Source organism: Mycobacterium sp. NGS27 (assembly GCF_059813005.1).
The window spans coordinates 452595-564109 of the sequence record NZ_JCALDT010000004.1; the positions used below are offsets into that span (position 1 = coordinate 452595).

The following is a 111515-nucleotide window of genomic DNA, read 5'->3' on the forward strand; positions in this document are numbered from 1 at the left end:
CTCCGGATCGCCATGCGCGACAAGCGCATTGACTAGTCGATCGCTCACATCGTCGATGTCACCAGCCGGGTAGCCCAGCTTCACCAGTCTTGACGCGTAAGACGGCAGGCCCAGTCTGGCAGACACCGCATCGCGCGCGGCCTCGATGTCGCGCGCCACCGACACGCCAACGACCAGGAGCTTGTCGGGTCCGAGCGCCTCGCGGGCCCGGGCGGTGAACTTCGGCGGCATCCCGCCGGGGAATGCCCCATTCGCCTTTTCGCCGGCCAGCGCAAGCATTTTCGGCCCGTTGGCCGCGACGATCCGGGGATAGGGCGCGTCGGGCGCCGGCGGCCACGTCGGGCTGTCCATGGCCTCCAGGTAGTCGCGCATGGCGGCCAGCGGACTGCCGAATTCGCGGCCGACGCCGGCCGCCTGCTCCGGGTAGCCGACGCCTAACCCCAGCGCGATTCTGCCCGGATACGCCTGCGCCAGTTGGGTGGCCGCGGCGTGCATGGTCTGGGCCGGCCGCGCCCAGATGTTGGCGATGCACGTGCCGAAGGCCATTCGGTCGGTGGCGGATAACAGCACGCCGAGCTGCACCAAGGCGTCCTTGCCGATGACCTCGTTGGTCCAGACCGCGCCGTACCCGGCGTTTTCCAGACGGCGCGCGGCCTGCCGCAACGGGTCGGCCGGCGGTGTGCTGGTGAACGCGACGGGCAGACACACCCCAACCGGGCCCAGCGCCTGGCGTGCCGAGGCGATCACCGAGTCAGTCACTGTTGCGCTCACTCGCCGAAGTAGTGGCCGGCATCGAGGTCCTCGAGCAGCCCCGGTTGTTCCGGTTGCCAGTCAAGGATCTTCTGCGTCAACGCATTCGACGTCGGATTGTCCAGCGACGCGAAGAGCGCGAGAAAGCCGAAGTGGCCGGCATTTTCGGCGGCGATGCTGGACGTCGGCACGTCCAGGTGACGACCGATGACCGCGGCGATGTCGCGAAACGGCACACCCTCATCGTCGACGCCGTGCAAACGCGTTCCGGCGGGCGCGTTTTCGAGCGCCAGCCGGTACAAGCGTGCGGCGTCGAGCGTATGCACACCCGGCCAGCGGTTGGCGCCATCGCCAAGGTAGCCGGACACGCCGGTCTCGCGGGCGACGTTGATCAGGTGGTGGGCGAAGCCATGGTGATCGAGGTCGCTGTGCACCAGCGGGGCAAGGCGGATCACCGACGACCGAACCCCTCGCTGGGCGAGCGCGATCACCGCGTTCTCGGAGTCGACCCGCGGTCCGGATGGCAGCGTGTCGTGCTCGGTGGCGACACCGCCCTGCCCCAACAGCGCAAGCAGCAGAGATCCCGATGTGCTGACGAACGGCCGATCGGAACCGACGAGTGCTTCCCCGAGGGCGCGCACGGCGCGCAGGTCCGTCTCGGCGGCGCCCGCGAAGTCGTCGAAGTCATGCTTGAAGGCGAGGTGGATGACGCCGTCGGACGCCGCCGCCGCGGCGCGCAGGCCGTCGAGGTCGTCGAGATCTCCCCGTCGGGGTGTCGCCCCCGCGGCGTGCAGGGCGGCGGCGCCCGCGTCCGACCGCGCCAATCCGGTGACCTGGTGCCCGGCATCGAGGAGTTCGGTGACAACGGCGGAGCCGATGTGACCGGTCGCGCCCGTGACAAAGACGTGCATGAGGGTTCCCTTCTGGTCGCCTGGAGGTATGCCATCAAGTCAATGGCGGCCGGATGGCGGTGTCCAAGTCCTGTTTCATATCGCGCCATGCAATTCAGGCATCACGGCACCTCACCACGCCTTCTGCGGCGTGTAGCAGGGCGAGATCGCATTACACTGGGCGCATGACCGACTCGGCATCGCCGGTGGTGGACCTCGACCTGCGGCTGGTGGGTTACTTCGTCGTCGTCGCCGAGCATCGGCACTTCGGCCGGGCCGCCTCAGCGCTACGCGTCGCGCAGCCGTCATTGAGCCGCCAGATCCGCCGGCTCGAGCAGCAACTCGGCGTCCGCCTGTTGGACCGCACCCCGCAGGGCACCCGGCTCACGGAGGCGGGCGAATTGTTTCTGCCCCGGGCCAAGGCGCTGCTGCGATCGGCAGCCCAAGCCACCGCGCAGGCGCGAGCGGCCGCGCAGCCCAGCCGGATCACCATCGGCTACACGATGGGCATGATCGTCACACCCGCGGTGCGTGAGATGCGCCGCGAGCATCCCGAAGCCGATGTCCAAGTCACGCATTTGGATTGGGACCAGGCGCTCGACGCGTTGCTCGGCCATCGGGTGGACGCGGTGGTGACCCGGCTGCCGTTCCCGACCGAAGGGCTGCACGTGACGATCCTGTACGACGAACCGCGGGTGCTGGCGATACCAGTCGACCATCGCCTGGCCGGCCGGAAATCGGTCACCCTCGACGACATCGCCGACGAACCCATGCCGCGGGTGCGGCATTCGGATCCGGCCTGGAGCGCCTTCTGGCGCATCGATCCGCGACCCGACGGCCGCCGAGCACCCGATGGCCCGTTCATCGAGGCGCTAGAGGACAAGTTCGAACTCATTGCCTCGGGGCAAGCCGTGGCGATCACGGCGGGCGTGTACGGCAACGGTGTGCGGCCGGACATCACCACGGTCCCGCTGGAAGGGGTCGAACCCAGCCATGTCGTATTGGCCTGTCGCGCTGGGGATCGCAGCCGTCTGCTGGCGGCCTTCCGCAAGATCGCCGAGGCTGTGCTCACCGGGCCTGCGCAAACCTGAGCGGCGCGCTACTCGGGAAGCTCCGCCGCCGGCCTCGAGCGTGAAGTTACTTTCACGCTCGACCGCGAGTGTGAAATTAACTTGACGTTCGGGGGCTACTGGGCCTGCTGGGGAAGCTCCGGCGCCGGACGGTATTCGGGTTCATACCCCGAGATGTGGATCGGGCTGCCCACCAAACGGAATTCGCCCGCCGTCACGACCACTTCCGGCGTCGCCTCGAGCGCCTCGGGCAGCGTTCGGACGGCCGCCGCCGGAACTCCCAGCGGGCGCAGCCGTCGTTCCCACCCGACGGCGCTGTCGGTGGCCAGCATCGCCGTCACGACCGCCAGCACTTCGTCACGGCGGGCGACTCGCTCGGCCATCGTTTCGAAACCCCCGATGCCCGCTTCGGCGGCGAACGACTTCCAGAAGCCGTCATGCGTGATGAACAGCGCCAGATATCCCTCGGCCGTCGGAAAAAGCTGAGCGGGAACGTAATAGGAGTGGGCCCCGTGGGGGCGGCGCTGCGGCTCGACGCCCCCGTTGAGATAGGCCGACGCGTGGTAGTTCAGTTGGGACAGCATGACGTCGCGCAGCGACACATCCACCTGCCCGCCGGTACCCGAGATGATTTTCGCCAACAACCCCAATGCCGCGGTCATTCCGGTGGAGTTGTCGGCCGAGGAGTAGCCGGGCAGCGTCGGCGGGCCGTCCGGATCGCCGGTCAGGGCGGCGGTGCCGACACCCGCCTGCACCACGTAATCGAAGGCCGGATCATCGCCGCCGTACAGGCCGAAGCCGGTGATCGCCACGCAGACGATCCGCTCGTTGTGCCGTCGCAACTCGTCGTAGGTCAGGCCCAGCCGGCGGATGGCCGACGGCTTGAGGTTCACCAGCAGCGCATGGGATTCGGCGACCAGTTCACCCAATCGCTGCTGTCCGGCATCGGAATTGAGGTCCAGCGTGACGCTGGACTTGTTGCGGTTGAGGCTGGCGAAATAGGTGGCGCCGACGCTGCGGGAGATCTCGCCGCCGGCCGGTTCGATCTTGGTGACCTCGGCACCGAGATCGGCGAGCAACATGGTCGCGTACGGCCCCGCCAGCATGGTGCCGACCTCGAGGATGCGTATCCCGGCCAGCGGCCCGGAGTCGTTTGTGGTCAACGCAATTCCGCGGCGAGTGAGGCGATCATTTCCCGGGTGCGCTGTTTGGACGCGACCAGCTCGTCGCGGTTGTCACCGATGGGAAGCAGCCGCACCGACAAGTCGGTCACGCCGGCGTCGGCGAAGCCACGCATCCGCGCCAAGATCTGTTCCTCGTCACCGGCCGCGCACAGGTCGCCGACGTCGCGGGCGTCACCGCGGTCCAGCAGGCGCTGATAGTTGGGCGACACCTCGGCCTCGCCCAGGATGCGGTTGGCCCGCTCCCTGGCCTCGTCGATTCGTCCAGCCGCACACAGGCATACCGGGATTCCCGCGACGATGCGCGGTGCGGGGCGACCGGCATCGGCGGCGGCCTTGGTGATCTTCGGAGCGATGTGATCACCGATCGCGCGTTCGTCGGCCATCCACAGCACGGTGCCGTCGGCGAGTTCACCTGCGATCTGTAGCATCACCGGCCCCAGCGCGGCGACGAGCACCGGCATCGGGGTGTCGACCCCGATGGCCAGCGGATTGTGCACTGTGAACGAATCGTTCTCGACGTCAACCGATCCCGGCCCGGCAACGGCTGCATTGAGCACCTCGAGGTAGTCGCGGGTGTAGGCGGCCGGCTTCTCGTACGGCAGGCCGAGCATGTCGCGAATGATCCAGTGGTGCGACGGCCCGACGCCCAGCGCCAGCCGTCCACGGGCCACCGCGTGCGTCGAGAGGGCTTGGCGGGCAAGGGCGATGGGGTGCTGGGCCTGCAGCGGCACCACCGCGGTACCCAGTTCGATGCGCGAGCTGTGGGCGGCCATCAGCGACACCATGGTCAGGCAGTCGAAGTCGTTGGGCACCTGCGGCATCCAGGCGGTGTCCAGGCCGGCGGATTCGGCCCATTCGATGTCGGAGGCCAGCTTGTCCACCTTGCGGGCCATGTCGCCCCGCTCGGCGCCGATCATCACTCCGACGCGCATGGTTCCTCCGTGACGGGTTCGTTCGAGTCGGTGTCCGCCGTGCCGGTCAGTGCGCGGATGTCGCGCACCAGGTCGTCCAGCGGCGTCCCGGTGGGGAATACCGCGGCGGCGCCGGCGGAGAGCAGCTTGGGGACGTCCGCATGGGGGATGGTGCCCCCGACGACGACGGCGATGTCGGCGGCATCGGCGGCGCGCAGAGCTTCCACCGTGCGCGCGGTGAGGGCCAGGTGCGCACCCGACAGGATGCTCAACCCGACCACCTCCACGTCCTCCTGGACGGCGATCGACGCGATGTCCTCGATGCGCTGGCGGATGCCGGTGTAAATGACCTCGAACCCGGCGTCACGTAGGGTGCGGGCGACGATCTTCGCGCCGCGGTCATGGCCGTCCAGGCCGGGTTTGGCAACCAGAACGCGGACGGCCATCTAAAACACCACCGGTTGTTGGAATTCGCCCCACACCGCCTTGAGCGCGGAGACCATCTCCCCGACCGTGCAGTAGGCGTTGGCACAGTCGATCAGCTTGTGCATCAGGTTGTCGTCTCCCTCAGCCGACCGCGACAGTGCGGCCAACGCGGATTGCACTGCGGCCGAATCCCGTTCGGCCTTCACTTTGGACAGCCGCTTGAGCTGCAGGTCACGTCCTTCGGCGTCGAGTTCGTAGGTGACGACATCGTGGGCGAGTTCCTCCGTCACGAACCGGTTGACCCCGACAACGGGCCGCGTGCCGGCTTCGACTTCCTGATGCAGGGTGAAGGCTTCGTCGGCGATCAGGCCCTGCAAATAACCGTCCTCGATGGCCTGCACCATGCCGCCGTGCCGCTCGAGGTCGGACATGATCTCGATGATGCGCTCCTCGGTCGCATCGGTCAGCGCCTCGACGAAGTAGGAGCCGCCGAGCGGGTCCGCGACGCTGGCGACGCCGGTTTCGTGCGCCAGGATCTGCTGGGTGCGCAGCGCCAGTGTCGTGGTCTCCTCGGTCGGCAGCGCGAATGGCTCGTCCCAGGCCGCGGTGAACATCGACTGCACACCGCCGAGCACCGCGGCCATCGCCTCGTATGCCACCCGGACGATGTTGTTGTGGGCCTGCGGCGCGTACAGCGACGCGCCACCACAGACGCAACCGAAGCGGAACATCGCCGCCTTCGCCGTCTTCGCCCCGTAGCGCTCCTGCACGATGGTCGCCCAACGGCGCCGTCCCGCACGGTATTTGGCGATCTCCTCGAAGAAGTCCCCATGGGTGTAGAAGAAGAACGAGATCTGCGGCGCGAACTGGTCGATCGTCATGCGGCCGCGCTCGACCACCGTGTCGCAATAGGTCACCCCGTCGGCCAGGGTGAACGCCATCTCCTGCACCGCGTTGGCCCCCGCGTCGCGGAAGTGCGCCCCGGCCACCGAGATCGCATTGAACCGGGGAACCTCGGCGGCGCAGAATTCGATGGTGTCGGCGATCAGCCGCAGCGACGGCTCCGGCGGCCAGATCCAGGTCCCCCGCGAGGCGTACTCCTTGAGGATGTCGTTCTGGATGGTCCCGGTCAGCTTTTCGCGCGGAATCCCCTTCTTCTCGGCGGCCGCGACGTAGAACGCCAGCAGGATCGCCGCCGTCCCGTTGATCGTCATGCTCGTGCTGAGCTTGTCCAACGGGATTCCGTCGAACAGGATCTCGAAATCGGCCAGGGTATCCACCGCGACGCCGACCCGGCCCACCTCCTCGCCGAATTCGGGATCGTCGGAGTCGTAGCCGCACTGGGTGGGCAGGTCGAGCGCAACCGACAGCCCCGTCCCGCCTTGCTCGAGCAGGTAGCGGTACCGGCGGTTGGATTCTTCGGCGGTGCCGAAGCCCGAGTACTGGCGAAACGTCCAGAGCTTGCCGCGATAGCCGGAGGCGAAGTTACCCCGGGTGAAGGGGAACTCCCCCGGCTGAGGAGGCTCCGCGGTTACGTCCGCCGGCCCGTATACGGGCTGCAGCGGGATACCAGACGGAGTGTGGGCCGTATTATCCATCGGTGAATAACGTACTTGCAAAAAAAGAGAATGCCAATACCACACCGCTGAGCAGGTAAAAGGACCCCGCTATGCCGCCGCCCCGGTCTATGCGCGGCAGATTATCTCGCCATGCGGGATCGCGATCCAGCCGTCCGGTGCGGCGGCCCATTCTCGCCACGCGGCAGAGATCTCCTCGAGCTGCGCGGTGGTCGCCAGGTCGAGGCTCACCAGGTCACGCGCCACAGCTGAGTGCAGAATCCGGTCGGCCCACATTCCGCCCCACCAGCCGCGCGTCTCGGGCGTGGCGTAACAGCACAGGCTGCCGGTGGGCGTGATGTCGACGAATCCCGCCTGCTGCGCCCACGACAGCAGTCGCCGGCCCGCATCCGGTTCGCCCCGGTTCGCGCGCGCGACGCGGCGGTAGAGGTCGCGCCACAGCTCGAGCGCCGACGCTTCCGGGTACCAGATGAACCCGGAGTAGTCGGCGTCGCGGGCGGCCACGATGCCGCCCGGCGCGCACACCCGCCGCATTTCTCGAAGTGCTGCAATGGGATCGGACACATGCTGTAGCACCTGATGCGCGTGGACGACGTCAAAGGCGTCGTCAGGAAAGTCGAGGTTGTGCACGTCGGCGGTGGCGAACGAGACGTTGGACAGGTTTCGTCGCTGGACTTCGTCGCGGGCAACACTGAGCACGTCGGCAACCTGGTCGACCGCGGTGACCGGTCCGGGTGCGACTCGCGCGGCCAGGTCGGCGGTGATGGTGCCGGGTCCGCAGCCGACGTCGAGCACGGACAGCCCCGGTCTCAGGTGCGGTAACAGATAGGCGGCGGAGTCCTCGGCGGTGCGTCGCTGGTGAGAGCGCAACACCGACTCGTGATGGCCGTGCGTGTAGGTCGCTCGATATTGGTCGTTCACTGTGCCCCTCGGTTGCCGCGTCTGGTCTGGCAGCCTACGCGTCGACAGTCACATTCTGAAACCGGCGTCCCGTATTTTGAGACGCTTAGTCGACGGGCACGTCGACGATCGGTCGGTCGACACCGGCCCCTGGCCCGTCGAAATGCCACCACTCGCCCGAATACACCTTCAGCCCGCCATAGTTCATCGCCGACCGCAGCGCCGCCCGGTTCGCCGCAGCGTCAGCACCGATGCCCTGCGTGTTGAAAGCCGTTGCCCGAGGCGTGAAATCGTCGAAGTCGGTACCCATGTCGGCCAGGCAGAGTCCGCTCGCGTACAGCCCGGACGAGCACGGCTGCTGCGTCGTCGTGAAAGTCACGTCGACCGAACGGCCCGACTCGTGGCTGTGTGCGTACGGGCCCGGGCGTGCCACCCAAGCGGGATTCGGGACCAGATTGAACATCTTGACCTGAACGTCGTGCGGTCGATAGCAATCCCAGAACACCAGGAGGTGCCCCTGCGGGCGCAGCGCGCCGGCGGCCGCGGCCAGGCCGGGCGTCATCGATTGGTGCACAAGGCATCTGGCGTCGGAGGGATACAACTGTGTATGGGTGAAATTATTGGTGGTCGCGTAGCGCAGATCGAGTATCGCATCGGGGATGACACTGCGGACGTCGACGAACCCGGCCGCCCGTGCGGCGTCGCTGACCGGTGGTACGTCGGGTCCGGCGTTCGCGGTGGGTATCCCGCCCACCGAGACGAGCGACAACGCAATGGTCAGTCGTAGCACCCACGCGAGACGCATGCGGTCATTATCCCGGTTCGTCAGTCCGGATCGCGCTAGAGGTGCGGGGTTGTCGCAACCGGCGACCTGGGTCCAAAAAGCATCGATGGGCTGGTACGAAGCAACCGCACCAGCCCACCGTGACGTATGTCAATCTCAGACGGTACTGACTCCTACCGCCTGGGGTCCTTTGGCTCCTTGCTCAACCTCGAACTGAACACGTTGGTTCTCATCGAGCGAGCGATAGCCGTTTCCCTGGATCTCGGAGTAGTGGACGAAGAGGTCCTTCGTGCCGTCGTCAGGGGTGATGAAGCCGAAGCCCTTTTCACCGTTGAACCATTTCACAGTTCCCTGTGCCATTTACTTACTTCTCTCATCAAATGCGGATGTACCAAACACATCCATGCGGGCTCAGGGTAGCACGAGTGGGCTAATATTCGAAAATAATTGCAACGCTTACTAATTCACCCAGTACCTGGTCTAGATGGTGATCGGCCCGGCGGCCGGCGGAAGCAGGGCGCTTATACCCTGACCGCACCGTCTTCACCCGAGCCCGACATGCACCGCGCCGGCCGCCTGTAGAGTGGGGAGGAACCGCGTTCTAGCGGTCACCGCGAATCGCGAACGAATCATTGAGACCGCCTGCGATTCGATAGTCGTCCGACGCCAAGCAGCGGCGCGTATCGGCCGACATCTTCATTCGGAAGGACAGCTCATGGACGAGTCGAACTTGTTTTCCCACCCCGAGGCGCCGAAGTATGTCGCTTCGGGCGAAACCTCTGCAAAACCGGTCGAGCACCCGGCATTTTCCGATCGGCCCGACGCCGCCGGATCTCCAAATCAAGGTCGCTGATCGGCCTTGACGAGCGTGGATGTCAGGACGCTTGGGCGTACCTGCGGACCAATTCGCCATCGCCGAAGGTACTGGTTCGCTGCTGACCGTTGTCGTCTCGACTGAAAAATGTCCACTGCCCCGGGCCGCTCTGTGGAGCACTGATCATCTTGACCGTCAGACGCAATTCGGTGGGACGCCGCGTGCCGATGACGTCACCGACACGGACCTGCGATGGGTGGATCTCGACCGCGTCGCACCAGTTCTCTATTGCCATGTAGCCCCGTCCTCGCTGTTGCCACTACCCTACCCGCCATCCCTCGATTCGTGACAGACAACAGCAATCGTCTCCTATCCCTTGCGCCGCAAGGGATTTCGTTCCGTCGGAAATGACAAAGCTCATCTGCCAGGCGAGTTTCCAGATGCGGTCAGCCGACCAGCGCCGCGCCCGCGTGCGCTGTCGCTGGCCACCCGAGCGTCCAAGTGGGCCGGTAGTGGCGTAGCGTCGAAGGCGAGCCGTTCGTTGTCAGCGGTGGTCGACTGCGCAATCGGCGCAGATGACACCCCCGGGCAATGTGATTCCTCCGTCGGTCCCTCGTCCGTGGACCCGACGACGCCGAGCGCGAAGGAACCGCCCATGGGTTACGCGACCCCGATCGTTACACGACAACAAAATGATTCGACGCCTGATGCGGACGGCTTCGCCGCCGTGGTCAAGTGCGCGAACTGCCGGCCGCGGTATCCGCGATGAGCTTGGCCGTCAGAACCCGACGCCAATCCACTCCCATCCGGCTCTCGGTGGCTCGCAAACTCGGACGCGATATCGACGGTGCGTGGTGGCCGCGTGCAGATCGCATCACGAATGAATTGCCCGAGCTCGTCGCGGTCCTCACTCCATTGCTTGGCGAAGTCACTTCCATCAACGTCAATTGGTCTTCGCTGCAACGGCCGCCCGATCTCAATTGGCCGGGATGGGAAGGCAAACGCCAGCATGTAATGACGGTCATCGGCATACACGCTCGCGTCAACCTTTTGATCGTCTCGTACGCGACCCACAGCGGGTTGGCGTTGATGGTGCTCCGCCGTGCCGCAAATCTACCCATCGAGAGCGCCGACCGCATCAAACCCGCGTTCGTGGCCGCGGACTCGATCCTGCGGGCTGCCGAACAACAACGTGAACATGCTTGCAGTGACCGGCAGGTGAAAGGCCTTGCGGTACAGGACTAACGCTCGCCAGGCCCCTGGGCGAACTCGATATGCAGCTCGGTGAGGCCGCGCAGCAAGAACGTGGACTCGTAGCGGTACTCGCGGTTGGGCGGCGGGCCGTGCTTGGCCTCGCTGATCCGGATGTCGCGCGTTCGGTCCAGGAGGCGGTTGATGGTCACTTGGCCTTCTACACGCGCCAGCGGTGCGCCGGCGCAGGTGTGGATCCCGCGACCGAAAGCGATGTGCTCGCGGACGTTCTTTCGGTCGACCTGAAACTCGTTGGGATTTGCGAATTTTCGCGGATCACGATTGGCCGCTCCCAGGCACAGCATGATGACCGTGCCGGCCGGGACGTGTACTCCGCCCAGAGTGGTGGTCTTGCGTGCCAGCCGGAAGTCGACCTTGGTCGGGCTCTGCATGCGCAACGCCTCCTCGATGAACGGGCCGATCAGGCTTCGGTCGGCGCGCAGCCGCGCCTGAAGCCCGGGTTGGTCACCGAGGACCTGCACCGCGGCGCTCAGTAGTTTGGTCACCGTCTCCTGGCCTGCCGCAAACAGAAAGGTGGCCGGTCGCACGACCTCCAGTAGCGGTGGAGTCGAGCCGTCGGGATACGTGGCGGTCGCGAGGCCGGTCAGTACGTCTTCGCGGGGGCTTTCCCGTCGGTCGGCGATGTACGCGCTGAACAGGTCATCGAGGTACTGCAACGGGTTGCTGCCGACCGGTTCGTGATCGAGCGCGCCCACCCTGGCTCCCGGCGCGTTGCCGGCTCCCAGGTTGCGGCGAATCTCGGCGCGGTCGTCGTCGGGAACCCCGAGCAGATCGGCGATCGCCAAGGTCGCGAACGGCTTTGCGTACTCACCGAGGAACTCGCACCGACCGTTGGCGATGAACTCGTCGAACTGCCGATCGGCCAATTCCCAGATGTAGTCCTTGTTTTCCTGCAGCCGACGCGGCGTGAGCAGCCGTCCGAGCAGTGAGCGCGCTTTTTCGTGCTCGGGCGGGTCCATGACGACCATGTGCTCGAAGATGGGGAACTCATGACGGTGCGCTTCGATCTGTTCGCTGATGTCGTCGCCTTGCGGCGTAAACGGCAACGGCGGGAACGGGCCGCCGATCGCATTGACCGCGGAGAACGAATCGACGTCTTTGAAGGCGGCCTGCACTTCCTGGTAACCGGTGACCGCCACCACCCCGTAATGCGGCTCGCGGAAGACCGGGCCCTGGCCGCGAAGGTAATCCCAATAGGCGTAAGGGTCTTGCGCGATGTCGGCGTCGGTGAAGTAATCGACGTCGGCGAGTTCGGTCATGAGTTCGATTCCTTTTCCTGGCCTACGAAGCGGCATCACGCCAGCGCACCCTCGGTGACGACGCTGACGCCTTGGCGCGGACAGGCGGCCACGGCGCCCCCATCCCCAGTCGACGCGGACTCACGGGTCATTAACTGATCGATCGACCAAATTGATAGGATGCGGTATGCCTACCACGGATCGCGCGCGCCGGTCAAGCAAAGCGGGCGCGTCCAGCCCCGCATCGACACGCCACAACAAGAGAGGCGCCGACGCGGGCGCGCGCACCAAGCTCATCGAGGCCACCGCACGCATCATGCGCGAGGAGGGCTATGCGGCGGCCACGTCGCGCCGGGTGGCCGCGGAGGCCGGCGTCAAGCAGGCCCTCGTTTATTACTACTTCCCGACGATGGACGATCTGTTCGTCGAGGTGCTGCGCGCCGGTGCCGAGACCGCGCTGGCACGCATGCGCGCCCTGCTCACCGACGACGACCCGTTGCAAACGCTGTGGTTGATCAACAGCGACACCGCGGCGACGGCACTCAATGCCGAATTCATGGCATTGGCCAACCACCGCAAGGCAATTGGTGCCGAACTCAAGGCTTACGCCGAGCGGGTCCGCGACATCGAGACGGCGGCGGTGGCGATGGTCCTGCGCGCAAACCACATCGATCTTGAGGAATATCCGCCGGTGGCCATCTCGATGCTGATCGCGCAGGTCGCGCGCAGCCTGTGCAACGAGAGCGCCGTCGGCGTCACCCACGGCCACGACGAGTTACGCGCGTTCGTCGAACGCCAGATAAGCCTGCTGAAGGCACCCGCGGCCGCGCCGACGCCGAGCGGTTAGGGCCGGGGCGCCCTCCCGCGATGGCCCCGGCATCGCTCCCCCGGCGCGTGGCTTGATCGCACTCCCCTGCCGGCGTCTGTTGACACCGCAATCAAATGATGCGACCCTTCCTGATCGATCGACAAATATTTTGGAGTCGAACGCCGGGCCGTCGTCAACCCGGCCTTTCTGATCAGTGAGGTGCAGTCATGGGCAGAGTTGAGGGCAAAGTCGCGCTGGTCACCGGGGCCGCCAGGGGTCAGGGCCGCAGCCACGCGGTGCGACTGGCGGAGGAGGGTGCCGACATCATCGCTGTCGACATCTGCGCACCGATCAGCAGCAGCAGCGAGATCCCGCCCTCGACGCCGGATGACCTGGCCCAGACGGCAGACCTGATCAAGGGCCTCAACCGCCGCATCGTGACCGCCGAAGTCGACGTGCGCGACTACGAAGCCTTGAAAGCCGTGGTGGACGGCGGGGTCGAACAGCTCGGCCGCCTGGACATCATCTGCGCGAACGCGGGAATCGGCAACGGCGGGCAGACCCTCGACAAAACCCGTGAGGACGACTGGCGAGACATGATCGACGTCAACCTGTCGGGCGTCTGGAAGACCGTCAAAACCGGTGTACCGCATTTGATTTCCCAGGGCCAGGGCGGATCGATCATCCTTACCAGCTCGGTCGGCGGCCTCAAGGCATACCCGCACACCGGGCACTACATCGCCGCCAAACACGGCGTCGTCGGTTTGATGCGCGCCTTCGCCGTGGAACTCGGTCAGCACTTCATCAGGGTGAATTCCGTTCACCCGACCAACGTGAACACGCCGATGTTCATGAACGAGGGAACGATGAAGTTGTTCCGGCCGGATCTGGAGAACCCCGGCCCGGACGACCTCAAGGTCGCCGCGCAGTTCATGCACGTGCTGCCGGTCGGCTGGGTCGAGCCGGTGGATATCAGCAACGCAGTGCTGTTCCTGGCTTCCGACGAATCGCGCTACATCACAGGCCTTCCGGTCACCGTTGACGCCGGGAGCATGCTCAAGTAGCCCTGGCCGCCGGCTGGGGTTTACTCCGGGGCGCGCCTTCGGGTTCGGACAGTCGTGGCCGACAAATTACTTCGTCGTCGGTGCTGTGCTGCCGGGTTGAAGAAGATTTTCCTTGACCTCCCGCAATGCGTAGAACGCGAGCACATAGCCGGTGACGGGATCAGCCCACCACCAGCCGGCAAGGCTGTTGAGTACCAGCCCGAGCAGCACCGCGGTGGCCAGCAGGCCATCGACGAGAGTGACCCGACCTTCTGTGGTGAGCACGGGGTTGCCGAGGGCGGCACCGGTTCGGGTCTTGCCAACCGCGAGCGCGAACATCGCCGCCGCGGTGATCGCTGTCCATGCGACGCCAAGGGGTGAGTGCCGTGGGTGAAAGCCGGTAACCAGGACGATCGTCGACTGCACCGCCAGATAGATCGCAAGCGCTCCGAACGCGACCCCGATGAGCCGCAATGCGAACCGCCGGCGGGCTTCGCCGGTTCCCGAGAGCTCCCAGACAACGACCGCCGAGGCGCCGATCTCGACCAGGGAGTCCAAACCGAACCCGAACAGCGCCACCGATTGGGCTCCGATCGCCGCCACGGTGAGGGTGACGATGCCGACCACGTTCCAGGCCAGAGTGGCATACTCGAGCACAAATCCGCGCCGCATCAAGGACCGGCGAACGGCCTCGTCGAGGTGACTCATACCCGTCAGTCTCGCAGTCAGGTCCCTCGCGCCCGCCAGGTGGCTTGGCGCAGCAATCGAAGTCCATTGCTACTGCTCATCGTCACCGCCGTAATCGTCGCGGCCACCCAACGACTCACGCAACTCACCAAAGTCACTGCACCACAGGCGCGTTCACGTCCCACAAAAACGTGACTGGCGCATCGGTCGACGATCCAAACCGATGCCCATCCGCGCGACACGTCCGCACGTGAAACCGCCATGCCGCCGACGCCCGCGGCGCACATCCTTTCCTCGCTCGAGCGCCTCGAGCAGTCGACGATGCGGTGCGCGCACAGGACGCGACCCTTCGCAAGGTCTATTACGATCGGCCAATGCGCGCGGCCGAACGTGAGCCGGCCACATGATGCGAGGGCAGGTCGATGACGACGAGCGAAGACCCGATGGCCGCGACCGACACGCCGGAGGCTGGGGCCGAACGACCAGGGCCGTCAACAGTAGGAGAACGTAAACCCAAACGCCGCAGCGTCATCCAAGGGCTCACTACGCTCTGTGTCCGGTATGTCGAACGCCTGATGCCCGACCCGTACCTGTTCGCGGTCATCCTCACCGTCATCGTCGCCGTGCTGGCTGCGCTCTTGGTGCACGGCGCCTCCGTGACCGGCATGCTCAAGGCGTGGTACGGGGGCGTGTGGGGATCGCAGAACATCTTCACTTTCGCCTTCCAGATGGTGTTGATCCTCGTGACCGGTTACACGCTGGCCGAGGCACCAATTTTGAAGCGGGCCATCGTCTACATCGCGAGCAAGCCGAGCAATCCGGCGCAAGGCGCCCTGCTGTGTTTTGCCGTGAGTGCCGCACTCTCCCTGCTGAACTGGGGACTCGGGTTGGTCGCAGGCGCGCTGGTTGCCCGCCAGTTCGCGAAGCGCTTCACCGATACACATTTCGGCTACCTGATCGCGGCGGCGTTCATGGGCTTCATCGTCTGGACGCAGGGACTGTCGTCGTCGATCGCGCTGGCGAATACCGACGACGGCAGCCCAATCAACGTGATCCACAAGATGACTGGCGCCACGGTGCCGCTGAAACTCACCATCTTCGAGCCCTATAGCTGGCTATCGGTGATTGTGGTGCTGACGCTGCTCGCGCTCGCGATCTGGCGCATGCAGCCGGCGCAAAGCCTTGCTCCTGATCCCGCCGTGTTCGACGACGAGGACCAGCCCGAGATCAAGCCCGGGGGCAAACGATCGTTTGCCGAATGGCTGGAAACCAGTGGATCCTCAATGTCCTCGTGTTCGTCGCGGGCATTGCCTACTTCTGGCGCAGTGGTTTTGCGCTGAACATCTCATCGATGATCATGTTGTTCACGATCACGAGTGCACTGCTGCATCGCACGCCGATCCGGTTCATCCGGGCATTCACCGGCGCCGCAAAGGTGTCCGGTCCGCTGCTGCTGCAATACCCGCTGTACGGCGGTCTGGTTGCCCTGCTCGGCTATGCGCCCTCGCATGCCGACGGTAAGGCCGTGCCCTTGCAGACGCTGCTGGCCCACGGGGTCGTGAGTGGCGCGACGCAGTACACGCTGCCGTTCCTCACCTTCATCGGGTCGTTGATCATCAGCCTGTTCGTGCCGTCCGGCGGCGGGCACTGGGCGGTGCAGGGCCCGATCGCGATCGACTCGGCGCGGGCGCTCGGCCAAATCTCGCCGGCCTATCTCGGATTGATGTCCATGGCGGTCGCCGCCGGCGAGGGGGTCGCGAACATGATTCAGCCGTTCTGGCTGTTGCCCCTGCTCGCGATAGCGAAGCTCAACGTGCGTCAGGTGATGGGCTTCACGATCGTCGCGTTCTTGGTCGGATTGGTGGTGCTGGGTGCCACCACTCTGATTGCGCCCTACGTGGTTTGACGCCGCGTTCGAAAGCTGGTGGCCAGGGGCGGGATCGAACCGCCGACCTTCCGCTTTTCAGGCGGACGGAATGGCCACTGGCCTGCGGTTTAACGTCGTTCATGCGTCAAATGCGGCGCGCTGAGCGCGTCTGACGCAGGCTGCCCGTCCGACGATCGGACACAAACCGGACACGGTGACAGCACTCCCGACAGGGACCCCTTCATCGCCCTTCACTCAGTGATGCGCGCCGAGGGCTCCCGGGGAGCAGATGCGCGATGCCCAGCATCACGAGGTCGACCGCCCGTCCAACGAGCACGACCGCGGAGCGACCCACTCTTCGGCCGGACACAAGCCGAACGGCCAGCCGGAACACGGACGGAGCCGCGGACGCCGGGAGGCCGCGAGTGCCCGAGGCCGCCAGGGCCGCAGGGCGCGAGAGCGGTAGCGGTCGGTCGGACGGCGGGAGCGGCGTAGGCCGTGTTCCGGCTGGGACCAACGGGCTTGTTATATGTGCCAAAAGTGTCCGCGATGCCGCCGAGGGCGGTGTTGATGCGCAGTTATCGGCGGCAGATGCCCTCGGACTGCGGTTCCCAAGGCCCGAGCTGGTGGCCTCGGCGGCAGCACTCTTTGAACCGGCGGGGCCGTGGGCGCGAGGGCGGGGCCGGCTGGGCGTAGAACCTGAGTCCGGCCGATTTCGGATCACGATCGGCCCCGGTGTAGTCCGACTCGGCTGGACCAACCCGGTGCGTCCGGAAAAGGCATCTGAGCGTGCAGTCAAACGACACCGCCTCGATGTGACGGCAGAGGTTGATCGCATTGAGGCCGGTCGCAACATTCCCGACTCGGCAGCCCGTGCGATCACCGAATGGTCTCGCAAGTCGCGCGCGGCAATGTGTCGCACCTTCGCCGAGCTCGACTACACGCCACTGGTGGAGTGCGACCGTGTCCCTGCAATGGTCACCTTGACCTACCCCGGCGACTGGGAATCTGTAGCACCTGATGGGGCTAGCGTAAAGCGGCATATGATGCTGTGGCGCAAACGTTTTCAACGGGAATGGGGTGAACCGGCCCGCTACATCTGGAAGCTGGAATTTCAACGCCGCGGCGCTCCGCACATTCACCTCTGGATGGCTCCGCCGCATGCGGTAGGCCGATCCGGCGTCAAATTCCGCGACTGGCTCTCGCGCGAATGGGCGGAGATCGTCGGCCATCCGGATCCCGAGCAGCGCGAGCGCCATTTGCTCGCTGGCACGGCCATCGATGTTCGCAACGGATTACGTGCGTGTGACCCGAAACGCCTGGCTATCTACTTCACCAAACACTCATCGCCAAACATCAACGGCGACAAGGAATATCAGCATATCGTGCCCAATTTGTGGCAGCAACCTGGGCGCGGACCCGGCCGATTCTGGGGTGTCTGCGGACTCAAGAAGGCCATTGCGGTTGTAGAGGTAGCTCAGGACGCATACCTGGCTGCGCGCCGGATCGTGCGACGCTGGTCACGTAGCCAAGCGATATACGGCAATCCCGGCAGCAGCTTCCCCACCGCCGTCGTGCCGCGCACGGCCACTCGCCTGGTCCCCCGCGTTGGTCAGTACACGGGCGTCGTGACCTTCCGGAGGGTGCGCCGACGACGAGCCTTCTGCAGCCAAGGAGGCCTCGCGGGCGGATACGCACTAGTGAATGACGGTCCGGCTTTTGCGTCCAACCTAGCTGCCGCAGTGTCGGGGGCGTCACCTAGATAAAGCAGCCGAACTCATCCATTGCCACAATGCGCACTCGGGTTCGTCACGTCATACATTCTTTATTCTGACCGTCGAAAACGCCGGTTTCGCGCCCTAAAATTTCGATCATGGTTACTCCTCCGGTCCTGCTCCGGACGTCATCACAACGCCCACCGGCCTGGCAACGCTGGGTGCTCAACGCGATGTACAACTTCGATCGATACACGATCGATGATTGGCTAGGTCTCATGAGAGATCATCTCCAGCGAACCGAGGGTGCCACCGCGATGCGGACCGCTCGCTACACCATTGATGTCATGCGCCACGTTAGGGCGCTCACGTCGGCGACCGCGAGCCTTGCTTCACACGGCGACCCGGCGGCCCGCTCTGAATTGGCCGACGCCGCTCTCGACTTGAAGAGCGCCCTCGATAGGCTTCATGAAGCGCGCGACCAGCTGCTAAAAGCCGCTGGCGCCGAACGTGTTACTGATGCTGACTGAGGCAATGAGTCTGCTCTTAAGCTGGCCACGAAAGACACGTGGGTCGCTGAGGGTGGATGTCCCCCAACGCCGGTGTGATGCGATGTGCATGACAGCATGATGTATCCCGGTGATTCGGTGCTGCTGCCTTCCGGCTTGTCCGATCGTGGCGAACGCGTGTTCCCGGTCCTGTGGTTGACATCGGGGTGAACACCTACCGTCACGCCGCACTTCGATCGGGTCGTTCACTTCTGTCTCGATGCGTCGCTGGCGCGGATAGCGTTTCGTGCCCTGCGGGCCCGCATACCGACTGGGAATCGACTTTTTGTCGGCGGCAACTGAATACTGACCACTGCGCGGCAAGCTGATCAGTTTTCGCTTGCCGTTGACACTTTTTAGTTGCGCAGTGTGCGCGAGCCCGATCCGGGCTATGCATCGTCGACCGTCTGCCGAGCTAGTTGCCGCCTTGATCGGAATGGCTTATGCCGGACGAGGATTTCCGGGCCGAGGGCCGCGAAGGGGGTGTGTCTGCCGGGCGGCGGTGCGCGGTGAGGAAATCGTCGACTATACGTTCACAATCTCGGCGATCGACTGCGCGCAGCCCGGTGAGTCGAGCGAACGCCACCGGGCCGACGAGTTGGCACAGGATCAGTTCTAGATCGAAGTCGTCGAGGCCGGCTCGGGCTTCAGGGCCTTCTAGGAGGCTGTTGAACGGTTGGCGGTAGTGGTCGATGATCCGTGTTCGGAGCGCGTTGCGATCGTAGGTTTCCTCTGTGCCGTCCGGTGTTGGCCCGAGCGCGACCCAGGCCAGCGTGGTGACGTGCAGCGGCGCTTCTTGAAAGAGGGTCGCCTGTCGGCTCAACAGCTCGATCAGTTGGTCGCGTAATGATCCCGTAGCAGGTGGTGGGGTGACCTGCGGTAGCAGCCGTTCAAATGTGGCGGCCAGCAGTTGGGTGGAGCTGGTGAAGTGCCGATACAGCGTGGTGCGTGCGACCTTGGAGGCTTTGGTGACCGCGTCGATGGTGACGGCTTCGATGCCACCGGCATTGAGGAGTTTAGTCGCCGCATCCAGCAATCGGGTCCGTGACCGAAGGCGGCGTGGGTCGACGTCGTCGTCTTCATCTACCGAGGTTTCGGCGTCACGCTCCACGTAGTCACCGTAAACCCCCCACGAACCTGGCCCGCAGCGAATTGCACCGGGGAAGCCATTCAATCCGTCGAACGATACTAGTAGTATCGTAGCGATACTATGAGTACACTTTGGCGGTGTAGGCCAAGCACCGAAGGAGGATTGGTGATCAGGCAACCGGTCGAGCGGTTCGGGACCCGGGGGAGTCGACGGTGCTGCCCCCAGTCGGCCGGCCGCGTGGCTATCGAAGGATCCAGCTTCTGCCTCGGCGCGGCGACCTCACGGACGAAAGACGTCAAATCCTGATGAATGTGCCGATTTCGCTGACGAAAACCCACCTCTGGAGGCGTGCGGTTCGGGATATCCGGCTGGCCAGTCGCGGTATTGCCAAGCGCACACACCAAGGACGCCCGGTCGACCAGGGCCGCGTTCGTCCACGTCACTATCCCCCTCGCACTTGCTCGTACCTGGACGACGATCTGATGAGTCGGGAAATGCACGATCATGTTCGCGATGAGCCGATCAGGCTGAGTTCCCGGCTGGCATTTCGCCTACGGCGTTCGTGAGCTTGTCAGCAGCCAGCGATGACCCATGCCCAACGTCAAATGATCTGCATACCAATGGATTACGTACTGACGTATCCGAGGTACGGAACCGGCGACAGGACATCGAGGTCGAGCGCCAGGGCCGATCGGTGCCGCCGCAGTGGAATGGGCACGCCTGTCGGTAGCAGTTTCACCGACACCATGAAAGGGTACCGGTAGTACTGTTGCGATACCGTTAGTTTCTTTCAACGTAGCGGAGACGGGGGATGGTAGATACCGGGTGGGTTTCGTCGGGCGTGGCGACCTTGAGTCGGCCGGTCCGGGAACAACTCCGCAAGGTCACCGCTGGTGAGGGCGTTTACAGCGACCGGCTTGCCCGCTTAGCGCGGTTCAGTATCCGGCACAAGGTTCTGGTCATCGCCGCGTGGGTGGTGGCTGCCGGCGTCTTAGCCGTGCTGTTCCCGCAATTGGAGATCGTCGTAAAGCAGCAGTCGGTGAATCTCATCCCTCCTGATGCGCCCTCGCTGCAAACCGTGGACCGGATGGGGATCGCATTCGGCGAGCAGGGATCCAAGACAACCGTCTTCGTCGCGGTAGAGGACCCGACGGGCCTGACTGCGCCGGTGCGTCAGCGTTACAACGCGATGGTTTCGCGGTTGCGTGCCGATTCCAAGCATGTGCGACTGGTTCAGGATCTGTTGGCCGACCCGGTTACTGCCGGTCAGGCGGTGAGCCAGGACGGCAAGGCATGGTATCTGCCGGTCGGGGTGGCGGGCACACTCGGCGATCCGAAGGCGGCAGAATCCGTCCAGGTGGTGCGCGCTATCGCCGCCCAGTCGTTTAACGGTACGTCCACGACGGTTCGCGTAACCGGCCCTCCCGCGACGTTCAGCGATCAAATTGATTCGGCTGAGCAGGATTTGATTGTCATTTCTGTGGTGACCGCGGGGCTGATTGCGCTGATTTTGCTGGTCATCTATAGGTCATTGTTTACCGCGTTGCTGCCACTGGTGGTTATCGGCGTCAGTCTTGGGGTAGGGCGCGGAGTGCTCTCGGGGCTGGGCGAAGCGGGGATGCCGGTGTCGCAATTCACCATCGCGTTCATGACGGCGATTCTGTTGGGCGCCGGCACCGATTATTCGGTGTTTTTGATCAGCCGGTATCACGAGCAACGCCGCCAGGGGGTCTCGCCCGACCTCGCGGTGATCAATGCGACCGCCACCATCGGGCGCGTAATCCTGGCCTCCGCGGCGACTGTGGCGTTTGCATTTTTGGCCATGGTGTTTGCAAAGCTGAGCGTTTTTGGCGCGCTGGGCCCAGCGTGTGCGATAGCCGTCTTCGTCGGAGTCGCGGCCACCGTGACGTTGTTCCCACCGGTGTTGGCGCTGGCCGCTAAACGCGGCATCGGCGAGCCCAAAGCCGACCGCACACGCCGCTACTGGAACTGGATCGCGGTGGCCGTAGTCCGCCGGCCCGGCCCATTGCTGGCCGCCAGCCTGGCTCTCGTGTTAGGGCTAGCTGCTGTGGCGCTGACCATGCGCATGAGCTATGACGACCGTCAAGGCCAGCCGGAAACGACCGCCAGCAACGAGGGTTATCATCTGCTGGACAGGCACTTTCGCAAAGATATCGTTATCACGCAGTTCATGGTCGTCGAATCACCGACCGATATGCGCACCGGTAAAAGCCTGGCCGACCTGGACGAAATGGCGTCTCGCGTGTCGCAATTGCCAGGTGTCACCAAAGTTTCCGGCGTCACCCGGCCTACCGGGGCGCGACTGGACCAGGCACAGCTTTCTTGGCAGAACGGCCAGATCGGCACCAAGATGGCCGATGCCGTCGCCAAAGGAGACGCCCACAAGACCGATCTCACCAAACTCACCGGTGGCGCCGACCAACTCGCGGGCGGCCTGGCGCAACTTGACACCACCCTGCGCACGGCGCTGACTCCGCTGACCGGGATCCTTACCCAAGCCCAGTCCAGCGGGCCACAATTTCAGCGCTTTCGCCAGCTGCTGCAGCAGCTTTCGGCTACCACACCGACCGTCGACCAAGCTATTCGAACCGGGCCCGGGCTACGCCAAGAAGCTCAACAAGCCCAACAAGCGATCGCCACCATCGACCCGCTGGTCGGTGCGCTCAACACCTCCCCCTGGTGTGCCACCACCCCCGAGTGTGCCCAGATCCGCGACCAGGTACGGATCTTGGTGACTTTGCGCGATGGCGGCTTTTTCAGCCAGCTCGCCGACCTCGGCGATTTGTACCAGCCCGATGCCAATAATGCAGGCGGCACCGTGGCAGACCTGCAGCGCACAGTCACTTCGCTGGACAAGGCCTTCGGAGCGCTTGGCGATCCCGCCGACATGGCCGGCAACATCGGCCGCCTTCAAAACGGCATCAGCCAGCTCGCGTCGGGAGCACAAGCCCTAGCCACCGGTGTGCACACCCTCGCCGACAGCAACATCGAAATGTTGTCCGGCATGAGTCAGATCGCCACCCAGCTACAGAATTCCGCGCGATCCAGCGCCGGTTCGGACAACTCCAGCGGCTTCTACCTTCCCGCTAACGCCTTCGAGAATCGCCAGTTCTCCGATGTGGCAAAGCACTTTCTATCCGCTGACGGCAAGACCGCGCGCTTCGCCATCGAATCTAGCTACAACCCCTACAGCAGCGAAGCGATGGATCTCGCGCAGAAGATCACGCACGTTGCCGATGCCGCACGCCCCAACACCTCGCTGGCTCACGCCCGGATATCGATGGCCGGCTTCCCCGCCGTCAATTCCGATATCCAGCGCCTCCTGTCGGCCGACTTTCACCTACTGGCCATCGCCACACTCGTCATCGTCGGGTTGACCCTCGTCGTTCTGCTACGTGCCGTGGTGGCCCCGCTCTACCTGCTCGGTACGGTCGTACTCAACTACGCAGCCGCACTGGGCATCGGCACACTGGTCTTCCAATACGGCCTGGGCAAGCAAATCGCTTGGCCCGTTCCGCTTTTGGCGTTCATCATCCTGGTCGCGGTGGGCGCCGACTACAACATGCTGCTGATCTCGCGGCTACGCGAGGAATCCGCTCACAACATTCGCGTCGGCGTGCTGCGCACGGTCGCGAACACCGGCTCAGTCATCACCTCGGCCGGGCTCATCTTCGCGGCCAGCATGTTCGGCCTTATGGTCGGGTCCGTCGCGATCATGCTCCAAGCCGGACTCATCATCGGCTGCGGCCTACTCCTGGACACCTTCGTGGTCCGCACCCTCACGGTTCCCGCGATCGCCACATTGCTCGGTGAGGCCAGCTGGTGGCCTCAACGGAAGCCCTTGGCCCCGCGCGCCAGAGCACGCTGACGATGACATGTCACCTGAGGGACAACGCAGCGTGACGGGCGTGGACCTTGCGCCCAAAGGGGCGCGGATTACATGACACTTACTCAGGAGCGCATCCACACGCGCGACGGCATCACTCTCGTGGCGGATTGCTACCGGCACCCCACGACTGGTCCCGTGGTGTTGCTCCTCCATGGCGGCGGCCAAAACCGCCACGCCTGGGCCACCACAGCTCGTCGCCTCCACGCCCATGGCTACACCGTCATCGCGTACGACACCCGCGGCCACGGCGACAGCGACTGGGACCCGAGCGGACAATACGACGTCGAAAAGTTCGTCGCCGATCTGCTCTCGGTTCGAGAACACGTCGGCACCGAGAGTCCCCCTGCCCTCGTTGGCGCGTCGCTGGGTGGGCTAACCATCCTGGCAACCCACCTGCTGGCCCCAGCCGGGCTGTGGGCAGCCGTTATTCTCGTCGACATCACCCCGAGGATGGAGTTCCACGGGGCCCGTCGCATCGTGTCGTTCATGGCCGCCCACCCCGACGGCTTCGGCACACTCACCGATGCCGCCGACATCATCGCCGAATACAACCCGCGCCGACCGCGACCCGAAAATCTCGACGGTCTGCACAAAGTTCTGCGCCAACGTAGCGACGGTCGATGGGTCTGGCGCTGGGACCCAGCCTTCATCAGCTCCAACTTCGATGTCCTGCAAGGCGAACTCATGACCGACACCGAGGAGTTCGAGGCGATCAGCGGGTTTCTCGCCGAAGGAGCACGTCGAATCACGGCCCCGACGCTGTTAGTGCGGGGCGCGCTTTCAGACGTCGTCTCCGAGGAAACGGTCAACGAATTCCTCGAACTCGTCCCGCACGCCGAAACAACTGACGTGACGGGCACAGGTCATATGGTTGCCGGCGACGACAACGACGCCTTCACCAGCGCTGTCACCGACTTCCTCGACCGCCGCGTATTTTTGTGAGACGGTCTTTTCCCGTGAAACCCGCGTCGCCTGCTGGGCCCCCAACACTGCGAGACCAGCAAGTGAACCCCCCTAGTACTGTTGGTTTCGCTACGCTACTGTTCGTACCATAACTCAGGAAGCATCTGGGAATGTCGGATTGACGAAGGCGATGTCATGCCCTCCGCAAATACTGGCTCGTTAAGGGACCGACGCCGTGCCGAGTTGCTCTCGCAGATCCAGGGCACCGCGCACCAACTTTTTGCCGAACGTGGATTTGCTGCTGTGACCACTGAGGACATCGCTGCCAGTGCCGGGATATCCATCAGTACTTACTTCCGTTACGCGCCTACGAAGGACGACCTTCTTGTCGCGCCGTTGCGGCAGGCGGTCGCCGAAATCGTTGGTGCCTACGGCGCTCAGCCGTCGGACCAATCGGCAGCCGAGGCGCTGATCGCGTTGTTTGCCGAAACCGCCTGGGACAAAACCAATCCGAACCCGCACTACTGGCAACGAGCCATACTGACCGCCCCCCACCTACTGAGCGAATCGGTACTGATCAGCGACAACGATGACCGCAAGCTCGTCGAACTCGTCGCCACAAGGATGGGCGTCGATGCGGCATCCGACATCCGTCCCTCGCTGCTGGTCCACACGGGTTTGGCCACCGCACAATTCATACTTCGGCGCTGGCTGAGCTCAGACACTGAAACGAAGCCACCGCTGCACGTTCAGTTGAAAGAAGCTTTGAGAGTCACGTTGGCTGGATTCGATTGAAAGTAGACCGCTTTGAACTCGGGGCATACGGTTGGCCGGCTAAACGCAATGTGGCCCCGTCACAGTCTCTACTCTGAAAGAACGTTGGCTCCATCGTGGGCACGCGAGTGCGGATATTCGTCGAATGCGTCCAGAACGCGCACGGCGAAAGCAGGGCTCATCTCAGACTGAACTTCTTCTTTCGCCATCCAACGGACTTCCCGGGCTTCGGCAGTCGGGTGCGTGTCGCCAGCGGCAGGACTGCAGCGGTAGACCAACGCGACAATCCCCTGCTTGAGGTTCTTGTAGACGCCGGTAAGACGTTGCACCGTGACCTTCAATCCAGTTTCCTCGAGGACTTCCCGCCGCACACCATCCTCGAAGGATTCGTCCAGTTCGAGTACGCCACCGGGGGCTTCCCAGTGGCCGTTGTCATCTCGCCGGATCACGAGAATGCGATCATCGCCACGTACGACGATGCCGGCGACACTGACTGAGTGTTTAGGAGTGGTTCCCATCGTTCGGTCTCCATTGTTCGATGCCGTCGGAGGTGACACGGGTTGACTGGCTTCCTAGACTAGTCGTCTAGACATGTAATGGAAGGCTCGCGGGTGCTGCAACTTGGACAAATCGATCGAGGCGATGACAAACCGCCATATCGGCAAATCGCGGGCATACTGCGAGAGGCGATCAGTTCCAATCGGCTCGCACCCGGGGAGCGACTGCCGTCCGAGGCGGAACTGATCGAACATTTCGGTGTAGCGCGCATGACTGTAAGACAAGCGGTGCAGGAGCTTCGTTCCGACGGATTGGTCATCTCACAACACGGCCGCGGGGTGTTCGTCCGCCCGGAACCTCGAATCCGCAGACTAGCGTCTGATCGATTCGCACGACAGCACCGCGCCGAGGGCAAGGCTGCATTTACCGTCGAGGCGGAGAAATCCGATTTCGCGCCGCAGGTGGACAACATCGTTGTGAGCCGAGAGAGGCCGAATTCGTTTGTGGCTGAGCGCCTTCGAGTTTCAGACGGCGATGACATTGTCGTGAGATCGAGGCGTTACCTGGCGAATGGGCGACCCGTCGAGACGGCCGTCTCGTACATTCCGGCGGCATTTGCCGAAGGCACGAGGATCGAGCAGCTGGATACCGGACCCGGTGGTATCTACGCGCGCTTAGAAGAGCACGGTCATGTGCTTGCTCGCTTCACTGAAGAAGTCGCCGCTCGGATGCCCACTCCTGAAGAACGGCGGCAGCTGGAGCTTGACTCAGGAGTTCCGGTGCTTACGGTGTTGCGAACCGCTTACGACACCGATGACGTGGCGGTGGAGGTCTGCGACACCGTGAAGGTGGCCTCCGCCTACCTGCTCGAATACGAGTTCCCGGCCCGCTGAGCGCAAAGTCTCACACGAATCACGCGTCGCCCGTTGCACTCCTCTAGACGACTATGTACCCTCAACTTGTCTAGAGCAGTTCTACGAAAGGTCGACAAAGTGTCTGTGCCGAAGTGGCTCAAGCTGTCCCACCAGCAGGTTTTCCCACACAAAGCGTTCGTGGTGTCAGATGTGACGCCGGTGATCGATTACGAGCGGTCAACGAAAGACAACAAGGTTCAGGCGACTGATCGAGAATCAGGCCTGCCGTTGTGGCAGGTGGAAGTCCTCGACGGTGATCCGGCCGCGAGCAAGCGGGCACGCACCCTGACCGTCAAGTTCGCAACGCCCAAGCAGCCTGTGTGCCCACAGAACACTGCCGGAATGCCTTTTACACCAGTGATTTTCGAAGAGTTGTGCGTGTTGCCGTACGTGGACCGTTCGAGCGAATCCGGCCGCATTGCGTGGTCGTTTCGGGCCTCGAGCATGACCGCGGACACTGGCAAGGCGGGGTCCTCAGCGGCAGACCGGGCGTCAGCATGAGTCCGTACGACCCCGTAGTACCTAGCGATCCGTATTCGATTCCAGATCCCGACGCCGGGACGGACCTCTTTGACCTCACGCACCTACTGACGGTCGGCGCCACATGGCTCACCGCGGTGACCGGCGTGGTCACCCTTTCGCTCGTCGTTTGGAGACTGCGTTCGCCCGCCACATTTGGGCGCTATGTCGCAACCCCTGCGCGGCGGATCCGATGGCTGCTATGGGCGTTGACCTCTTGGCCGCGAGTTGCCAAGGCCTGCGGGCTGTCGACTTCCGAGCGCGTCGCACGTACGGACTCGCAGGGCAAGACCACGACGAAGACAGTCTGGACCCACCCTCGCCTTCTCGGGGTGAGCATCTCCGATCACTGCCTGCACATGACCGTCCGCACACGAACGGGCCAGACAGTCGATGACCTCGAAAACGCGGTCCCCGCGATCCGCGACGCTGTCGGGGCACATTCCGCCCGTTCCACGGTGGTAGCACCCGGGACGGTTCGCATGGAATTTGTTATGCGACAACAGCTGTCGGCCATCAAGACTGCTAGACGGCCAGCCTGCACCGAGGCAACTGCCGTTAAGATTGGCCGACGGGAGAACGGCTCGGCTTGGATTCTCCGCGTCGCTGGCCTCCACACCCTCACTGTCGGGTGCTCAGGAGCGGGCAAGGGCTCCATTTTTTGGGGCATTGCAGGCGGCTTAGGCCCGGCCATCAGGTCAGGAACCGTGCGGCTTTTCGCCGTCGACCTCAAGTACGGGATCGAAGTGTCAGTCGGCTCCGCCCTATTCAGCAAGATCGCGACGACCGAGGTCGAGGCCGCGAGCCTGCTCAACAAGTTGGAGGAGCTGCTGGATTGCCGTGGCCGCAGGATGGCCGGCCAAGCGCGTTCGCACACACCGAGCACCGCCGAACCGCTCGTGGTGCTGCTCATCGATGAATTGGCGGGCTTGACCGCTTACATGACAGACGTCGCCCTCAAGAAGCAAGTTGCAGCCTCGCTCTCACGCATCCTGACAAAGGGCAGGGCCGTAGGCCTCGTGGCCACCGCCTTCATGCAGGACCCCCGCAAGGAGATTCTGCCCATGCGCGGGTTGTTCACCCAGACCGTTGCATTGCGGCTGCGTTCACGCGACGAAGTCGCGATGGTTCTGGGTGATGGCCTCGCTGATGCCGCACCCGCGCACCGCATCAACCCGAGTGAACCTGGGACCGGATACGTCATCGCAGAAGACGGATCAACGATGCGAGTACGTGCCGACTACTGGCCAGATTCGTTAATCCGTTCTGTTGCACAAGAATACGGGTTCAAGAGCCAAAGATCTACTGGTCCCGCAGAGAACTGAGGACAGCGGCATGGCAACTCTTGGCATCAACGCCACCACCAAGATAGCGACCTTTCCAGAGCTTCTGACAGCGGAACAGGTGGCGGAGCTGCTTGGCGTGTCCACTGCCACCGTGAGCCGATGGGGCGCGCTACGGGAACACGGCGCAGATGTGGGGCCGCCCTGCTACACGCTATCTGATCGCGTAAGACGTTGGGACGCAGCGGAAGTCCGCGCGTGGCTCAAGCAGGTGCACCGCTAAGTGGCCGGATCAGTACCGCGCGGCATCCGAAAGCGGACCAATTCAGCCGGCCAGGCGCGCTACCAAGTGCGCTACCTGGTGCGCGATCCAAACTCCCCGTCAGGATGGGTCGAGACATCATCGACGTTTGCCACCATGCGGGAAGCGCGCGCGTTCAAGGCGGATCGCGACGGCGAGTCGGCGATCGGCGCCCGACGATTCGACCCCAGACTTGGCCGCGCCAGCCTCTCCGCTATCTGGACGCAATACAGCGCGTCGAAGCAGCCGGCCGTTTCCCCCAAGACGTGGAGCGGCTACGTGCAGCATTGGGAACTGCGTATCAGCCCGCGCTTCGGCCATGTCCCGGTCGACGAGGTCAGCCGGAAGGATGTGCAGCAGTTCATCGGCGGCCTCACCGTGGGCCCGTGGGCCAGACTCGCCACGCTCCGGCTGCTGCGCTCGATTCTCGACATGGCTCGCGAGGACGGCCGAATTCACATCAACCCGGCCCAAGGTGTGTCATCCGGTCGGATGCCGGCGCGGGAACGTCACCGCTACCTCTCCGCTACGGAAGTCGCCGCCCTAGCAACCGCCTGCGGCGGCCAAGGCGACATCGTCACAATCCTGGCCTTTACCGGTCTGCGCTGGTCCGAACTCGTCGGCCTGCGCGTCGGCGACATCGACCTCAAAGCACGCCGCCTCTACGTCCGCCAAGCCGCCCCGGACGTGGAGGGCCGAATTATCGTCGGGCCACCGAAAACTCGCGCCGCCGTCCGAACCGTCCCACTCCCCCAAATCGTCATCGACGCGCTCGAGCCACGAATCGAAAACCGCTCACCTAAAGAACAAGCGATCACTTCACCAAACGGCGGCTTTCTCAGATCAAACAACTGGCGCAGACACACCCACTGGAACAAAGCCCTCAAGCAAACCGGCTTGGCGCCGTTGACGATCCACGACCTGCGCCACACCTACGCGAGCCTCGCCCGCAAATCCGGGGCCGACCTCCGCTACGTCCAGAAGACCATGGGGCACTCGACGCCGACTGTCACCGCCAACATCTACAGCGACCTCTACTCAGACGAACTCGACCACGTCGCTACGAATCTCGACCGGCTCAATGACGTCGCCAAAGACCAGGCGAACGGACAGGAACCGGACACACCGAAATATCCATAGAGTGCTGTCACCGCGTCCGTGCAGTTCAAGACTGGTGGCCAGGGGCGGGATCGAACCGCCGACCTTCCGCTTTTCAGGCGGACGCTCGTACCGACTGAGCTACCTGGCCGGAGGGCAGCGAGTGCCTCGCCGCGCTTGGCGACCCTGACGGGACTCGAACCCGCGACCTCCGCCGTGACAGGGCGGCGCGCTAACCAACTGCGCCACAGGGCCTTGCTGCTGCTCCGCGTCACCGCGTCGCGTACCCCCAACGGGATTCGAACCCGTGCTACCGCCGTGAAAGGGCGGCGTCCTAGGCCACTAGACGATGGGGGCCAGAACCGAATCACTCCGGGGTACTCGCAACGTGGTTTCGTTGGGAGCCACGTCAGCTTAGGTCACGGTGTGCCCAATCCTCAAACGAGCCTCGTTTTCGGTCCAAGTATCCTGAATCTCCGCGGCCCCTATAGCTCAGTTGGTAGAGCTACGGACTTTTAATCCGCAGGTCCCAGGTTCGAGCCCTGGTGGGGGCACCACAACGCGCACCGGCATGGTCCGATGACGGCTCATCGCCCGAACACGGCGGTGCTGTAGGTGACATCGGCGAAGGCCGTGGCGACGCCGTCGTCGGCGTAGACGAATCCGTTGGCCGCGTGCAACTCCGCAACCGTGGTGGAGGTGGTCTGCCAACCGCGCTGGCTCAGGTGCTCGACGATGTGGCTGCGCCGGCCGTGGTAGACCAGGTCGTTGAAGTCGATCTCGAAGCCGAGTTCGCTCATCCGGTCGTGGTGGGCGCGCCACCGCGGGTCGGCGAAAACGGCAGTGTCAGGGACGAATTCGAAGGCGAGACGGCTGCCCGGGGCGCTCAGCGCCGTGATGCTGTCGAACAGCGCGTCCTGGGCTTCGTCCGGCAGGTAGACCAGCAAGCCTTCGGCACTCCATACCGAGGGGGTCTGCGGATCGAATCCGGCCGCCTGCAGGGCCGAGGCCCAATCGTCGCGCAGGTCGATGGCGACGGTGCGCCGCTCGGCGGTGGGCTCGGCCCCCAGGTCGCTCAGCGTCAGGGTCTTGAACTCGATCACCTCGGGCATGTCGACCTCGTAAACGACCGTCCCCGCCGGCCAAGCCAGCCGGTAGGCGCGGGAATCGAGGCCCGACGCGAGGATCACCGCCTGGCCGATGCCGCTGCGGGTCGCCTCCAGGAAGAACTGGTCGTAGAACCGCGTTCGGCAGGCCATCCCCCGCGCCATTCGCTGCGGATCGAACTCCGTGTTCCCGCCGGCTGCTATTTCGCCGTTCACCAGCCGGACGTAGACGTCGATCCCGACCGCGCGCACCAGCGGTGCGGCATACGGGTCGTCGATCAGCTTCGCGTCGGAAGACAGCGCTCGCTGCGCGGCCACCATGGTGGCCGTCGCGCCGACACTCGTCGCAAGATCCCAGCGATCACGTTCGGTGCGCGCCATGCTGCCCCCTTAGACCCGGACCGGAAAAGATAGACAACCTAGTTAGTATCACAAGGCCGCCGCGGGACTACTCTCCGAGTTATCTGCTTCCCGTTCGACGCCGGAGGACCGATGACCGATTTCGCGCAGCGGACGATCGAGCAGGCTCGCCGCAACGTAGGCGAGGGTGGGCGCCCGTTTGCGACGGTGATCGTCCAGGACGGCGAAGTGCTCGCCGAGAGCGCCAACAAGGTGGCCCAGACGAACGATCCCACCGCTCACGCCGAGATCCTGGCGATCCGCGAGGCATGCATGAAGCTGGGCACCGAGCATCTCGTCGACGCGACCATCTACGTGCTGGCCCACCCGTGCCCGATGTGCCTGGGCTCGCTGTACTACTGCTCACCCAAAGAAGTCGTCTTCCTGACCACCCGGGACAGCTACGAGCAGTACTACCTGGATGACCGCAAGTACTTCGAGTTGTCCACCTTCTACGACGAATTCGCGAAGCAATGGGACCAGCGACGCCTGCCGATGCGCTATGACCCCAGGGGCGACGCCGTGGAGGTCTACCGGCTCTGGAACGAGCTCAATGGCGGCCGCCGGTCGACGGTCGTTCCGTCGGCCTGATTCACGTCCTTGGCAGGACGACCGGCCTTCGCTAGTATTTGCGTATGCATGCAGATAATGGCAAAGGCCGGCTGCCTGACGACCAGGCCAACCTGGTGGTCGAGGTGTTCCGGATGCTGGCCGATGCCACTCGCGTGCAGGTGCTCTGGGCGTTGACCGACCGGGAGATGGCGGTCAACGAACTCGCCGAGCACGTGGGGAAACCGGCGCCGTCGGTCTCTCAGCACCTCGCGAAGTTGCGGATGGCGCGGCTGGTTCGCACCCGCCGGGAGGGCACGACGATCTTCTACAGCCTGGAGAACGATCACGTCCGCCAGCTCGTCACCGACGCGGTCTTCAACGCCGAGCACGCCGGCCCCGGTGTGCCGGGCCATCACCGCGGCGACGGTGGCCTGAAGGCCGTCGGCCAGTCGTCTCGCCCGCCGACCCGGCGGCGCGGCGCGCTGAACGAGCAGTAGTCACAAGGCATTTGACAAAGGAGAAGTCAACGATGAGCGAACAGCACACCCATGACGCGCCGCACGCGCACGAACACCAGCACGGCGACGTGACGCATGCTCACGCGCACACGAGCCACGAGCATGACCATGTCGAGCACGAGCACTCACACGCTCACGAGGACGGGACCGAGCACACCCATCAGCACGTGCACCAGGTGGGCCTGGAAGAAGTTCACGGTCACCTGCACGCATAGCGCGAGCGGCGCTTCGGCGACTCAGGAAACCATCGGGCAGTAGTGCTTGGGGTTGCCGCGCTCGTCCTCGGGCGGCAGGTTGCGCGCCGGTGTTTGCACCAGCGGCGTATCGAGCGGGATCCGCCCGCTGGCGCGGTCCAAGCCGGCCCGCGCGCGGGGGTGCTTGCGGAATCTGCTGGGCACCAGGGCGAACACGCCACGCACGACGTCGCCGAAGCGCCGGTGCAGCCACTCGTCGCGCCGCGACCAGCGGTAGCCCATCAGTTCTCGCACCGGCGGGTCGTACAGGCCCACCGTCACCCAGACGAAGAACGGCGCCAACAACTTGCGTTGCGCGGCCCACAACTGATCCGGAATCCATTGCGCGAACGGGGGTTTGGGAAGCTCGGTCAGATCGAGCACGGCCCGGGCGGCCCAATTGTTCTCCAGCACGTTGCAGCACATGTGGTCCCAGTAGACCTGGAATTCCTCCCACGAACCCGGCACCGGCCGCATGCTCATGCCGTACATGCGATACCACTCGACGTGTTCGTCGAACAGTTGCCGCTTCTGCTCCTCGGTGATGCCGCCGCAGAATCGTTCGGCCACATGAATGGTGCCCATAAAGAAGGTGGAGTGCGCCCAGTAAAAGACGTCGGGGTTCAATGCGTGGTAGCGCCGGCCCTGTTCGTCGACCCCCTTGATGTCGGTGTGGTAATCGCGGACCTCGGCGCCGGTACACGGGGCGCGATCCCCGTCGAATACGACTCCCCCGATCGGATACAACGAGCGCAGCAATCGCGGCCAACGCTCGCGGAAGAACGTGGAGTGATCGGTGACCGCCGCGCCCAGCTGAGGGTGCATGTTCTGCATTGAGCCCGCCCACGGACCCTGCAGCATGCCCCGCCAGTCCCCGAAGTACCGCCAGGTCAGCGAATCGGGCCCTAGCGGTGCGGGTGGCGCGTCATACCCCGCCGGCGAGACCGGGCAGCCGCCCGCGATGCCGTCGGACGCGCCCGCCGGGTCGCCGGAAACCGACTGCTCAGCGGTGCCCACACCATCGCGACCTGCGACGTCGCTGGTCAGAGGGGACGACGCCGACGTATCTTGAGTCACTATTGAGTCCCTGTAGGTATCGTCAATTTTGACTACAACCGTTGTCAATCAAGAGCTTAGGAGCGATGTGCAGACGGGTCAACGGCGGGGACGCTGGACCGGGGTCCCCTTGGAGAGTCGACTCGCGCTTCGCCGTGACAACCTCATCGACGCCGGCGTGCAGCTACTCGGCAGTGCCGGCGGGCCGGCGCTGACCGTGCGTGCGGTCTGCCGTGAGGCCGCGCTGACCGAACGCTACTTCTACGAAAGCTTTACCGACCGTGACGAATTCGTGCGCGCGGTCTACGACGATGTCTGCACGCGCGCCATGAACGCCCTGACGTCGGCGACGACCCCGCGCGAGGCCGTCGAGCGATTCGTCGAGCTGATGGTCGACGACCCGGTCCGTGGCCGCGTGCTGCTGCTGGCGCCGGCGGTGGAGCCCGTTCTGACCCGCTCCGGCGCGCAGTGGATGCCCAATTTCATCGATCTGCTGCAGCGCAAGCTGTCCCGGATCGGCGACGCCGTACTGCAGAAGATGATCGCCACCAGCCTGATCGGTGGGTTGTCAGGGCTGTTCACCGCCTACTTGCACGGGCAACTGGGGGCCACCCGCCAACAGTTCATCGATTACTGCACCAACATGCTCTACATCACGGCCGCGCCGTACGTCCCGGCCGGCGAGCTCGGCAAATCGCAATAACGCGCGTTGTCAGTGGCGCCGCATCGGCCGGCCACAAAGACCCGCACGAAACCGGCATAACTGGTCATCCGGCGCGCCGACGAGGAACTTGATGCTACTCAAGTACACAGATATATTGACTGCTACCCATCGACACAGATAACTGGAGGGCCTATGTCAGCCGAGCTGACAAACCTACAGCTGCTGCACGAACTCGAGCCATTCGTCGAGAAGTACCTGAACCGGCACGAGAGCATGCACAAGGACTGGAACCCGCACGACTACATCCCCTGGTCGGACGGCAAGAACTACTACGCGCTCGGTGGGCAGGATTGGGAGCCCGGTCAGTCACAGCTCTCGGACGTCGCCCAAGTGGCGATGGTGCAGAACCTGATGACCGAGGACAACCTGCCGTCATATCACCGCGAGATCGCGATGAACTTCGGCCTGGATGACGCCTGGGGGCAGTGGGTCAACCGCTGGACCGCCGAGGAGAACCGGCACGGCATCGCGCTGCGCGACTACCTGGTGGTGACCCGCGCGGTCGACCCCATCGAATTGGAAAAGCTGCGCATGGAGGTGGTGAACCGCGGCTTCAGTCCGGGCCAGAACCATCAGGTCCGAGCCGACCTGTTCGCCGAGAGCCTGTTCGACTCGGTCATCTATGTGACATTCCAGGAGCTGGCAACCCGGATTTCGCACCGCAACACCGGCAAGGCCTGCAACGAGACGATCGCGGACCAGTTGCTGGCCAAGATCTCGGCCGACGAGAACCTGCACATGATTTTCTACCGGGATGTCAGCGAGGCCGGGTTCGAGGCCGCGCCCAACCAGGCGATGAAGTCGCTGCACAAGGTGCTGCGCAACTTCCAGATGCCGGGCTACCAGGTGCCCGAGTTCCGCCGGAAGGCCGTCGTCATCGCCGTGGGCGGCGTGTACGACCCGCGCATCCACCTCGACGACGTCGTCATGCCGGTGCTGAAGAAATGGCGCATCTTCGAGCGTGAGGACTTCACCGGTGAGGCGGCCGCCATGCGCGACGATCTTGCGCTGCTGATCAAGGAACTCGAGACGACCTGCGAGAAGTTCGAGATCTCGAAGCAGCGTCAGCTCGAACGGGAAGCCCGAACCGGTAAGAGGACCACCGCGTTCGAGCTGCACCAGACCGCGGGCACGCTGACCATGAGCCGGCGGTAACCAAGCGGTGCACATCGGTTCCATCGCGCTCGCCAGCCCGGTGGTCCTCGCGCCGATGGCGGGCGTGACAAACGTCGCATTCCGGACGCTGTGCCGTGAATTGGAGCAGGCCAAGGTCGGCACCGTCAGCGGGCTCTATGTCTGCGAGATGGTGACGGCGCGTGCGCTTGTCGAGCGTCACCCGGCCACCCTGCACATGACCACATTCGCCCCGGACGAGTCGCCGCGTTCGCTGCAGCTCTACACCGTCGACCCAGCGACGACCTACGCGGCCGCCAAGATGATCGCCGACGAAGGCCTGGCCGATCACATCGACATGAATTTCGGCTGCCCGGTGCCCAAGGTGACCAAGCGCGGCGGCGGATCGGCGCTGCCGTACAAGCGGCGACTCTTCGGTCAGATCGTCGCCGCGGCGGTGCGTGGCACCGAGGGCACCCAGATACCGGTGACCGTCAAGTTCCGCATCGGCATCGACGACGAGCACCACACACACCTCGACGCCGGCCGCATCGCCGAAGCCGAAGGCGCCGCCGCCGTCGCACTGCATGCCCGCACAGCCGCGCAGCGTTACTCCGGCACCGCCGACTGGGACGAGATCGCCAGGCTCAAACAGCAGGTGCGGACCATCCCGGTGCTCGGCAACGGCGACATCTATGACGCCAGTGACGCGCTGACCATGATGGCCACCACCGGATGCGACGGCGTCGTCATCGGCCGCGGCTGCCTGGGCCGGCCATGGCTGTTCGCCGAGTTGTCGGCCGCCTTCACCGGCAGCCCGCCGCCCACCCCTCCGACGCTGGGCGAGGTCGCCGACATCGTCCGACGCCACGGGCAACTGCTAACCGCGCACTTCGGCGAGGACAAGGGCATGCGGGACATCCGCAAGCATGTCGGCTGGTACCTGCACGGCTTTCCGGCCGGCTCCGAGCTGCGCCGGGCACTGGCGATGGTCAAGACGCTCGACGAATTGGACTCCCTGCTCGACCGGCTGGACGGCACCGTGCCGTTCCCGGACGAGGCGACGGGCCCTCGCGGCCGGCAGGGTTCCCCGGCCCGGGTGGTGCTGCCGGAAGGCTGGCTGGCCGACCCCGACGACTGCACGGTGCCGGCGGGCGCCGACGTCATGCACTCCGGGGGCTGAGCCGACGGCTCGAAATCGCGCCCGGGCCGATAAGTCAGTACGATGTGGGCTTTATTGCGTGCGCTCGGGTGGCGGATCGATTCCGTGCCGCCACACCAGCGGTGGCAATGGTTGGCACCAGCCGCGGCGCGCGCAACGCGACACTGCGCTGACATATGCACGAGCACGCTGACGTCTGCATCAGAGCTTCGGAGGCCTCTACGACATGAGTGACGCCGAGAACGACGCCACTCTCAATGGTCGGCACGGCCCGGGCGGGACGCGTACCCATCGGATCGCGACGAACCCGGCGCCGCTGGGCGCGGCGCCCTGGGAGCGATTCTTTGCGCCGCCGGCCAACGACAACCTTCACCGCTGGCAGCCCGAGGGCGCGATCGAGGCCGCCGGGCCGCGCGAGGATGACGCCGATCGGGGCGGATCCCACACCGGCGGCGGCGTCAGCGTCGCCGATCTGATCGCCAAGATCGGCGCCCCAAGCCGGCCGGTCCATCATCGTGCCGCTCCGGAGGACCCCGAGGTCGAGCCCACCGGCGCCGGGCCGGGCCTGCCGATCGAGCTGCAGAAAACGCAGGTGATCGACGACCTCGCCTATTCCGTGGACGCCGTCGCCGAGCTTCGCGCGCTGGAGGCCGCCGATTACCCGAACGACGACGACCCGCAAGACGTGGCTCCTGAGACCAGCGCCGAGGAACCCAGACGCCGGCGCCGGCCGCTGCTGGTCGCCGGGCGGTCGACGGCGGCCCTGGCTGCGGTGCTGGCGCTGGCCATGACCGGCGGCGCATGGCAGTGGAGTACGTCGAAAAACGCCCGGCTGAACACGATCAGCGCGCTCGACCAAAACTCCAGCGACATCCGCGACCCGGGCGGACAGTACGGCGACGAGGACTTCCTGATCGTCGGCCTCGACTCGCGCCTGGGCGACAACGCCAACATGGGCGCCGGGACGACCGACGATGCCGACGGAGAGCGCTCGGACACGGTCATGCTGGTCAACATCCCGGCGAACCGCAAGCGCGTGGTCGCGGTGTCATTCCCGCGCGACCTGGCGATCACCCCGATGCAGTGCGAAGCGTGGAACCCAGAAACGGGCAAGTACGGGCCCCTCTACGACCCGAAGACCAAGACCTACGGTCCGAAGATGGTCTACACCGAGACCAAACTCAACTCGGCGTTCGCCTTCGGCGGCCCCAAGTGTCTGGTGAAGGAAATCCAGAAGCTGTCCGGCTTGAGCATCAACCGCTTCATCGCCGTCGACTTCTCCGGCTTCGCGAAAATGGTCGACGCCCTCGGCGGCGTCGAGGTCTGCTCGAGCACGCCGCTGCACGACTACGAGTTGGGCACGGTCCTCGAACACGGGGGACGCCAGGTGCTCGACGGCTCCACCGCCCTGAACTACGTGCGGGCCCGCCAGGTCACCACCGAGGTCAACGGCGATTACGGCCGGATCAAACGTCAGCAGCTGTTCCTGTCGTCGCTGCTGCGGTCGTTGATCTCCGAAGACACGCTGCTCGACCCCCACAAGCTCAACAGCGTCGTCAACATGTTCATCAGCGACACCGTCGTGGACAACGTGCAGTCCAAGGACCTGATCCAACTCGGTCAGTCGTTGCAGGGCATGGCGGCCGGGCACGTCACGTTCGTCACCGTGCCGACCGGTGTCACCGACCAGAACGGCGACGAGCCACCGCGGATGGCCGACATGCGCGCCCTGTTCGACGCCGTCATCAACGACGATCCGCTGCCCGAGGAGAACGACCAGAACGCGCAGAATTTGAGCACGTCTGCAACGAAGGGCCCGTCGAAGGCGCCCACCACCAGGAAGTCGCCGGCACAGGCGCCGGAGGTGCAGCCCGAGCAGATCACCACGACCTCGCCGAGCGGCGTGACGGTGCGCGTTTCCAACGCGACCACGCAAAGCGGTCTGGCGACCACCGCGACCAGCCAGCTCAAGCACGACGGCTTCAATGTGATGTCACCCGACGATTACCCCAGTTCGGTCAACGCGACGACCGTGCTGTTCTCGCCGGGCAACGAGGAGGCCGCCGCCACGGTCGCGTCCTCCTTCGCCGGCGCTAAAGTCCAGCGGGTTTCGGGCTACGGACAGGTCGTGCAGGTGGTGTTGGGGCCCGATTTCAAGTCGGTCTCGGATCCCTCGCCCAGCGGCTCGTCGATGAGCCTGCACATCGAACGCGGTTCGAGCAACGCACCTGCCAAGCTGCCGGAGGACCTGACCGTCACGAACGCGGCCGACACCACCTGCGAGTAACCGCTTTTGACGGCGCTCCGCCGCCCGTTTCGCGCGGCGAGACCGTACCCTTGGTGATATGCGGACCGCCTACCACGAGCAACTCTCGGAGTTATCCGAGCGCCTCGGCGAGATGTGCGGCTTGGCAGGAATCGCTATGGAGCGGGCCACCCAGGCTCTGCTCCAAGCCGACTTGGTGCTAGCCGAACAAGTCATCTCCGATCACGAGGCCATCGCCGTACTCAGTGCGCGCGCCGAAGAAAGCGCCTTCGTGCTGCTGGCATTACAGGCGCCGGTGGCCGGAGACTTGAGGGCCATTGTGAGTGCGATTCAAATGGTGGCGGACATCGACCGGATGGGTGCGCTGGCACTGCACGTCGCCAAGATCGCCCGCCGACGGCATCCCCAGCACGCCTTGCCCGAAGAGGTCAATGGCTATTTCGCCGAAATGGGTAGCATCGCAGTCGAATTGGGCAACAGCGCGCAGGAGGTGGTGCTGTCGCGCGACCCGGAGAAGGCCGCTCGGATTCGCGAAGAAGACGACGCCATGGACGACCTGCACCGGCATCTGTTCTCGGTCCTGATGGACCGTGAATGGAAGCACGGCGTCGCGGCGGCCGTCGACGTGACCTTGCTGGGCCGGTTCTACGAGCGTTTTGCCGACCACGCCGTCGAGGTGGCCCGGCGAGTCATCTTCCAGGCGACCGGCAGACTTCCCGAGGAAGAAGCGAAACCCGCCTCGCAGTAACGATCGGGCTAGCCGAACCGGCCGGAAATGTAGTCCTCGGTCGCCTTTTGGCTCGGGTTGGAGAAGATCTTCTCGGTGTCGTCCACTTCGATCAGCCGCCCCGGTTTTCCGACGGCTTCCAGGTTGAAGAACGCCGTGTAGTCGCTGACCCGCGCCGCCTGCTGCATGTTGTGGGTGACGATGACGATGGTGTAATCCTGCTTGAGTTCGCTGATCAACTCCTCGATGGCCATGGTCGAGATCGGGTCCAGCGCCGAACACGGCTCGTCCATCAGCAGCACATCGGGCTGCACGGCGATGGCCCGCGCGATGCACAGGCGCTGCTGCTGCCCGCCGGACAATCCGCCGCCGGGCCGGTCCAACCGATTCTTGACCTCATCCCACAGGTTCGCCCCGCGCAGCGAATACTCGGCCGTCTCGTCGAGCACCTTGCGGTTGCGCACCCCCTGCAGCTTCAGGCCGGCCACCACGTTGTCGCGAATTGACATGGCGGGGAACGGGTTCGGCCGTTGAAACACCATCCCGATGGCTCGGCGCACGCCGACCGGGTCGACTCCGGTGCCATAGATGTCTTCGTCGTCGAGGAGCACGCTGCCCTCGACCCGTCCGCCGGGCACCACCTCGTGCATCCGGTTCAGCGTGCGCAGCACCGTCGTTTTGCCGCAGCCGGACGGGCCGATGAACGCGGTCACGCTGCGGGGCAGAACCGACAGCGTCACATCCGAGACCGCGTGAAACGACCCGTAGTAGATGTTGACGCCCTTGAGGTCCAACCGTTTGGCCACTTAGTGCTCCTGCCTATGACTTTCTGGTGCCCAGAAATCGTGCTATCACTCGGGCCGCGATGTTGATGATGGCGATCACCAGGATGAGGGTTAATGCGGCACCCCACAACCGATCCGTGGGGATGGGGTTGAGGCTCGCGCCGGCGGTCGTCTGGTTGAACATCATGCCGGGCAACGTCCCCATGAACCCGCTGAAGATATCGAAGTTCATCGATTGTGCGTAACCGACGAGGATCAGCAGCGGCGCCGTCTCGCCCATCACCCTGGCCATCGCCAGCAGTATTCCCGTGACGATGCCGGACAACCCGGTGGGAATGACCACCCGGGCAATGGTTTTCCACTTGGTGATGCCCAGCGCGTAGCTGGCCTCGCGAAGGTCCACCGGGACGATTCGCAGCATTTCCTCGGTGGCGCGCACGATCACCGGAAGCATCAGCAAGACGAGCGCCAGCGATACCGCGAACTGCGACCGGGGAAGTCCCAGCATGGCCACGCACAACGCGTAAATGAACAGCGCCGCAACGATTGACGGCACACCGCTCAGGATGTCCACCATGAACGACGCCAGTCGCCCCAACGCGGTGCCGCCGCCGTACTCGACCAGATAGATCGCGACCATCAGCCCGAGCGGGACGGAGATGAGGGCACATACCACTCCCTGCAGCACGGTGCCGACCAGCGCGTGGTAGGCGCCACCCCCGGTGACGAACGCCGTCATCCCCGCTTGCGAGTGCGTCCACCACACGGTTGACGCGACCGCCTTGAAGCCTTTGACGGCCACCGACCACAACACCATCACCAACGGAGTCACAGCGATCAGCAGCGACAAGGAAACCAGCACGGCCGCAACGTAATTCGTGGTACGACGACGCCAGCTGACCGGTGAGAACGTCCGCGGCTTGAGGGGCCGGTCCAACATCGACGTCATCGGGCCGCCCTTCGTCCCACCCCGGCGACGGCGCCGCGAGCCAGGGCGTCGACCAGGAAGGTGAGCACGAAGAGCGTCAGCCCCGCGGCGATGTACGCGCCGGCCTTGTACCGGTCATCGAATTCGGCCGCGGCGCCGGCGATCTTGGTCGCAAAGGTGGAGCCGCCGTCGAACAGCGACCACCCGAACGCCGACTGCGTACCCCGCAGAATGATCAGCAGCGCCACCGTCTCACCCAGGGCACGGCCCAGCCCCAGCATGGACCCACTGATATAGCCCGACCGCCCGAACGGCAGCGTGACCGTCTTGACCACTTCCCAGCGGGTGGCGCCGAGCGCCAGCACGGCCTCGATTTGGTCCTGCGGCGCCTGGACGAACACTTCGCGCGTGACCGCCGTGATGATCGGCAGGATCATCACCGCCAGGACGACGCCGCCGGTGAAGATGGTTCCCCCGCCGGCGGGCGACGCATTGCCGTTGGCGAACAGGAAACACCAGCCCAGCGAGCGATTGAGCCAGGTGGCGACGGGCCGAAGCTGCGGCGCCAGCACATACAGTCCCCACGCGCCGTAGATGATCGAGGGCACCGCGGCCAGCAGATCGACCGAGTAGGCCAGGGGCGTGGCGACCCGCCGGGGGGCGTACTGGGTGATGAAGATGGCCACGCCCAGGGCGACCGGCATGGCCAGGATCAGCGCGAACAACGACACGAACACCGTGACCGGAACCAGGCTGGCGATGCCGAAGTGCATGGCCGAGGTGTCCGTGGTGACCCATACACCGCCGTAGCTGAAGAAGTTCTCCCGATTGCGGTGCAGCGCCGGTATCGCGCGCCCGAGCAGGAACGCGGCGATCGCGGCGATGACCACGATGATGACCACGCCCGAGGATTGCGCGAGCCAGCGGAAAATCCGGTCCGCCACATGGGGCCGTCCCTGTCCCCACGGGCTGGTGGGGGTGGCCTGCTTGTCCGGAAACGGCGCGGCGACAACCGCACCCGAACCCGCGTCGATGGGATTCGGCGATGTCACGGTGATCCCGTCACAGGTCTGCTGTCACTCCTTGAACCCGATGCACCCGGTTACTGCATCGCATTGATGGCCGTAACCAGTCGTTCCCTGACCTTATCGGGCAGCGGCACGTATCCGGCCTTCGCGAGTTCGCCCTGCGCGGTACTGGCGGACACGGCCAGGAACGATTTGACGGCCGCCGAAGTGTCGGCGTCGTAACCCTTTGAGCACACGATCTCGTAGGTGACCAGCAACAGCGGGTAGACGCCGGGTTCCTCGGAGCCGTACATGGCATTGAGGTCGAGCACCAGGTCGTCGCCTTCGGCCAGGAATTTGGCCGCGTTGACGGCGTTCCCGGCAGTCTCGTTGGTCAGCGGTATGACGCCGCCGCGGGTGGCGATTTTGGCGTAGGGCATGCGGGCCTGATCGGCGAAGGCCCTCTCGACATATCCGACGGAGCCTGGCGTGGCCCGCACCGCCTGGATGATGCCGGCCGACTTCGCGGCGCCCTCGCCGACACCGCCCTGAAACTCCGTGCCGACTCCTTTGGACCAGCTCTGCGGCGCGGCCGCGGTCAGGTATTTCTGCACGTTGTCGGTGGTTCCCGACGAGTCGGTCCGGTAGATCGGCGTGATCTTGGTGTCGGGTAGGCGCGTGCCCGGATTCAGCGCCGCCAGGATCGGGTCATTCCATGCGGTGATCCTGCCGGTGAAGATCTTGGCCAGCGCGTCGCTGTTGACCACCAGGTCCGGATTTCCGGGCAGGTTGTAGACGATCCCGATGGGGCCGAAAACCATTGGCAGGTCCCACGCCGGGTTACCGTCGCAGCGCTTGGCGGCGGGCCCGATCTGGTCGGCAACCAACGGGGAGTCCGCGCCCGCGAAATCGACATGTCCCGCGATGAACTGCTCACGGCCGGCGCCGGATCCGGTTGGGTTATAGGCCAGCCCCTTTCCGGGGCAATACTGGCTCCACACCTGGTTGAACACCGTGATCGCGTTCTCTTGAGCGGTCGAGCCCTCCGCCGTCAGCTTGTCCTTGCCACCGCATCCGGCAGTTCCGGTGACGCCGGAGCTGGGCCCCGCGGTCCCGCGGCGATTCTCGTCGCTGCCGCAGGCGGCCAGTGCTCCGGCAACGAGCGCCATCACCAACACCACTGCGGCCAGCGCCCTGCTCTGCCTGTCGCGCCTCACCGATCTCGCTTTCCTGACATGTTCCCGACGCATGTGGGCGCCGCGGCCCCCTCCCATGTGAGGTTGCCAAGTGCCGGCGGAAGTATGCGCCGACGCGGCGCGCGGCAACGTCTCGGTGGCCAGGACCAGATTAGCGATTCGCGTTGACGCCGCTCGTACCCGCGGTCAGTTGGCCGCGGGAACGACCGCGTATGCGGTGTCGACGCTGTGGACGGTGAACCCCAAGCGCTGGTAGGTGCGCACCGCGGCGACGTTGTCCGATTCGACGTAGAGCATCACGGTGGGTTCGGGGGCGTCGGCCAGGCGGCTCCCCAACCAGTCGATGCCGACGGCGGTCAACGCCTGCCCTAGGCCGCGGCCCTGCGCCGAGGGATCGACGCCCACCACGTACACCTCGCCCAGGCCGGGCCGGTCCAGGTGCACCTTGGTCCAGTGGAAACCCAGCAACGTGCCGGCCTGCTCGCCGCCGGAGTCGTCGAACGCCAGGAACAGGCCCGCCGGGTCGAACCACGGTTCATTGCGGCGCTCCGCCAGCTCGACGTCCGTCCAACCGCCCTGTTCGGGATGGTAGGAAAACGCGGCATTGTTGACCCGCAGCAGCTCGGCGTCGTCGGCGGCGCCCGCGTACGTGCGGATCTTCACCCCTGGCGGCTGTGGCACGGTGTCGGGTAGGTCGCGCAGCGAACGTCGCATCTGCATCAGTTCCCGCACGGCGGCCAGGCCCAGCGCGGAAGCGGTAGCACGAGCCGGGTCAAGCGTGCCATGCGCCCAAAAACGGTTTCCCGCACCGGTTTTGGCCAACGCGGCGCGTGCCAGTGTGGACCCGATACCGCGACGGCGCGCCTGCGGGTGCACGACGAGTTCGGCCATGCCCGTCTCGCTGTCGCGCGGCGGCCTCAGGTTGAGGTAACCGATGATCGCGCCGGCCGTCGTGCCCCCCGACTCCGGGTTCGTGATCAGGAGATGCTCGGTGCGGTCATGCCCGAGCTCGCGCAGTACCTGCTCGCCAACGGGCGCGACTCCGTCGAATTCGGTTGCCGCACTGATAAGTTCACGCGCGCCCCGCTGCTCTTCGCCGGTCAGTTCCCGGCGCCACTCGGGTGACGTCACTGCGTGTGCAGCGGATCGGCCAACGGGTCTTGGACGTTTTGGGATTCGGATTCGGATCCAGCGCCGTCGGCGTCATCGGGCTCGGAAACCGGGGTGCGGCCGCGCGCGGGGCGGACGGCCTTGTAGCCCACGTTGCGCACGGTGCCGATCAGCGCCTCGTATTCTGGGCCGAGTTTGGCCCGCAGTCGGCGCACGTGCACGTCGACGGTGCGGGTGCCGCCGAAGAAGTCGTATCCCCACACCTCGTGCAGCAGCTGCGCGCGCGTGAAAACTCGCCCGGCATGCTGGGCCAGGTATTTGAGCAACTCGAATTCCTTATAGGTGAGGTCCAGCGGGCGGCCGCGCAGCCGCGCGGTGTAGGTGCCCTCGTCGATCACCAGCTCGCCGAGGCTGACCTTGCCGGCGCTCTCCTGGTCCGCGAGTCCGCCGCGCCGGCCGATCACCAGCCGCAGCCGCGCGTCGACCTCGGCGGGCCCGGTGGTGGGGAGCAGGATCTCGTCCAGACCCCAGTCCGAGCTGACGGCCACCAGCCCGCCCTCGCTCACCACGGCCAGCACGGGGCCCGCCCGGCCGGCGGTGCTCAACAGGCGGCATAGTCCGCGTGCCGCCGACAGGTCGGTGCGCGCGTCGACGATGACCGCATCCGCGGTCCCGGCCTCGAGCAACGATGAGGGTTCTGGCGGCGCCGTCCGGACGGTATGCGGAAGCAGGGACAACGACGGCAAGACCGGGTCGGGATGAAGCTCCGAGGTCAGCAGTAGTAGCTCCAACTAGCCCCTCCAACTCGGGGGAACGGCATCTCCCAAATTCACAACGCCATTAAGCGTTAGTTACCAGGTCGTATAACGATAACGTGTCACCTGGGTTTTTCGCGTGGCGGACGATCCAGTGTGAGGGCCACCACCTTCAGATCCGGCGCGTACCGGCCCTCAGGGCTTACGCCACAATATGCGGGTGCGCAAGGTGCTGATTGCTGTGACCGTGACGGCTATCCTGGTTGCCGTGGTCGTCATCGGCGCCATCGGCGTCGACTATGGGACCAGCATTTATGCCGAATACCGGCTGTCGTCCAGCGTCCGTAAAGCGGCCAGGCTGGGCACCGACCCGTTCGTGGCCATCGTCGCGTTTCCCTTCATTCCGCAGGCGATGCGCGGCAACTACAGCCAGGTGGAGATCAAGGCCAACGCCGTCGACCACGCGATGACGGGCAGGGCCACCCTGGAAGCCACGATGTATTCGGTCGGTCTCGCCCAGGCGTCGTGGCTGATCGGCCCGGACGCCAAGCTCGCGGTGGGCAAGCTGGAGAGTCGCATCATCGTCGACTCGACGCATTTGGGCCGGTTCATGGGCATCAGCGACCTGATGGTCGAGGCGCCGCCCAAGGAAACCAACACCTCCACCGGCGGTGTCACCGCATCGGGTATCTCGGACAGCCACGGGCTGGTGTTCACCGGAACACCAAAATCGGCGGGCTTCGATCGACGGGTCAGCGTCTCGGTCGACCTCTCCATCGCCCCGGATGACCCGGCAACATTGGTAATCACCCCGACCGGCGTCCTCACCGGATCGGACACGGCCAACCAGACGGTGCCCGCGGACAAACAGGACGCCGTGCTGCATGCCTTCAGCGGAAGGCTGCCCAATCAGCGACTGCCGTTCGGCGTCGCGCCGACGACCGAGGGGGCGCGGGGCTCCGACGTCATCATCGAGGGCATCACCCATGGAGTAACCGTGACCCTCAACGGGTTTAAGCAGTCATGACCGTCATAGTCGCGACCGTCGCGGTGCTTGCCGCGGCAACCCTTGCCGGGTGGTTGTTGACCCGGCGCTCCGGACGAATCCGGGAAATCACCTCCACGCCGGACCAGGACATCGACGCCGACATCGCGGCCCTGGGGCTTTCTCGCAGCGGCCCGACCGTGGTGCATTTCAGCGCGCCGTGGTGCGGACCTTGCGAGCGGGTCCGCCGGGTCGTCGAGCAGGTCTGCGACGACCTGCGTGATGTGGCCCACGTCGAGGTCGACCTGGACGCGAACCCGGAGACCGCACGCCGGTATTCGGTCCTGTCCCTGCCCACCACGTTGATCTTCGACGTCGACGGCAGGCAGCGATACCGCACGTCGGGAGTGCCCAACGCCGCCGACCTGCGGTCGGCGCTGAAACCGCTGTTGGCTTGACCACGGTGTCATTAGGTAAGCTGACCGACGTGTCAGCCCGCCTCGAGCCCATGCTCACCCAGCGCCGCGCAGTTCAGCTGTGCCGCACCGCGGGCTGTTGTTGTTGTTGCTGTTGCTGCTGAGTAGCCGCGCCTGCGCGTAGCACTCGGAGCGGCCCGGAATTCAGACCGTGGCACGTCTCCATTCGTCGTATCCGTCAGCAACAGAGGTATCGAGGAGTAGTCCTTGCCAAGCAACACCGCCACCACGCAGCCCGACCTGGTCGACGTGCGCGGACCGCGATTCGCGGCCTGGGTCACCACCGCAGTCCTGGTGCTGGCGCTCATCGTGTCGGCGGCGAGCCCGCTGGTCGCCGCAGTGATTCTGGCCGTCCAGGCCATCATCTTCGCCATCGGCGCGCTCGGCGGGCCGCGCAAGCATCCGTACGGCCGGATCTTCGCCACGGTCGTCGCGCCGCGGGTCGGCCCGGTGCAGGATCGTGAACCGACGGCACCGCTGAAGTTCGCCCAACTAGTCGGATTGATCTTCGCGGTGCTGGGAACGGTCGGGTTCGCGACCGGCGCCGTGCTGTTCGGCGTCATCGCCACCGGGGCCGCCCTGGTGGCGGCGTTCCTCAACGCGGCCTTCGGCATCTGCCTGGGCTGCCAGCTCTATCCGCTGGTGGCCCGCTTCCGACGCACCGCGCGTCCCACCTGACCTGCTGTACCAAAAGCGATTGAAAGGATCCACTCCATGGCACGCTCCGACGTCCTGGTCTCCACCGACTGGGCTGAGAGCAACCTCGACGCCTCAGGCGTCGTCTTCGTCGAAGTCGACGAAGACACCAGCGCTTACGACGCCGGCCACCTCCCCGGCGCCATCAAGCTGGACTGGCGTTCCGATTTGCAGGACCCGGTCAAACGCGACTTCGTCGACGCGCAGCAATTCTCCAAACTGCTCAGCGAGCGGGGCGTCTCCAACGACGACACCGTCATCCTCTACGGCGGGAACAACAACTGGTTCGCCGCCTATGCCTACTGGTACTTCAAGCTGTACGGCCACGACAAGGTGAAGCTGCTCGACGGTGGCCGCAAAAAGTGGGAGCTGGACGGGCGCGCGCTGTCCAGCGACACCGTCAACAGGCCGGCGACGTCGTACACCGCCGCCGCGCCGGACAACAGCATCCGGGCGTTCCGTGACGACGTGCTCGCGGCCATCAACGTCAAGAACCTGGTCGACGTGCGTTCCCCCGACGAGTTCTCGGGCAAGATTCTGGCGCCCGCGCACCTGCCTCAGGAGCAAAGCCAGCGGCCCGGTCACATCCCCGGCGCCATCAACGTGCCGTGGAGCAAGGCCGCGAACGAGGACGGCACCTTCAAGTCCGACGAAGAACTGGCCAAGCTCTACGCCGCAGCCGGCCTGGACGGCAACAAGGAAACGATCGCCTACTGCCGCATCGGCGAGCGGTCGTCGCACACCTGGTTCGTTCTCTATGAATTGCTCGGGCATCGGAATGTGAAGAACTACGACGGCAGTTGGACGGAATACGGCTCCCTGGTGGGTGCCCCGATCGAGTTGGGAAGCTGATATGTGCTCTGCACCGAAACAAGGACTGACGTTGCCCGCCAGCGTCGACCTGGAGAAGGAAACGGTGATCACCGGTCGCGTCGTGGACGGCGAGGGCCAGGCAGTGGGTGGCGCGTTCGTCCGCTTGCTGGACTCCTCCGACGAGTTCACCGCCGAGGTGGTGGCGTCGGCCACCGGTGACTTCCGATTCTTCGCCGCACCGGGATCCTGGACCCTGCGTGCGCTGTCGAAGGCCGGCAACGGTGACGCCGTGGTGGCGCCGTCCGGTGCGGGCATCCACGAGGTCGACGTCAAGATCGCCTGACCGCCAGCCGTCCCCTACGGGGACGCCGCGGGGCGAATAGACTTGTCCCTGTGGTGCTGTTCTTCGAGATCATGCTGGTTGTGGCGGTCGTGGTGATTTCATGGTTCGCCCTGTACACCCTCTATCGGCTCATCACCGACGAGTCGTGACCCCCGACGAGCCGTTGAGTTCCGCCGGCTCCGGCGACCGGGCGGTGGCCGCCGCCGCCGAGCGCGCCAAGCTGACCGCCGGCCGCAACATCCCCTCCTACGATGACCTTCCCCTGCCCGCCGACACCGCGAACCTGCGCGAAGGCGCGAACCTCAGCGATGCCCTGCTGGCGCTGCTGCCGCTGGTCGGCGTGTGGCGGGGTGAAGGCGAAGGCCGCGGGCACGACGGCGACTACAGGTTCGGTCAACAGATCGTGGTCTCCCACGACGGCGGCGACTACCTGAACTGGGAAGCCCGCTCCTGGCGGCTCAGCGAGACGGGCGATTACGAAGAGCGCGGCCTGCGCGAGACCGGATTCTGGCGCTTTGTCACCGATCCCGACGACCCCAGTGAATCCCACGCGATCGAACTGCTGTTGGCCCATTCGGCGGGCTACGTCGAACTGTTCTACGGCCGCCCCTTGACCCAGTCGTCCTGGGAGCTGGTCACCGACGCGCTGGCCCGCAGCAGGTCGGGCGTGCTGGTCGGCGGCGCCAAGCGCCTCTACGGCATCGTCGAAGGCGGCGACCTCGCCTACGTCGAGGAGCGGGTGGACGCCGACGGCGGTCTGGTGCCGCATCTCTCGGCGCGGCTGTCCCGTTTCGTCGGCTAGTAGCGCCCTCCCGATATGGAACGGCCCCCGAGCCGTATTCCTGGTTGGACAAACCGGAAGCTCGGGGGCCGGGTGGCTGCGGGGAATTCGCTAGCGCTGTTGTGACGCCAGCTCTTCCGAGCCACTGCTGCTAGCGCGCAGCCACCTCACATGTCCATGAAGCTATCAATTTCGCGGACCACCTCCCTTCTTGTGTACGACCGACCGTACCGGCGAATCGGCCAGCCGACAACAGAATTCAGCGCTCAGCGATCGCTGACGATGGCGGCGTCGATCAGTTCGGCGAAATCCGCGGCCATCGGCGAGGGCCGCAGCGGTCGGCCGTCGAGGGTATGCACGCGCGCGGCCAAGGTCATGCTGGAGATCAGCCAAACGCCTTGGGCGGCATCCAGATCCGCGACGCGCAGCGCCCGGTAGTCGCAGTCATAGCCCTTGTCCCTGGCCACCTCGAACAGCGCCTGCTGGGTGGTGCCGCGCAGGATCGGATACCACGGCGGCGGCGTCAGCAGGCACGGATTACCGTCCGGCGTCTCAGAGTCGGCGGCGATCACCACTGTCGAGCGCGGGCCTTCCAGGATGTAGCCGTCGGTGCTGACGAAGATCACGTCACCGGCGTCCGCACGGGCGGCATGCCGCAGGGCCGCCATATTGATCGCGTACGACAGGGTCTTGGCCCCGGCCAGCAGCCACGGCATCGCGTCCACTCCGGTGGCGGGCAACCCGCGGTCGAGCGTGATCGCCGCCAGCCCGCCACGCCGGACCGCCGTCACCCGTTCGGGTACGGGATTGACCATCACGTAGGCCGTGGGCACCGAACCGCCCTCGCGACCGCGGCTGTAGATCAACCGCATCGCGCCCTCGTCGGCGTTCCCCGCGCACCAGTGCCGGGTGGCTACCTCGATCGCGCCTCGCCATCGCGGCAGATCGGGCTGGGGCAGGTCGGTCAAGGCGGCCGACTGGGTCAGCCGCTGCAGATGCGGCTCGATCAGGCAGGCCCGGCCGTCGCGGACCAACAGGGTTTCGAAGACACCGTCACCGCGGACGGCTGCGAGGTCGTCGGCGTAGAGCAGGGGCGCGTCGGGCGAATGGATTTCGCCGTCCAGCGTGACGATCACACCCGTTGGGCCGGCCATGGTGGAGAAGCCTATCCAATGACCCGCGAACGTGAAGCTGGCCGCACATTCGGCGGCCAGTGTGAAGCCAGCTTCACACTCGTGGGGAGCGCCCGGCGGTCCGTAGAGTTGACTCGTGACCCGCCCCGTCCCCGCACCCGAGACCGGACCCGACGCCGGTGCCGTCTGGCATTACGGCGATCCGCTCGGCGAGCAGCGTGCGGCCGACACCGACGCGATATTCGTCGACCGCTCCCACCGCGGAGTACTAGCCCTGACCGGGAAAGACCGGCAAACCTGGTTGCACAGCATTTCGACGCAATTCGTCAGCGACCTCCCCGACGGCGCCAGCACGCAGAATCTCAGCCTCGACGGCCAGGGCCGCGTCGAGGATCACTGGGTCCAGACCGAGCTGGCCGGCACGACCTATCTGGACACCGAACCGTGGCGCGCGGAGCCGCTGCTGGGGTACCTGCGCAAGATGGTGTTCTGGTCCGAGGTCACCCCGGCCGAAGCCGATCTGGCCGTGCTGTCGTTGCTCGGTCCGAAACTGGCTGACCGCGCGGTTCTCGACGCGCTCGGGGTGGACACGCTACCCGCCGAGCTGACCGCGATTCCCGCGGGCGACGGCTTCGTGCGGCGGATGCCGGGCACGCCGGCCGGCCCCATCGAGCTGGACCTGCTGGTTCCGCGCGCCGCGGCGGACGACTGGCGAAATCGCCTGGCGCAGGCCGGGGTCCGGCCCAGCGGTGTGTGGGCTTACGAAGCCCACCGGGTCGCGGCCGTGCGGCCCCGCCTCGGCGTCGATACCGACGAGCGCACGATTCCGCACGAGGTCGGATGGATCGGTGGTCCGGGCGCCGGAGCCGTTCACCTGGACAAGGGTTGCTATCGCGGGCAGGAGACCGTCGCGCGGGTGCACAACCTGGGCAGGCCACCCCGGATGCTGGTGCTGCTGCACCTCGACGGGTCGGCGGACCGGCCGTCGACGGGTGATCCGGTACTGGCCGGCGGCCGCACCGTCGGCCGCGTCGGCACCGTCGTGGACCACATGGATCTCGGGCCCATAGCGCTGGCGCTGCTCAAGCGCGGGCTGCCCGCCGACACGGAATTGGCGACCGGACCAGAGGCCTCGGTGGCTGCGGTGATCGACGCCGATTCCCTGCCCGCAACGGAACAGATCGGCGCCGGGCGGTTAGCTGTTGAACGGTTGCGGGGCGGTGCGGGATAATGAACGGTAACGTCCGCCACAGCGAGCAGGGCGCGCCAACGCCCGGTGGCGGGGCACGGTAAAGTGGTTGGCAGGACAATATGACACCAGGAGATCGGAGCCGCCTACTCGTTAGGCCGCTCCGTTATTGCGCGAGGGGGTTCCCCCATGGGCCGCGGCCGGGCTAAGGCAAAGCAGACCAAGGTTGCTCGAGAACTCAAATACAGTTCTCCGCAGACCGACTTCCAGCGGCTTCAGCAAGAGCTGTCAGGGACGGGTTCGGACGAGTCCAGCGAACTGGACGGCGACGGATCCGACGAATCCTGGGACGACCAGGACAGCTGGCGTCGCTAAAGCCAACGCCCCGGCGCCGATGCGTAGTGCATCGGCGCCGCGTTAGATCTACCGGAATCCACGCGTCCTAGAACCTCGGGTGCTGACCCACCATCTTGGCCCGCGGGCCCTCTTTTCCGCCTTTGCCAACGGTGCCCAGCACCCAGCAGTCCAGGTGTCGTGCGGTCAGGATGGCCAATGCGCGGTCGGTGTCTTCGGGGGCCACGATGGCGATCATCCCGACGCCCATGTTGAACGTCTTCTCCATCTCCTCGCGCGTCACGCGGCCGCGCTGGGCGATCATGGCGAACACCGGCGCGGGTGTCCAGGTGCCGCGGTCCATCTCGGCGACCAGGCCATGGGGGATGACGCGTTGCAGATTGCCGGCCAGCCCGCCGCCGGTGACGTGGCAGAAGGTGCGCACGTGGGTTTCGGCCGCGAGCGCCAGGCAGTCCTTGGCGTAGATACGGGTGGGTTCGAGCAGCTCTTCTCCCAGGGTGCGGCCGAACTCCTCGACGTAGCCCTCGAGGTTCATCCGGTCGATCTCGAGGAGCACCGTGCGCGCCAGCGAATATCCGTTGGAATGCAGGCCGGACGAACCCATCGCGATGATGACGTCGCCGGGTTTGACCCGGTCGGGACCCAGCACGTCGTCGGCCTCGACGACACCGATTCCGGTGGCCGAGATGTCGTAGTGGTCCGGTTCCATCAGACCAGGGTGTTCGGCGGTCTCGCCGCCCAGCAGCGCGCAGCCGGCCCGCACACACCCCTCGGCGATCCCACTGACGATGGCGCTCAAGCGTTCCGGCACCGTGCGGCCCACCGCGATGTAGTCCTGCAGGAACAGCGGCTCGGCGCCACACACCACCAGGTCGTCGACCACCATCGCGACCAGGTCCAGCCCGACGGTGTCGTGTTTGTCCATCGCCTGGGCAACCGCCAGCTTGGTGCCGACGCCATCGGTAGACGCCGCGAGCAGTGGCTCGCGGTAGTCACCACGCAGCGCGAACAAGCCGGCGAATCCGCCCAGGCCGCCCAGAACCTCGGGTCGCGTAGCTTTTGTCGCCAGCGGCTTGAACAATTCGACGGCGCGATCGCCGGCTTCAATGTCCACCCCGGCCGAAGCGTAGGTGATGCCCTGACTGCCTTGGTGGCGTCCGGGGCTCTTTCCGGGATCCGTCATCGCGATAAAGGCTACCGGGCGGCGTTCACGGCCGGGATCAAACGTCGGCGATGGGGCGCAACCGAGTTCCCTCAGTGCACGATTGGCACTTCGTCGGCCGCGAGATCGTCGAGGCCGGCGCCGCGCGCGGCATTGGCGAGCATGTGCTCGATGACGTTCTTGCCCAACGCGGTTTCGCCGGGCAGCTCGATCGGATACTGGCCGTCGAAGCAGGCGGTGCACAGCCGCGAGGCCGGCTGCTCGGAGGCCGCGATCAGACCGCGCAGGGAGATGTAGCCCAGCGAGTCGGCGCCGATGGCATGCCGCACCGCCTCGAGCATCTCCTTCTTGTCCTCGACCGCGTTGGCGATCAGTTCCGCCGGTGACGGGAAGTCGATGCCGTAGAAGCAGGGCCATTTGACCGGGGGTGAGGCGATCCGCACGTGCACTTCGACGGCGCCGGCCTCGCGCAGCATCCGCAGCAGTGCGCGCTGGGTGTTCCCGCGCACGATCGAGTCGTCGACGACGATGAGTCGTTTGCCCCGGATCACCTCGCGAAGTGGGTTGAGCTTCAGCCGGATACCGAGTTGACGGATGGTCTGCGACGGCTGGATGAAGGTGCGTCCGACGTAGGCGTTCTTCATCAGCCCCTGGCCGTAGGGAATGCCCGACTCCTGCGCGTATCCGACGGCGGCCGGCGTGCCCGACTCGGGCACGCCGATGACCAGGTCGGCTTCGACGGGACGCTCACGGGCGAGCCGGCGGCCGATCTCCACCCGGGTTGCGTGGACCGACCGGCCGGCGATCGTGCTGTCCGGTCGTGCCAGGTAGACGTACTCGAAGACGCAGCCCTTGGGGGTGGGATTGGCGAACCGCGTGGAGCGGACGCCGTCGGCGTCGATCGCCAGCAATTCACCGGGTTCGATGTCGCGCACGAACGACGCGCCGACGATGTCGAGGGCCGCCGTTTCGGAGGCCACCACCCAGCCGCGATCCAGCCGTCCGAGCGAAAGCGGCCGCACCCCATGCGGATCGCGGCACGCGTACAGGGTGTTCTCGTCCATGAAGGTGAGGCAAAACGCGCCACGCACGGTCGGCAGCAGATCCAGCGCCGCCTGCTCCAGGGTGGCGTCCGCCGCGCCGTGGGCCAGCAGCGCGCCCAAGATGTCGGAGTCCGTCGTCGCCGGCGCCGGGGCGCGCTTGGCGATCAGCCCCTCGTCGCGGGCGCGGGCGGCGAGCTCGGCGGTGTTGACCAGGTTGCCGTTGTGCCCCAATGCGACGCCGGTGCCGGCCGCGGTGTTGCGGAAAACCGGCTGTGCGTTTTCCCACGTCGTGTCGCCGGTGGTCGAGTAGCGGCAGTGGCCGATGGCGACGTGGCCCTGCATGGCACCAAGCGTCTGCTCGTCGAACACCTGGCTGACCAGGCCGAGGTCCTTGAAGACCAGCACCTGGGATCCATCTGCCACGGCGATGCCGGCGGCTTCCTGGCCGCGATGCTGCAGCGCGTACAAGCCGTAATAGGTGAGTTTGGCGACGTCCTCGCCCGGGGCCCATACCCCGAATACACCGCATTCTTCACGGGGTGCGTTGAAGTCCTCTTCGGGTTCTTGGACGGTCACGATTGGGCAGCTCCCCGGGGAACGGTTGGTGACGTAACGGAGTCTACGGGCAGCGTCGCCGCGCCGACGAATCCGCCGGGCGTGTTGAGCGACGAATTGCCACTTCAAATACCTAAAGCTGCAGTTCAGGGTTATGTTCAGCCCATATCGAACAGGGGCAGGCAGTGTCCAATCTCACCGGCTCGCGAACCGGAAAGGCGCAGCGCACCGGTGGGCTGCGCCTCGGCGAACGACAACTTTCCGGTGGCCAGCAGCAGCCAGGTGCGCGGGTCGGTTTCCACCACGTTGGGCGGCGTGCCCCGGGTGTGCGTGGGCCCGGCGATGCACTGCACCGCGACGAACGGGGGGATGCGCAACTCCACGCTCCGCCCGGGTGCCACCGCGGCGAGCGTGCGGGCGGTCAGCCGCACGGCCGTCGCCAATTCCTGTCGGTCAGGCGCCGGACGTGATTCGTCGCCAAGCCAGTCCGCGATCGCCAGTAACGCCTGGCGGGTCTTCACCGGGTCGGCTCTGTCGCGCGGGGCCATGACCTCAGGGTCTCAAAATCCCGCGGCCCGACGACCGGACGGCCAGCACGGCGATGGCACCGGCTTCGTTGACGGCCAAATGCGCCAGCATGGGTGCGGCCAGGCTTCCGGAACGCTCGGCCAGCCAACCGAAGAGCCAGCCCGCGGTTCCGGTGACCAACACCGTGCCGGCGACCGGCTCACCCGTCGCGCGCGCGCCGGCGATGTGCGAGAGGCCAAAAGCGCAGGCCTGCAACAGCCGTCCACCGCGCGCACCGAAAGCAGCGGAGCCCGCGGCCATCAGCGCGCCCCGAAACGCGGACTCCTCCGACCACACTGTGCCCACCGGTATCCGCAGCAGCAGCCACTCCGGCGCCGTCGCCGGTGGCTGGCGGTCGGCCATCGATCGGCGGACGGGCGCCAGCGCGGTCGTCGCGGCGACCGTAGCCGTCACAAAGGATGCGGCCAGCGACCCCGATCGCAAGCCGGCCCATAGCCGGGGCGGACCCAGGCCCAGAGGTGCACGCGTCACCCACACCAGCGCGCCACCCACGCCGGCCTGCAGCACCGTCCGCCACGAGGCCGGCAGCCGCGGACTGACGAAGCTCCAGCCGATCAGCGCGGCGGCCAAAGACAACGCGCCAGTTCGACGAAAATGCGGCGCAGACATCAGGATTCGCTGCGGTCACTCATCCGAAGAGCCGCGGCAGCACCGCCTCGGAAGTCTCGCGCAGTTCGGTCAGTGGGACCGTGAACAGCCCATGGAACTCGACCGCGTCGGAGGCCTGGTCGACCACGCCGATGCGCACCGCCGGCAGTCCTCGCGCCTCGCACATCGACCGGAACCGGCTCTCCTCCGTACGCGGCACCGCCACCAACACGCGACCCGCCGACTCGGAGAACAACGTCACGAACGGGTCGGCGTCCTCGGGAAGCACGATGCGACAACCGGTTTCGCCGGCCAGGGCGGCCTCGATGACGGCCTGCGCGAGGCCGCCTTCGGACAGGTCGTGGGCCGCGGACACCAGGCCGTCGCGCGACGCCGAATGCAGCACCGCCCCCAGCAGCTTCTCGCGGGCCAGGTCGACTCTGGGCGGCAACCCACCCAGATGATCGGCGGTCACTTGGGCCCAGGTGGAACCGTCAAACTCGTCGCGAGTATCGCCGAGCAGCATCAGGGTCTCCCCTGGCTCGGTGCCCAGGCCGGTGGGGATGCGCCGGGCGACGTCATCGATGACGCCCAGCACGCCTACCACCGGGGTGGGCAGGATCGCCGCCGAGCCCGTCTGGTTGTAGAAGCTGACATTGCCGCCCGTCACCGGAATCCCGAGGGCCACACAGCCATCCGCGAGGCCCTTGACGGCCTGCGAGAACTGCCACATCACTCCGGGGTCCTCCGGCGAACCGAAGTTCAGGCAATTGGTCACCGCGACCGGTACCGCCCCGGTGACGGCGACGTTGCGGTAAGCCTCGGCCAGGGCGAGCTGGGCACCGGCGTACGGATCGAGCTTCGTATAGCGGCCGGATGCGTCGGTGGATACGGCGATGCCGCGGCCGGTGGATTCGTCGACGCGCAGCACACCACCGTCGGCATGCTCGGCCAGCACGGTGTTGCCGCGCACGTACCGGTCGTACTGCTCGGTGATGTATGCACGGCTGCACAGGTGCGGACTACCCAGCAGCGCAAGCAAAGTGGCGCGCAGTTCGTCACCGGTGGCCGGTCGTGGCAACCGCGCGGCGCTGTCGGCGTTCAAGGCGTCCTGGGAATCGGGCCGGGCGACCGGCCGGTGGTAGACCGGGCCTTCGTGGGCGACGGTGCGCGGCGGCACATCGACGACTGTCTGGCCGTGCCAGGTGATCTGCAACCGGTCGCCGTCGGTGACCTCGCCGATCACCGTGGCCAGCACGTCCCACTTGCGGCACACTGCCAGGAAGGCGTCGACGTTTTCCGGGGTCACGACGGCGCACATCCGCTCCTGCGACTCGCTGCACAGGATCTCCGCGGGCGTCATCTGCGTGGTGCGCAGCGGCACGGCTTCGAGCTGGATCGCCATCCCGCCGTCGCCGGCTGAGGCCAATTCCGAAGTGGCGCAAGATAATCCGGCACCGCCCAGGTCCTGGATGCCGACCACCAGGTGCCCGGCGTACAGTTCGAGGCAGCACTCGATGAGCACCTTCTCCATGAACGGGTCGCCGACCTGAACCGAGGGCAGCTTCTTGCGGGATCCCTCGCTGTCAAACGTGTCCGAAGCCAGCACCGAAACCCCGCCGATGCCGTCCAGGCCGGTACGGGCACCGAACAGGATGATCTTGTTGCCGGCGCCCGAGGCGAAGGCCAGGTGCAGGTCCTCCTGGCGCAAGACGCCGACGCACATGGCGTTGACGAGCGGGTTGCCGGCGTAGCAGGCATCGAACACCGTTTCGCCGCCGATGTTGGGCAAGCCCAACGAATTGCCGTAGCCGCCGATGCCGCGCACCACGCCGTCGACCACGCGGCGGGTGTCCGGCGCGTCGGCCGCGCCGAACCTCAGCTGGTCCATCACCGCGACCGGCCGCGCGCCCATCGCCATGATGTCGCGGACGATCCCGCCGACCCCGGTGGCCGCGCCCTGGTAGGGCTCGACGTAGGACGGGTGGTTGTGTGACTCGACTTTGAAGGTGACCGCCCAGCCGTCGCCGATGTCGACGACGCCGGCGTTTTCGCCGATGCCGGCCAGCATGCCGGCCCGCATCTCGTCGGTGGTGGTCTCGCCGAAGTACCGCAGGTGCACCTTGGACGACTTGTAGGAGCAATGCTCGCTCCACATCACCGAGTACATCGCCAGCTCGGCGTCGGTCGGCCGGCGTCCCAGGATGGCGCGGATCCGCTGATATTCGTCGTCTTTGAGGCCCAGCTCGGCGAACGGTTGCGGCTCGTCGGGAGTGGAGGCGGCGTGCTCGACGGTGTCGATGGCCTGGGTGCGCGCGCTCGTCCCGGAGACTGTCACGCCAGACAGTCTAGGGCTGGACGCACCCTGGACGCCCAGCTGGCCGAGCCGGGCTGAGCTGCGACCCGCGGCTACTGCCGCACCACGCAGAACACGTTGCCCTCGGGGTCGGCGAGCACCACCCAGCGGAAGCTGTCGCCGAACCGGTGCTGGCCGACCTCGGTGGCTCCGGCCGCCGTCAGCCGCGACACCTCGGCGTCGACGTCGGCCGCGCTCAAATCGAGGTGCACGCGATTCTTGCCTGGCGTCGGGTCGGGCACCTTCTGGAACCCGAGCCGCAGCCCTTCCGGGAAGGTCACCGCCGTGAACTCGTCGGCGAGGATGACGTGCGTCTCGCCGCCGAATTGTTGCGCCCACCAGCCGGCCAGCCCGTCCGGATCGCCGCAGTCGAACGTGACCATTTCTAGGTTTAGCGCCATTGCCGGATCGTAGGTCAGCGGGGCGACAGAAAAGCCTGCATCGCGGCCGAGTAAGCGGCCACGTCGTGTGCGCCCATCAACTCGCGCGCGGAGTGCATCGCCAGTTGGGCTGCGCCGACGTCGACGGTGGGGATGCCCGTCCGCGCCGACGCCAACGGTCCGATCGTCGATCCGCACGGCAGGTCGGCGCGATGTTCGTAGCGCTGCAACGACACTCCGGCCTGCCGGCAGGCCAGCGCGAACGCCGCGGCGGTGCGACCGTCGGTGGCGTAGCGCAGGTTCGGATGCACCTTGAGCACCGGCCCGGCGTTCACCGCGATCGGGTGGCCGGGCTCGTGCCGCTCCGGGTAGTTGGGGTGGGTGGCGTGCGCCATGTCGGCGGAGGCGAGCAGTGAGGCCGGCAGCCGGCGCAGGTAGTCCTCGCGGCTACCGCCGGCCGCCAGCACGATTCGCTCGAGCACGGTGCCCAGCAGATCGGATTGCGCGCCGTGATCCGACGTCGATCCCACCTCCTCGTGATCGAAGACCGCCAACACGGGCAGATAGGCCCCGGCCCGTTCCACGGCCAGCAATGCCTCCATCCCCGCGTAGCAACTGGCCTGGTTGTCCAGCCGGGGCGCACTCAGCAGGCCGGCGTCGGCGCCGACAACAGTCGCGGGAGTCAGGTCGTGGGTCATCAGATCGGCGGCCAGCCCGTCGGTCGGCGCGACTCCGGCGCGCTCCGCGACGTAATCGACGAAAGACCGCGTCGTATCCCCGACACCCCACACCGCGTTGACGTGTCGCTGCGGATCCAGCGTCACCGACTTGCGGTCCTCGGTCAGATGGATGGCCAGCTGCGGCACCCGAAGGATCGGCTCGTCGATGCGCACCAGGTGGTGTGCGACGCCGCCGTCTTCGCCGTCCGCGCGCACCGACAGGCGCCCACTGATACCCAGATCGCGGTCCAGCCACGAGTTGAGCCACGCGCCCCCATAAGGTTCCAGCGCCACCACCCGCCAGCCGGCGACCACCCGATCGGGGTGCTGCTTGACCCTGAGGTTGGGACTGTCGGTGTGCGCCCCGACGATTCGGAACGGTCCGTCGGCGCCGTCCGAATTCCAGGCGACCAGCGAGCCCGCCCGCACCGTGAAGTAGCGCCCGGGTTCGGACGGCCAGCGTTTAGCCTCGCTCAGTTCGGTGTATCCGGCAGCGATCAGCCGGGCGGCCACCGTGGCGCACACGTGAAATGGCGACGGAGAGGCGTCGATGAACTCGCAGAGTCCTTGCGCGCTCGCTGAGGACTTCGCCTGGTTTCGAGGCCCGCCGGACATGTTGAACATCATGGCTGTCCGCCGTTGTGCGGTTCACGTTAGGGTCATCCACGTGCCCCCCGTCCAGCCGCAACCCATCCTCGCGCCGTTGACGCCCGCGGCGATCTTCCTGGTGGTGACCATCGACGACGGCGGGGAGGCGGCGGTGCACGACGCACTGCCTGACATTCCCGGACTGGTGCGCGCGATCGGCTTTCGCGAACCGCAGAAACGGTTGTCGGCGATCGCCTCGATCGGCTCGGACGCCTGGGATCGCCTGTTCTCCGGACCCCGGCCCGCCGAACTGCATCGGTTCCACGAACTGCACGGACCGCGACACACCGCTCCCGCCACGCCCGGGGATCTGTTGTTCCACATCAGGGCCGAAAGTTTGGATGTCTGCTTCGAACTGGCCGACCGGATCCTCAAATCCATGGCCGGTGCGGTCACCGTGGTCGACGAGGTGCATGGCTTCCGCTACTTCGACAACCGCGACCTGCTCGGATTCGTCGACGGCACCGAGAACCCGGACGGCGCGCTGGCCACGAGTGCCACCGCGATCGGTGACGAGGATCCCGACTTCGCCGGCTCGTGCTACGTGCACGTGCAGAAGTACGTGCACGACATGTCGGCGTGGCATTCGATCTCGGTTACCGAGCAGGAGCGCGTGATCGGCCGCACCAAGCTCGACGACATCGAGCTCGACGACGACGTCAAGCCGGGCAACGCCCACATCGCCCTCAATGTGATCACCGACGACGACGGCACCGAACTGAAAATCGTGCGGCACAACATGCCGTTCGGCGAGTTGGGCAAAAGCGAATACGGCACGTACTTCATCGGCTATTCGCGCACGCCCCAAGTCACCGAACGGATGCTGCGCAACATGTTCCTCGGCGACCCGCCCGGAAACACCGACCGCATCCTCGACTTTTCCACGGCCATCACCGGCGGATTGTTCTTCTCCCCCACCCTCGACTTTCTCGATGATCCACCACCACTTCCCGCAGCGCCGTTGGCGGAAACGCCTGCTGCACAGAACGGCTCACTCTCGATCGGCAGCCTGAAAGGAACGAGTTCATGAACAACCTCTACCGCGACCTGGCACCGGTCACCGAAGCCGCCTGGGAAGAAATCGAATTGGAGGCGACCCGCACCTTCAAACGCCACATCGCCGGGCGTCGGGTGGTCGACGTCAGCGAGCCCGGCGGACCGGTTACCGCCGCGGTGAGCACCGGCCGGCTCGCCGACGTCGCAGCACCCACGGAAGGCGTGGAGGCTCACCTGCGCGAGAGCAAACCCCTTGTCCGACTGCGGGTTCCGTTCACCCTGTCACGCTACGAGATCGACAACGTCGAGCGCGGCGCCAACGATTCCGACTGGGACCCGGTCAAGGAAGCCGCCAAGAAGCTGGCATTCGTGGAAGACCGGGCCATTTTCGAGGGCTACGTCGCGGCATCGATCGAGGGCATCCGCTCCGCCAGCTCGAATAAGTCACTGACCTTGCCGGCGGACCCGCGGGAGATTCCCGACGTCATCACTCAGGCGATCTCCGAACTCCGGCTGGCCGGTGTCGACGGTCCGTACTCGGTGCTGCTGTCCGCCGACGTGTACACGCGGGTCAGCGAGACGACCGAACACGGCTACCCGATCCTCGAACACATCGACCGATTGGTTCCCGGCGACATCATCTGGGCGCCGGCGATCGACGGCGCCTTCGTGCTGACCACCCGCGGCGGCGACTTCGACCTGCAGCTCGGACACGACGTGTCGATCGGGTACACCAGCCATGACGCGGACACCGTGCAGCTGTATCTCCAGGAGACGCTGACCTTTTTGTGCTACACCGCCGAGGCCTCCGTTCCCCTCAACCCGTAGGAATAATTGGCGGCAAGCCCTTGCTTACCGGGAGAGCAACTGAACTTCTCTCTTGGAGGCAGGGTTTCGATGGCAACAACTTTGGCCGGCTCGACCGCATTGGTCACCGGCGCGACATCGGGTATCGGCCGGGAAATCGCACTGCAGCTTGCGGCTCGCGGCGCCGAGGTCGTGGTGCAGGGCCGCAATGCCGAACGCGGCGCCAAGACCGTCCGCGATATTGAAAATGCCGGCGGCACGGCACGTTTCGTCGCAGCAGACCTCAACGACGCCGACGATGTGCGGCGATTGGCCGCCGAGGCGGGACCGGTCGACATCCTGATCAACAATGCCGGAATCTACGAATTCGGTCCCACCGCGGACACCGACGACGCGGCCTTCGACGAACACGTCAACGTCAATCTGCGCGCGCCGTACATTTTGGTGCAGCAGTTGGTGCCGGCCATGGCCGCTCGGGGTAACGGCGCCGTGGTGAACGTGAGTACCCTGGCCGCTTCCGTGGCAACCCGCGGCGCGGGTGTCTACGGGGCCACGAAGGCCGGCTTGGAGCAGCTGACCCGCGTGTGGGCCGATGAGTTCGGCGAGTCGGGCGTGCGGGTGAATGCTGTAGCCGCCGGACCGACCGAAACGCCTGGGGCCGCGGCCCTTCCGGGTGTCCTGGATACCATCGCGGCGATCACCACGGTGAAACGCGTGGCCGACGCGGGCGAAATCGCCAGTGCCGTGGTCTTCCTCGCATCTCCGGACGCCAGCTATGTCAACGGCGCCATTCTGCACGCGACCGGAGGTCAACGAGCGATTGCCGCGTAAACGCTAGAGGTCGAGAACCACATCGGTATCCGGGGCCGCCGAGCAGATCAGCACCGACCCCTGGCCGGGCGGCTCCAATGGCCGTTGCACGTAGGCGGTCGTCCCGGCGATGATCCCGGTTACACAGAGGTGGCACACCCCGCTGCGGCAGGAAAAACGGGTTGGCACGTCGCAATCTTCGGCCAGGTCGAGGATGCTGTGGTACTGGGGGGACCAGCTTACCGTTAATCCGCTGCGCGCAAAGGTGATCGCGGGCCCCGTGCCCCGCGGTCCTACAGGTTGATGCGGTGGCTTGTGATCACCGGTCTCGACAATGCCCGGGCTGATCGCGGGCAGCGCGCCGAACAGCTCGCTGTGAATGCGCGTGGAGTCGAATCCAATGCCGATCAGGGCCTCGCGCATATTCGACATGAATTGCGTTGGTCCGCAAAGATGTACGGTGGCATCGGTGGGCAGGCCCAACGCCGCGATGGATTCGCGCCGCAGGCGGCCTTGTGTTTCGGTGTAGAAGATTTGCTGCCTGGCGTGCGGCAATGACTCGATGAGCGTCGTGACTTCGTCTGCGAAGGCCTGGGTTTCGCGACTGTGAGTGGTGTGCAACCACCAGATGTCGCGACGGCTCGCGGCCGCGGACAGCGCATGCAGCATCGCCAGCACCGGCGTCGCCCCGATACCGGCGGAGAACAGGATGACCGGGCTGGAGTCGTCGGTGAGGAAGAAGTCGCCGCGGGGCGCGGCCGCCGCGATCACCGACCCAGGGTGAATGCGGGTGTGCAACCACCGGCTGACCACACCGTGGTCCTCGCGCTTGACGCTGATGCGGTAATAGCCGGCGCCGGATCCGTCGGACAGCGAGTAGCTGCGCATCGGTGCGGGCTCGCCGGCGCCAGTGATCTTGACCGTCAGGTACTGGCCGGGAAGCGCCGGTGGCAGCGGACTGTGGTCGTCGGCTTCCAGTCGGAACGAAAGTACTTGTGGACTCTCCCGGCGTGTTTGGGTCACACGCAAGTTGCGGAAGCCTAGCCATCCCGGTTCGGCTCCGATGGGCGGCGCTAGCGCGGGTGCCGCACCGTCGTGTGCGGCCAGCAGCTCGTGAAACGACTGTTGCCAGCCGGGGCTGAGCGCCGGAACGTCGATGGCCGTACGCAACATTTCGTCGTCGCGGTCGGGCAGATAGAGCAACGCGTCCACGTCGGCGACGCTGAGTTCGTGGCGGCCTCGGCGGGTCCGCACGATGTCGTCGCCGGCTCGCACGTGGCCCTCGGTGATTACCCGGAAGTAGAAGCCCGGGCGATGTTGAGAGACAAGCAGATTGGGCATGTTCGGCTCGTCGAGTCGGATGCCGATCCGAAAACAAGTGACCCGCGGCTGGGTGACCTCGAACTCGGCATCGCCGATGCGATAGCGGTCTCCGATGCAGACGTCGTCGTCGGCGAGTCCGGTGACGGTGAAGTTCTCGCCGAAGTGTCCGGGTTGCAGGTCGTCACGACCCAGGTATGCCTTCCAGAAGTCGTAGGCTTCGGTCTGGTACACCATGACGGCGCGTTGCTCCCCACCATGCCCGGCCAGGTCCCCCTGGCCGTCGCCATCGACGTTCAGCCGGCGCACCATGACTGGCCCCTCGATCGGAGCCTTCCAGATCCCGGTGTAGACCGCTTTGTCTCGCCATTGGACGTTCTTGGGCATGCCCACGTTCACCGAGACAAGCCTGCCCACTGTGTCACCTCGAACCGGCTCGTATTCGTACGAGCCCCAACTGGGATGGTTCGCCCAGAATATGGCAGGCCGGTTCGTGCGGCAACACCTCGGCTTCACGGGCTGTCGCGAGCCGCCCGTTTGGTGCATACTGGGTCATACAACCCATAATCTAGAGTCTGGGTTCCGCGCACCTCCATCGGACGCCGCCGAGGCGCACGATGCTGAAATGCATTGACTCAGGAGGAATGCCATGCCTGCGGTTCATCATCGCTACGCCAACGTCGACGGTCATCAGATCTTCTACCGGGAGGCCGGCGATGACGCCGCCCCCGCGGTGGTTCTCCTGCACGGTTTTCCCACCAGCTCGTACATGTTCCGCCACCTGATCCCCGCCCTCGCCGACGAATACCACGTCATCGCACCGGATCACCTCGGCTTCGGGCTGTCCGACGCCCCACCGGTCGACGAGTTCGACTACACCTTCGACGGGCTGACCGACCTCACGGCCGGTCTGCTGGGAACCCTGGGCGTCAACCGGTACGCCATGTACGTTCAGGACTACGGCGCGCCGATCGGCTGGCGGCTCGCGTTGCGCGACCCGGCCGCGATCACCGCGATCATCAGCCAGAACGGCAATGGCTATGACGCGGGATTCGTCGAGAGCTTCTGGAAGGTCGTGCAGGCGTACCAACAGGAGCAGACGGCGGATACCGAGGCGGCGGTGCGCCAGTTCCTCACCCTGGATGCCACCCGTTGGCAGTACGTGACCGGCGTGGCCGAGGAGACGCTGGTCGATCCCGAATCCTGGCAACATGACTACGCCCTGATCTCCCGTCCCGGCAACGATCTGGTGCAACTCAAGTTGTTTCGCGACTACGCCACCAATGCGGCCCTGTATCCGCGCCTGCACGACTACTTCCGGGCCGCCCGGGTGCCGCTGCTGGCGGTCTGGGGCCGCGGCGACGAGATCTTCGGCCCGGCCGGCGCCGAGGCGTTCGCCGACGACCTGCCCGACGCCGAGATCCATCTGCTCGACGGCGGACACTTTCTGCTGGAATCCGCGTGCGACGACGTCGCCCGGCTGATCCGGAACTTCCTCGCGACCCAAGCCCAAGCCTGAGCCGATGTTTGGGCTGGAGATCCCATAAATGGGGGCGCTCCCGGGTTAGCCTGGCGCGATGGCCCATCCCGATGTTCACGACGAACAACGGTTGACCGCCAAGGGGCGAGCCACCCGCGACCGAATCGTGCAGGCCGCCGCTCAGCTGATCGTTACCGAGGGCCTGTCCGCGTCGAACATGGACAGCGTGCGCCGGGCGGCTTCGGTCAGCGGCTCGCAGCTTGCCCACTATTTCACCGACAAGGCGGCGCTCATTCGCGCGGTGATCAGGCGCCAGATCGGCGTCGTCTTGGATTTTCATCGCCAGCCCACCCTTCGCGGCCTAGGTTCGTTTGACGACTTCGAGCGCTGGATCGATCTGAACATGCGCTACCTGCGGCGCATCGGCTATTTCGGCACCCCTACCTACCACGCCTTGACCGCCCAGTTGGCGAAGTCAGACGACGCCACCCGCGAGGCGCTGGCCGCCGGGTACCGGCAGTGGATTGAATTGCTGGAACGGGCAATTGCGCGGATGAAAGACGACGGGTTGCTGGTTCGCGATGCCGATCCAAACCAACTGGCGTTGGTGATCGTCACCGCGCACCAGGGCGGTGGCGTGCTGACCTTCACCTACCAAGAGGAGTGGCCGCACGCCGACGCCATTCGCTTCGCAATCAACTATTTACGTCTGTTCGCCACCGACCCCGCCGAGCGAGCACCCCGTCCGCCGCGCCGGTCCCGCGCGCGCCGCCCGGCGCGACGGGCCGGGTGAGCGATTGGTCCCGAAGGCGGCGAAGTGACCGAACGCAACCCATCGCGCTTCACCCGCAAGGGACTGGCGACGCGCGCGCGAATCATCGAGGTCGCCGCCCGGTTGATGTTCGAACGGGGCGTCGCCAACACGAGCGTCGACCAGGTTCGTCGCGCCGCCGCGGTGGGTGGATCCCAGATCTCCCACTACTTCGGCGATAAGCGCGACCTGACCCGCCATGTCATCGATGCGCGCCGTAATGACGTGCGGGCCTTCCACACTCGGCCGCAGTTCGCCGGGCTCGACAGCCTCGCTGCCCTGCGGGCCTGGGCCGATGGCTGCGTGGCCGACATCGACGCCGTGTACCGCGTCGGCGGTTGCGTCTATGGGTCCCTGGCCGGTGAGCTGATCGAGGCCGACCGCGAGATACACGATGAGTTGGCCGCGGGATACGACCAGTGGATCGACCTGTTTCGGGCCGGCCTGGAGTCGATGCGTGAGCGCGGCGACCTGCGCCCGGAGGCCGACGCGCGGCATCTGGCCGTATCCATGGTCGCCGCGCACCAGGGCGGCGCGATGCTCACCCACGTCACCGGTGATCCGCAACCGCTGCGGGCCGCCGTCGATGCCGCGGTCGACTATGTGTGCTCCTTCGCGGTGCAACCCCCGCGGCGTAAGAGTCAACCCGCGTCGTCGCGCGCGCAGCGCAGCGTCTGAGTGTTGACGTTTCGCTGGACATGGGGGATATGGTCACCCATAATAATGGGTCAGTTGGCCCATTATTATGCGTCGCGCCACCTGGTGCCGTCGCCGCCGACGATGGTGAAAGAGGCAGCCGATGTCCATGCTCGAGTCACCTCAGCTGCCAACCGCTCCGGCGGTCGTACGCGAGCAAGCCGGTGGACAAGCCATGCGGGCGATCATCTTGGAAAAGTTCGGCGGTCTGGACAGCCTGGTCTACACCGAAATTCCCAAGCCGCTGCCGAAAGATGGCGAAGTCGTCATTGCGATAAAGGGTTTCGGCATCAACCATGCCGAGATCCACATGCGTCGCGGCGAATGGGCCGAAGCGGCCGAGGTCAGCGGCATCGAATGCGTCGGCATCGTCGACTCGTGCCCGGGCGGCGAATTCCCGGTCGGGGCCAAGGTCGCGGCGCTGATGGGTGGCCTGGGGCGCACCATCAACGGCAGCTATGCAGAGTACACCCGCGTCCGCGCAGCCAATGTTGCGCCCATCGAATCCGACCTGCCGTGGTCACAGCTGGCGGCTCTGCCGGAAACCTATGCGACGGCGTGGACCTGCCTGTACCGCAACCTGAGTCTTGCCGCGGAACAAACCTTGGTGATCCGTGGGGCGACTTCGGCTTTGGGTCAGGCCGCTCTAAAGATGGCGGTGATCACCGGCGCCGAAGTCATTGCCACGACGCGCAGCCGGCAACGCTTCGGCATGCTCGAAGAGCTGGGCGCGACCCGGGTGGAGGTGGAGCGCGGTGACCTTGCCGCCCACATCGCGGAAGCCAAGCGTATCGACGCCGTACTCGACCTCGTCGGCAACAGCACCATCCTCGACTCCCTGGACATGTTGCGCCGCGGCGGCACCGCCTGCCTCGCCGGGTGGCTGGGTGGTCTGGCACCCATCCGCGATTTCAATCCCCTCGCGCGAATGGCCAGCGGCGTGAGCTTCAGTTTCTTCGCCAGCCCCGTATTCGGAAACCCCGGGTTCCCGGTTTCGGATGTGCCGTTCGGTCAGATCGCTCAGCAGATAGCCGACGGCAAGCTCGACGCGGCACCGGCGCGGGTCTTCTCGTTCGACGACATCCGCGAAGCGCACCGCGTCGCCGAGGCGGGTGAAGCCACAGGCAAGCTCGTCGTCGTGCTGGAGTGATGCGGACGAGAAACACTACTGCGCGAACGAATTTCAGGAAAGGACGGGCTTCCCATGGGTCTGGCATGGCAACAAGGGCCGCTGGCGACGGGATCGCTCGGACACTTTTTGACCGAGCAGCCGATGCCGCCGCGGCTGCTGTTCGCCGAGCCGTTGCGTCGCCGACTGCGAGTGCGCTTCGCCGATCGATGGATCGCCGACAGCGAGGATGTGATGCTGTTGCACGAGCCGGGTCGCTACCCGGTCGCCTACTTTCCCCGCGGCGACATCGAAGAGGAAACGCTGCTTGCCGAAGACCGGGTGACGCAGCACCGTGACCTCGGGGCCACCCAGTGGTTCACCGTCAACGCATCGGGACGCGAGACCAACCACAGCGCCTGGGAGCACACCGGGCTGCCGGCCCATGCAGCGGTACTCGAGGGCCGGGTGGCCTTTGCCTGGCGTGCCATGGACGGGTTCTACGAAGAAGAGGAGCGGATCGTCGGGCACGCCGCTGACGCCTATCATCGCATCGACATCCGTTCCACGGCGCGGCATCTGGTCGTCCGGGATGGCGACCGAGTGATCGCCGATACCCATCGCCCGCTGGCACTGTATGAGTCCGGCTTTGCGCCCCGATGGTACGTCCCGCGCCAGGATATCGATGAGTCAACCCTCAAACCTATTGATATTCAGACTTTTTGCCCATACAAAGGGATTTGTTCGTACTATGACATCGGCGACCACCGGCGCGCGGCATGGTCTTACGTCGGCGCTTGGACGGAGGTCGCGCGGGTTCGCAATCTGGTGTCCTTCGAGCCGGACAAGGTCGATGTGCACCTCGACGGCAAGCAACTTCAACTCGAACCGGGCCAGACCGTCATTCCACACGGCGTGGATCGCGGGCTCGACACAGAGGAGATCTTGGGAAAGAACCCGGCCGGGAGCGCACCATGAGGATGTCCTTGGAAGTCGTGATCCTGCCCGTCGCGGATCCGGACCGGTCGTTGCGGTTCTACCGTGACCAGGTTGGCTTCAACCTCGAGGTCGATTACGCCCCCACGCCCGAGTTCCGGGTCATCCAGTTGACGCCTGAGGGATCGGGCACCTCAATACAATTCGGCGTGGGGCTGACGGATGCGCCGGTTGGCTCCGTGCGGGGCTTGTATCTTGTCGTCTCCGACATCGAAGCCTGCCGCGCCGAGCTCACTGATCGCGGCGTAACAGTCAGCGAGATACGGCATAAGGACACCGACGGCGGCTGGAGCGGCACCTTTCTCGCGGGTGCCGATCCAGATCGCGGCAACTATGCGAGCTTCGTCGATTTCCGCGATCCTGACGGCAATGCTTGGGTGGTCCAAGAGCGGGACCATCAGCCGGCCTGAAAACGGCTTCGGTGCAATGCGGCAGATCGGAAGGTAACGGTGACGGAACAAGGCACCACTCCCGAGCGGGTGCGCGGGTTCTCCGACGGCGTCTTCGCCGTGCTCATCACGATCTTGGTGTTGGCACTCAGGCCGCCGAGCGCACATGGCTTCGGCGCCCTCCTGCCGCTATGGCCCACCGGACTCAGCTATGTGGTCAGCTACCTGTTCATCGCCATCGTCTGGGTTAACCACCACCACGTGTTGAACTACGCGCAGGTCGCGACACCGCGCTTGGTGTGGTCGAACTTCGCCCACCTGTTTTCGGTATCGCTGATCCCTTTCACCACCGAGTGGATCGCCGACAGCAGGCTGGCCGCGGCACCGGTGTCCTCATACGCCGCGGTCTTCGTCCTGGTCAACATCACCTACCTGGCGCTGTGCTGGGAGGCGGTCGATCGGCCTTTGCACCAGAATGTTTCGGCGCGGATGCGACGCATGCTGCGGATGAGGTCGTTCATCACGCTGAGCGTGTTTGTGACGGCGGCGCTGATCGCCTTGTGGTGGCCGGTGGCCGCGATGTTGCTGATTGTGCTGTGCCTGGTGGGTTACCTACGACCGGATATTCCCCAACGAAAGAATGTCGAGCACTAGCATGACAACACCGTCCGTCCTCGTCTTCGACGTCAACGAGACGCTGCTCGACATCGAGTCCATCGCACCGCTTTTCGGTGAGCTGTTCGGCGATGAGCGCATGTTGCGCGAATGGTTCGCTCAACTCGTCATGTACTCGATGTCGATCACGCTGGCCGGCAACTACGTGACGTTTCCGGTGCTCGCCGAGGGGGTGCTGCGCATGCTGGGCGACATCTACCGGGTGAACGTTTCCGAAAGCGACGCGGAGCGGCTGAAGGCCGGGCTGCTCACGATGCCGGCGCACCCCGATGCCGCCGAGGGGCTGGCTGCGCTGCGTGACAACGGCTTTCGGCTGGTGACTTTGAGCAACTCCCCGCCCAATCCGGAGGGCCCGACCGCACTGCAGAATTCCGGGCTGGCTGGCTATTTCGAACATCAACTGAGCGTCGATGCCCGCAGCGTCTTCAAGCCTTCGCCCGCCGTGTATCGGTACGCATGCGAGACGATCGGGGTGGCTCCGCCCGATTGCATGATGGTGGCGGCGCACGTGTGGGACACCATCGGTGCGCAGCATGTCGGATTCGGCGGGGCCCTCATCACCCGGCGCGGCAACGTACCGCTGCCGATCGACGGCCTGCCGCAGCCGAACATCGTCGCCAGTGATGTGCGTCAGCTCGCCGAGCAACTGATCAATCTCCGATGAATACCCGGAGCGGGGCCTCGGCGCCGCGGCCACCACGCGAGAGGATCGTCGACCATGGCAGCAGCTGAGGCAGAAGAGTTCGACGTCGTGGTGCTCGGCGCCGGCCCGGTCGGCCAAAACGCCGCCGAACGGGCCCGAGCCGCAGGACTGCGCGTTGCTCTGATCGAGCGCGAACTCGTTGGCGGCGAGTGCTCGTATTGGGCGTGTGTGCCCAGTAAAGCACTGCTGCGCCCCGTGATTACGCTTTCCGACACCCGCAGGATCGACGGCGCGCGGGAGGCGGTCACAGGCTCGCTGAGCACCGACGGCGTATTCGGCCGCCGCAACCGCTACGTCACCGACTGGGACGACAGCAGCCAGGCCCACTGGGTGAGCGGGATCGGCGCGACCCTGATACGCGGGCACGGGCGATTAGACGGGCCGCGCCGCGTCGTCGTCACCGACGCCACCGGCGACCAGGTGGCGGTCGCCGCACGGCACGCGGTGGTCATCTGCACCGGAAGCCGCACCGCGTTGCCCGACCTGCCCGGCCTCGCCGAGGCGAGACCATGGACCAACCGGCGGGCCACCGATAGCAGCGCCGTCCCGGAGCGGCTGGCGGTCGTCGGCGCCGGCGGCGTAGGTGTCGAATGGCCACGGCGTGGCGGGGATTGGGCTCCGAGGTGACCCTGTTGGTGCGAGGTTCGGGACTGCTGCCCAGGATGGAGCCCTTCGTGGGCGAGCTGATCGGGCGCGGCCTCGCCGAGGCGGGCGTCGACTTGCGCATGGGGATATCGGTCCGCGCGTTGCGCCGCCCGGACGATTCCCATGTCGTCCTCGATTTGGATGACGGCACCGAGTTGCCCATCAACGAGGTGCTCTTCGCCACCGGCCGCGCCCCGCTGACCGACGACATCGGTATGGAGACAGTGGGATTGAGGCCGGGCAGCTGGCTCGAGGTGGACGACACCTGTCTGGTGCGCGGCGCCGTCGACGACGGCTGGCTCTACGCGGCTGGCGACGTCAATCGCCGGGCGCTGCTCACCCATCAGGGCAAGTACCAGGGCCGCATTGCCGGTGCGGCCATCGGCGCCCGTGCCGCGGGAAAGCCGTTGGACACCAAACCGTGGGGTGCGCATGCCACGACCGCCGACCATCACGCGGTGCCGCAGGCCTTTTTCACCGACCCCGAAGCGGCTGCCGTGGGACTGACGGCTGAGCAGGCCGGCCAAGCCGGACACCGAATTCGCACGGTCGACATCGAAATCGGCGATGTGGTAACGGGAGCCAAACTTTACGCGGACGGCTACACGGGCCGCGCGCGGATGGTGGTAGACGCGGATCGCGGCCACCTGCTCGGCGTCACCATGGTCGGCCCGGGCGTGACGGAGCTCCTGCACTCGGCCACCATCGCCGTCGCAGGCCAGGTGCCGGTCGACCGGTTGTGGCATGCGGTACCGTGCTTCCCGACCATCAGCGAGCTATGGCTGAGACTGCTCGAGGCGTATCGAGACGCCCCGGACGATAATTGACCCGTGGCCACTTCGGACGGATTCCATCCAGACTTCGACAGCACGGCGACGCCGCCCGCGCGCAACCGGGTGCGTCACGTCAAGGCGTCGGAGATCAGCTCCGACACAGCGCAATCGGAGGGGCTGCGGCGCTTCGCCGCCCTGTCGGGCAGCTCGGTCGGCGCGGAGAAGCTCTGGATGGGCGAGACGCACGCGGCGCCGCAATCGGCTTCGGACAACCACCATCACGGCGACTCCGAGACCGCCATCTATGTCCGAAAGGGCAACCCGGAGTTCGTCTTTCATGACGGCACCGGAGAGGTCCGCATCGCCGCCGCTCCCGGCGACTACGTTTTCATCCCGCCGTACCTGCCGCACCGGGAGGAAAACCCCGACCCCAACACCACCGCCGAGGTGGTGATCGCGCGCAGCAGCCAGGAAGCCATCGTGATCAATCTCCCGGCCCTGTATCCGCTGGCCGACCCTCAGTAGACGGCGATCTCGATCAGGTTGCCGTCGGGGTCACGGCAGTAGTGCGAAGTCATCTCGCCCAGCGCCCCCACCTTGGTCACCGGTCCGGAGATCACCTTCACTCCGCACGCGGCCAGGTGGGCGCGCACGTCATCCGGGCCGGAACGGGTGACGAAGCACAGGTCTTCGGAACCGGCGGCCTCAACGGACCCGGTGAACCAGTCGGGATCGTCGGCCAATGCACCGACTTGCCGCAGATTGATCTTCTGATCCCCAAAACACAGCGCCGTCCGACGCGAGGGCCCGAACGTCTCGCGCCGCATCCCGAGCACGCGCTCGTACCATGCGGCGGTGGCCTCAACGTCGCGGCAATTCAGGACAATGTGGTCGAACCGTTCCACCGCGATCGCCACCCTTGACCCTCCTGACCCGCGCAAACCCGTCCATCGGCTGCTCACGCGCGAAAACCGTTCGCTACCAGAGTAATCCGTCCAACGCGTGTCGCCCGCGCCTGGGAGCGCCGCTTTACGCCCAGTGGATAGGACGTTTTAATACATCTCATGGGCCCCGACCAGCTGGACCTCGACGTTGCCGACCTCCGGATCTCCCGCGGCAGCGTGCCGGCCAGCACCCAACTCGCCGAAGCCCTCAAGGCGGCCATCGTCAAACAGCGCCTGCCGCGCGGAGCGCGATTGCCGACCGAGCGAGAACTCATCGATCGCACCCGCGTGAGCCGGGTCACCGTGCGCGCGGCTGTCGGACTTCTCGAACGACGGGGATGGCTGGTGCGCAAGCAGGGCCTGGGCACGTTCGTGGCCAACCCGGTGAAGCAAGAACTCGGGCCCGGCGTGCGCACCATCACCGAGGTGCTGGCCGACTCCGGGATCACGCCGAACGTCGACGTCCTGTCGCATCGCGTCGAAGACGCGCCACAACGCATCGCCGAAACATTGGGGCTGTCCAAAGTTTTGTGCGTGCACAGGCGTTTTCGTGACGGCGACCAACCCCTGGCCCTGATGATCGCCTACCTGCCAACGGATTTAGGCAAAGCCACGGAACCACTGCTGAAGAGCGCGACCGACGAGCAAACCGCGCTTGCGATGGAAAGCACCTACACCATGTGGGAGCGGCGACTGGACGTTCCCATCTCCCGCGCCAACTATGAGATTCATGCGGCCGGTGCCTCCCTGGAAGTGGCCGGCGCGCTGAATCTGCCGCTGGGCTCTCCGGTGCTGGTGCTCGAACGCACCAGCTACGACCAAGACGGAAAGCCGATCGAGGTCGTGGAATTCCACTATCGCCCCGAGCGGTACAGGTTTTCGGTCACGCTGCCGCGCACCGTGCCCAGCCCCGGCGCCGGCATCGTGGAACGGCGCGAGCCGACCTGAGCGCCAGACGAAATCCGGCGCCCACTCAGCGAATTCTCAACCGATTCTTCGGTGCCGCTTGGCTTGCCTCCAAGCATTCCCAAAGTCACAGGCCGCACCATCGAACGCATGACGAACGAGCAGCTGTGCGCGGACCGGGTCGAACGTTACCTGCGCACCCGCGGGCGGCGATACTTTCGCGGCCACCACGACGGCGAATACTTCTTCGTCAGCAACGCCCCGCGGCGGTTGCATGTTCACTTCGAGATCTCTCCCGCGCACGACGACGTGCTGATCATCCGCGTCAATCCCGGATGCTATTTCCCGGCAGCCGACCGCCCCTGGGTGACGTACTTCTGCGACCGGTGGAACCGTCTCGACCGCCAGGTCACCGCGGTCGTGCACGGTTCGTCGGATCCGCAGCGCATCGGTGTGATGGCCCGCAAGTCGCAATGGATCCGAAACGACGTCTGCTTTAACGAGTTCGCCGCCTTCCTCGACAACACCATCGCGGACGCCACCGAGTTGTTCGAGGAATTGAACCCGCCGGTCGAATTGCCGCCCACCGAAAGGCCGTTGCTGCGCGACGCCGGCTGAACTACGGGCGGGCTACCCGCCGGCCGGAGCATCCGGGCGCGGATCACCCAGCCTGGCCCGGATCGCGCCCCACGGGTCGGCGTAGCGTCCAGGGGTATCCCGGTAGGCCGCACGGCTTCTGAGGAACCGTCGCGCCACTGGCGAGATCAGCCGCATCGGGTACCGCCGCCACCCGGCCGCGGCCCGCATCTCGGTGAGCATGTCCGGCCACGAGTGGCGCTGGAATCGCAGAACCTGCTGGGAACGAACCGTATCCATCCAGTCCGTGACAAACCAGTCGTCATCGCTGTCCGGATCACCCGGCCGGCCGACGGGCAACACATCGACCAGGCCGCGGGCGGCGGCCAGTGCCTTGCCGACGTCGCCCTGCCGCAGCAGGTGCGATTCGTCGCCGGCGATCAGCAGCGTCTCACCGGCGACGTCGGCGGTGACCGCTGCGGCGAAGGCCCGCGCGACGTCGCGGACGTCGACGGTGTGGATGCGGCCGTCGGCCGGCAAGGCGCTTTCGAAGAACAACGCATCGACGCTGAACGGCATGGCGTCCGGTTCGACGCTGATCACTCCGGCCAGGCGCAGGATGACCCATTCGAGATTCGACGCGCGGAGGTGCTGTTCCGCTTCGGCCTTGTGAGCGCCGTAGAGGTCGGCCGGGTTCGTCGGGGAGTCCGGGCGCAGCAGCTCGCGAGAGCGGTGCGGGTTGCGCGCGCCGTACACGGCGTTGCTCGAGGCCAGGATGAAGCGCACCGGCTGATGCATTGATTGGGCCGCCCGCAGCAAGGTGACGGTCGCGTCGACGTTGACGCGGCGGCCCAGCGCGGGCTGACGATAGATCATCGGTGGGATCACCGCGGCCAGGTGCACGATGGCGGTGGGCGACGTGTCGGCGAATAGCCGGTCGACCTGACCCGGGTCGGTCAGGTCCGCCCAGCGCGGCTCGGCGCCGGCCGGCAGCGCTCCCGCGGCTTTGCGCTGGGCGGCGGTGCCCAGGTCGGTCGCGACCACGCGGTGGCCGTCGGCCACCAGCCGGCGCACCGTTTGCGAGCCGACCAGCCCGAAACCTCCGGTTACCAGGACCTTCTCGGACATGCCTCCCCCATCGGCCGTTCGCCTTCCAGCAAACGGATATGACATTCTCCTAAACGGAGAGTAGCATATGCCGATCGGCGGCTCAGGTTTGAGACTGGCGTCACACCGGCAACAACTAGCGAAGAGCAGAAACAGGACAGCGGGGAGCCATGACGGGCGACGGTGTTGACGCGGCGGACAACCACGAAACCGCCAAGTGGGATCCGGCTTTCACCGAACAGGTGGCAAAGGTACTGGGACCGGTCATCAAGCGGTACTACCGGGCCGAGGTGCGAAACATCGACAACGTCCCGTCCTCGGGCGGGGCTCTGGTGGTCTCCAACCACTCGGGCGGCATGCTGACCCCGGACGTGCTGATCTTCTCCCCGGCCTTCTACGACAGGTTCGGCTACGACCGCCCCGTCTACACGCTGGGCCATTACGGGCTGTTCATGGGACCGTTGGACGGCTGGTTGCGCCGCCTCGGGGTGATCGAGGCCAGCCGCGAAAACGCCGCCACCGCCCTGCATTCCGGTGCGGTGGTGCTGGTGTTCCCCGGCGGCGACTACGACTCCTACCGGCCGACCTTCACTGCGAACACCATCGACTTCAATGGACGGACCGGGTACGTGCGGACCGCTATCGAAGCCGGGGTGCCGATTGTGCCGGCCGTATCCATCGGCGCCCAGGAGACACAGCTGTTTTTGACCCGGGGCAACTGGCTGGCCCGCAAGCTGGGGCTGACCAAGGCGCGAATGGACATTCTGCCCATCAGCGTCGGATTCCCCTTCGGTTTGAGCGTCATCTTCCCGCCCAACGTGCCCCTGCCGGCAAAGATCGTCACCGAGGTTCTCGAACCAATCGACATCACCGCCCAGTTCGGCAGCGACCCCGACATCGACGAGGTCGACGCCCACGTACGCGCCGTCATGGAAGATGCGCTCAAGCGGCTCGCCGGCGAGCGCCGGTTCCCGATCCTGGGCTGACGGTGTCCGGGGCCGCTGGAGGTGGCGTGGTGAAGAGACTCAACGGCATGGACGCGATGCTGCTCTACAGCGAGACGCCCAACCTACACACGCACACGCTCAAGGTGGCCGTGATCGACCCGGCCGACTGCGACGGAGAATTCGGTTTCGAGGTCTTCCGCCGGCACGTGCGTCGTCGGCTTCATCTGCTAGAACCGTTGCGCTACAAGCTCGTTGACATTCCCTGGCATTTGCATCACCCCATGTGGCTGGAGAACTGCGACGTCGACCTCGACTATCACCTGCGGCAAGTGCGGGTGCCCGCGCCCGGCGGTCGGCGCGAGCTCGATCGGGTGATCGGCGAGGTGGCGTCCACTCCTCTGGACCGCAGTCGTCCGCTGTGGGAGTTTCATTTCGCCGAAGGGCTGGCCGGTGGGCGATTCGCCATGATCGGCAAGGTGCACCATGCGCTCGCCGACGGGGTCGCGTCGGTCAACCTGCTGGCGCGCGCGATGGATCTGCGCGACGGGCTCACCGACGAGCGCGACAACGACGAAGCAGGCGTCACCACCTCCAACGCCGACCTGCTGCGCGCGGCGGCCCGCGACCACGTCCGGCAGATCGGCGCCCTGCCCGGGCTGCTCAAAGACGCGGCCGTCGGAATGACGCGGGTGCGGCGCCGGTCCCGGGAGCGCGGGGGCCACCCCGACCTGGCCGACGCGTTCGACGCACCGCCGACGTTCCTCAACCATGTCGTGTCGCCGCGGCGCTGGTTCGCCAGCACGTCGCTGTCGCTGCCGGAGGTGAAGGCGACGGCAAAGGCATTGGGAATCACGGTGAACGACGTGGTGCTGGCCATGGCGACCGGCGGATTGCGAACGCTGTTGCTGGCTTATGACGGTGCGGCCGACCGCCCGATCATCGCCTCGGTGCCGACGGCCACCGACAAGTCGGACCGCATCACCGGCAATGAGATCAGCGGGCTGATGGTCTCGCTCCCGGTCCACGTCGGCGACCCCGTGGAGAGGGCCCGGCTGGTCGCCCTGGCCACCAAGATCGCCAAGGAAGACCACGAAGTCCTCGGCCCGGAGCTCTACGGGAAGATGATGGCCTACCTTCCGACCGCATTCGCCCCTGCCGCATTCCGGTGGCTGGGTCGGCGCGACGCGCCGAACAAGCTGATGAACGTCGCGGTGTCCAGCGTGGTGGGGCCGCGCGAGCGGGGCCACTTCGGCGGTGCGGCCGTCAGCGAGATCTATTCCACCGGCGTGCTGTCGCCCGGCGCCCCAGTCAACATCACCGTGTGGAGTTACGTGGACCGGCTCGGCGTCGCAGTGCTCACCGACGACCAAACCTTCAACGACCCGCACGAGGCGACGGACGCCATCGGCGCGTCCTTCGCCGAATTACGGGATGCCGCAGGCGTTTCCGCTCAGCCGGCGAGCACGCCGTCCAGCACCGAGTAGAACAGGCCGAGGCCGTCATCGGACGGCCCGGTCAGCGCCTCGATGGCGTGCTCGGGGTGGGGCATCAGACCCACCACGCGGCCGTCGGCGGAACTCACCCCGGCGATGTCGTGCAGCGAGCCGTTGGCGTTCTCGTGGTAGCGGAACACCACCCGCCCCTCGCCTTCGAGCTCCTCGATCACCTCGGCCGGCGCCACGTAGCGTCCCTCTCCCGATTTCAGCGGGACCAGCAGGTCGGCGCCGGGCTCGAAGCGCGACGTCCAGGCGGTCGACGTCGAGGCCACCCGCAGCCACACGTCGCGGCAGATGAAGTGCAGGCCCACGTTGCGGGTCAGCGCCCCGGGCAACAGGCCGGCCTCGCAGAGCACCTGAAAACCGTTGCAAATGCCCAACACTGGCATGCCGCGCCGTGCAGCCTCCACCACCTCGGTCATCACCGGGGCGAACCGGGCGATCGCACCGGCCCGCAGGTAATCGCCGTACGAGAACCCGCCGGGCACCACCACGGCGTCCACGCTTTTCAGATCGGCGTCGGCATGCCACAGGTTGACCGCCTCGGCCCCGACCCGCCGTGCCGCGCGCGCGGCGTCCACGTCATCGAGCGTGCCGGGAAACGTGATGATCCCGATGCGTGCCGTCACTGGCTGTCCCGGCTGATCGTCCAGTCTTCGATCACGGTGTTCGCCAACAGCGATTCCGCGATCTCGGCGAGCGCGGAATCGTCGACGCTGTCGTCCACCTCTAGCTCAAACCGCTTGCCTTGCCGCACTTCTGAGATTCCCGGATGTCCGAGGCGACCCAGGGCACCCACAATCGCCTGACCCTGCGGGTCGAGAATCTCCGCTTTGGGCATCACGCTTACGATCACCCGGGCCACCGGCGGTCCTCCTGAGAAGTTGGCGTTTCGGGCGCCACTCTACCGGCGAAAGCGCAGCTCGGCGTCACGGGCACGAGGCAATGTAGGCCTCGCAGAGGGGCGCGTTCATGGCATTGAGCACCGGATCGTCCGCCATCGCCGGCCACGCCGTCTGCGGCGGTGCCGTCGACCACAGCGTGACCTCGCTGATCGTGCTGCTGGCCGGGTGGGCGAACAGATAGGTGTGCATCACCACCGGGCCGCTGATCACGGCGGCCATCCGATTGGCTTCGTCGGTGGTCAGCGACGGTGACTCCTGCGGTGCGCGCTGCTGGCAGGCCCGCAGGGCGGCGACGGCAGCGCTGAAGGCCGCGGCCGCGCTGGCCCCACCGCGAGCGGTGTCACCCCGCCAGTGCAGGACCTGGGCCTGCAGCTGCCACTGTCCGTCGGGATGCTGAACCGTCGAGCGCGCCGCGACGGCCGAGTCGCGGGGATCCTGGGTTACCGGCGGCGCGGCGCACAACTCCTCGAATCGGAACCGGGGACCGGGCGCCGAACCGGTCGTCTGCACGGCCTGACCGGCGAGCGCGGGCCAGTGGTACACGCCGTCCAGCGGCAGGGCATGCTGATCGATCCACGCGGTGTTCGGGATCCGGTCGCACACGGCCGGGCACGTCTCCGGCTCTGCGTACGCAGGGATGACGACGATCAAAGCGAAGGCGAAACTGCCGGCGACCAGCATCATGGCCAAAATCACGCGCGTCGGCAGCTTGTCCATCAAGGCACAATCGTAGATATGCAACTGACGCATTTCGGCCATTCGTGCCTACTTGCCGAGTTTGACCACACCCGCGTGCTCTTTGACCCCGGAACTTTCGCGCACGGCTTCGAGGGAATCACCGGCTTGACCGCCATCTTGATCACCCATCAGCACCCCGACCATGTCGACGTCAAACGGCTGCCCGCCTTGCTCGAGGGTAACCCGGAGGCGGCGCTGTACGCGGACCCGCAAACCACCGCGCAGCTGGGTGCCCCCTGCCGCGAGGTCCATGTCGGTGACGAGTTGCCCATCGGCGAACTGACCGTTCGCGCCGTCGGCGGAAAACACGCGGTCATTCACCCGGAAATCCCTGTGATAGAAAACATTTCGTTCCTAGTCGGCGACGCCGACCACCGGGCCCGGTTGATGCATCCCGGTGACGCGCTCTTCGTGCCCGACGAGCCGGTCGACGTCTTGGCCACGCCGGCGGCCGCGCCCTGGATGAAGGTGTCCGAGGCGGTCGACTACCTGCGTGCGGTGGCCCCGCAGCGCGCCGTTCCCATTCACCAGGGGATCATCGCGCCGGATGCGCGGGGGATCTACTACGGACGGCTGACCGAGATGACCAGCACCGACTTCCAGGTGCTGCCCGAGGAGGACGCCGTCACGTTCTAGCTGCGGTCACGCTGGCGTGACACACGCGTCCGGCGGTCACGCTGGCGTGACGCACGCGTCCTGCGGTCACGCTGGCGTGACACACGCGTCCTGCGGTCACGCTGGCGTGACGCACGAACGCAAGCGGGGCTGTCTGCCCTGCGGCTACGTGAGGTCGTCGGCGGCGCCGCGGCCGGCGGCGCGGCCGGAGAAGATGCAGCCGCCCAAGAACGTGCCTTCCAGGGCGCGGTAGCCGTGCACGCCGCCGCCACCGAACCCGGCCACCTCACCCGCGGCGTACAGACCGGTCAGCGGAGTGCCGTCGGCCTTCAACACCCGTGAGGCGAGATCGGTTTCGATGCCGCCCAACGTTTTTCTGGTCAGGATGTGCAGCTTGATTGCAATCATCGGCCCCGCCTTCGGGTCGGTCAGCCGGTGCGGCGCCACCACCCGGCCCAGCCGATCGCCCAGATAATTGCGGGCGGCATGGATCGCCGTGATCTGCCCGTCCTTGCTGAACTTGTTGGCCACCTCGCGATCCCGGGCCGTGACCTCGGCCTCCACGGTTGCGTAGTCCAGCGGCTGCACATCGGGCAGCTTGTTCATCGCGGTCACCAAGTCGCGCAACGAGTTCGCGCTGACGAAGTCCACACCCCGGTCGACGAACGCCTGCACCGGGCCCGGCGGCCCGGAACGTGCCCGATTTCGCAGCAGCTCGCGGATACTTTGCCCGGTGAGGTCCGGATTCTGCTCCTGGCCAGAAAGCGCGAACTCCTTCTCAATGATTTTGGCGTTCAACACAAACCAGGTGTAGTCGAACCCTGACTTGGTGATGTATTCCAGCGTGCCCAGCGTGTCGAAGCCGGGGTAGAGCGGGACCGGCAACCGCCTGCCACTGGCATCCAGCCACAGCGACGACGGGCCGGGAATGATCCGGATCCCATGCAACGGCCAGATCGGGTCGTAGTTGGTGATGCCCTCGGTGTAGTGCCACATCCGGTCGGGGTTGATCACGCGCGCGCCGGCCTGCTGCGTGATGGCGATCATCCGGCCGTCGACATGAGCCGGAACGCCGCTCAAAAGTTGCTCGGGGACGCGGCCCATGCGCTTGGGCCAGTTCTTCCGCACCAGTTCGTGATTGGCGCCGATGCCGCCGCTCGTCACAATCACCGCGTCGGCACGAAATTCGAACTGCCCTATCGACTTCCGTGATGAAGCGACCCCCCTCGGCGTGGCCGTGGGCTCGAGCACCGTGCCGCGGACACCCGTCACCGCCTCACCCTCGACGATCAACTCGTCGACCTGGTGGCGGTGCGCGAAGCGCACCGCTGCCCGGTCGCGCAGTTGCCGGGCGAAGATCTCGACCAGCGCGGGCCCGGTACCCCAGGTGATGTGGAAGCGGGGAACCGAATTGCCGTGCCCCTGAGCGTCATACCCGCCGCGCTCGGCCCAGCCCACCAACGGGAAAAGCTTGAGCCCGCGCGACCGCAACCAACTGCGCTTCTCCCCGGCGGCGAAATCGACATAGGCGTGTGCCCATTGGCGTGGCCAGTAGTCCTCGGGGCGATCGAAGGCCGCCGTGCCGAGCCAGTCCTGCAACGCAAGTTCATGGCTGTCACGGATGCCCAGCCGGCGCTGCTCGGGGCTGTCGACGAAGAACAGGCCGCCGAAGGACCAGAACGCCTGCCCGCCCAGGTTGGCGCTGTTCTCCTGGTCGACGATGAGCACCCGCAAGCCGCGATCCACCAGTTCGCAGGCGGCGACCAGACCGGCCAGGCCCGCCCCGACGACGATGGCATCAGCGCCGAACCCCGCAACCGAAGAATCGCTCATGTCGGACCAGGGTAGTGCCCCGACGAGCAGGTCAGGCAGTCGCTGCGTCAGGCGGCGTCGAGCACGGCCTTGGCCTGCTGCCAGCGGTACACGGTGGGCGTGCAGCCGTGCATCAACGCCAGGTCGACGGCGTCCACCATGGCCTGCAGCGGCCCGGGTTTGCGCAGGTGGCGGGCCGCGACCGCTACCCGCACGACGCCCCCGCGCCGGGCGATCCGCTCGGCGGACAGCACCACCATCCGGCACCACCACGGCTCGGTGAGGAAGCCCTCGCCGATGCCGAGCACCCGCGCGCGAACGGTGGTGTGACGAACCAGGTCGGTGATCCCGTGCAGATCCGCCAGCAACCGGAACCCGTTGTCCGGCAACGCTTTGACGACACCCGGCGACACCACCCAGCCGGGCGCCGCGAACAGTCGGGTACGCAACCCGAGGTGCTCGAGCACCCGGTCGGCGGCCATCAATCGCAGGTTGGCCTCATGCGCCCGCAGGATCGCGAATTCGCCGCGACGCTTCTTGGTGGCCGGGTCGTCATAGCCGTGCAGCACGATGGCGTCACCGCCGGCGCGACGGTTGCTCAGCCACCCGACGGTTTGCGGGTCGCGGTCGAGCCGGTAGTCACCGGACAGGCGGGGAGCCACGAGTAACGACACCGGTACGTTGCGGGCATCCATTTGCGCGCAGAACGCCTCGACGTCGGGCAGGGTGCGTTCCCCGATCCCCGAGACCGAGACGATCAATTTTCCAGACACACCAGCAGTTTGCCGATCCCAAGTGTCGGAACGGTGAAGGACACGCAGACAGCAGGCGTATACGCACCCGCCTGAGCACAAAGATTTCGGCGGCGGCCGGACCTGCCCAGCCCACCACCGCCGCGAGCGTCAACCGACGAGATCAGTTCGATATGCTAAGCAACGCCATGGACGAGGCCTCGTACGCAGCGGCCAAAACGCCGCTGCCGCACGCCCCCACCGGACAGCCGGGCGTCGAGGAACGGGAATATCCCGACAAGCTCGATGCCCCGCTGTTGCGGATCTCCGGTGTGTGCATCTTGGCCACCGTGATGGCGATCTTGGACGTCACCGTCGTCAGCGTCGCGCAGCGCACCTTCATCGACCTATTCTCGTCTTCGCAGGCCGTCGTCGCCTGGACGATGACCGGCTACACGCTCGCGTTGGCGACCGTGATCCCGATAACCGGTTGGGCGGCCGACCGGTTCGGCACCAAACGGCTCTTCATGGGTTCCGTGGTGGCCTTCATGCTGGGTTCGCTGCTGTGTGCGATCGCCGCAAACATCTTGCAGCTCATCGTCTTTCGCGTGGTGCAGGGAATCGGCGGCGGCATGCTGCTGCCATTGGGCTTCATGATCATGACTCGCGAGGCGGGTCCGCGGCGGCTCGGACGCCTGATGTCGATATTGAGCATCCCGATGCTGCTCGCCCCGATCGGCGGGCCGATCCTGGGCGGCTGGCTGATCGACACCTCGAGTTGGCGGTGGATCTTTCTGATCAACGTGCCGATCGGCTTTCTCACCATCGCGCTGGCCGCCGTCGTCTTCCCGCGGGATCACCCGGCGCGGGCGGAGACCTTCGACGTCGTCGGCGTGCTGCTGCTCTCGCCGGGCCTGGCGACGTTTTTGTTCGCGGTGTCCTCCATCCCGGGCCGCGGCACGGTGGCCGACCGCCACGTGGTGATACCGGCGATGATTGGACTGGCGTTGATCGCGGGGTTCGTCGTGCACGCGTGGCATCACGCCGACCATCCCCTGATCGATCTGCGGCTATTCCGCAATCCGGTGCTCACCCACGCCAACGTGACGATGCTGGTCTTCGCCGGCGCATTCTTCGGCGCCGGCCTGCTGCTGCCGAGCTATTTTCAGCAGGTGGTGCACCAAACGCCGATGCAGGCGGGCGTGCACATGATCCCTCAGGGGCTGGGCGCCATGCTGACCATGCGCCTGACCGGACCGCTGGTGGACAGGCAGGGGCCGGGCAAGATCGTGTTGGTCGGGATCGCGCTGATCACCGCCGGCCTGAGCGCCTTCGCCGTGGGGGCCGCGACCCAGGCCCACTATCTGCCCACGCTGCTGGTGGGGCTGGCGATCATGGGCCTGGGCATGGGCTGCACGATGATGCCGCTCTCGGTGGCCTCGGTGCAGGCGCTGGCGCCCCATCAGATCGCCCGGGGAACGACGCTGATGAGCGTCAGTCACCAGGTGGGCGGCTCGATCGGGACCGCGCTGATGTCGATGATCCTGACGAACCAGTTCAATCGAAGCCCCGACATCGTCGCGGCGAACAAGCTGGCCGCCCTGCATCAGCGGGCTGCGGTCGACGGGGTGCCGGTCGATCGATCCGCGATACCGCCGCGGTCGCTCGACCCCGGATTTTCGACCAACGTGGTGCACGATCTTTCCCACGCGTATACCGCGGTGTTCGTGATTGCCGTTGCGCTGGTGGTGTGCACCCTCATTCCGGCGTGGTTCTTGCCTAAGAAGCCGGCGAGCGAAACCGTCGGCGCCTAGCGCAACCGCCCGGCCTGGTTGGGTGCATTACGACGACACGGCCTCGGCGGCGGCCAATAGCCACGCGTACTGGAAGGCGGTTTCCTCCCAGCCCTTGTAGCGGCCGCTGACGCCACCGTGCCCGGCGTTCATCTGAGTCTTCAACAGGACCGGATTACCGTCACCGTTGGCGTGGCGCAGCGCCGCAACCCACTTGGCCGGCTCCACGTAGTAGACCCTCGTATCGTTCAGCGACGTCATCGCAAGAATCGCCGGATACCGTTTGGCCTCGACATTCTCATACGGCGAATAGGACTTCATGTAGGCGTAGACGTCCTTGTCCGCCAAGGGGTTTCCCCATTCGTCCCATTCGGTGACGGTCAGCGGCAACGAAGGATCCAGGATGGTGGTCAGCGGGTCGACGAACGGGACCTGCGCGAGAATGCCCGCGAAAAGCTCCGGGGCCAGATTGGCCACCGCCCCCATCAACAAACCGCCGGCGCTGCCCCCCAGCGCCACCAGCTGACGCGCCCGGGTGACGCCGCCCTGCACCAAATGCTCTGCGACCGCAACGAAGTCGGTGAAAGTGTTCTTCTTCTCCAAAAGCTTGCCGTGCTCGTACCACAGCCGGCCCATCTCACCGCCGCCACGCACGTGGGCGATGGCGAACACCATGCCGCGGTCCAGCAGCGACAGCCGGGCGATGGAAAAGCTGGGGTCGGTGCACAGCTCATAAGCGCCGTAGCCGTAAAGCAAAGCCGGTGCCGGGAACTCGACGTCCGCGCGGTGCACGATGGATACCGGGATGCGGGTGCCGTCATCGGCGACCGCCCAGTCACGCCGTTCCACATAGTCGCCGGTTCGGTAGTCGCCGAGCACGGGCTGCTCGCGCAGCAAGGTGCGTTCACCGGTCGCGAGGTCGATGTCATAGACCCGAGCCGGAACCACCAGCGAACCCGCCCTGATCCGCAGCTTGGGCGCCGCCCAATTGGGATTGCCGGCCGGACCTGCCGTCATCAGCTCGGAATCGAACGAAATCTCCTCGGGCTGTGCGTATGTGCCGTCGGCATTGATGGGCCACAGCTGCATCCGGGGCAGTGCCTCGCGCCGATAGCTGACGACCAGGAGGCCGGCGAAAGCGTCGACCCCGTCGAGCCGGACGTCGTCGCGGTGCGGGATCAGGGTGCGCTGCCGTGCCGGATCGCTGACCGGCGCCTCGGTGAGGGTGAAGTTGACCGCGCCGTCGTTGTGCAGGATCAAGAACCGGTCCTGTCCGCCGACGACCGCGTGCTCGACCGAGTACTCGACGCCTTCGCGACGCGGTAGCACGACGGTGAACTGGCCGTGCGGATCGGCGGCGTCGGCGTAGCGATACTCCGAGGTGATCGAGGATCCCGAGGCGATGAAGACGTAGGCCTCGCTGCGGGTGAGCCCCACGCCAAGCCAATACTTTTCGTCCGCTTCGTGATACACCAGCTCCGGTTCGGCACCGTCGCCCACCCGATACCGCCACACCTTGTCGGGGCGATGGGCGTCGTCGAGGGTCAGGAAATACACGGTGTGGTTGTCGGCGGCCCACGTCGCACCGGCCCCGATGTCGGCGATCTCGTCGGAAAACAGTTCTCCGGTTCGTAAGTCTTTGAACCGCAACGTGTATCGCTCATCACCGAGAGTATCGACCGAGTACGCCAGCAGGTTCCCATCCAAGCTCACCGTTGCGGCGCCCAGGGAGAAGAACTCGTGACCCTCGGCTTCGGCATTGGAATCGAGCAGGATCTGCTCGCCCGGGATCTCGGTGTTCTCGTCCAGGGTCGGCGGATCCCAATCGTCGGATCCCCTGATCGGACAACGGCATTGGACGCGGTATTGCTTTCCCTCATAGGTGCGCGCGTAGTACCACCACTCGCCCTTGCGGGTCGGCACCGACAGATCCGTCTCCTTGGTGCGCGCCTTGATCTCGTCGAAAATCTGCTGCCGCAGCGGCCCCAGGTGCTCGGTCATCCGATCGACGTAGGCGTTCTCCGCCTCGAGGTGGGCGATGACTTCGGGGTCGGTTTTTTCGCGCAGCCACTCATACGGGTCGATGAAGACGTCGCCGTGATGTTCGCGCCGGCTCTCCACTCGCTTGGCGACAGGGGGCAACGACCCGTCCAGCTGCACGTCGGTCATGCGGTGGGACCGATCCAGTCGTCGAAGCTCAGGCCGGAAATGCGTTCGTAGGCTTCGATGTACCGATCCCGGGTGGCATCGATGATGTGCTCGGGCAGCGGTGGCGGCGGTTGTGAGCCGTGGCGGTCCCAGCCCGACTCGGGGCCGGTCAGCCAGTTGCGGACGAACTGTTTGTCGAAGCTGTTCTGGACGACACCCTCCTGGTACTCGTCGGCCGGCCAGTAGCGGGACGAATCCGGGGTGAAGATTTCATCGGCCAGCAGCAGGTTGCCGTCTCGGTCGGCGCCGAACTCGAACTTGGTGTCGGCGATGATGATTCCCTTCCTCAGCGCGTGATCGGCGGCCTGAACATAGATTTGCAGTGTGCGGTCGCGGAGTTGATTGGCGGGCACGGGACCGACCATCTCGATCACCCGTGCGAACGGAATGTTCTCGTCGTGGTCGCCCAGTGCGGCTTTCGTCGCGGGGGTGAACAGGGGTTGGGCGAATCTGCTGGCTTCAACCAGTCCCGGCGGCAGGGGGATGCCGCAGACCTTTCCGGTCGCCTGGTAGTCCAGCAATCCGGAGCCGGTCAGGTAGCCGCGCGCCACGCATTCGACCGGAAGCATTTCCAGCTGGCGCACCACCAGCGCGCGGCCCAGGACCTCGTCGGGAATGCGTGGATCATCCGGCGGCCCGGCCAAGTGGTTGGGGGCTTGGGCAAGCTCCGAGACGAGTCCGAAGAAGAAGACGCTCATCGCGGTGAGGATGCGGCCCTTGTCCGGAATGGTGCTGTCCAGGACGAAGTCGTACGCAGAGATCCGGTCGGTGGCGACGAGCAGCAGGTGCTCGTCGTCGACGCGATACAGCTCGCGGACCTTGCCGCTGGCCAGATGCTGGTAGTCGGACAGTGCAGGCATCCGGTCAGCCTATCGGGCACCCGCAAACGGGCTTTGTGCTGGGATCGGGGCTATGACATCGCGGTTTCTGCCCTACTCCACCAGGCCCGGCCGGCTGGCGGCTCAGCTGTTCAGCGACCTCGCCGTCGTCCTGTGGACGGTGCTGTGGCTACTCGTCGGGCTGGCGGTCTACGACGCCATCGCGACGATCGCCGACGCCGGCCGGCAGGTCGAGAGCGGCGCGCACGGCATCGCCGGCAACCTCGCGTCAGCCGGCCACGGCGCCCAGCACATTCCGGTCGTGGGCGACACGGTCAGCAAACCGCTCAACTCGGCCAGCCAAGCCGCGCTGGACATCGCGGGCGCGGGTCACGACCTGGACATCGCGGCGAGTTGGCTCGCAGTGCTGCTGGCGATGGCGGTTGTCGCGGTGCCGATCCTCGTCGCGGTGCTGCCGTGGTTGTTTCTGCGGCTCCGATTCTTTCGACGCAAGTTGACGGTGACCGCTCTGGCCGCAACCCCGGCCGGCGCGCAACTGCTTGCGCTGCGCGCGCTGACCAACCGTCCGCCGCGGAAGCTGATCGCCGTCAGCGCGGATCCGGTCGGCGGATGGCGACGTGAAGACCCGGCCACCATCGGGGCCCTGGCCGCGCTCGAACTACGGTCGGCCGGTATCGCGATTCGCGGGAGTGAGCAGCAACCGCCGCGATAACAGCAGCAGCCCGGCGACGACCACAGTGAGCCACGCCGCCAGCGCATCCCAGAAGAAGACCAGCGAAACGGTGAACAGCGACGGCTGATTGATCTCGAGTGCCATCGCGAAGCTGGCCGCCGAATACATGCCCAGCGGGAACACGAACGCCCACCACACACCGGCGAAGCGCAGCATGTTGGGATAACGCCTGATGCGGTGCAACGCGAAATAGATCAGCGGCGGTATCCACAACGTGGCCGTCACCCAGGTGACGATGGTGACCGCACGCACGGGTCCGGCCAGCCAGGCGGGAGCCACGGCGTGGATGTTGTCACCGGCCAGCGTCGCAATCGCCATGCCTCCCATCAGGATCCAGGTATCGGGTTCGAAGCCGTCCCGGTCCTGCCGTTCGTTCACGACGCGCCACATGGTCAGCCACGTCATCAGGCCGTAGATGCACAGCGCCGCGACCCATCCGGCCACGGCCACCGCGAGCCACCAGTGATGACCGGTGTGACGAGCCGCGCGGGCGATCACGATCGCCAAACCGGAGGTTCCCACGCTGCCCAGCTGCCAGGCCCCGTGTGCGCGGTCGCGCAGCTCTGTCCACCGGTGCGCCAACATGTTTCGCGCGCTGAACAGGATCAGTATCAGCCAGGACGCCAGGCCGACCCCGCCAAGTATCCGCGCCACCCATACGTTCGACGACAAGCGAGTGTCGATCACCGCACACGCTGCCACGAAAGTGATGAGTCGCAGGGTGACGTCGGGATCGGTCAGGTCCCAGCACAACCTCTGGCCGGGCACACAGGCCTTCGCGACGACCAGGGCGAGCAGCAGCACCAGGCCGAGGGTGGCGATGACACCCATCGTGTCGCTGATCAATCGGTAGCCGTGATTGCGCGCGCCGATCGACAAGATTCCCGTTGCCATCACCGCGGCGAACACATCGGGTGAGGGCTCGACATCAGCGAACCGGATCGTCACGGTTGCTCGCGGAGCTCCACGACGAGATGCCGGATGCCGGTATGCCGATTGCTGCGCGTCCACTCGACCGGCCGGACAACTTGCACCGCGCCGAACCGGGACAGCAGCTCTTCGAACAACACCCGCAGCTCCAGCCGGGCCAGATTCGCACCCAGGCAATAGTGCACTCCCTGACCGAAGCCCAGGTGCGGATTCGGTTTTCGGCAGATATCGAATTCGTCGGCGTTCGCGAACACCCCGGCGTCGCGATTTGCCGAGCCCTCCCAGATCTGTATCTTCTGCCCCGCCTCGATCGACTGCCCGGCCAGCGTGACGTCGCGGGTGGCGGTGCGGCGCTTGGAGGGCGACGGCGAGGTCCACCGCACCATCTCCTCGACGGCCGTGGGCAGCGCATCGAGATCGCCGCGCAGCGACTGCAATTGGAGCGGATGGTGGGCCAACGCCAGCAGGCCGCCCGCGACCGCGTTGCGGGTGGTCTCCGCGCCGGCGCTGAACAACAGACTGAAGAACAGGTAGAGCTCCATGTCGGACAGGGCCGATCCGCCGTGGCCGTCAGCGTCATCCAGCATCGCGTTCGCCACGGCCGACAACATGTCATCGGTCGGGTGCTCGCGCTTGGACGCGATCAGCTGCTGACCGTACTGATACATCCGCGACCCGGCCTCCTCGACGGAGAGCTGCGATAGCGCGGCCTTGCGTGAACCACCGAAGTCGAACTGCGGTTCGATCGCCTCGAAGAGCCAATGCCGTTCGGATTCAGGCACTCCCAACAGGATGCAGATCATCTGCATCGGCAATTCGGCGGCGATGTCGACCAAGAAATCGAACGGCTCGCCCGGAACCACCGCGTCGAGCAGCCGGCGCGCCCTGGTCCGCAGGTCGTCCTCGACCAACCGGATCATCCGCGGCGTCAGCCCCGAGCTGACCAGCCGCCGAATCTGCGAATGCCGCGGATCGTCCATCATGTTGAGCACCTGACCCGCAATCGCCAGGTCCTGCAACAGCGTGCCACCGTACGGCCGCGGGCCGCCCGTGACCGACGAGTACGTCACCGGATCCTTCAGCACCTCAAGCGTTTCCGCGTAGGTGGCCACCGACCAGAAGCCTTCACCGTCCGGGGTGTTGTCGGTCGGTGCGTGCCAGTACACCGGCGCCTCACGACGATGGATCGCGAACAGATCGTGGGGAAATCCGTTGGCGAAGTTGTCCAGATCGGTGAAGTCGATCTCGGCGAGTGCGCCCGCCAGCGTCACAGGATCGCACCCGGGGCGTACTTGGCCGCGTCCGGGTAGCGGTTCACCAGCGCGTCCACCTGCGCCGCCACCTCGTCCACCTGGTCACCGGCGGCGCCGGTGAATGCCTTCTTGTCGGCCAGCGCGGCGTCCAGCGCGGCCCGGTCCAGCGGCAGGCGCTCGTCGGCGGCCAGCCGCTCCAGCAGGTCGGGCTCGGCGCCGCGCTCGCGCATCGCCAGCGCCGTGGCCACCGCGTGTTCGCGGATCACGTGATGCGCGGTCTCGCGCCCCACGCCGGCGCGTACCGCGGCGATCAACACCTTGGTGGTGGCCAGGAACGGCAGGTAGCGATCCAGCTCGCGGCCGATCACCGCGGGATAGGCGCCGAACTCGTCGAGCACCGTCAGGAAGGTCTCGATCTGCCCATCGATGGCAAAGAAGCTGTCCGGCAACGCTACTCGGCGCACTACCGAGCAGAACACGTCGCCCTCGTTCCACTGCGCCCCCGCCAGTTCGGCTGCCATCGAGGCGTAGCCGCGCAGCACCACCTGCAAGCCGTTGACCCGCTCGCAGCTACGCGTGTTCATCTTGTGCGGCATGGCCGAGGAGCCGACCTGTCCGGGCGCGAATCCCTCGGTCACCAGTTCGTGCCCGGCCATCAGCCGGATGGTGTGGGCCATCGACGACGGTCCCGCGCCCAGCTGCACCAGCGCCGAAACCACGTCGTGGTCCAGCGAACGCGGATACACCTGCCCGACGCTGGTCAATACCGTTGCGAAACCCAAGAATTCGGCTACGCGCCGCTCGAGCTCGGCCAGCTTGGCCGCGTCACCGTCCAGCAGGTCGAGCATGTCCTGCGCGGTGCCCATCGGGCCCTTGATGCCGCGCAGCGGATAGCGGTCGATCAGTTCGCGCAGCCTGGTCAACGCGATCAGCGTTTCCTGGGCCGCCGAGGCGAACCTCTTGCCCAGCGTGGTCGCCTGCGCGGCGACGTTGTGGCTGCGTCCGGCCATCACCAGGTCGCGGTAGGCCACGGCCCGCTCGGCGAGCCGCGCGGCAACGGCCACGCCGTGATCGAAGACCAGCTCCAGCGAGCGCCGAATCTGAAGTTGCTCCACGTTCTCGGTCAGGTCGCGACTGGTCATGCCCTTGTGCACGTGCTCGTGACCGGCCAGCGCATTGAACTCCTCGATCCGCGCCTTGACGTCGTGGCGCAGCACCCGTTCCCGGTCCGCGATGGAGGCCAGGTCCACGTCCTCGAGCACCCGCTCGTAGTCGGAAATGGCGTCGGCAGGCACCGCAACGCCCAGTTCCGCCTGCGCGCGCAGCACCGCGAGCCACAGCCGCCGCTCAGCGACGACCTTGGCCTGCGGCGACCAGATCGCGACCATCTCGGCACTGGCGTACCGGGTGGCCAGCACATTCGGAATGTTCACTTGGTCCTCACGAACACACAGCTTACGGTCGCGCTCGTAGCCTATGCGGATGTACTTCGCCGGCGTCGACCTTGCGTGGGCGGGTCGTAACCCGACCGGCGTCGCGGTCGTGGACTCCGGCGGTGTGCTGGTGAGCGTGTGCGCGGTGCGCGACGACGACGAGATCCTGGCGGCGTTGCACCCCTATGTCTGGGGCGATTGCGTGGTGGCCTTCGATGCGCCGCTGGTGGTGAACAATCCGACCGGCCAGCGCCCGGCCGAGACCGCGCTCAACCGCGATTTCCGCAGGTACGAGGCCGGTGCCCACCCCTGCAACACCGGAAAGCCCGAGTTCGCCGACGGTCCCCGCGCGGGCCGTCTGGCCGCGACGCTGGGGCTCGATCTCGATCCGCGGTCGCCGGCCGCCCGGCGCGCAATCGAGGTCTACCCGCATGCGGCCACCGTCGCCTTGTTCCGCCTGGAGCGCACGCTGAAGTACAAGGCAAAGCCCGGGCGCACCGTCGAGCGACTCAAATCCGAGCTGTTGCTGCTGATGGACGGCGTCGAGCGGCTGGCGCACGCTCCGGTGCCGCTCCACGTGAACGGGCACGAGGGGTGGATCGCGCTGCGCCGGGCCGTCGCGGCCGCGCAGCGCAAAAGCGAGCTGCGCCGCGCCGAAGATCCCGTCGACGCGGTCGTTTGCGCCTACGTGGCGCTGTATGCGCAGCGCAAGCCGAAAGATGTGACGATCTACGGCGACCCCGAAACCGGATACATCGTGACGCCGTCGCTGCCGGTGGATCCGGTGCGCGCGGAGGGCTCGGTCAGATCTGCACGGGCCGCTGATCGATAGGGGCGAGCACCTCGATGAGGTCGACCACCGCACCCTGCGCCGCCGCGCGCGGATCCCGGCCCTCCACCAGGGCCGACACCACCGAGCCGTCGACCGCGCAAATCAGCGTGCACACCAGCTCGATGTGCACCGAGCGACCCGAGCGCTCGATGGCCTCGGCCACCGCCTCCGCGCGCTGGCGCAGGCTGCGACGCATGGTCTCGCGCAACGCGGGCAGACGGATGCACGCGACGTGGCGCTCGTAGCGCGAGATCAGCTGTTCGGTAAGGCCCGGGCCGGACACGTCGCCCACGAGCAGGTCGGCCAGCACCTCGGCGATGGTCTCCGGTCCCCGGCGCCGGCGCGACAAGGCGCCGACGCGCGAACGCAGCTGCGCCACCTCGATCATGGCGATGTGTTCGACGGCGCGTGCGATCAGATCGTCGAGGGAGGAGAAGTAATACGTGGTGGATGCCAACGGCAATCCGGCCCGCCGCGCGACCGCCCGGTGCCGCACCGCTTCGAACCCGCCCTCGGCCAGCAGCTCGGCGGCGGCGCTGACGAGCGCATACCGCCGGCGTTCTCCTTTTGGAGTAACCGCTGCTGTCACGAGTAGCCATCGTGCCAGCCAAAGTGGTACTGCGATGCCATTTCGGCCAAACGGCCAAGGCATAATGGCCCGCATGCCCGACTTGAGCCGACGCGCCCTGCTCGGCCTCGGCGCCAGCGCGGCCGTGGGGGCGGCGGGCGCCTACGCGCTCGACATCCTGTTAGAGCCCCGCACATCTCGCGCCATGCCGGTGTCGGAGACCGGCACCCAGGCGCCGTTGGCGCCGCCGCCGAGCCCGCCTCGCGATCCGGCTCCCCCGGCGGCCGCCGCACCCACCATGGTGACCGGTTCCTTCGTCTCCGCCGCCCGTGGCGGCGTGAACACGAATTGGGCGATCGCGCGTCCGCCGGGCCAGACCAAGCCGCTGCGACCGGTGATCGCGTTGCACGGCAGGGGCAGTGACGCGTCCACGGTGATGGCGGGTGGTGTCGAACACGGTCTCGCACAGGCCGTCGACGCCGGACTACCGCCCTTCGCGGTGGTCGCCGTCGACGGCGGCGGCGGCTATTGGCACAAACGGTCTTCCGGTGAGGACAGCGGCGCCATGGTGCTCGACGAGCTGATCCCGATGCTGGGCAACCAGAACCTGGACACCTCACGGTTGGCGTTCCTGGGTTGGTCGATGGGCGGCTACGGCGCATTGCTGCTTGGCGGCCGGTTGGGACCGGCCCGCACCGCCGCGATCTGCGCCGTGAGCCCGGCGCTGTGGATGTCCTCGGGCGCGGCCGCACCGGGAGCCTTCGACGGCCCGGAGGACTTCGCGGCGAACTCGGTGTTCGGCATGCCGGCGCTGGCCTCGATCCCCATCCGGATCGACTGCGGTGACAGCGACCCGTTTTACAGCGCGACAAAGCAGTTCATTGCGCAACTGCCCAATCCGCCCGCCGGTGGTTTCTCGCCCGGTGGGCACGACGGGGCATTCTGGAGCTCGCAGTTGCCCGCCGAGCTGACCTGGATGGCACCGCTGCTGACGGCGTAACGAGTTACGCTCGCGGAGGTGACGGCACCTTTCGACTGGACCTTCCCGTACGCCTGGCCACGCAAGCCCATAGTGGCGGAAAACGTTGTGTGCACATCGCAACCGCTTGCCGCCCAGGCGGGCCTGCGGATGCTCGCGCAGGGCGGTAGCGCGGTGGATGCGGCCATCGCGACTGCCATCGCCCTGACAATTGTGGAGCCGGTATCGAATGGCATCGGTTCGGACGCCTTCGCGATCGTATGGGACGGCAAGCAACTGCACGGGCTGAACGCTTCGGGTCGCTCGCCCGCGGCGTGGACACCGGAATACTTCGGCGGCAAGGGCGTTCCGATTCTCGGCTGGAATTCGGTGACCGTGCCGGGCGCGGTGTCGGCGTGGACCGAACTGCATGCGAAGTTCGGCAAGCTGGCGTTTGAGCGGCTGTTCGAGCCCGCAATTGCGTACGGCCGCAACGGGTTTCTGGTCTCACCGACGGTCGCAGAACAGTGGGCCGCGCAGGTACCGCTGTTTGAGAAACAGCCCGGCTTTGCCCCTGCGCTCCTGCCCGGCGGGCGAGCGCCCAGACCCGGCGAGCGATTCAGCTGGCCGGATCATGCTGCCACGCTCGAGTCGATCGCCGCGACCAACGGCGAGGCGTTCTACCGTGGCGAACTGGCCGCCGAACTCGAGGCGCACGCGCTGGACAACGGGGGCGCCATGCGGGCAACTGACCTGGCTGCTCACCGTGCCGACTGGGTCGGCACGGTCGACGCCGGCTACCGCGGGTACACGGTGCACGAGATCCCGCCCAACGGGCAGGGGATCGTCGCGCTGATCGCACTGGGCATCCTCGAACATTTCGACATGGCCTCGCTGCCAGTGGATTCCGCCGACAGCGTGCACCTGCAGATCGAAGCGATGAAGCTGGCATTCGCCGACGCCCAAGCGTACGTCTCCGACATCGAGCACATGCCGTTGGCGCCCGAACGTCTGTTGGACAAGGAATATCTCAAGCAGCGCGCGGCACTGATCGACCGCGGACGCGCCAGGCCGGCGTCCGCCGGAACCCCGCCGGGCGGAACCGTCTACCTGACCGCCGCCGACGCCGCAGGGATGATGGTGTCGATGATCCAGTCGAACTACATGGGGTTCGGATCGGGCGTGGTGGTACCGCGCACCGGAATCTCGCTGCAAAACCGCGGCGCGAATTTCGTTGCGGCTCCGGGACACCCGAACACCGTGGGCCCGAACAAACGCCCGTACCACACCATCATCCCGGCATTTGTGACCAAGGACGGCGCCGCGGTGATGAGCTTCGGGGTGATGGGCGGAATGATGCAACCCCAGGGACACGTGCAAGTGATGGTGCGCATCGCCGACCATGGGCAGAACCCGCAGGCGGCGTGCGACGGCCCGCGGTTCCGCTGGGTCGAGGGCATGCAGGTCAGCTGCGAAAAGGGTTTCCCGGATTCGACGTTGAATGAGTTGCGCCGGCGCGGACACGATCTGGTTGCCGTCGACGACTACAACCAATTCGGCAGCTGTCAGGCGATCTGGCGTCTCGAGGGCGGCTACTTCGCGGCCAGCGATCCGCGCCGGGACGGCCAGGCCGCCGCGTTCTAGACGCGGATCCTGCCGTCGGCCGCCAACAGGGCGATGTCGCTGCGGAAATGACTGCCCGGCAGTCGAATTGAACGTACTACCTCGTAGGCCTTCGTCCGCGCGGCCGTCAGGTCTGCACCCGTGCCCACCACCGACAGCACCCGCCCGCCCGACGAGACGACCTCGCCGTCGTCGCGCCGCGCCGTTCCGGCGTGCAGCACCCCGTCGGCTTCCGAGCCGACGATGACGTCACCTACCCGGGGGCGTCCGGGGTAGCTCTCCGCCGCCACCACCACCGTCACGGCGGCACCGTCCTGCCAGCGCAACTCGCCGAAGTCGGCCAGTGTGCCGCTGCCGGCCGCGAACAACAGCTGCCCGAGCGGCGATTCCAGTAACGCCAGCACCGCCTGCGTCTCGGGATCGCCGAAGCGGCAATTGAATTCGACCACCGCCGGTCCGTTCGCCGTGATGGCGAGGCCGGCATACAGCAGTCCGCTGAACGAGCTGCCCCGCGCAACCATCTCGGCCGCAACGGGTTCGACGATGTTGCTGACCACGTCGCGATACATCTCGTCGGGGAGCCACGGCACCGGCGCGTAGGCACCCATCCCGCCGGTATTGGGCCCGCTGTCGCCGTCGCCGACCCGCTTGAAATCCTGTGCGGGCAGCAAAGGCACCACGGTTTCGCCGTCGACCACGCAGAACAGCGACACCTCCGGGCCGTCCAGGAAGGACTCCAACAGAACCGGGTGCCCCGCCTCGAGGAGCCCCGCGGCGTGCGCGCGTGCGAGACCGCGATCCGCGGTCACCACGACCCCCTTACCGGCGGCCAGGCGGTCGTCCTTCACCACCCAGGCCGCGTCCCCCGCCGGGGGGCCGAACCGGTCCAGGGCGGCGTCCAAATGCGCCGGGGTGTCGACGATTTCACTGGTCGCGGTGCGCACCCCCGCCGCGGCCATGACCTCTTTGGCGAACGCCTTGGAGCCTTCGATGCGGGCGGCGTCCTTGCTGGGACCGAAGCAGACGATGCCCGCGGCCCGTACCGCATCGGCGACCCCGAGGACCAGCGGCACCTCGGGTCCGATGACCACCAGGTCGGCACGGACCTCGCGCGCCAGGGCGACCACGTCGTCGGCCGAGGTGATGTCGACCTCGTGCTGGTCGGCCAGCCGCGCTGTGCCGGCGTTGCCCGGAGCGATCGCCAGCCCCGTCACCTCGGGGTCTTTGCGGAGCGCCAGCAGCAACGCATGCTCACGGGCTCCGGAACCAATCACCAGGACGCGCACGACACGTCAGACTAGCCCGGTCAGACGACCCACGCCCACCGTCCCCGGTGGATTCAGACGATTTTCTCCAGCAGCGCCCTGAGGTCGTTGCGCTGAGCGGCGGTGAGGCGTCCGAGGCGCTTGTCGAACTCGTCGGACAGCAGGCTCATGCCCTTCCTGGCGGCCTGGCGTCCGGCCGGGGTGAGCAGCAGCTTGTGGCGACGCAGATCGCACGGGTCGATCTCGCGGCGCACGAACCCCGCGGCCTCGAGCCGCTTCAGGTACAGCGTCACCGTCGCCTTGGGCATGCTCAGCGTCGCGGCCAGTTCGGCCGGATAGGGATGATCGTCGATCTCGGCCAGCAGAAACAGTTCCTTGGACTCGAGGCCCAGCGCGCAGATATCGGCCTCGGCGCACGAGATGACCGACAGCAGCACTCGGTAGTTCAGTGACCAGATCCTGGCCGCATCGACTGCAGACATTCGACTTGCCAGATCGTTCAGCTATGAACTAGTTTTGTTATGAACAACCTCATAACCGAACAATCTACCAGGGAGTGGGCCTCATGCCGCTGGATCAATACGTGACACTCGGGCGATCCGGTCTGCGCGTTAGCCCCCTGTGCCTGGGCGCCATGACGTTCGGCGAAGACCTCGGCTGGGGCACCAGCGTGGAAGAGTCGCAACAAATCATCGACCGCTACCTCGAGCTCGGCGGCAATTTCATCGACACCGCCAACTTCTACACCCGAAGCCACTCCGAGAAGATCATCGGCGACCACATCGGGCGCCACCCCGCGCGCCGCGATCGGCTGGCGATCGCGACCAAGTTCAGCGGCAACCTGTATCCGGGTGATCCCAACGGCGGCGGCTCGGGCCGCAAGTCGTTGATCAACGCCTGCGAAAACTCGTTGCGGCGCTTGCAAACCGACTACATCGACCTGTACTGGCTGCACATCTGGGACTCCAACACCCCCATCGAGGAGACCATGGCGGCGCTCGAGGACCTGGTGCGCGCCGGCAAGGTGCGCTACATCGGCGTCTCGGACACCCCGGCGTGGAAGATCGCCCAGGCCAACCTGATCGCCGGTTTCCGCGGGTGGTCGGCGTTCGTCGGGCTTCAGGTCGAATATTCGCTGCTGGAGCGCGCCATCGAACAGGATTTGGTGCCGATGGCGTCCGAATTCGGCCTCGGCATCACGCCGTGGTCGCCGTTGAAAGGTGGCGTGCTGAGCGGCAAGTACACCCGGGCCAACGGCGGCCAGCGCAACGCGGACCGCGGCGCCATGGTCGACGCCTTTCTCAACGAAAACACCTACGCCGTCATCGACGAGCTCGCGGCCATCGCGAAGGCACACGAGACGAACGTCGCCAGCGTGGCGCTGGCCTGGGTGCGCGCGCAGCGCGCCGTCTCATCGGTCATCATCGGGGCACGCCGGCTCTCCCAGCTCGAGGACAACGTCCGGGCCGTCGACGTGAACCTCGGCGCCGATGAGCTGGAGCGGCTCGACACGCTGACCAAACCGAGGTTCGGCTTTCCCCACAACATGTTGGAGATGGCACCGGGCATCATCAACGGCGGAACGACGGTCAACGGGACTTCCGCGCCGATCTCCGAATACGTGATGCCCGAAGGCATTCAGCCGTATTGATACGGCGACAAGGTCATCCGAGGGCCTGATAGATCAGGCGGGTGTACATCCTGGTGCGCTCGGTTCCGGCCGGAGTGACCTGCCCCATCTTGTTCATGACGTACCCGAACGTGGTGCGGCAGTACGGGTTCATGACCGCCATGGAGCCGCCCCAGCCGCCCCAGTAGCAGACTCGTTCATCGGGCATGTCCGGCACCGCCTCACGATGCGGCAGGGCGAAGCCGATGCCCCATCGCGCGGGCATGGCCAGGACCAGGTCGGTGCCGTTGGCCTGCTCCTCGAAGATCAGGTCAATCGTCTTGGGGCGAAGCAGCTGCATCCCGTTTACGCTGCCGCCCAGCGAGATTGGCGACAAAGCGCGAACCAGCGAGCGGGCGTTGCCATGGCCGTTGGCCGAGCCGATCTCCGCGCGGCGCCACGCGGGTGTCTCGGCGGCCAGCGCGGCAGCCGAGCTGGGTGGCACAGCGGCGAACGTCTTGCGCATCGGATGGTCGTCGGGCACCGCGTCGAGGGGCACATCCAGCGGTGGTGGCGGAACAAGCTCGGCGATGCGAACGGTATCTTCGGGCCGAGCACCGATTTGGAAGTCGGCGGCGAGCGGTTCGCTGATCTGCTCGCGCACAAACTCTTTCAGCGTCGTACCGGTGACCCGGCGGACGAGTTCACCGACGAGGTGTCCGATGGTGATCGCGTGGTAGCCCGAGGCGGTCCCCGGCGGCCACCACGGCGCCTGGGCGGCGAGTTGCGAGGTGGACTTGTCCCAGTCGTAGATGTCCTCGAGGGCGAAAGGCATCTCCCAGCCAGACACCCCCGAGGTGTGACTCAGGACGTGGCGTACCTCGATGTGGTCCTTGCCGTTGGCGGCGAACTCGGGCCAGTACGTGGCGACGGGGGCGAACGGGTCGAGCAGGCCACGGTCGATCAGCATCAGCGCCGCCAGCGCGGTCACATTCTTGGTGCTGGAGAAGACGTTGACGATGGTGTCTTGCGACCATTCTCGGGTTTTCGCTCGGTCGGCATAACCGCCCCAGACATCGACGACGAGCTCGCCGTCGATATCGACGGCGATGGCGGCACCGAGCTCACCGCCGGTGGCGACCTCGTCGGCCAGCGCGGCGACGAGGTCTTCGAAGCGGCTGTCGTAGTGCCCGTGCAGGACGCCCGTCGTGAAGTGGGCGTCGATCGAGGTGCGGGCGCCGGCAAGACCAGTTCTTGCGTTCATGTGTGACCTCCTAAAGTCCAACCAGCTCACTATGGGGCAGGGGAAGGCGAAGAACATTCGCCAAAAGGCCTAGATCCGGCGAATGCGGCCGAGGGGGTCATCTAGGCGTTCTTGCCGATGTTTGCTGTGTGCGAATGCCGCATGCTGGCTAACATGACTGGCACCACCGGCCGACGCGCAGAAACGCCGCCACTAGAACCGCTGAATTGGAGCGATTTGGGCGTAAGCGAGCTCCCCACTGGAACGGTGACGTTGCTGCTCGCAGACGTCGAGGGTTCGACGCGGCTATGGCAGACCCAGCCCGACGAGATGGGCACCGCGATCGCACGCTTGGACCGAGCGGTGTCGGACCTGGTCGCCCAGCACGGCGGGGTGCGCCCCGTGGAGCAGGGCGAGGGTGACAGCTTCGTCGTGGCCTTCGCCCGTGCCAGCGACGCCGCCACGTTTGCGCTGCGGCTGCAACGCACGCCCCTCGCGCCGATAACCTTGCGGATCGGCCTGCACACCGGCGAGGTGCAGCTGCGCGACGAGGCAAACTACGTCGGTCCGACCATCAACCGCACCGCACGGTTGCGCGACCTGGCTCACGGGGGTCAGACCGTCCTTTCGGCGACGACCAGTGATCTGCTCACCGACGCGCTTCCCGCAGAAGCGTGGCTGCTTGACTTAGGCACGCACCCGCTGCGGGACCTGCCCCGGCCCGAACGGGTCACGCAGCTTTGTCACGCGGACCTTCACAACGACTTCCCGCCGCTCCGTGCATCGAAACCCACTGGAAAGCAACATCTTCCGCCGCAGTTCACGAGTTTCATCGGCCGCGGCGCCGAAATCGCCACCGTGCGAGCGTTGGTCGCCGAGAACCGGCTGGTGACCCTGACCGGCGCGGGCGGCGTCGGCAAGACGCGGTTGGCGGTGCAGGTCGCAGACCAGCTGGACGCAGAATTCGAGGACGGCGTGTGGTACGCCGATCTGGCACCGGTCACCGATCCCGACGTTGTACCGGTCTCGGTGACGCGCGCTCTGGGCCTGCCCGACCAGGCGGGACGTTCGACGATGGACACTCTCACCCACGTCATCGCCGGCCGGCGCATGCTCGTCGTGTTGGACAACTGCGAGCACCTGATCGATGCATCCGCCGCGCTGGCCGTTGCGCTGCTCCGGTCTTGCCCGGCGCTGACGATTCTCGCCACCAGCCGCGAGCCGATTCGCGTGGCTGGCGAAATCGCCTGGGCTGTACCGTCGTTGGCGCTGGCCGACGAGGCGATCGCCCTGTTTGCCGACCGCGCACGGCAAGTCCGGCCTGAGTTCGCCATGTCCGCCGACGATTCGGCCACGGTGACGGAAATCTGCCGGCGACTCGACGGCATACCACTGGCAATAGAGCTTGCCGCGGCACGGGTTCGCGCGCTGTCGCTGACGCAGATCCTCGACAGCCTGCATAACCGCTTCCGCCTGCTGACCGGCGGTGCCCGCACCGCCGTGCGCCGCCAACAGACACTGCGCGCGTCGGTGGACTGGTCGCACGCCCTCTTGACCGAGCCCGAGCGTGTCCTGTTCCGGCGGTTGGCCGTTTTCATGGGCGGATTCGACCTGGATGCGGCGCAGGCGGTGGGCGGGGACAGCGACATCGAGCGCTACCAGATCCTCGATCAACTCACCCTGCTGATCGACAAATCGCTCGTCACGACCGAAGACGGTGGTTGCGGGACCCGTTACCGAATGCTGGAGACGGTTCGGCAGTACGCGCTGGAAAAGCTCGGCGAGTCCGGCGAGGCCGACGCGGCCCGCGCCCGCCACCGCGACCACTACACCGAGATCGCCAGTGGGCTGGGCATGGGGGGGCACTCCGAGCAGCAGCGCCGCATCGAACAAGCCGTACTCGAGATGGACAACCTACGGGCGGCGTTCGCATGGTCTCGTGAAAATGCGCGATACGCCATCGCATTACAACTCGCGTCGGCCCTACAGCCGCTGTGGACAACTCGGGGCCGCGTGCAGGAGGGAACGGCCTGGTTCGACGCAGCACTCGCTGAGGCCGCCGCGCACGACGTGGAGCTACCGCTTTCGGTCCGGGCCCTGGCGCTCGCAGACAAAGCCATGCTCGAGGGCGCGCAGTCCATCCACGACAACATGGACAATGCATTGGAGGCGCTTGCCCTAGCGCGTGAAATCGGTGACCCGGCACTGCTCGTCCGCGCACTCGCCGGTTGCGGCCTCATCGCCGCCTATGACGCCGAAGCCGCCAGCTTGTACTTCGACGAGGCGGTCGGCCTCGCCCGTGCTGTGGGCGACGACTGGAGTCTGAGCCAGATTCTGGCCTTCCAGGCATTCGCGGCGGTCACCGGCAAGGGTGACGCAACCGCGGCGCGTGCGGCCGGCGAAGAAGGGCGTGACATCGCTGACGCGATCGGAGATGGCTACACCTCGCGTGGGTGCCGGTGGTGTATTGGCTTGGCGCAGCAGTGGGAAGGGGATCTCGCCGGAGGCATAGCGCAATTCCGCGCTCTGGTCGCGGAGGCGGAGGCGGCGCACGACGAAACGTGGCGGATGTCCAGCCTTGTCAGCTTGGGCCACTACCTGGCCTTCGCGGGCTACCCGGACGAGGCCAGGGCCGCCGCAGCTGCGGCGGTCGAAGCCGCCGCGGATTACAGCGCGTTCACCCAAGGCTTCGCGTATGCCGCGCTGGCGGTCGCGTACCTGGCCGCGGGTGATGTGGAAGCATCGGCCACGGCCGGCGAGGCGGCGTGGGAACGCATGAAAGCCCAACCCGAACTGGCCGCGGTCAACGTCATCCCACTCGCGGACGTTGCCCTCGCCCGGGGTGACCTGGCGGTGGCGCGCCGCTTGGCGGACGATGCCGTCACGGTAGCCCCCGGCATGCACCTGCTGCTCGCGCTGGCGAAGCGTGCGCGAATTGCGACCGCACAAAACGATGTCGAGCAGGCGGCGCAGGACGCACGTGATTCGCTCACCGGCGCCGCGGAACTGAAGGGGTATTACGTTGTCCCCGACGGCCTCGAGTGCCTGGCCACACTTGCGGCAACCGCCGGGGCGAACCGAGAAGCCGCGCGCCTCTTCGGCGCGGCAGATGCGGTTCGCGGCCGCACCGGCTATGTGCGCTTCAAGATCTACGACGCCGCGTATGACGCGTCGGTGGCGGCCCTGCGGAAGGCCGTGGGCGACAACGAATTCCATGACGCATGGGCCGAGGGTGCGGCGCTGTCGATCGAGGAAGCGATTGCCTACGCGCAACGCGGGCGCGGCGAGCGCAAAAGGCCGGCAACGGGATGGGAATCACTGACCCCCGCCGAAATCAACGTGGTGCGGCTGGTCAGCGAGGGGCTGCCGAACAAAGACATCGCCGCCCGGCTTTTCGTGTCCTCGCGAACGGTGCAGGCACATCTGAGCCACGTCTACTCCAAGCTCGGTATCAGCTCAAGAGTCCAACTTGCGCAAGAGGCTTCACGCCACGCTTAGTCGCCCTTGCCGCCCGAGTGCATCTTCAGCGCACCCTCCACGTTGGCCTTCTTGTCCTCACCGGAACCCTTCGCCGCGGCCTTCTTGCGCTTGGCAACGACGGCGTCGACCGCGCCGTTGAGCGCCGAACCCAGCGGGAAGCCCAGGTAGTGGGTGAGGAAGACGGCCATTTCCTTCAGTTCGGTCTCAGTGAGTTCACCGTTGAGAAGGGCTGCGTTGATTTGGATTTCGGCCAGGTCACGGTTTCCGATCGCGGTCACCGCCGTCAGCGTCATGATGCGCTTGTCGCGCATCGACAATCCCGGTCGCGTCCAGATGCTGCCGAACAGGTGGTCGACGGTCAGGTCGAAGTACGCGTCGCCTTCGATGTTGGGCATCTCCCAGCCGTACACCTCGTTCATCTTCGCGAGGCCCTTGCTGCGCAGCTCGTCCATTACGCCTCTTTCTCTGTGTGCGGTACTCCGAGGCCTGCGGCCAGCCGCTGAAAGGCCAGCTGGGCAAACGGCAGATCGACCGAGACCGCCTCGCCGAGAGCCAACGCCAGGCTCAGGTCCTTCTCCCCCAGGCCGCGGGCATGCACAAAAGACTGGTACAGGAAGTTCTCCGGCTCAATGTCTTTCATGTTGTCACGGACCATGATCGCCCCCGGGCCCCCGGTGAGGGCGTCGGTGTGACGGACCACCCGACCCAATGCCTGCAGGTCGAGTCCGGCCGCCTCGGCGAGTTTCATGGCCTCGCACGCAACGGCGTACGAGGTGAACGTCAACATGTTGCGGGCCAGCTTCATTCGCGTCCCGGCACCCGGATCGCCGGCGTGGATGACCATCGCGGCCCAGTGCTTGAAGGCCGGCTTGATCCGCTCGTACACGTCGCGCTCGGCGCCCACCATCGTGGCGAGCTCACCCTTCGCTGCCGCGGCGGCCCCACCGCTCACCGGCGCGTCGACGATGTGCATGCCGTTGGGCTTGTGCTCGGCCGCGAGGTCGACCGCGGTGGTGTCGCTGATGGTCGAGTGGATCGCGATGACGGTGCCGGGTTTCGCGTGGGCCGCCAGCTCGCCGACCACCTCACGCACCTGGGCGTCGTTGAGGACGGTGATGTGGATGATGTCGGCGGCGGCGACGTCGACGACGCTGTCGGCCAGGGCGGCGCCCCTTTCGGCCAGCGGGGTCATCGCCTCGGTCCTGATGTCGTAAACCGTTATCCCGCCGGGCCATTCGGTCATCTTTGTGGCCATCGGCGCGCCCATGTTGCCCAGGCCGATGTAGCCGAGCTTCGCGTGATCGCTCATGATCGAATTATCTGTCCGCCGTCAACATTGAAGATCTGCCCGGTGATCCACGATGCCTCGTCGGAGAGCAGGAACAGACACATGCCGACCAGATCCGCAGGCGTGCCCATGCGCGACAGCGGCAGACCCTTGACGATGTCGTCGACCATCTCCTTGGGCGTGGTGGTCCGGTTGGCCTCGGTGTCGATGGGGCCCGGAGCGATCGCGTTGATCCGGATCTTCTGGCCACCCAGTTCGCGGGAGAGCTGCTGGGTCAGGCCGTTGAGCCCGACCTTGGCCAGGCCGTAGTAGTTCGCGTAAAGCCAGGCGGCGGTGGATGATTGGTTGACGATCGCCCCGCCGCCACGCTTGGCCATCTTCTTGTACACCGCGCGGGTGCACCACAGCGCCCCGTCGAGGTTCACGCTCATGAACCTGCGGTAGTACTCCGGGTCGATGGTGAGCAGGAAGTCCAGCTTCATGCCGCCGAAGATCGCGGCGTTGTTGACCAGGTAGTCGATGCCGCCGAATTCGGCCAGCGTGCGGTCGGCCATTTCCTTGGCCGACGCGGGGTCGGATACATCGACCGGAATGCTGATGGCGGTTCCGCCGTCGGCGACGATTTGCTTGGCGACCGCGTCGGCGGCCTCGACGTTGATGTCGGCGACCACCACCGCCGCGCCCTCGCGGGCCAGCGCCTCGGCGTATGCCTGCCCGATGCCGCCACCGGATCCGGTGACGATGCCGACTTTATTCTCGAATCGCATGGTTTCCTCTCGGTCGCCTGATTGGCGCGGTCACTGCACGGCTGTGGCAATGGTTTTGACTTCCAGGTACTCCTCGAAGCCGGCCAGGCCCATTTCTCGCCCGTTCCCGGACTGTTTGTATCCGCCGAACGGCGCGTCGGCGGAATACCAGACGCCGCCGTTGACATTGACGGTTCCCACCCGCATCCGCGCGGCGAAGTTGGCCGCACGTTCGGGGTCGGCACCGAACACGGTGCCCGACAAGCCATATGGCGAGTCGTTGGCGATGCGCAGTGCGTCCTCTTCGCCGTCGTAGGCGATCACGGTGAGCACCGGCCCGAAGATCTCCTCCCGGGCGGGACGCGCGTCGTTGGTCAGACCCGCGATCACGGTGGGCTCGATGAAGAACCCGCGGTCCTTGTCCGCCGGCCGGCCGCCGCCGCAGGCGAACGTTCCGCCCTCGGCGATCGCCAGGTCGAGATAGCTCTGCACGCGGTCCCGTTGCCGCGCGGAAATCACCGGGCCGCACACGGTTCCGGAGTCGTCGGGGTCGCCGGGCTTGATCGAGCCCATGGTTCCCGCCGCGATGGCGACAGCCTCGTCGTAGCGGGCCCGCGGCACCACCAGCCGGGTCGTGATGGCGCAGCCCTGCCCGGCGTGCATGGCCGCGGTGAACGCCGACATCGAACACGCCCCGCCCAGGTCCGCGTCGTCGAGAACGACGAACGCCGACTTGCCGCCCAGTTCCAGGAACACTCGCTTGATGGTCGCGGCGGCGTCAGCCATGACGCTGCGCCCCGTCGCGGTCGACCCGGTGAACGAAACCATGTCCACCCGAGGGTCTTTGGAGAGCAGCGCCCCCATCCGGTGGTCGTTCGAAGTGATGATGTTGACGACACCGGGCGGGAAGTCGGTGTGCTCGGCGATGATTTCGCCGAGCACGGCGGCGCACCAGGGCGTGTCCGGTGCGGGCTTCAACACCACCGTGTTGCCGGCGGCCAGCGCGGGCCCCAGCTTGGCGAGGTTGATCTGGTGCGGGAAGTTCCACGGGGTGATCGCACCGACGACGCCGACGGCTTCGCGCGCGATCGTGCGCCGGGTCGGGATGCCCATCGGCGAAGCCTGGCCGAGGTCCCGATTCCACTCGTAGGCCTCGGCGGTGTCGGCGGCGAAGCTCAGGTCGCCGACCGGTCCCTCCAATTGCGCGGCCGAGGTGAGCATCCGCGGGGCGCCAACCTCGGCGATCGTGATGTCGCGCAGTTCCTCGATGTGGTCGCGCATCGCGTCGCGCAGCTGCCGTATGCAATGCACCCGCAATTCGGTGTCACGGGACCAGTCCGTCTCGTCGAAGGCGCGCCGCGCGGCGTCGATGGCGCGGTCCATGTCGGTGGCGTTGGCGTTGGCGGCGACGCCCAGCACCTCCTCGGTCGCCGGGTTCACCGTAGGGAAGTTGCCGGCGCTACCGGCCGACAGCCTGCCGTCGATGAACAGTTCACTCACGCCGTCGGCCAACAAGGCCATGTCCCGCTCCCGTCTGCGCGCGGCAACCGCCACGCCATCTAGTGGACAGCTGTCCGATATTGTCCGATCGAACCATAGTCGTCGGCTAGCCGAAGGTGCAAGAGCCTATCTGGGATGTTGCCCGCCACACGGCGCAGAACGCCGATAAGCTGCGATTTTGCCGACCGGGCTTGCTTCTCCCCGTTTTGGTCCACTAGCTTGGACATGTGTCCAGCGACGCACTGGTGACTATCACATCCGACGGCGACCGCCAGACCGGTCAGCCGCCGCGCAACCGTCGTCAGGAGGAGACCTTCCGCAAGGTGCTGGCAGCCGGCATCGAAACCCTGCGGGAAAAGTCGTACGCCGACCTGACGGTCCGCGCCGTAGCCGCCCGCGCCAAGGTCGCCCCGGCAACCGCGTACACCTACTTCTCATCGAAGAATCACCTGATCGCCGAGGTCTATCTGGACCTGGTGCGGCGGGTTCCGTTCTTCACCGACGTCAACGACCCGATGCCGGTCCGGGTGGACAAGGTGCTGCGTCACCTGGCGCTGGTGGTCGCCGACGAGCCGGAGGTTGGCGCCGCGTGCACGACGGCATTGCTCGGCGGCGGCACCGATCCGGCCGTTGGCGCCGTGCGCGATCGTATCGGCGCGGAGATCCACCGCCGCATCGCGACGGCGATCGGACCCGGAGCCGACCCCAATACGGTGGCCGCGCTCGAGATGGCGTTCTTCGGCGCATTGGTACAGGCCGCCAGCGGCCAGTTCACCTATCACCAGATCGCCGACCGATTGGCCTATGTAGTGAGCCTGATCCTGCCCGGGACGACAAGCCAGGAGACACGAACGTAAATGACCGTCCATGTGGGCGACCACGAGCTGGTCCTCGATCCCTACGACTACGACTTCCACGAAGATCCGTACCCGTATTACCGGCGGCTGCGCGACGAGGCCCCGCTGTATCGCAATGACGAGCTGAAGTTCTGGGCGCTGTCGCGGCACCAGGACGTGCTACAGGGATTCCGCAACAGCACAACGCTTTCCAACAAGTACGGCGTCTCGCTGGACCCCGCGTCCCGAGGCCCGCACGCCAGCAAGACGATGTCGTTCCTGGCGATGGACGACCCCGCCCACCTGCGGCTGCGGACGCTGGTCTCAAAAGGCTTCACCCCGCGCCGGATTCGCGAACTCGAGCCCCGGGTCACCGAGATCGCGACCCGGCATCTCGACACGATGCTGGCCAAGGCCGAAGACGGTGCGGTCGACTACGTCGACGAGTTCGCCGGCAAGCTGCCGATGGACGTCATCTCCGAGTTGATGGGAGTCCCCGAGCCGGATCGCGATCAGGTTCGGGCCTGGGCCGACGGGGTGATGCACCGCGAGGAAGGTGTCACCGACGTGCCGCCGGAGGCGGTGGAGGCCTCGCTCAACCTGATCGTCTACTACCAGCAGATGGTGGCCGAGCGGCGCGAGAAGCTGACCGACGACCTGACCTCGGCGCTGCTGGAGGCCGAGATCGACGGTGACCGGCTCACCGACGACGAGGTGCTCGGCTTCATGTTCCTGATGGTGATCGCCGGCAACGAGACCACCACCAAACTGCTTGCCAACGCCGCATTTTGGGGCCACAAGAGCCCGGACCAACTGACGCCGGTCTACGAGGATCTGTCGCGGGTGCCGCTGTGGGTCGAGGAGACCCTGCGCTACGACACCTCCAGCCAGATCCTGGCTCGTACCGTGTCCGGTGAGCTCACCCTCTACGACACCACCATCCCCGAGGGCGACGTACTGCTGCTGTTGCCCGGTTCCGGCCATCGGGACGAGCGGGTCTTCGACCACCCTGACGACTACCTGATCGGGCGCGAAATCGGGCCCAAACTATTGAGTTTCGGTAGTGGCGCACACTTCTGCCTGGGCGCGCATCTGGCGCGGATGGAAGCCCGGGTCGCGCTCACCGAGTTGTTCAAGCGAATCCGCGGATACGAGGTGGACGAGGCCAACGCCGTCCGCGTCCACTCGAGCAATGTCCGCGGATTCGCTCACCTACCGATGAGCGTGGAGGTCCGCTGAATGCCCCGGTTTGAACCCTTGCCCGAACGCCGGCCCGCCATCGTGGCCGGTGCTTCCTCCGGCATCGGAGAGGCCACCGCCATCGAGCTCGCGACGCACGGCTTCCCCGTCGCCCTGGGTGCGCGCCGCGTCGAAAAGCTCGACGACATCGTCGGCAAGATCAACGCCAACGGCGGCGAAGCGGTCGGCTTCCACCTGGATGTGACCGATCCGAACTCGGTGAAATCCTTTGTCGCACAGTCGACCGATGCCCTCGGCGACATCGAGGTGCTGGTGGCCGGGGCCGGCGACACCTACTTCGGCAAGCTCGCCGAAATCGCAGGCGACGAGTTCGAGTCGCAGCTGCAGATCCACCTCGTCGGCGCCTTCCGCCTGGCCTCAGCCGTCCTTCCGGGCATGCTCGACCGCCAACGCGGCGACCTGATCTTCGTCGGTTCCGACGTCGCCCTGCGGCAGCGCCCACACATGGGCGCCTACGGCGCGGCCAAGGCCGCGCTGGTCGCGATGGTCACCAACTTCCAGATGGAGCTCGAGGGCACCGGCGTGCGGGCCTCGATCGTGCACCCCGGCCCGACGAAGACCTCGATGGGCTGGGGCCTGCCTGCCGAGAAGATCGGCCCCGCGCTGGAGGATTGGGCCAAGTGGGGCCAGGCGCGCCACGACTACTTCCTAAGGGCGGCGGACTTGGCGCGAGCGATCACGTTCGTCGCGGAGACACCGCGCGGCGGCTTCATCGCCAACATGGAGCTTCAGCCCGAAGCCCCGTTGGCCGACAACAAAGATCGCCAGAAACTCGCGCTGGGCGAAGAGGGGATGCCGTCATGACGACCACAACTGTGGTGCCCCGGGTTTCCGGCGGCGAGGAAGAACACGGTCACCTCGAGGAATTCCGCACCGACCCAATCGGTTTGATGCAGCGCGTCCGCGACGAGTGTGGCGACGTCGGGTGGTTCCAGCTGGTCGACAAGCACGTCATCCTGCTCTCCGGCGCGGGTGCCAACGAGTTCTTCTTCCGGTCCGCCGACGAAGACCTGGACCAAGCAGCGGCGTACCCGTTCATGGCGCCGATCTTCGGCAAGGGCGTGGTGTTCGACGCCAGCCCGGAGCGGCGCAAGGAGATGCTGCACAACTCGGCGCTGCGCGGCGAGCAGATGAAGGGCCACGCCGCGACCATCGAAGCTCAGGTGAAGGGGATGATCGCCGACTGGGGCGACGAGGGCGAGATCGAGCTGCTCGACTTCTTCTCCGAGCTGACCATCTACACCTCGACGGCCTGCCTGATCGGCGTGAAATTCCGCAACCAGCTCGACCACCGATTCGCCGAGTATTACCACGAGCTCGAGCGCGGCACCGACCCGTTGTGTTACGTCGATCCCTACCTGCCGATCGAGAGTTTTCGGCGTCGCGACGAGGCGCGCGTGAAACTCGTTGCGCTGGTGCAGGAAATCATGAACGAGCGGCTATCCAACCCGCCCCAGGATAAAAGCGACCGTGACATGCTCGACGTGCTCGTGTCCATCAACGACGAGGACGGCAACCCGCGGTTCTCCGCCGACGAGGTCACCGGCATGTTCATCTCGCTGATGTTCGCCGGGCACCACACCAGTTCGGGGACCTCGGCGTGGACTTTGATCGAGCTGATCCGCCATCCCGAGGTTTACGCCGAGGTGCTGGCCGAGCTCGAGGAGCTCTACGCCGATGGCCAGGAGGTGAGTTTCCATGCGCTGCGGTCGATTCCGAAGCTGGACAACGTGGTCAAGGAAACCCTGCGGCTGCATCCGCCGCTGATCATCCTGATGCGGGTCGCCAAGGGCGAGTTCGAGGTCGAGGGTTTTCCGATTCACGACGGCGACTACGTAGCGGCATCCCCGGCGATCTCGAACCGCATCCCGGCGGACTTCCCCGACCCCGACGCGTTCAAGCCGGACCGCTA

The 111515-nt window shown here is 66.1% G+C and carries 113 protein-coding genes, 5 tRNA genes and 1 pseudogene (2 of these 119 cut by a window edge); 64 read left to right on the forward strand and 55 right to left on the reverse strand.

Going from position 1 to position 111515, the window contains the following annotated elements:
• Both AC5Y30_RS13680 and AC5Y30_RS13685 read right to left on the reverse strand, forming a co-directional pair.
• Positions 1-747: the 5' portion of a TIGR03620 family F420-dependent LLM class oxidoreductase gene (locus AC5Y30_RS13680; RefSeq protein ID WP_499919044.1), read on the reverse strand. It extends 132 nt beyond the left edge of the window; only the first 747 of its 879 coding nucleotides appear in the window; the start codon lies at positions 745-747; its stop codon lies beyond the left edge, outside the window.
• 20 nt (positions 748-767) lie between these two features.
• Positions 768-1661 carry an SDR family oxidoreductase gene (locus AC5Y30_RS13685; protein WP_499918803.1) on the reverse strand — a complete coding sequence of 298 codons (894 nt, stop codon included), beginning with the start codon at positions 1659-1661 and terminating at the stop codon, positions 768-770.
• A gap of 164 nt (positions 1662-1825) precedes the next feature.
• Here AC5Y30_RS13685 and AC5Y30_RS13690 point away from each other — a divergent pair, with 164 nt between their 5' ends.
• Complete coding sequence (locus AC5Y30_RS13690) at positions 1826-2731, forward strand: LysR family transcriptional regulator (protein WP_499918805.1); 906 nt, start codon at positions 1826-1828, stop codon at positions 2729-2731.
• 95 nt (positions 2732-2826) lie between these two features.
• On the opposite strand, the gene AC5Y30_RS13695 is transcribed toward AC5Y30_RS13690, so the two are convergent.
• From AC5Y30_RS13695 to AC5Y30_RS13725, 7 genes are all read right to left on the reverse strand, one after another.
• Positions 2827-3816, reverse strand: coding sequence for a CaiB/BaiF CoA transferase family protein (locus AC5Y30_RS13695; RefSeq protein WP_499919046.1), 990 nt, complete (start codon positions 3814-3816; stop codon positions 2827-2829).
• 53 nt (positions 3817-3869) lie between these two features.
• Positions 3870-4826, reverse strand: coding sequence for an LLM class F420-dependent oxidoreductase (locus AC5Y30_RS13700; RefSeq protein WP_499918809.1), 957 nt, complete (start codon positions 4824-4826; stop codon positions 3870-3872).
• Positions 4811-5251, reverse strand: a complete 441-nt coding sequence (locus AC5Y30_RS13705) for a cobalamin-dependent protein (RefSeq protein WP_499918814.1) — start codon at positions 5249-5251, stop codon at positions 4811-4813. The genes AC5Y30_RS13700 and AC5Y30_RS13705 overlap by 16 nt, the downstream gene beginning before the upstream one ends.
• Complete coding sequence (locus AC5Y30_RS13710) at positions 5252-6829, reverse strand: methylmalonyl-CoA mutase family protein (protein ID WP_499918816.1); 1578 nt, start codon at positions 6827-6829, stop codon at positions 5252-5254. It lies immediately after the preceding gene.
• 87 nt (positions 6830-6916) lie between these two features.
• Positions 6917-7729 carry a methyltransferase domain-containing protein gene (locus AC5Y30_RS13715; RefSeq protein ID WP_499918818.1) on the reverse strand — a complete coding sequence of 271 codons (813 nt, stop codon included), beginning with the start codon at positions 7727-7729 and terminating at the stop codon, positions 6917-6919.
• 85 nt (positions 7730-7814) lie between these two features.
• Positions 7815-8513, reverse strand: coding sequence for a M15 family metallopeptidase (locus tag AC5Y30_RS13720; RefSeq protein ID WP_499918821.1), 699 nt, complete (start codon positions 8511-8513; stop codon positions 7815-7817).
• 135 nt (positions 8514-8648) lie between these two features.
• Positions 8649-8852, reverse strand: a complete 204-nt coding sequence (locus AC5Y30_RS13725; RefSeq protein ID WP_065028413.1) for a cold-shock protein — start codon at positions 8850-8852, stop codon at positions 8649-8651.
• 355 nt (positions 8853-9207) lie between these two features.
• Between AC5Y30_RS13725 and AC5Y30_RS13730 the strand changes: the two genes are divergently transcribed.
• Positions 9208-9345: a hypothetical protein gene (locus tag AC5Y30_RS13730; RefSeq protein ID WP_499918827.1), complete on the forward strand. Its 138-nt coding sequence runs from the start codon at positions 9208-9210 to the stop codon at positions 9343-9345.
• A gap of 22 nt (positions 9346-9367) precedes the next feature.
• On the opposite strand, the gene AC5Y30_RS13735 is transcribed toward AC5Y30_RS13730, so the two are convergent.
• Positions 9368-9601, reverse strand: a complete 234-nt coding sequence (locus AC5Y30_RS13735; RefSeq protein ID WP_499918829.1) for a hypothetical protein — start codon at positions 9599-9601, stop codon at positions 9368-9370.
• Between the two features lie 470 nt (positions 9602-10071).
• On the opposite strand from AC5Y30_RS13735, the gene AC5Y30_RS13740 reads away from it, so the two are divergent.
• Entirely contained in the window at positions 10072-10551 is a 480-nt protein-coding gene (locus AC5Y30_RS13740) for a DUF5994 family protein (RefSeq protein WP_499919049.1), read from the forward strand.
• Here the strand turns inward: AC5Y30_RS13740 and AC5Y30_RS13745 are convergent.
• On the reverse strand, positions 10548-11837 hold the full coding sequence (locus tag AC5Y30_RS13745; RefSeq protein ID WP_499918830.1) for a cytochrome P450: 1290 nt from the start codon (positions 11835-11837) through the stop codon (positions 10548-10550). The two genes, AC5Y30_RS13740 and AC5Y30_RS13745, sit on opposite strands and share 4 nt — an antisense overlap.
• 166 nt (positions 11838-12003) lie before the next feature.
• Here AC5Y30_RS13745 and AC5Y30_RS13750 point away from each other — a divergent pair, with 166 nt between their 5' ends.
• Together AC5Y30_RS13750 and AC5Y30_RS13755 are read left to right on the forward strand one after the other, a co-directional pair.
• Complete coding sequence (locus AC5Y30_RS13750; RefSeq protein ID WP_499918832.1) at positions 12004-12663, forward strand: TetR/AcrR family transcriptional regulator; 660 nt, start codon at positions 12004-12006, stop codon at positions 12661-12663.
• A gap of 188 nt (positions 12664-12851) precedes the next feature.
• Entirely contained in the window at positions 12852-13688 is an 837-nt protein-coding gene (locus AC5Y30_RS13755) for a mycofactocin-coupled SDR family oxidoreductase (RefSeq protein WP_499918833.1), read from the forward strand.
• Between the two features lie 66 nt (positions 13689-13754).
• On the opposite strand, the gene AC5Y30_RS13760 is transcribed toward AC5Y30_RS13755, so the two are convergent.
• Positions 13755-14375, reverse strand: coding sequence for a cation diffusion facilitator family transporter (locus AC5Y30_RS13760; RefSeq protein ID WP_499918835.1), 621 nt, complete (start codon positions 14373-14375; stop codon positions 13755-13757).
• 401 nt (positions 14376-14776) lie between these two features.
• On the opposite strand from AC5Y30_RS13760, the gene AC5Y30_RS13765 reads away from it, so the two are divergent.
• Together AC5Y30_RS13765 and AC5Y30_RS13770 are read left to right on the forward strand one after the other, a co-directional pair.
• Entirely contained in the window at positions 14777-15694 is a 918-nt protein-coding gene (locus AC5Y30_RS13765; protein WP_499918836.1) for a TIGR00366 family protein, read from the forward strand.
• Positions 15613-16260: a TIGR00366 family protein gene (locus AC5Y30_RS13770; RefSeq protein ID WP_499918837.1), complete on the forward strand. Its 648-nt coding sequence runs from the start codon at positions 15613-15615 to the stop codon at positions 16258-16260. The genes AC5Y30_RS13765 and AC5Y30_RS13770 overlap by 82 nt, the downstream gene beginning before the upstream one ends.
• A 16-nt stretch (positions 16261-16276) precedes the next feature.
• On the opposite strand, the gene AC5Y30_RS13775 is transcribed toward AC5Y30_RS13770, so the two are convergent.
• Positions 16277-16344 (reverse strand) — tRNA-Phe (locus tag AC5Y30_RS13775).
• A 173-nt stretch (positions 16345-16517) separates the two neighbouring features.
• On the opposite strand from AC5Y30_RS13775, the gene AC5Y30_RS13780 reads away from it, so the two are divergent.
• Both AC5Y30_RS13780 and AC5Y30_RS13785 read left to right on the forward strand, forming a co-directional pair.
• Positions 16518-17987 carry a rolling circle replication-associated protein gene (locus AC5Y30_RS13780; RefSeq protein WP_014379125.1) on the forward strand — a complete coding sequence of 490 codons (1470 nt, stop codon included), beginning with the start codon at positions 16518-16520 and terminating at the stop codon, positions 17985-17987.
• A 107-nt stretch (positions 17988-18094) separates the two neighbouring features.
• Positions 18095-18466, forward strand: coding sequence for a hypothetical protein (locus AC5Y30_RS13785; RefSeq protein ID WP_044059196.1), 372 nt, complete (start codon positions 18095-18097; stop codon positions 18464-18466).
• Between the two features lie 433 nt (positions 18467-18899).
• Here the strand turns inward: AC5Y30_RS13785 and AC5Y30_RS13790 are convergent, their stop codons facing one another.
• Positions 18900-19595, reverse strand: a complete 696-nt coding sequence (locus AC5Y30_RS13790) for a TetR/AcrR family transcriptional regulator (RefSeq protein WP_014379124.1) — start codon at positions 19593-19595, stop codon at positions 18900-18902.
• Positions 19596-20385: 790 nt separating this feature from the next.
• Between AC5Y30_RS13790 and AC5Y30_RS13795 the strand changes: the two genes are divergently transcribed.
• The 3 genes from AC5Y30_RS13795 (at position 20386) to AC5Y30_RS13805 (ending at position 25182) form a co-directional block, all read left to right on the forward strand.
• Positions 20386-23463, forward strand: coding sequence for an MMPL/RND family transporter (locus AC5Y30_RS13795; protein WP_014379122.1), 3078 nt, complete (start codon positions 20386-20388; stop codon positions 23461-23463).
• A 72-nt stretch (positions 23464-23535) separates the two neighbouring features.
• Entirely contained in the window at positions 23536-24426 is an 891-nt protein-coding gene (locus AC5Y30_RS13800) for an alpha/beta fold hydrolase (RefSeq protein ID WP_041787016.1), read from the forward strand.
• Between the two features lie 156 nt (positions 24427-24582).
• Positions 24583-25182, forward strand: coding sequence for a TetR family transcriptional regulator (locus AC5Y30_RS13805; protein WP_041787015.1), 600 nt, complete (start codon positions 24583-24585; stop codon positions 25180-25182).
• Between the two features lie 68 nt (positions 25183-25250).
• Here the strand turns inward: AC5Y30_RS13805 and AC5Y30_RS13810 are convergent, their stop codons facing one another.
• Complete coding sequence (locus tag AC5Y30_RS13810) at positions 25251-25679, reverse strand: NUDIX hydrolase (protein WP_041787014.1); 429 nt, start codon at positions 25677-25679, stop codon at positions 25251-25253.
• Positions 25680-25757: 78 nt separating this feature from the next.
• Between AC5Y30_RS13810 and AC5Y30_RS13815 the strand changes: the two genes are divergently transcribed.
• The 5 genes from AC5Y30_RS13815 to AC5Y30_RS13835 all read left to right on the forward strand — a co-directional run bounded on the left by AC5Y30_RS13815 (position 25758) and on the right by AC5Y30_RS13835 (position 29816).
• The gene (locus AC5Y30_RS13815) at positions 25758-26552 is read left to right on the forward strand and encodes a GntR family transcriptional regulator (protein WP_014379118.1); all 795 of its coding nucleotides are present in this window, start codon (positions 25758-25760) and stop codon (positions 26550-26552) included.
• Between the two features lie 99 nt (positions 26553-26651).
• Positions 26652-27074 (forward strand): hypothetical protein, encoded by a 423-nt coding sequence (locus tag AC5Y30_RS13820; protein ID WP_041787013.1) that lies wholly within the window; start codon positions 26652-26654, stop codon positions 27072-27074.
• Positions 27071-28417, forward strand: a complete 1347-nt coding sequence (locus AC5Y30_RS13825) for a hypothetical protein (RefSeq protein ID WP_014379116.1) — start codon at positions 27071-27073, stop codon at positions 28415-28417. Before AC5Y30_RS13820 ends, AC5Y30_RS13825 begins: the two co-directional genes overlap by 4 nt.
• 10 nt (positions 28418-28427) lie before the next feature.
• Entirely contained in the window at positions 28428-28658 is a 231-nt protein-coding gene (locus AC5Y30_RS13830) for a helix-turn-helix transcriptional regulator (RefSeq protein ID WP_041787012.1), read from the forward strand.
• Entirely contained in the window at positions 28659-29816 is a 1158-nt protein-coding gene (locus AC5Y30_RS13835; RefSeq protein WP_041787011.1) for a tyrosine-type recombinase/integrase, read from the forward strand. It abuts the gene before it with no gap.
• A 32-nt stretch (positions 29817-29848) separates the two neighbouring features.
• On the opposite strand, the gene AC5Y30_RS13840 is transcribed toward AC5Y30_RS13835, so the two are convergent.
• The 3 genes from AC5Y30_RS13840 to AC5Y30_RS13850 form a co-directional block, all read right to left on the reverse strand.
• Positions 29849-29925: transfer RNA gene (locus tag AC5Y30_RS13840), tRNA-Phe, on the reverse strand.
• Positions 29926-29952: 27 nt separating this feature from the next.
• A tRNA-Asp gene (locus AC5Y30_RS13845) sits at positions 29953-30029 on the reverse strand.
• A 29-nt stretch (positions 30030-30058) separates the two neighbouring features.
• Positions 30059-30131, reverse strand: a tRNA-Glu gene (locus AC5Y30_RS13850).
• 124 nt (positions 30132-30255) lie between these two features.
• On the opposite strand from AC5Y30_RS13850, the gene AC5Y30_RS13855 reads away from it, so the two are divergent.
• Positions 30256-30331, forward strand: a tRNA-Lys gene (locus tag AC5Y30_RS13855).
• Positions 30332-30361: 30 nt separating this feature from the next.
• On the opposite strand, the gene AC5Y30_RS13860 is transcribed toward AC5Y30_RS13855, so the two are convergent.
• Complete coding sequence (locus tag AC5Y30_RS13860; protein ID WP_499918843.1) at positions 30362-31261, reverse strand: class I SAM-dependent methyltransferase; 900 nt, start codon at positions 31259-31261, stop codon at positions 30362-30364.
• Positions 31262-31372: 111 nt separating this feature from the next.
• Here AC5Y30_RS13860 and AC5Y30_RS13865 point away from each other — a divergent pair, with 111 nt between their 5' ends.
• From AC5Y30_RS13865 to AC5Y30_RS13875, 3 genes are read left to right on the forward strand one after another with little or no spacing between them, the layout of a single operon-like run.
• Positions 31373-31870, forward strand: a complete 498-nt coding sequence (locus AC5Y30_RS13865) for a nucleoside deaminase (protein ID WP_499918845.1) — start codon at positions 31373-31375, stop codon at positions 31868-31870.
• 44 nt (positions 31871-31914) lie between these two features.
• A complete protein-coding gene (locus tag AC5Y30_RS13870; RefSeq protein ID WP_499918846.1) occupies positions 31915-32328 on the forward strand; it encodes an ArsR/SmtB family transcription factor in 414 nt (137 codons plus the stop codon).
• 32 nt (positions 32329-32360) lie between these two features.
• Positions 32361-32564 (forward strand): zinc transporter Slc39a7, encoded by a 204-nt coding sequence (locus AC5Y30_RS13875; RefSeq protein ID WP_499918847.1) that lies wholly within the window; start codon positions 32361-32363, stop codon positions 32562-32564.
• 21 nt (positions 32565-32585) lie between these two features.
• On the opposite strand, the gene AC5Y30_RS13880 is transcribed toward AC5Y30_RS13875, so the two are convergent.
• Positions 32586-33659 (reverse strand): oxygenase MpaB family protein, encoded by a 1074-nt coding sequence (locus AC5Y30_RS13880; protein ID WP_499918849.1) that lies wholly within the window; start codon positions 33657-33659, stop codon positions 32586-32588.
• Between the two features lie 67 nt (positions 33660-33726).
• On the opposite strand from AC5Y30_RS13880, the gene AC5Y30_RS13885 reads away from it, so the two are divergent.
• The 5 genes from AC5Y30_RS13885 to phoU all read left to right on the forward strand — a co-directional run bounded on the left by AC5Y30_RS13885 (position 33727) and on the right by phoU (position 39651).
• Positions 33727-34341 (forward strand): TetR/AcrR family transcriptional regulator, encoded by a 615-nt coding sequence (locus AC5Y30_RS13885; protein ID WP_499918850.1) that lies wholly within the window; start codon positions 33727-33729, stop codon positions 34339-34341.
• A 153-nt stretch (positions 34342-34494) separates the two neighbouring features.
• Entirely contained in the window at positions 34495-35517 is a 1023-nt protein-coding gene (locus tag AC5Y30_RS13890; RefSeq protein WP_499918851.1) for an acyl-ACP desaturase, read from the forward strand.
• 7 nt (positions 35518-35524) lie between these two features.
• The gene (gene dusB, locus AC5Y30_RS13895; RefSeq protein ID WP_499918852.1) at positions 35525-36658 is read left to right on the forward strand and encodes a tRNA dihydrouridine synthase DusB; all 1134 of its coding nucleotides are present in this window, start codon (positions 35525-35527) and stop codon (positions 36656-36658) included.
• A 295-nt stretch (positions 36659-36953) separates the two neighbouring features.
• Entirely contained in the window at positions 36954-38924 is a 1971-nt protein-coding gene (locus AC5Y30_RS13900) for an LCP family protein (RefSeq protein ID WP_499919053.1), read from the forward strand.
• A gap of 58 nt (positions 38925-38982) precedes the next feature.
• The gene (gene phoU, locus AC5Y30_RS13905; protein WP_067121885.1) at positions 38983-39651 is read left to right on the forward strand and encodes a phosphate signaling complex protein PhoU; all 669 of its coding nucleotides are present in this window, start codon (positions 38983-38985) and stop codon (positions 39649-39651) included.
• An 8-nt stretch (positions 39652-39659) separates the two neighbouring features.
• Here the strand turns inward: phoU and pstB are convergent, their stop codons facing one another.
• The 6 genes from pstB to AC5Y30_RS13935 form a co-directional block, all read right to left on the reverse strand.
• The gene (gene pstB, locus AC5Y30_RS13910; protein WP_499918853.1) at positions 39660-40436 is read right to left on the reverse strand and encodes a phosphate ABC transporter ATP-binding protein PstB; all 777 of its coding nucleotides are present in this window, start codon (positions 40434-40436) and stop codon (positions 39660-39662) included.
• Positions 40437-40449: 13 nt separating this feature from the next.
• The gene (pstA, locus tag AC5Y30_RS13915) at positions 40450-41364 is read right to left on the reverse strand and encodes a phosphate ABC transporter permease PstA (RefSeq protein WP_499918854.1); all 915 of its coding nucleotides are present in this window, start codon (positions 41362-41364) and stop codon (positions 40450-40452) included.
• Complete coding sequence (pstC, locus tag AC5Y30_RS13920) at positions 41361-42395, reverse strand: phosphate ABC transporter permease subunit PstC (RefSeq protein WP_499918855.1); 1035 nt, start codon at positions 42393-42395, stop codon at positions 41361-41363. Before pstC ends, pstA begins: the two co-directional genes overlap by 4 nt.
• Before the next feature lie 50 nt (positions 42396-42445).
• Positions 42446-43567, reverse strand: a complete 1122-nt coding sequence (gene pstS, locus AC5Y30_RS13925; RefSeq protein WP_499918856.1) for a phosphate ABC transporter substrate-binding protein PstS — start codon at positions 43565-43567, stop codon at positions 42446-42448.
• Positions 43568-43732: 165 nt separating this feature from the next.
• Entirely contained in the window at positions 43733-44677 is a 945-nt protein-coding gene (gene mshD / locus AC5Y30_RS13930; protein ID WP_499918857.1) for a mycothiol synthase, read from the reverse strand.
• Positions 44674-45447: a winged helix-turn-helix transcriptional regulator gene (locus AC5Y30_RS13935; RefSeq protein ID WP_499918860.1), complete on the reverse strand. Its 774-nt coding sequence runs from the start codon at positions 45445-45447 to the stop codon at positions 44674-44676. The genes mshD and AC5Y30_RS13935 overlap by 4 nt, the downstream gene beginning before the upstream one ends.
• 178 nt (positions 45448-45625) lie before the next feature.
• On the opposite strand from AC5Y30_RS13935, the gene lmeA reads away from it, so the two are divergent.
• The 7 genes from lmeA (at position 45626) to AC5Y30_RS13970 (ending at position 49526) form a co-directional block, all read left to right on the forward strand.
• Positions 45626-46438 carry a mannan chain length control protein LmeA gene (lmeA, locus tag AC5Y30_RS13940; RefSeq protein ID WP_499918861.1) on the forward strand — a complete coding sequence of 271 codons (813 nt, stop codon included), beginning with the start codon at positions 45626-45628 and terminating at the stop codon, positions 46436-46438.
• A complete protein-coding gene (locus AC5Y30_RS13945) occupies positions 46435-46854 on the forward strand; it encodes a thioredoxin family protein (protein WP_499918863.1) in 420 nt (139 codons plus the stop codon). The genes lmeA and AC5Y30_RS13945 overlap by 4 nt, the downstream gene beginning before the upstream one ends.
• A 29-nt stretch (positions 46855-46883) precedes the next feature.
• Positions 46884-46976: a putative leader peptide gene (locus AC5Y30_RS13950; protein WP_499918864.1), complete on the forward strand. Its 93-nt coding sequence runs from the start codon at positions 46884-46886 to the stop codon at positions 46974-46976.
• Positions 46977-47079: 103 nt separating this feature from the next.
• Positions 47080-47550 carry a DUF4395 domain-containing protein gene (locus AC5Y30_RS13955; protein ID WP_499918865.1) on the forward strand — a complete coding sequence of 157 codons (471 nt, stop codon included), beginning with the start codon at positions 47080-47082 and terminating at the stop codon, positions 47548-47550.
• A gap of 36 nt (positions 47551-47586) precedes the next feature.
• Complete coding sequence (locus AC5Y30_RS13960) at positions 47587-48420, forward strand: sulfurtransferase (protein WP_499918867.1); 834 nt, start codon at positions 47587-47589, stop codon at positions 48418-48420.
• A 1-nt stretch (position 48421) separates the two neighbouring features.
• Positions 48422-48724 carry a DUF1416 domain-containing protein gene (locus AC5Y30_RS13965; RefSeq protein ID WP_007777644.1) on the forward strand — a complete coding sequence of 101 codons (303 nt, stop codon included), beginning with the start codon at positions 48422-48424 and terminating at the stop codon, positions 48722-48724.
• A 145-nt stretch (positions 48725-48869) separates the two neighbouring features.
• Positions 48870-49526 carry a heme-binding beta-barrel domain-containing protein gene (locus tag AC5Y30_RS13970; RefSeq protein ID WP_499918868.1) on the forward strand — a complete coding sequence of 219 codons (657 nt, stop codon included), beginning with the start codon at positions 48870-48872 and terminating at the stop codon, positions 49524-49526.
• Positions 49527-49771: 245 nt separating this feature from the next.
• Here the strand turns inward: AC5Y30_RS13970 and AC5Y30_RS13975 are convergent, their stop codons facing one another.
• Positions 49772-50641, reverse strand: coding sequence for an aminodeoxychorismate lyase (locus AC5Y30_RS13975; protein WP_499919054.1), 870 nt, complete (start codon positions 50639-50641; stop codon positions 49772-49774).
• Positions 50642-50774: 133 nt separating this feature from the next.
• Here AC5Y30_RS13975 and ygfZ point away from each other — a divergent pair, with 133 nt between their 5' ends.
• Positions 50775-51869, forward strand: a complete 1095-nt coding sequence (gene ygfZ / locus AC5Y30_RS13980; protein WP_499918869.1) for a CAF17-like 4Fe-4S cluster assembly/insertion protein YgfZ — start codon at positions 50775-50777, stop codon at positions 51867-51869.
• A gap of 147 nt (positions 51870-52016) precedes the next feature.
• Positions 52017-52202: a DUF3073 domain-containing protein gene (locus AC5Y30_RS13985; RefSeq protein ID WP_067354477.1), complete on the forward strand. Its 186-nt coding sequence runs from the start codon at positions 52017-52019 to the stop codon at positions 52200-52202.
• A gap of 67 nt (positions 52203-52269) precedes the next feature.
• Here AC5Y30_RS13985 and purM read toward each other — a convergent pair whose 3' ends face one another.
• The 7 genes from purM to AC5Y30_RS14020 form a co-directional block, all read right to left on the reverse strand.
• The gene (purM, locus tag AC5Y30_RS13990) at positions 52270-53364 is read right to left on the reverse strand and encodes a phosphoribosylformylglycinamidine cyclo-ligase (RefSeq protein WP_499918873.1); all 1095 of its coding nucleotides are present in this window, start codon (positions 53362-53364) and stop codon (positions 52270-52272) included.
• 71 nt (positions 53365-53435) lie between these two features.
• Complete coding sequence (purF, locus tag AC5Y30_RS13995) at positions 53436-54962, reverse strand: amidophosphoribosyltransferase (protein WP_499918876.1); 1527 nt, start codon at positions 54960-54962, stop codon at positions 53436-53438.
• Between the two features lie 137 nt (positions 54963-55099).
• Positions 55100-55489: a sterol carrier family protein gene (locus AC5Y30_RS14000; protein ID WP_499918878.1), complete on the reverse strand. Its 390-nt coding sequence runs from the start codon at positions 55487-55489 to the stop codon at positions 55100-55102.
• A gap of 4 nt (positions 55490-55493) precedes the next feature.
• Positions 55494-56138, reverse strand: a complete 645-nt coding sequence (locus AC5Y30_RS14005) for an Rv0804 family intramembrane glutamic endopeptidase (RefSeq protein WP_499918882.1) — start codon at positions 56136-56138, stop codon at positions 55494-55496.
• A 19-nt stretch (positions 56139-56157) separates the two neighbouring features.
• Positions 56158-58455, reverse strand: coding sequence for a phosphoribosylformylglycinamidine synthase subunit PurL (purL, locus tag AC5Y30_RS14010; protein ID WP_499918886.1), 2298 nt, complete (start codon positions 58453-58455; stop codon positions 56158-56160).
• Between the two features lie 71 nt (positions 58456-58526).
• Entirely contained in the window at positions 58527-58874 is a 348-nt protein-coding gene (locus AC5Y30_RS14015; RefSeq protein ID WP_499918888.1) for a VOC family protein, read from the reverse strand.
• 14 nt (positions 58875-58888) lie between these two features.
• Positions 58889-60196: a M18 family aminopeptidase gene (locus AC5Y30_RS14020; RefSeq protein WP_499919056.1), complete on the reverse strand. Its 1308-nt coding sequence runs from the start codon at positions 60194-60196 to the stop codon at positions 58889-58891.
• Positions 60197-60233: 37 nt separating this feature from the next.
• Between AC5Y30_RS14020 and AC5Y30_RS14025 the strand changes: the two genes are divergently transcribed.
• The 3 genes from AC5Y30_RS14025 to AC5Y30_RS14035 all read left to right on the forward strand — a co-directional run bounded on the left by AC5Y30_RS14025 (position 60234) and on the right by AC5Y30_RS14035 (position 62854).
• Complete coding sequence (locus AC5Y30_RS14025; protein ID WP_499919058.1) at positions 60234-61250, forward strand: Dyp-type peroxidase; 1017 nt, start codon at positions 60234-60236, stop codon at positions 61248-61250.
• Positions 61247-62044 carry a family 1 encapsulin nanocompartment shell protein gene (locus AC5Y30_RS14030; RefSeq protein ID WP_499918890.1) on the forward strand — a complete coding sequence of 266 codons (798 nt, stop codon included), beginning with the start codon at positions 61247-61249 and terminating at the stop codon, positions 62042-62044. Before AC5Y30_RS14025 ends, AC5Y30_RS14030 begins: the two co-directional genes overlap by 4 nt.
• 69 nt (positions 62045-62113) lie before the next feature.
• Positions 62114-62854: an SDR family NAD(P)-dependent oxidoreductase gene (locus tag AC5Y30_RS14035; RefSeq protein WP_499918891.1), complete on the forward strand. Its 741-nt coding sequence runs from the start codon at positions 62114-62116 to the stop codon at positions 62852-62854.
• Positions 62855-62857: 3 nt separating this feature from the next.
• On the opposite strand, the gene AC5Y30_RS14040 is transcribed toward AC5Y30_RS14035, so the two are convergent.
• Positions 62858-64570, reverse strand: a complete 1713-nt coding sequence (locus tag AC5Y30_RS14040; RefSeq protein ID WP_499918892.1) for an MOSC domain-containing protein — start codon at positions 64568-64570, stop codon at positions 62858-62860.
• Positions 64571-64802: 232 nt separating this feature from the next.
• Here AC5Y30_RS14040 and AC5Y30_RS14045 point away from each other — a divergent pair, with 232 nt between their 5' ends.
• The 10 genes and pseudogenes from AC5Y30_RS14045 to AC5Y30_RS14090 all read left to right on the forward strand — a co-directional run bounded on the left by AC5Y30_RS14045 (position 64803) and on the right by AC5Y30_RS14090 (position 72954).
• Positions 64803-65672: an alpha/beta fold hydrolase gene (locus AC5Y30_RS14045; RefSeq protein WP_499918893.1), complete on the forward strand. Its 870-nt coding sequence runs from the start codon at positions 64803-64805 to the stop codon at positions 65670-65672.
• Between the two features lie 58 nt (positions 65673-65730).
• On the forward strand, positions 65731-66426 hold the full coding sequence (locus tag AC5Y30_RS14050) for a TetR/AcrR family transcriptional regulator (RefSeq protein WP_499918894.1): 696 nt from the start codon (positions 65731-65733) through the stop codon (positions 66424-66426).
• 24 nt (positions 66427-66450) lie between these two features.
• Positions 66451-67122 (forward strand): TetR/AcrR family transcriptional regulator, encoded by a 672-nt coding sequence (locus tag AC5Y30_RS14055; protein ID WP_499918895.1) that lies wholly within the window; start codon positions 66451-66453, stop codon positions 67120-67122.
• 121 nt (positions 67123-67243) lie between these two features.
• Complete coding sequence (locus AC5Y30_RS14060) at positions 67244-68290, forward strand: zinc-binding dehydrogenase (protein WP_499918897.1); 1047 nt, start codon at positions 67244-67246, stop codon at positions 68288-68290.
• Positions 68291-68344: 54 nt separating this feature from the next.
• Complete coding sequence (locus tag AC5Y30_RS14065) at positions 68345-69226, forward strand: DUF427 domain-containing protein (RefSeq protein WP_499918899.1); 882 nt, start codon at positions 68345-68347, stop codon at positions 69224-69226.
• 2 nt (positions 69227-69228) lie between these two features.
• The gene (locus AC5Y30_RS14070; RefSeq protein ID WP_499918901.1) at positions 69229-69654 is read left to right on the forward strand and encodes a VOC family protein; all 426 of its coding nucleotides are present in this window, start codon (positions 69229-69231) and stop codon (positions 69652-69654) included.
• A 39-nt stretch (positions 69655-69693) separates the two neighbouring features.
• Positions 69694-70287, forward strand: coding sequence for a TMEM175 family protein (locus AC5Y30_RS14075; protein ID WP_499918902.1), 594 nt, complete (start codon positions 69694-69696; stop codon positions 70285-70287).
• Between the two features lies 1 nt (position 70288).
• Positions 70289-70972, forward strand: a complete 684-nt coding sequence (locus AC5Y30_RS14080; RefSeq protein ID WP_499918904.1) for a haloacid dehalogenase type II — start codon at positions 70289-70291, stop codon at positions 70970-70972.
• A 54-nt stretch (positions 70973-71026) separates the two neighbouring features.
• Positions 71027-72483, forward strand: a pseudogene (locus tag AC5Y30_RS14085) (dihydrolipoyl dehydrogenase family protein).
• Between the two features lie 3 nt (positions 72484-72486).
• A complete protein-coding gene (locus tag AC5Y30_RS14090; protein WP_499918906.1) occupies positions 72487-72954 on the forward strand; it encodes a cupin domain-containing protein in 468 nt (155 codons plus the stop codon).
• Here AC5Y30_RS14090 and AC5Y30_RS14095 read toward each other — a convergent pair.
• A complete protein-coding gene (locus AC5Y30_RS14095) occupies positions 72948-73346 on the reverse strand; it encodes a VOC family protein (RefSeq protein ID WP_499918909.1) in 399 nt (132 codons plus the stop codon). The two genes, AC5Y30_RS14090 and AC5Y30_RS14095, sit on opposite strands and share 7 nt — an antisense overlap.
• Before the next feature lie 147 nt (positions 73347-73493).
• Here AC5Y30_RS14095 and AC5Y30_RS14100 point away from each other — a divergent pair, with 147 nt between their 5' ends.
• Together AC5Y30_RS14100 and AC5Y30_RS14105 are read left to right on the forward strand one after the other, a co-directional pair.
• On the forward strand, positions 73494-74321 hold the full coding sequence (locus AC5Y30_RS14100) for an Rv0792c family HTH-type transcriptional regulator (protein ID WP_499918911.1): 828 nt from the start codon (positions 73494-73496) through the stop codon (positions 74319-74321).
• Positions 74322-74429: 108 nt separating this feature from the next.
• Complete coding sequence (locus tag AC5Y30_RS14105; protein ID WP_499918914.1) at positions 74430-74897, forward strand: type III secretion system chaperone family protein; 468 nt, start codon at positions 74430-74432, stop codon at positions 74895-74897.
• Between the two features lie 12 nt (positions 74898-74909).
• Here the strand turns inward: AC5Y30_RS14105 and AC5Y30_RS14110 are convergent, their stop codons facing one another.
• Positions 74910-75983, reverse strand: coding sequence for an NAD-dependent epimerase/dehydratase family protein (locus AC5Y30_RS14110; RefSeq protein WP_499918917.1), 1074 nt, complete (start codon positions 75981-75983; stop codon positions 74910-74912).
• Between the two features lie 149 nt (positions 75984-76132).
• On the opposite strand from AC5Y30_RS14110, the gene AC5Y30_RS14115 reads away from it, so the two are divergent.
• Together AC5Y30_RS14115 and AC5Y30_RS14120 are read left to right on the forward strand one after the other, a co-directional pair.
• On the forward strand, positions 76133-76948 hold the full coding sequence (locus tag AC5Y30_RS14115; RefSeq protein WP_499918920.1) for a lysophospholipid acyltransferase family protein: 816 nt from the start codon (positions 76133-76135) through the stop codon (positions 76946-76948).
• Between the two features lie 29 nt (positions 76949-76977).
• Positions 76978-78393 carry a WS/DGAT/MGAT family O-acyltransferase gene (locus AC5Y30_RS14120; protein ID WP_499918921.1) on the forward strand — a complete coding sequence of 472 codons (1416 nt, stop codon included), beginning with the start codon at positions 76978-76980 and terminating at the stop codon, positions 78391-78393.
• On the opposite strand, the gene purQ is transcribed toward AC5Y30_RS14120, so the two are convergent.
• From purQ to AC5Y30_RS14135, 3 genes are all read right to left on the reverse strand, one after another.
• Positions 78360-79034 carry a phosphoribosylformylglycinamidine synthase subunit PurQ gene (purQ, locus tag AC5Y30_RS14125; protein ID WP_499918924.1) on the reverse strand — a complete coding sequence of 225 codons (675 nt, stop codon included), beginning with the start codon at positions 79032-79034 and terminating at the stop codon, positions 78360-78362. The two genes, AC5Y30_RS14120 and purQ, sit on opposite strands and share 34 nt — an antisense overlap.
• Positions 79031-79270 (reverse strand): phosphoribosylformylglycinamidine synthase subunit PurS, encoded by a 240-nt coding sequence (purS, locus tag AC5Y30_RS14130; protein ID WP_499918926.1) that lies wholly within the window; start codon positions 79268-79270, stop codon positions 79031-79033. The genes purQ and purS overlap by 4 nt, the downstream gene beginning before the upstream one ends.
• Positions 79271-79334: 64 nt before the next feature.
• The gene (locus AC5Y30_RS14135; protein ID WP_499918927.1) at positions 79335-80069 is read right to left on the reverse strand and encodes an ATPase; all 735 of its coding nucleotides are present in this window, start codon (positions 80067-80069) and stop codon (positions 79335-79337) included.
• Between AC5Y30_RS14135 and AC5Y30_RS14140 the strand changes: the two genes are divergently transcribed.
• Positions 80046-80684, forward strand: coding sequence for an MBL fold metallo-hydrolase (locus AC5Y30_RS14140; RefSeq protein ID WP_499918928.1), 639 nt, complete (start codon positions 80046-80048; stop codon positions 80682-80684). The genes AC5Y30_RS14135 and AC5Y30_RS14140 overlap by 24 nt on opposite strands.
• A 144-nt stretch (positions 80685-80828) precedes the next feature.
• On the opposite strand, the gene AC5Y30_RS14145 is transcribed toward AC5Y30_RS14140, so the two are convergent.
• Together AC5Y30_RS14145 and AC5Y30_RS14150 are read right to left on the reverse strand one after the other, a co-directional pair.
• The gene (locus AC5Y30_RS14145) at positions 80829-82496 is read right to left on the reverse strand and encodes an FAD-binding dehydrogenase (RefSeq protein ID WP_499918930.1); all 1668 of its coding nucleotides are present in this window, start codon (positions 82494-82496) and stop codon (positions 80829-80831) included.
• A 47-nt stretch (positions 82497-82543) separates the two neighbouring features.
• Positions 82544-83248: a DUF2334 domain-containing protein gene (locus AC5Y30_RS14150; protein ID WP_499918931.1), complete on the reverse strand. Its 705-nt coding sequence runs from the start codon at positions 83246-83248 to the stop codon at positions 82544-82546.
• Positions 83249-83400: 152 nt separating this feature from the next.
• On the opposite strand from AC5Y30_RS14150, the gene AC5Y30_RS14155 reads away from it, so the two are divergent.
• A complete protein-coding gene (locus AC5Y30_RS14155; RefSeq protein ID WP_499918933.1) occupies positions 83401-85020 on the forward strand; it encodes a DHA2 family efflux MFS transporter permease subunit in 1620 nt (539 codons plus the stop codon).
• Positions 85021-85047: 27 nt separating this feature from the next.
• Here AC5Y30_RS14155 and AC5Y30_RS14160 read toward each other — a convergent pair whose 3' ends face one another.
• Together AC5Y30_RS14160 and AC5Y30_RS14165 are read right to left on the reverse strand one after the other, a co-directional pair.
• Entirely contained in the window at positions 85048-87168 is a 2121-nt protein-coding gene (locus AC5Y30_RS14160; protein WP_499918935.1) for a S9 family peptidase, read from the reverse strand.
• Complete coding sequence (locus tag AC5Y30_RS14165) at positions 87165-88067, reverse strand: phosphoribosylaminoimidazolesuccinocarboxamide synthase (protein ID WP_499918936.1); 903 nt, start codon at positions 88065-88067, stop codon at positions 87165-87167. Before AC5Y30_RS14165 ends, AC5Y30_RS14160 begins: the two co-directional genes overlap by 4 nt.
• 52 nt (positions 88068-88119) lie before the next feature.
• Here AC5Y30_RS14165 and AC5Y30_RS14170 point away from each other — a divergent pair, with 52 nt between their 5' ends.
• Complete coding sequence (locus AC5Y30_RS14170; RefSeq protein ID WP_499918938.1) at positions 88120-88758, forward strand: hypothetical protein; 639 nt, start codon at positions 88120-88122, stop codon at positions 88756-88758.
• Here the strand turns inward: AC5Y30_RS14170 and AC5Y30_RS14175 are convergent.
• From AC5Y30_RS14175 to purB, 3 genes are read right to left on the reverse strand one after another with little or no spacing between them, the layout of a single operon-like run.
• Positions 88705-89727, reverse strand: coding sequence for a tellurite resistance/C4-dicarboxylate transporter family protein (locus AC5Y30_RS14175; RefSeq protein ID WP_499918939.1), 1023 nt, complete (start codon positions 89725-89727; stop codon positions 88705-88707). The two genes, AC5Y30_RS14170 and AC5Y30_RS14175, sit on opposite strands and share 54 nt — an antisense overlap.
• Positions 89724-90980 (reverse strand): cytochrome P450, encoded by a 1257-nt coding sequence (locus AC5Y30_RS14180; protein ID WP_499918941.1) that lies wholly within the window; start codon positions 90978-90980, stop codon positions 89724-89726. Before AC5Y30_RS14180 ends, AC5Y30_RS14175 begins: the two co-directional genes overlap by 4 nt.
• Positions 90977-92395: an adenylosuccinate lyase gene (gene purB / locus AC5Y30_RS14185; protein ID WP_499918942.1), complete on the reverse strand. Its 1419-nt coding sequence runs from the start codon at positions 92393-92395 to the stop codon at positions 90977-90979. The genes AC5Y30_RS14180 and purB overlap by 4 nt, the downstream gene beginning before the upstream one ends.
• Before the next feature lie 49 nt (positions 92396-92444).
• On the opposite strand from purB, the gene AC5Y30_RS14190 reads away from it, so the two are divergent.
• A complete protein-coding gene (locus AC5Y30_RS14190) occupies positions 92445-93227 on the forward strand; it encodes a DUF429 domain-containing protein (protein ID WP_499918944.1) in 783 nt (260 codons plus the stop codon).
• Here the strand turns inward: AC5Y30_RS14190 and AC5Y30_RS14195 are convergent.
• Positions 93199-93816, reverse strand: coding sequence for a TetR/AcrR family transcriptional regulator (locus AC5Y30_RS14195; RefSeq protein WP_499918946.1), 618 nt, complete (start codon positions 93814-93816; stop codon positions 93199-93201). The two genes, AC5Y30_RS14190 and AC5Y30_RS14195, sit on opposite strands and share 29 nt — an antisense overlap.
• A gap of 61 nt (positions 93817-93877) precedes the next feature.
• On the opposite strand from AC5Y30_RS14195, the gene AC5Y30_RS14200 reads away from it, so the two are divergent.
• On the forward strand, positions 93878-94795 hold the full coding sequence (locus tag AC5Y30_RS14200; protein ID WP_499919061.1) for an alpha/beta hydrolase: 918 nt from the start codon (positions 93878-93880) through the stop codon (positions 94793-94795).
• An 18-nt stretch (positions 94796-94813) separates the two neighbouring features.
• Positions 94814-96397: a gamma-glutamyltransferase family protein gene (locus AC5Y30_RS14205; RefSeq protein ID WP_499918947.1), complete on the forward strand. Its 1584-nt coding sequence runs from the start codon at positions 94814-94816 to the stop codon at positions 96395-96397.
• Here the strand turns inward: AC5Y30_RS14205 and purD are convergent.
• Positions 96394-97662 carry a phosphoribosylamine--glycine ligase gene (purD, locus tag AC5Y30_RS14210; RefSeq protein ID WP_499918948.1) on the reverse strand — a complete coding sequence of 423 codons (1269 nt, stop codon included), beginning with the start codon at positions 97660-97662 and terminating at the stop codon, positions 96394-96396. The two genes, AC5Y30_RS14205 and purD, sit on opposite strands and share 4 nt — an antisense overlap.
• Before the next feature lie 53 nt (positions 97663-97715).
• Positions 97716-98123 carry a MarR family winged helix-turn-helix transcriptional regulator gene (locus AC5Y30_RS14215; protein ID WP_499918949.1) on the reverse strand — a complete coding sequence of 136 codons (408 nt, stop codon included), beginning with the start codon at positions 98121-98123 and terminating at the stop codon, positions 97716-97718.
• Between the two features lie 74 nt (positions 98124-98197).
• On the opposite strand from AC5Y30_RS14215, the gene AC5Y30_RS14220 reads away from it, so the two are divergent.
• Positions 98198-99292: an aldo/keto reductase gene (locus AC5Y30_RS14220; protein WP_499918950.1), complete on the forward strand. Its 1095-nt coding sequence runs from the start codon at positions 98198-98200 to the stop codon at positions 99290-99292.
• A gap of 13 nt (positions 99293-99305) precedes the next feature.
• Here AC5Y30_RS14220 and AC5Y30_RS14225 read toward each other — a convergent pair whose 3' ends face one another.
• Positions 99306-100514: a serine hydrolase domain-containing protein gene (locus AC5Y30_RS14225; RefSeq protein ID WP_499918951.1), complete on the reverse strand. Its 1209-nt coding sequence runs from the start codon at positions 100512-100514 to the stop codon at positions 99306-99308.
• Between the two features lie 141 nt (positions 100515-100655).
• On the opposite strand from AC5Y30_RS14225, the gene AC5Y30_RS14230 reads away from it, so the two are divergent.
• Entirely contained in the window at positions 100656-103991 is a 3336-nt protein-coding gene (locus AC5Y30_RS14230) for a helix-turn-helix transcriptional regulator (protein WP_499918953.1), read from the forward strand.
• Here the strand turns inward: AC5Y30_RS14230 and AC5Y30_RS14235 are convergent.
• From AC5Y30_RS14235 to AC5Y30_RS14250, 4 genes are read right to left on the reverse strand one after another with little or no spacing between them, the layout of a single operon-like run.
• Positions 103988-104425, reverse strand: a complete 438-nt coding sequence (locus AC5Y30_RS14235; RefSeq protein WP_499918954.1) for a carboxymuconolactone decarboxylase family protein — start codon at positions 104423-104425, stop codon at positions 103988-103990. The two genes, AC5Y30_RS14230 and AC5Y30_RS14235, sit on opposite strands and share 4 nt — an antisense overlap.
• Positions 104425-105282 (reverse strand): NAD(P)-dependent oxidoreductase, encoded by an 858-nt coding sequence (locus tag AC5Y30_RS14240; RefSeq protein WP_499918956.1) that lies wholly within the window; start codon positions 105280-105282, stop codon positions 104425-104427. Before AC5Y30_RS14240 ends, AC5Y30_RS14235 begins: the two co-directional genes overlap by 1 nt.
• Positions 105279-106028, reverse strand: a complete 750-nt coding sequence (locus tag AC5Y30_RS14245; RefSeq protein WP_499918957.1) for an SDR family oxidoreductase — start codon at positions 106026-106028, stop codon at positions 105279-105281. The genes AC5Y30_RS14240 and AC5Y30_RS14245 overlap by 4 nt, the downstream gene beginning before the upstream one ends.
• Before the next feature lie 30 nt (positions 106029-106058).
• A complete protein-coding gene (locus AC5Y30_RS14250) occupies positions 106059-107528 on the reverse strand; it encodes an aldehyde dehydrogenase (protein WP_499918958.1) in 1470 nt (489 codons plus the stop codon).
• A gap of 206 nt (positions 107529-107734) precedes the next feature.
• Between AC5Y30_RS14250 and AC5Y30_RS14255 the strand changes: the two genes are divergently transcribed.
• The 4 genes in view from AC5Y30_RS14255 to cyp51 are tightly spaced (each overlapping or abutting the next) and all read left to right on the forward strand, a layout consistent with a single transcriptional unit that may run on beyond the window.
• The gene (locus AC5Y30_RS14255; protein ID WP_499918960.1) at positions 107735-108364 is read left to right on the forward strand and encodes a TetR/AcrR family transcriptional regulator; all 630 of its coding nucleotides are present in this window, start codon (positions 107735-107737) and stop codon (positions 108362-108364) included.
• Positions 108365-109582 carry a cytochrome P450 gene (locus AC5Y30_RS14260; protein ID WP_499918961.1) on the forward strand — a complete coding sequence of 406 codons (1218 nt, stop codon included), beginning with the start codon at positions 108365-108367 and terminating at the stop codon, positions 109580-109582.
• The gene (locus AC5Y30_RS14265) at positions 109583-110407 is read left to right on the forward strand and encodes an SDR family oxidoreductase (protein ID WP_499918962.1); all 825 of its coding nucleotides are present in this window, start codon (positions 109583-109585) and stop codon (positions 110405-110407) included. It abuts the gene before it with no gap.
• Positions 110404-111515: the 5' portion of a lanosterol 14-alpha demethylase gene (gene cyp51, locus AC5Y30_RS14270; protein ID WP_499918964.1), read on the forward strand. It continues 244 nt past the right edge of the window; the window shows 1112 of its 1356 coding nt (coding positions 1-1112); its start codon is at positions 110404-110406; the stop codon falls past the right edge of the window. The genes AC5Y30_RS14265 and cyp51 overlap by 4 nt, the downstream gene beginning before the upstream one ends.

Excerpts from the sequence above, each read along its gene's own strand:
- AC5Y30_RS13685 (WP_499918803.1), bottom strand. The coding sequence starts at position 1,661 with ATGCACGTCTTTGTCACGGGCGCGACCGGTCACATCGGCTCCGCCGTT.
- AC5Y30_RS13690 (WP_499918805.1), top strand. The coding sequence starts at position 1,826 with ATGACCGACTCGGCATCGCCGGTGGTGGACCTCGACCTGCGGCTGGTG.
- AC5Y30_RS13695 (WP_499919046.1), bottom strand. The coding sequence starts at position 3,816 with ATGCTGGCGGGGCCGTACGCGACCATGTTGCTCGCCGATCTCGGTGCC.
- AC5Y30_RS13700 (WP_499918809.1), bottom strand. The coding sequence starts at position 4,826 with ATGCGCGTCGGAGTGATGATCGGCGCCGAGCGGGGCGACATGGCCCGC.
- AC5Y30_RS13705 (WP_499918814.1), bottom strand. The coding sequence starts at position 5,251 with ATGGCCGTCCGCGTTCTGGTTGCCAAACCCGGCCTGGACGGCCATGAC.
- AC5Y30_RS13710 (WP_499918816.1), bottom strand. The coding sequence starts at position 6,829 with ATGGATAATACGGCCCACACTCCGTCTGGTATCCCGCTGCAGCCCGTA.
- AC5Y30_RS13720 (WP_499918821.1), bottom strand. The coding sequence starts at position 8,513 with ATGCGTCTCGCGTGGGTGCTACGACTGACCATTGCGTTGTCGCTCGTC.
- AC5Y30_RS13725 (WP_065028413.1), bottom strand. The coding sequence starts at position 8,852 with ATGGCACAGGGAACTGTGAAATGGTTCAACGGTGAAAAGGGCTTCGGC.
- AC5Y30_RS13730 (WP_499918827.1), top strand. The coding sequence starts at position 9,208 with ATGGACGAGTCGAACTTGTTTTCCCACCCCGAGGCGCCGAAGTATGTC.
- AC5Y30_RS13735 (WP_499918829.1), bottom strand. The coding sequence starts at position 9,601 with ATGGCAATAGAGAACTGGTGCGACGCGGTCGAGATCCACCCATCGCAG.
- AC5Y30_RS13740 (WP_499919049.1), top strand. The coding sequence starts at position 10,072 with ATGAGCTTGGCCGTCAGAACCCGACGCCAATCCACTCCCATCCGGCTC.
- AC5Y30_RS13745 (WP_499918830.1), bottom strand. The coding sequence starts at position 11,837 with ATGACCGAACTCGCCGACGTCGATTACTTCACCGACGCCGACATCGCG.
- AC5Y30_RS13750 (WP_499918832.1), top strand. The coding sequence starts at position 12,004 with ATGCCTACCACGGATCGCGCGCGCCGGTCAAGCAAAGCGGGCGCGTCC.
- AC5Y30_RS13755 (WP_499918833.1), top strand. The coding sequence starts at position 12,852 with ATGGGCAGAGTTGAGGGCAAAGTCGCGCTGGTCACCGGGGCCGCCAGG.
- AC5Y30_RS13760 (WP_499918835.1), bottom strand. The coding sequence starts at position 14,375 with ATGAGTCACCTCGACGAGGCCGTTCGCCGGTCCTTGATGCGGCGCGGA.
- AC5Y30_RS13765 (WP_499918836.1), top strand. The coding sequence starts at position 14,777 with ATGACGACGAGCGAAGACCCGATGGCCGCGACCGACACGCCGGAGGCT.
- AC5Y30_RS13770 (WP_499918837.1), top strand. The coding sequence starts at position 15,613 with ATGGCTGGAAACCAGTGGATCCTCAATGTCCTCGTGTTCGTCGCGGGC.
- AC5Y30_RS13780 (WP_014379125.1), top strand. The coding sequence starts at position 16,518 with ATGCCCAGCATCACGAGGTCGACCGCCCGTCCAACGAGCACGACCGCG.
- AC5Y30_RS13785 (WP_044059196.1), top strand. The coding sequence starts at position 18,095 with ATGGTTACTCCTCCGGTCCTGCTCCGGACGTCATCACAACGCCCACCG.
- AC5Y30_RS13795 (WP_014379122.1), top strand. The coding sequence starts at position 20,386 with ATGGTAGATACCGGGTGGGTTTCGTCGGGCGTGGCGACCTTGAGTCGG.
- AC5Y30_RS13800 (WP_041787016.1), top strand. The coding sequence starts at position 23,536 with ATGACACTTACTCAGGAGCGCATCCACACGCGCGACGGCATCACTCTC.
- AC5Y30_RS13805 (WP_041787015.1), top strand. The coding sequence starts at position 24,583 with ATGCCCTCCGCAAATACTGGCTCGTTAAGGGACCGACGCCGTGCCGAG.
- AC5Y30_RS13810 (WP_041787014.1), bottom strand. The coding sequence starts at position 25,679 with ATGGGAACCACTCCTAAACACTCAGTCAGTGTCGCCGGCATCGTCGTA.
- AC5Y30_RS13815 (WP_014379118.1), top strand. The coding sequence starts at position 25,758 with ATGGAAGGCTCGCGGGTGCTGCAACTTGGACAAATCGATCGAGGCGAT.
- AC5Y30_RS13825 (WP_014379116.1), top strand. The coding sequence starts at position 27,071 with ATGAGTCCGTACGACCCCGTAGTACCTAGCGATCCGTATTCGATTCCA.
- AC5Y30_RS13830 (WP_041787012.1), top strand. The coding sequence starts at position 28,428 with ATGGCAACTCTTGGCATCAACGCCACCACCAAGATAGCGACCTTTCCA.
- AC5Y30_RS13860 (WP_499918843.1), bottom strand. The coding sequence starts at position 31,261 with ATGGCGCGCACCGAACGTGATCGCTGGGATCTTGCGACGAGTGTCGGC.
- AC5Y30_RS13865 (WP_499918845.1), top strand. The coding sequence starts at position 31,373 with ATGACCGATTTCGCGCAGCGGACGATCGAGCAGGCTCGCCGCAACGTA.
- AC5Y30_RS13870 (WP_499918846.1), top strand. The coding sequence starts at position 31,915 with ATGCATGCAGATAATGGCAAAGGCCGGCTGCCTGACGACCAGGCCAAC.
- AC5Y30_RS13875 (WP_499918847.1), top strand. The coding sequence starts at position 32,361 with ATGAGCGAACAGCACACCCATGACGCGCCGCACGCGCACGAACACCAG.
- AC5Y30_RS13890 (WP_499918851.1), top strand. The coding sequence starts at position 34,495 with ATGTCAGCCGAGCTGACAAACCTACAGCTGCTGCACGAACTCGAGCCA.
- phoU (WP_067121885.1), top strand. The coding sequence starts at position 38,983 with ATGCGGACCGCCTACCACGAGCAACTCTCGGAGTTATCCGAGCGCCTC.
- pstA (WP_499918854.1), bottom strand. The coding sequence starts at position 41,364 with ATGACGTCGATGTTGGACCGGCCCCTCAAGCCGCGGACGTTCTCACCG.
- lmeA (WP_499918861.1), top strand. The coding sequence starts at position 45,626 with ATGCGGGTGCGCAAGGTGCTGATTGCTGTGACCGTGACGGCTATCCTG.
- AC5Y30_RS13945 (WP_499918863.1), top strand. The coding sequence starts at position 46,435 with ATGACCGTCATAGTCGCGACCGTCGCGGTGCTTGCCGCGGCAACCCTT.
- AC5Y30_RS13960 (WP_499918867.1), top strand. The coding sequence starts at position 47,587 with ATGGCACGCTCCGACGTCCTGGTCTCCACCGACTGGGCTGAGAGCAAC.
- AC5Y30_RS13965 (WP_007777644.1), top strand. The coding sequence starts at position 48,422 with ATGTGCTCTGCACCGAAACAAGGACTGACGTTGCCCGCCAGCGTCGAC.
- AC5Y30_RS13985 (WP_067354477.1), top strand. The coding sequence starts at position 52,017 with ATGGGCCGCGGCCGGGCTAAGGCAAAGCAGACCAAGGTTGCTCGAGAA.
- purM (WP_499918873.1), bottom strand. The coding sequence starts at position 53,364 with ATGACGGATCCCGGAAAGAGCCCCGGACGCCACCAAGGCAGTCAGGGC.
- AC5Y30_RS14000 (WP_499918878.1), bottom strand. The coding sequence starts at position 55,489 with ATGGCCCCGCGCGACAGAGCCGACCCGGTGAAGACCCGCCAGGCGTTA.
- AC5Y30_RS14005 (WP_499918882.1), bottom strand. The coding sequence starts at position 56,138 with ATGTCTGCGCCGCATTTTCGTCGAACTGGCGCGTTGTCTTTGGCCGCC.
- AC5Y30_RS14015 (WP_499918888.1), bottom strand. The coding sequence starts at position 58,874 with ATGGCGCTAAACCTAGAAATGGTCACGTTCGACTGCGGCGATCCGGAC.
- AC5Y30_RS14020 (WP_499919056.1), bottom strand. The coding sequence starts at position 60,196 with ATGTTCAACATGTCCGGCGGGCCTCGAAACCAGGCGAAGTCCTCAGCG.
- AC5Y30_RS14030 (WP_499918890.1), top strand. The coding sequence starts at position 61,247 with ATGAACAACCTCTACCGCGACCTGGCACCGGTCACCGAAGCCGCCTGG.
- AC5Y30_RS14035 (WP_499918891.1), top strand. The coding sequence starts at position 62,114 with ATGGCAACAACTTTGGCCGGCTCGACCGCATTGGTCACCGGCGCGACA.
- AC5Y30_RS14045 (WP_499918893.1), top strand. The coding sequence starts at position 64,803 with ATGCCTGCGGTTCATCATCGCTACGCCAACGTCGACGGTCATCAGATC.
- AC5Y30_RS14050 (WP_499918894.1), top strand. The coding sequence starts at position 65,731 with ATGGCCCATCCCGATGTTCACGACGAACAACGGTTGACCGCCAAGGGG.
- AC5Y30_RS14060 (WP_499918897.1), top strand. The coding sequence starts at position 67,244 with ATGTCCATGCTCGAGTCACCTCAGCTGCCAACCGCTCCGGCGGTCGTA.
- AC5Y30_RS14065 (WP_499918899.1), top strand. The coding sequence starts at position 68,345 with ATGGGTCTGGCATGGCAACAAGGGCCGCTGGCGACGGGATCGCTCGGA.
- AC5Y30_RS14070 (WP_499918901.1), top strand. The coding sequence starts at position 69,229 with ATGTCCTTGGAAGTCGTGATCCTGCCCGTCGCGGATCCGGACCGGTCG.
- AC5Y30_RS14080 (WP_499918904.1), top strand. The coding sequence starts at position 70,289 with ATGACAACACCGTCCGTCCTCGTCTTCGACGTCAACGAGACGCTGCTC.
- AC5Y30_RS14100 (WP_499918911.1), top strand. The coding sequence starts at position 73,494 with ATGGGCCCCGACCAGCTGGACCTCGACGTTGCCGACCTCCGGATCTCC.
- AC5Y30_RS14105 (WP_499918914.1), top strand. The coding sequence starts at position 74,430 with ATGACGAACGAGCAGCTGTGCGCGGACCGGGTCGAACGTTACCTGCGC.
- AC5Y30_RS14110 (WP_499918917.1), bottom strand. The coding sequence starts at position 75,983 with ATGTCCGAGAAGGTCCTGGTAACCGGAGGTTTCGGGCTGGTCGGCTCG.
- AC5Y30_RS14115 (WP_499918920.1), top strand. The coding sequence starts at position 76,133 with ATGACGGGCGACGGTGTTGACGCGGCGGACAACCACGAAACCGCCAAG.
- AC5Y30_RS14140 (WP_499918928.1), top strand. The coding sequence starts at position 80,046 with ATGCAACTGACGCATTTCGGCCATTCGTGCCTACTTGCCGAGTTTGAC.
- AC5Y30_RS14135 (WP_499918927.1), bottom strand. The coding sequence starts at position 80,069 with ATGGCCGAAATGCGTCAGTTGCATATCTACGATTGTGCCTTGATGGAC.
- AC5Y30_RS14145 (WP_499918930.1), bottom strand. The coding sequence starts at position 82,496 with ATGAGCGATTCTTCGGTTGCGGGGTTCGGCGCTGATGCCATCGTCGTC.
- AC5Y30_RS14155 (WP_499918933.1), top strand. The coding sequence starts at position 83,401 with ATGCTAAGCAACGCCATGGACGAGGCCTCGTACGCAGCGGCCAAAACG.
- AC5Y30_RS14160 (WP_499918935.1), bottom strand. The coding sequence starts at position 87,168 with ATGACCGACGTGCAGCTGGACGGGTCGTTGCCCCCTGTCGCCAAGCGA.
- AC5Y30_RS14165 (WP_499918936.1), bottom strand. The coding sequence starts at position 88,067 with ATGCCTGCACTGTCCGACTACCAGCATCTGGCCAGCGGCAAGGTCCGC.
- AC5Y30_RS14170 (WP_499918938.1), top strand. The coding sequence starts at position 88,120 with ATGACATCGCGGTTTCTGCCCTACTCCACCAGGCCCGGCCGGCTGGCG.
- AC5Y30_RS14190 (WP_499918944.1), top strand. The coding sequence starts at position 92,445 with ATGTACTTCGCCGGCGTCGACCTTGCGTGGGCGGGTCGTAACCCGACC.
- AC5Y30_RS14215 (WP_499918949.1), bottom strand. The coding sequence starts at position 98,123 with ATGTCTGCAGTCGATGCGGCCAGGATCTGGTCACTGAACTACCGAGTG.
- AC5Y30_RS14225 (WP_499918951.1), bottom strand. The coding sequence starts at position 100,514 with ATGAACGCAAGAACTGGTCTTGCCGGCGCCCGCACCTCGATCGACGCC.
- AC5Y30_RS14230 (WP_499918953.1), top strand. The coding sequence starts at position 100,656 with ATGCTGGCTAACATGACTGGCACCACCGGCCGACGCGCAGAAACGCCG.
- AC5Y30_RS14235 (WP_499918954.1), bottom strand. The coding sequence starts at position 104,425 with ATGGACGAGCTGCGCAGCAAGGGCCTCGCGAAGATGAACGAGGTGTAC.
- AC5Y30_RS14240 (WP_499918956.1), bottom strand. The coding sequence starts at position 105,282 with ATGAGCGATCACGCGAAGCTCGGCTACATCGGCCTGGGCAACATGGGC.
- AC5Y30_RS14245 (WP_499918957.1), bottom strand. The coding sequence starts at position 106,028 with ATGCGATTCGAGAATAAAGTCGGCATCGTCACCGGATCCGGTGGCGGC.
- AC5Y30_RS14250 (WP_499918958.1), bottom strand. The coding sequence starts at position 107,528 with ATGGCCTTGTTGGCCGACGGCGTGAGTGAACTGTTCATCGACGGCAGG.
- AC5Y30_RS14260 (WP_499918961.1), top strand. The coding sequence starts at position 108,365 with ATGACCGTCCATGTGGGCGACCACGAGCTGGTCCTCGATCCCTACGAC.
- AC5Y30_RS14265 (WP_499918962.1), top strand. The coding sequence starts at position 109,583 with ATGCCCCGGTTTGAACCCTTGCCCGAACGCCGGCCCGCCATCGTGGCC.